Raw genomic sequence first — 82,395 nt, forward strand, 5'->3', positions numbered from 1 at the left:
GGCTGTGCGCCTTCGTGGCGGTGCTTGTTCCCGCTCCACGCCGCCAACTGTGCGCGCTCCGCCGCACCCACCAGCGGCACGTCGCCCACCGCCAGTTCGCGCCGCCAGGCCAGCGCCTGCAGCACCGCCACATAGTGCCCCGCCATCCGCTCGACCGTCTCACGGTCGAACAACTGCGCAGCGTAGACGAAGCCCAGCGTCAACGTGCCATCGGGCGTCTCGCGCGCTTCGAGCACCAGCTCGAATTGCGCCTCTCCATCGGGCAGTGCGTAGTGCGCCACTTCGAGCCCCGGCAATTGCGCCAGCGCCCGGTAGTCTTCGGCCAGGTGATTGAACATCACCTGGAACAGCGGACTCTGGCCCAGGCTGCGCTGCGGCTGCAGCACCTCGACCAGTTGCTCGAAAGGCAGGTCCTGGTGCGTCTTCGCGCCCAGCACCGCCTCCCGGGCCTGCGCGACGACCTGCGACAGGCGCATGCGCGCGCCGATCGGGTTGCGCAGCACCAGCGTGTTGACGAAGAAGCCGATGACGCCTTCGGCCTCGACCCTGCTGCGGTTGGCCACCGGCGCGCCGACGCGGATGTCCTCCAGTCCGGTATAGCGATGCAGCAGCGCCTGGAACCCGGCCAGCAGCACCATGAAGAGCGTCGCGCCCTCGGACGCCGCGGATTGGCGCAGGCCGGCCAGCAGCGCGGCGGGCACATCGACGCTGTGCCGCGCCGCGCTGTAGCCGATCTGCGCGGTGCGAGGACGGTCGGTCGGCAGTGCAAGCACAGGGTGCTCGTCGCCAAGCTGCTCGCGCCACCAGGCCAACTGCCGTTCGGCTTCACCAGCGGCCAGCCAGCCTCGCTGCCACACGGCATGGTCCACGTACTGGGCGCGCGCGCCGGCACGGCGCTGCGTGTCGCCTCGCAGCCGCGCGGCATAACCGGCCGCGAGTTCGTCGAGCAGCACCTGCATCGACGCGCTGTCCGAGATGATGTGGTGCATCACCACCACGAGCAGATGCGACGTGTCCGACAGGCGCACCAGCGCCACGCGCAGCAGCGGCCCCTGCGTCAGGTCGAAGGGCGTGGCGTGAAGTCGCCGCGCTTCCTCGGCGGCGCGCGCTTCGCGTTCACCGGGCGGTAGGTGGCGCAGGTCGACAAGGCTCAGCAACGGCTCCCACGACGGGCTGATCAGCTGTTCGGCTGAACCGTCCGCGCCGGCGAGGAACACCGTGCGCAGCGACTCGTGGCGCGCGGCGAGGTCTTCGAATGCGGAGTGCATCGCGGCGGTGTCCAGCGCGCCCGACAGGCGAAGCGCACCGCTCATGTGGTACGCGGTGCTTTGCGGCGAGAGCTTCCACAGGAACCACTGGCGTTCCTGCGCGTGTGACAGCGGCAGCGGCTGCAGCCGGCGCTCGGCGGACAGCGGTTCGATGGCCGCGCCGGGCGCAGCAGAGACCGGGTTCGCATTGCGGCTGCGCACTGCATCCGCACAGGCGTTCAGCCGGGGCTGTTCGAACAGGTCACGGATGCCGAACTCGATGTTCCAGCGCCGCGCGATGCGCGCGGCCGCCTGCACCGCCGCGAGCGAATTGCCGCCCGAGGCGAAGAAGTGAGCGTCGTGCGCCAGCGTGCGCCCTTCGGGCCACCTGAGCACTTCGCGCCAGATGCCTGCCACCGCCTGCGCGACATCGTCGAGCACCGGCGCCTCGGCCGGCACCGGCGCACCGCCGCCGCCGAGCGTGAAAGCCCCCTGCTCGCGGATCGCGTAGGCATCGAGGCTGCGCGCCGCGAGCCCCGCGCGGCACGCCTGGCGCTGGAGCTTGCCGCTGGAGGTCTTGGGCAGCGCGCCGGGGTTCAGCAGCGCCACAACGGCCGGCGCTTCGCCGAACACCTCGCTCACGGCGGCGCCAAGCGCCTCGACGAGCACATCTGGCGCCACCAGCTTCTGCATGCTGCGCGACACCTCGGCCGCCACGCCGATGCCCTCGCCTTGCGGCCCCGCCACCGCGAACGCGGCGACGCGGCCCTTGCGCACGGCCTCGACCTCGGCTTCGATGGTGCGCTCGATGTCCTGCGGGTAGATGTTGTGGCCGCGGACGATGATCAGGTCCTTGATGCGGCCCGTGACGTAGAGCTGCCCGTCGTGCTGGAAGCCGAGGTCGCCGGTGCGCAGCCAGCGCCGGCCTTCATGCTCGGCGAAGGTCTCGCGGGTTTCGGCGGGCTTGCCCCAGTAGCCGGCGCAGATGCTCGCTCCGCTGGCCCAGATCTCGCCGACGCGGCCCGTGCCGAGCGCGGCCAGCGAGGCGGTGTCGGTGATGCGCACCTGGTGGCCTTCAGGCGCGGCGCCGCAGCCGACCAGCAGGGTGCCTTCCGCGCTCTCGACGCCCTCGCCTCTTGCGAGCGCGCTGCTTGAGAAGCTGCGCGCGACCAATCCACCGCCGCGTTGTCCACCAGTGACGAACAGGGTCGCCTCGGCCAGGCCGTAGCAGGGGTACGCTGCGCGGGGGTCGAAGCCCACGGGCGCGAACCGCTCGATGAATTCGGCTTCGGTGTCAGCGCGCACGGGCTCGGCGCCGGTGTAGGCCACGCGCCAGCTCGACAGGTCGAGGCCCGCGAGCCGCGATCCCTTCACGCGGTCGAGGCACAGGCGGTAGGCGAAGTCAGGGCCGCCGCTCAGCGTGGCGCGGTGGCGCGAGATGAGTTCGAGCCATCGCACCGGGCTTTCGAGGAAGTAGCGCGGCGAGGTCAGCACGAGCGGAATGCCGCTGTAGAGCGGCTGCATGAGGCCGCCGATCAGGCCCATGTCGTGATACAGCGGCGCCCACGACACGAACTTGTCGTCCGGCCCGATGCCCATGCCCTCGCGGATGGCGAGCTCGTTGGCCATGAGGTTGCCGTGCGTCACGATCACGCCCTTGGGCGCGGAAGTCGAGCCCGAGGTGTATTGCAGGAATGCGGGGTCGTCCTGCGCCGGCGAGAACGGGGTCCATGCGTCGGCGAGATCGTTGTCCACCGCGTCCACGGCGATCATCGACGCCTGCGCGAACGACTCTGCGGCACGCTCCATTGCAGCCTGCATCGCCGACGAGGTGAGGATGCAGCGGGCCTGCGAATCGTCCGCAATGCCCGCGAGGCGCGCGAGATGCTGGGGCCGCATGGATTCAGGCGGAAACACGGGCACGGCGATCACACCGGCATAGAAGCACGCCAGCATGCTCACGGCGTAGTGATCGTCGTTGTCCAGCATGACGAGGGCGCGGTCGCCTTTCGCAAACTGCTGTTGCAGGCGCACCGCCAGCGCACGCACGCGCGTCTCGAAGACTGCGTAGCTGAAGGGCTTCTCGAAGCAGGCGCCGTTCGCTTCTCCGGCCACCGTGAGCCAGACGTCGTCGGGCCGCGCCCGCGCCAATGCCCGCAGGTGTTCCACGAAGTTCGCGGATTCGGGGTGCCCCTGGTTCGGTGCCACCGCGGTTGTCGTTGTGCGTGCCATCTCGCTCACTCCAGATAGTCGGAAAGTGCGCAGCCGGCGTCGGGCCGGCTGCGTTCGGGCAAGGCGTCATGCAACTGCATGGGGTGCATGCCGTCCTCCGGCCATGGCCTGGCCCACGCGCCGCGTCAATGCATCGAGGAAGGCGGCCTCGCGCTGGCGGATGAAGAAATGGCCGCCGTCGAACCAGTCGAGCGTGAACGCGTCGCCGGCATGCGCCGACCACGCCTCCATGCGCGGGGCGTCGATGTCGTCCCGGCGGCCCGCAAAGACATGCAGGGGCATCGGCAGCGGCGCATCCGCCGCGTACGCGAAGCTCCGGCAGACGCGGTAGTCCGCGCCCAGCGTGTCGAGGGTGATGCGCATCAGCTCGGCGCTGGCAAACACCTCTTCGGGGGTGCCGCCCTGCTTGCGCAGCTCGGCGGTCAGCGCGGCGTCGTCGTGCGTGCCGGGCAAGCGGCCGGGATCGCGCTGCGACGGCGCCGAACTGCCCGATGCGAGCAAGGCCCGCGGCAGCGGCCGGCCCAGCGCGCGAAGCCGCTGCGCGACGCCGTAGGCCAGCAACGCACCCATGCTGTGGCCGAAGAGCATGAAGCTGCCCTGCATCGCATCGGCCTGTTCGGCGCAGATGCGCGCGACCTGGGCGTCGAAGCTTTCGACGAAGCGCTCGCCCATGCGCATGCCGCGGCCCGGCAGCTCGACGGGCACGATCTCGATCCAGCGCGGCAGCAGGGGCCGCCAGCGCAGGTACATCGTTGCGCTGGCGCCCGCGCACGGCAGGCACAGCAGCGACACCCTCGCCGGCACGGCCATCAGAGCGCGGCAGCCTGCGCCGCCATCCAGTCGCGCAGCGACTTCGGACGCATGTCGGTCCAGTTCTTCTCGACGTAGTCGAGCGCCGTCTTCTTGTCGCCCTTGACGCCGTCGACGGCCACCCAGCCGCTGGGCACGGCCTTCCAATGCGGCCAGATGGAGTATTGATCTTCGTGGTTGACCAGGACGATGAAGGTTTCGTCTTCGCGGTCGAAGCAGCTGGTAGACATGGTGCGTCCTTGTGCGGTTATCGGGGAAGCGGCAGGAAATCGGGCGGTCGATTGCTGCGCTTCTGATCAACATGACGGTTCGGGAGCGAATCTGTTCACTCCCCCGGGGCGTCGCGCACGTCAATCGTTGATCAGGTGGCGCATGGCGCCGATGGCTTCATCGGCCTCGGCGATGAGCCGGTTCACGAGCCCGAGCGCGCAGCCCAACTGCGCCGCGATGCCGCGCTGCGTGAGGCCTTCGAGGCGGTAGAGCTGGAACGCCGCGCGCGTTCTCGCGGGAAGCCGCGAGAGCGCCTGCTCGATCAAGCCGACGGCCTGGCGGTCACGCATAAGGCAGTCCGGCGAAGATGGCCCGGGCACGTCCAATGTCTCGACATCGATGTCGAAGGTGCGGTAGGTGGCCTCGAGCGACTGGCGGCGGCAATGGTCGAGCGCCAGATTGCGCACCACCTGGCAGCAGTAGCCCATGGGCTTGTCAATCTTGCGGCAGGCGCCGTCGGCGATCCGGAGGTAGGCATCCTGCACCACGTCGTCCGCGAGATCGGTGGTGCGCACGATCCTGCGGGCAACGTGCCAGAGCTGGGCCCGGTTGGCGACGAAGACATCTCCCAGCGATGACTCGGGCGAAGACATGGGCTGCATATTTAAATAAGAATCATTACTATTTATGAAGAAGGTGACACCCAGGATTTGCGATGTGCCCTCACTTCCATAGACGTTTGGGCGCACCAAACAGAGACATCTAAAATCCCGCCCCTTTGCTCGCTTTTCCCGCCGCGTCCCCCTGCCCATGAACATCGTCGTCAACGAAGACCTCAAAGCCTATATCGACCCCCTGACGCCGGAGGAACACGAAGCCCTCGAACGCAGCATCCTCGCCGAGGGCTGCCGCGACGCGCTGGTGCTTTGGGGCGATGTGCTGGTGGATGGCCACAACCGCTACGGCATCTGCCAGAAGCACGGGCTGCCCTTCCAGACGGTGCAGAACACGCGCTTCAAGAGCATCGACGACGTGCACCTCTGGATGATCGACCAGCACCTGGGCCGGCGCAGCATCTCCGACTTCCTGCGCGGCGTGCTCGCGCTGCGCAAGAAGGACATCGTCGATCAGCAGCGCACCCGCGCGGTGGCGCAGCCGGCTTCGCCGCCGGACGCCACGCACGATCCGTCCGACCCGCCGTTCGACGTCGATCCGTCCGCCGACAGCGCTCCCATGCCCCCACCCGCCCCGCTGAACAGCCGCGAAGCCATCGCCCGCGCCGCGCGGCTGAGCAGCAGCCAGGTGGGCATGATCGAGAAGATCCAGAAGCAGGCCGCGCCGGAACTGGTGGCGGCCGTGAAGTCGGGCGTGATCTCGATCAACACCGCGGCCGCGGTCGCCACGCTGCCGGCCGAGGAGCAGATCTCGGCCGCGAACGCCGGCAAGGACGAGCTCAAGCAGGCCGCCAAGCGCGTGCGCGAGTCGAAGAAGAAGCCGCGAGAAGAGTCCGCCGAAGCGGATACGCACGACGCGCCTGACACGGTACAGGCGCTGCAGCAGCGCGTGGCCGAACTCACGGCCGAGAACGAAACCCTGCGCCGGCAGGTGGCCGAACTGCGGGCGCAACTCGGCCATTGAGCGCATCGGCCTGCAGAGGCCGGCCGACGCGTTTTCCTACAGCTGGATCTCGCTGATCTTCGCGCCCGACAGCGAGACGCCGGCTTCCAACCCGACGTTCGTCATCACGAAGCCCACCACGGGCTGGCGCAGCGTGTTCGTGTCGATGCTGCCGTTGGCCCCGATGGTCGCGAGCGCCACCGTGGCGTCGGCACCTGCCGTCCAGCCCTTGCTGCTGCGGAACTTGTCCAGCGCCGCTTGCGTGGTGAACACGTAGATCACCGCCTTCGACTGCGCACCTGCCTGGAAGCCCACCGATCCGGCGGTGGTGCTGTAGTAGGACTGCGTGCGACCGTTCACGCGCAACGCGCCTCGGCCATACTCGGCGCCCACGCCCATGCTGGCACCCACCACGGCGGGAAACACCAGCACCCCGCTCGACCTGGCGACCAGATCGCGCGAGCCCTTCACGGAGTCATACAGCTTGGACAGCGAGGCATCGACCTGGGCGTCGATGGAAGTGCGCGAAGACGCGCTGCTGGCCTGATCCTGCGGCCGCGTGGTGGTGCACCCGACAAAAGCCAGGCTGCACGCCGCCACGGCGGACGAAAGCGCCAGCGTGCGGAGATTCATGGTTTTCATGGCGGATTCCTTTGCAAAAAAACATGGATCGGCAAACAAAGCTCTGCCGTCGGCGGCAGACAAGTTCCATGCTAAATCCGCCAAAGAGGGGCAAATCCGGCTTGCGACATCGGCCTACGCGAAGTCACGGTGTCGGCGAACGGTGCCCCCTTCTCGTCAGCGTCCGCTCAGGGCAGAACAGTGATGCGGCCGGTTGCCGGCGGCGCCAGCGGACTGTTCGCCTTGATGTAGGCCTCCAGGGCGTCCACGTCCTGGTCGCCGCCGAGCGCGTCGGTGCCCTGGTTGAAGACGGTGAAGTTGTCGCCGCCGGTGGCCAGGAAGCTGTTCATCGTCACGCGGTAGGTGGTGGCGTCGGCCATCGCGGTGCCGTTGAGCGCCATGTTGCCGATGCGCGAACCGGCAGGCGCCGAGAGGCTGTAGCTGTAGCTCAGGCTGGCCGACGGCAGCAGCACCTTGGGCGAGGCCACCGTGTTGGAACCGCTGTTGAACTGCTGCTCCAGCACCGCCTTGATCTGCGCGCCGGTCATGGTCTTCACCACCAGGCTGTTGCCGAATGGCTGCACCGCGAAGATCTGGCCGTAGGTCACGCTGCCGTCGCCGGCTGGTGCGAGGTCGGCGCGCACGCCGCCCGGGTTCATGAAGGCGATCTGCGCGGCGCCCTTGCCGGCCGGGCTCGTGGCTGCGAGCTGCGCGTCGGCGATCAGGTTGCCCAGCACGCTTTCCCTCGACGCGGTCTGCGTGCGCGTGGCCGTCGCGGTGAGCGATCCCACCACGCGCTGCACCAGCGGCCCCGCGATGGCGAGGTACTGGCCGATGAGCGCGGCCACTTCCTGGTTCTTGCCGAAGGCGGGGTACTGGTCGGTCAGCGCGACGGTAGTGGCGCCGCTGGTGTAGGACTCGCCCTGCACGATCACGTTGTCAGCCGCCTTGGCCGTGACCTTGCGGGTGCGGGTGTCGATGGTGATATTGATGTCCGTCAGCAGCGTGCCGTACTGGCCGGCGCTGGTCAGCAGGAAGGGCTTGGCCGGGTTGGTCTTGCCGTAGTCGCACACGTACGAGCGGTGCGTGTGGCCCGAGATCACGACGTCCACCGCGGTGTCGAGCTTGTTCAGGATCGGCAGGATGTCGCCGCTCAGGCCGGCGCAGCTCTTGTCGTTGTAGCCCACGGTGGTGGTGCCGCCCTCGTGGACCACGACGACGATGGCATCCGCGCCCTGCGCCTTCAGCTGCGGGATCAGCGCGTTGGCGGTGTCAGCCTCGTCCTTGAAGCTCAGGCCAGCGACGCCGGCGGGCGTGACGATGTTCGGCGTGCCCTTCAGCGTCATGCCGATGAATGCCACCTTCACCGTGGCACCATCCTTCGTGAAGGTCTTCATGCCGGTGGCGGGGAACAACGTGTTGCCGTCGCCCTTCACGGTGTTGGCCGCGAGGAAGCCGAAGTTGGCGCCCGGGAAATTCTTGTTCACGCGGCAGGGTTCGAGCGCGGTGTTCTTCGCGCAGCCGCCGTTCTTCATGCGCAGCAGTTCGGTCTGGCCCTTGTCGAACTCGTGGTTGCCGACCGCGTTGAAATCGATCTTCATCGCGTTCACGGCCTCGATGGTCGACTCGTCGAGGAACAGCGCCGACACCAGCGGCGAAGCGCCGATCATGTCGCCGGCCGACACCACCGCGTTGTTCGGATTCTTCTCCTTGAGCGAAGCGATGGCCGAGGCCAGGTAGGCCGCGCCGCCGGCCGGCACCGGCACCGTGCCGCCGCCCTTGGCGGGCGCGTTGATCGACAGCTTCGGCGGTTCGAGGTTGCCGTGCAGGTCGTTGAAGGCAATGAGCTTCACGTCCACGGTGCCGGGCACGGCAGGTGCGGGCGCCGGCGCAGGCGGATTGCTGGCCGCGGGTGGCGGCACGAAAGGAACGAAATTGTTCGAACTGCCGCTGCCTCCGCAGGCGGCCAGGGTGGCGGCCACCACGCCCGCGACGGCAAGGTGCTTCAACGATGAATGCATGGACCTCTCCTCTGTTTTGGAATGCCGCCGATGCTGGGGACGGCACATGACGAGACCGTGAAGGCCCCTCGGCTGCGCAAGGAGATCGGCCGCTCAGGGCAACGGCACGAGGCGCACCGCGCCCCCGGGACCGAAGGCGGCCTGCAGCAGCGCCCTCGCCTGCACGCTGCGCTCGTCGGTCAGCGACTGCACTGCGAGCCAGCCTCCGGTCGGCCCGCGCTGCAGGTGCCAGCCCTCCTGCCCGAGGTTGATGAGCCGCGCGAGCGACGCTGCGTCGGCCACGGGCAGTGCCGTGGGCGTGATGTCGAGCCAGTCGGTCACCTGGTCGCTCTCGCCGCCCAGGCGCGCGGCCGCGCCCTCGGCAAGCGTCTGCTGCGTGGCGGCGTCCTGCACCGCGCCCTGCAGCACGATGCCGCCGCCATGCCAGCGGATTTCCAGCGACGGGGGAACTGCATCAGCCGCACGGACCTGAGCGTTGCCGCCGGCGGTCGGGTGCCACGCGACGGCGGCCGCCAGGATCGCGAGACAGGCGATCGACGCCGCAAGAATTCTGCCGAGGGGATTCGTCATTTCGAGGCGCGAGCGTGCCACGCCACGCGTGACGCCGGTATGACGGCCGCCCCGCCTACACGCATCGCGGCGGCGCGATGACCCCGAGCCGGACCGGATCCGATACGCTCGAGGTCCGCCTCCCGCATTCCCCAAACATCCCGAGGAACGAACCCATGGCAGCGAACGCGAAAGTCACAGGAAATGTCGAATACCGGGCCGGCGACGGCCCCCTGATCCTCATTCCCCAAGGACCGATCGAAGTCGAGCTGGCACCCGACAGCGCGGTCATCAGTTGGGGCGATGCCGGCAACATTCAGACGACGGCCATTCCGCTTGCCGAATACCAGCGCTACCTGAGCGAGGGCGTGATCCAGAGCGACTGAAACGATGCGCATGCGCACCGCCCATGAAAAACGGCCCCGAGGGGCCGTTCTTCATTGTTCTGCGTCCGCAGCGCGAGGCTGCGGTGCATCACTGCCGGTTCTTACTTCTTCTTCGCAGCCACGGCCTTCTTGGCGGGTGCGGCGGCCTTCTTCGCTGCGGGCTTCGCGGCCACGGCCTTGTCGGCCTTGCGCTTTGCAGCCTTCGGGTCCACGGCGGCCTTGAAGGCGGCGCCCGGCACGAACTTCGGCACCTTCTGTGCAGCGATCTTGATCTTGGTGCCGGCGCTGGGGTTGAAGCCCGAGCGTGCGGCGCGCGCCACTTGCTTGAAAGTGCCGAAGCCGACGATCTGAACGGGGTCACCCTTCTTCACTGCGGCGACGATCGAGCCCGTGACGGTCTCGAGGATGCGCGCGGCTTCTGCCTTGCTGACGTTGTGGGCGGTGACGATTTTTTCGACGAGTTCGATGCGGTTCAACTGAGTTTCCTGATAGGTTTGATTTCGCCATGTTGCCTATGGCGGCGCAGCACGAATACAAGCTGCAAGCGGGGCGGAGTTTATTCGACTGCGAGAGGCCGGATGTAACGCGGTCGCTTCAGGCCTTGGCGGATCAGCCTTCGATCAGGCCTTCGGCCAGTATCGCGGCGCGAACGGCGGGGCGTTTCGCGGTCGATTCCATGTAGCGGACGATTGCCGGCCAAGGGGGAAAAGTCGAGCCCCGCGTGCTGACCGAGGCGCAGGATCAGGTCGACCAGAGACTTGACGAGCAGATCGCACTGCGCGTGCTGGGAGATCAGCGTCGAGGCCGCGCTCGCGAGGCTTGCGCGCACCAGGGCGGCATCGGACTGCGCACTGAAGCCCGCCCGCACCGACACGGCCGTCGCTGCAAGGGCAACGCGTCACTCCTGCAGGACATCGGGGGCGAGCAGGTGGACTTCGTCGTGCTGGTCTACAGCGCCGCAATGGGCGCGCTGGCCGAGCAGGCCGACTCAAGGTCATGGGCCAGTTCGGTGCGCAGCGCTCGGAGCTGTTGAGAACGTGCCGACCGCGAGCGAAGGCAAAGAACTCAAGAACTTCGCATACAAGATCTGGAGCGGCTTCATGGTGCCGAAGAACACGCCTGAAGAGATGGTGCAGAAACTGCACAAGGCCATCGGTGCGGCCTTGAAGGACCCGGGCGTGCGCACGCAGCTTGCGGCTCGTAGTTGCGGCCGCCACCAAAGAAAAAGCCCTTGCAAGTCATTGACTCGCAAGGGCTTCTGAGCTTGGCGGAGTGGACGGGACTCGAACCCGCGACCCCCGGCGTGACAGGCCGGTATTCTAACCAACTGAACTACCACTCCTGGTAGACAACGTTCACTCCTTGCGGAGCCAAGTGCTGACGACTTGTGCCTGCTTCACTTGCGCGAAACTGGCGACCCTACGGGGATTCGAACCCCGGTAGCCACCGTGAAAGGGTGGTGTCCTAGGCCTCTAGACGATAGGGTCAAAACCTTGGACGTGCTGCGATCAGCATCTCTAACCTTCTCGACACTTTGATGGTGGAGGTAAACGGGATCGAACCGATGACCTCTTGCATGCCATGCAAGCGCTCTCCCAGCTGAGCTATACCCCCGTGTGGGTGTCGAGCCTCGAATTATAGCCCGATTTTTCAGGCCTTTTTCAATCGCTCGATAACTTTTTCGCGGGAAAAAATTTCGAGCACTGAATCGAGGGACGGTGTCTGCGATGTTCCCATCACAAGCACTCGTACTGGCATCGCCAACACCGGCATTTTCAATGCATGTGCGGCGAGAACTTCCTTGATGGTAACTGCGATTGAGGCCTTATCCCAGGTCACGCCCATCAATTTTTCAACGAGTGTTGCAATCGCGGGCTTCACTGCATCGGTGATGTGCTGCGCGCGATCGGCTTCGGTCACGTCGATGTCCGCATAGAACGCGGCAGCCCACCCCGCCAGCGCCACCGTGGTGTCGCAACGGTCCTTGAACAGCGCGCAGATCGCAGGCAAACGTTCATCGGCGACGATGCCGCGCTTTTGCAACTGTGCTGCAACAAGCGGGGAGAGCTCGTCGCCGCTCTTCGCCTTGATGTACTGCGCATTCACCCAGGCAAGCTTTGCCGCGTCCCACTGCGCGGGGCTCTTCGACAAGTGCGAGCCGTCGAACCAGTTCACCATCTGCTCGCGCGTGAAGAGTTCATCGTCGCCGTGGCTCCAGCCGAGGCGCGCGAGGTAGTTGAGCATGGCCTCGGGCAGGTAGCCGTTCTCTTCGTAGGCCGTGACGCTCACCGCGCCGCGGCGCTTCGAGAGCTTCTGTCCGTCGTCGCCCAGGATCACGGGCACATGGCCGAACTGGGGCAGCGGCGCACCAAGCGCGCGGAAGATGTTGATCTGCCACGGCGTGTTGTTGATGTGCTCGTCACCGCGGAACACGTGCGTGATGTTCATGTCCCAGTCGTCGACAACGACCGCGAAGTTGTACGTCGGCACACCGTCGGGCCGCAGGATGATGAGGTCGTCGATCTCGCGGTTGTTGATCGTGATCTCGCCCTTCACGAGGTCGTTCCACGTGACGTCGCCTTCGGGCGGGTTGCAGAAGCGCACCACAGGCGGCACGCCTTCGGGCACGGGCGGCAGCACCTTGCCTGGCTCGGGGCGCCAGCGGCGGTCGTACAAGGTCTTCTCGCCGCGTGCACGTTGCGCCTCGCGCATCTCCTCGAGCTCCGCGGGCGTGCAATAGCAGTGGTAGGCGGTGCCGGCCGCGAGCATCTGCGCGACGACTTCGCGGTAGCGCTCGAGGCGCTGCATCTGGTAGATCGGGCCTTCGTCGTAGTCGAGGCCAAGCCAATGCATCGACGCGAGGATCTGGTCGGTCGAGTCCTGCGTGGAGCGAGCCACGTCGGTGTCCTCGATGCGCAGCACGAACTCGCCGCCATGGTGGCGCGCATAGGCCCACGAGTAGAGGGCCGTGCGTGCCGTGCCCAGATGAAGGAATCCCGTGGGGGATGGTGCGATGCGGGTGCGTACTTTGCCGGTCATTTCGTTATCGTGGATTCAGGGTGCTCAGACCGCGCGCAATGTCGGCCTTGATGTCATCGGCGTGCTCGAGGCCGACCGCGAGGCGGATCAGCCCCTGGCCGATGCCAGCCGCCTGGCGCTGCGCCTCGGTGAGGCGGCCATGCGAAGTGGTGCCGGGGTGCGTGATGATGGTCTTCACGTCGCCGAGGTTGGTGGCAAGGCTCACCACGCGCGTGCTGTTCATGACATGGAAGGCATTGGCGCGCGCCGTCTCGGGCGAGTCGCCGACCACGTCGAACGACACCACCGCGCCGCCCTGCCCCGACTGCTGCTGCATCGCCAGTTCGTGCTGCGCATGCGAGGCGAGCCCAGGGTAGTAGACGCGTGCGATGCCCGGCTGCTTCTCGAGCCATTGAGCAATGTCCATCGCGTTCGCGCAATGCGCCTTCATGCGGATGCCCAGCGTCTCGATGCCCTTGAGCACGACCCACGCGTTGAACGGCGCCAGCGCCATGCCGGCTGTGCGCACGATGGGCCCGAACACGTCGACGATGAGCTTCGAGGGACCGCAGATCGCGCCCGCCATCACGCGGCCCTGGCCGTCGAGGTGCTTGGTGCCCGAGTGGATGACGAGGTCGGCGCCCAGCGCCGCCGGACGCTGCAGGATCGGCGTGCAGAAGCAGTTGTCGACCGCCAGCAGCGCGCCCGCCGCATGCGCCACATCGGCCAGCGCGCGGATGTCGCAGACCTCGGTCAGCGGGTTGGTCGGCGTCTCGGCAAACAGCAGCTTGGTATTGGGCTTGACCGCCGCGCGCCATTCGGCCACGTCGGTCTGCGACACGAAGGTGGTCTCGACGCCGAACTTGGCGAACTCCTTGCCGAACAGGTTCAGCGTGGAGCCGAACACCGAGCGCGAGCAGACCACATGGTCGCCTGCCTTCAGCAGGCCCATGCACATCATGAGAATCGCGCCCATGCCGGTCGAAGCGCCGATCGCCGCTTCCGTACCTTCGAGCGCCGCGATACGCTGCTCGAAACTGGTCACGGTCGGGTTCGAGGTGCGCGAGTAGGTGAAGCCCGGCTCGGTGCCAGCGAAACGGCGCATCGAGGTTTCCGCATCGGGCTGCACGAAGCCGCTGGTCAGGAAAAGCGCGTCGGAATGCTCGCCGTACTGGCTCGGCGCGAGCCCGGTGCGCAGCGCGAGCGTCTCCGGATGCAACCCGGGCGGCAGTGTTCGTTCTTCGTCGGTCACTTCGTCTGCTCTCACTCGCTGTGGTTGGGAAGCGCGAGGCGCGAAGAATCCTCTTCGGTCTCTTCGACGCGGGGACGGTTGCCGTTCATGCGCGAGATGGCCTCGGTATCGATGTCGCCGGTCACGTACACGCCGTCGAAGCACGAGGCGTCGAAGCCGTCGAGCTTGGGGTTGAGCGAGCCGATCGCGCGCTTCATGGCATCGACGTCCTGGTAGATCAGCGCGTCGCAGCCGATCAGTTCGCGGATCTGCTCGACCGTGCGGTCATGCGCCACCAGTTCGCCCTTGGTCGGCATGTCGATGCCGTAGACGTTGGGGTAGCGCACCGGCGGCGCGGCGCTGGCCAGGTAGACCTTGCGCGCGCCGGCGTCACGCGCCATCTGCACGATTTCCTGGCTGGTGGTGCCGCGCACGATCGAGTCGTCGACCAGCAGCACATTGCGGCCCTTGAATTCGCTGGCGATCACGTTGAGCTTCTGACGCACCGACTTCTTGCGCACGCCCTGCCCCGGCATGATGAAGGTGCGGCCCACGTAGCGGTTCTTCACGAAGCCTTCGCGGTACGGCACGCCCAGCAGGTGCGCGAGCTGCGTGGCGCTCGGGCGGCTCGACTCGGGGATCGGGATGATCACGTCGATCTGGTTCGGCGGCACGGTCGAGACCACGCGCTTGGCCAGCGTTTCGCCGAGGTTCAGGCGCGCCTGGTAGACCGAGATCCCGTCGAGCACCGAGTCCGGGCGCGCAAGGTACACGAATTCGAAGATGCAGGGGTTCAGCGTAGGCGACTCGGCGCACTGCATCGAGTGCACCTTGCCTTCGAGGTCGATGAACACGGCTTCGCCCGGGGCGATGTCACGCTCGAACACATGGCCCGAGCCTTCGAGCGCGACCGATTCACTGGCCACCATCACGGCGCCGTCGGCGCTGCGGCCCATGCACAGCGGGCGGATGCCGTAGGGATCGCGGAAGGCGAGCAGGCCGTGGCCGGCAATGAGCGACACCACGGCGTACGAGCCGCGCAGGCGCTTGTGCATGTTCTTGACCGCGGCGAACACTTCGGCCGGGTGCAGCGGCACGCCGCGCGACGAGCGTTCGAGTTCGTGTGCCAGCACGTTGAGCAGCACTTCGGAATCGCTCTCGGTGTTGGTGTGGCGATGGTCGGTGGAAAACAGCTCCGCGCGCAGCGCATGCGCGTTGGTCAGGTTGCCGTTGTGCACCAGCACGATGCCGAAGGGCGCGTTCACGTAGAAGGGCTGCGCCTCTTCCTCGCTGTAGGCATTGCCGGCGGTCGGGTAGCGGACCTGGCCCAGGCCCACGCTGCCCGGCAGCGCGCGCATGTTGCGCGTGCGGAACACGTCGCGGACCATGCCCTTGGCCTTGTGCATGAAGAACTTGCGTTCCAGCAAGGTCACGATGCCGGCCGCATCCTGGCCACGGTGCTGCAACAGCAGCATCGCGTCATAGAGCAGCTGATTGACGGGTGCGTTGCTGACAACGCCGACGATTCCACACATGAACGATTCCTCTCAGGGCAGGTAGCTTGCCAACTTTTCAGGCAGCGCGGGTTTCAGGCCCTGCAATGCCGCATCGAGAACAATGGCGCTGCGCGATTCGTGCCACCAGGCACTGTCGCTCAACACCAGCAAATGAACAACGACGGCCAGCACGAGCAGGGCCACCGCGCCCCGCGCCGCACCGAACGCTGCTCCCAGAATCCGGTCCACCGGCCGCAGGCCCACGACCGTGATCAACTTGCGCGTGAGCGCCGCCACCAGGCCGACGCCGAACACCACCGCCACGAAGACCAGCACGAAGGCCAGTGGATAGCGCCACGCCCCCTGCTGATCGCCGAACGGCAGCCATGCCGCCACGCCGGAAGCCAGCCACTGGGCGGCGATGAAAGCCGCCACCCAGCCGATCAGCGAAATCACTTCGAACACCAGCCCGCGCATCAGGCCGAACAGCATCGACACCCCGATGAGCGCGACGGCGATCCAGTCGAGCAAGGCCACGGCAACAGCAGGCGACGGCTCTTACAACGTGAGGATCGCAGCCGCCAAAGACAAGCCCTTGACCTTTTCCGCCGCGCGGTCGGCCTCGGCACGCGAACCGAAGGGGCCCACACGCACACGCGTGCGCTGCTCGCCGTCGGCCGTCTTGGCCACGTGCACGTAAGTCTTGAGGCCGGCCTTCTCGAGCTTCTGGCGCACTTCGCGCGCCTTGTCGGCGTCGGCGAAAGCGCCGACCTGCACCACGAAGCGGCCGCCTTCATCGGCGGCGGGCTTCGGCGCGGCAGCCGTCGCGACGGGCTTGCCTTCGAGCAGCGCGCGGGCACGGGCAGCATCGCCCGAGTCGGCCGGCTTGGGCTTCGCTTCTGGCTTGGGTTCGGGCTTCGGCTTGGGCTCGGGTTTGGGTTCCGGCTTGTGTTCGGGTTTGGCCTCCGGCTTGGGCTTGGGCTCCGGTTTGGGATCGGGCTTGGGCTCGGCGGCCGCGACGGGTGGCGTGCTGGGCACGGGCCTGCCGGATTCGATCACCGTGCCGTCGGCGGTCTCGGTGATCATGCCGCCGGACGATGCCGAGGCCACGCGCGAACTGCTGCCGCTGTCTGGCGCTACCGGCGCGGTGCTCGTGGTGGGCGCCGGCGCGGCGGGCACGGGCAGTGGCTTGACCTTGTTGCGGTCGGGAATCTCGATGGGAATGTCGACCGACACGGGGCGCGGCTGTGTATCGAACAGCAGCGGAAAGCCGATCACGCCGAGCAGCACCAGCACCGCTGCGCCGAGCAGCCGGTGGCGTGCACGCCGACGCATGGTTTCGACACTTTCCGCGGGGACGGCGGCAGGGGCGCTGCGTCCTTCGTTGCCTTGCGGGCCGCGCGTGCGGAACTTGAAAAACGCCATGAAGTTCGATCCCTGAAGGAGTGCAGCGAGGTGGTGCCAGATGGTGTGGACAGCCCGACGATCAGCCGCCTGGCAGCAGGTGTTTGGCTTGCAGCCGGGGGGTGCCGTTTTCGAGCACGCCACCCACGGTGAAGAACGATCCGAAGACCACGATTCTATCAGCGGGCCCCGCCTGCCCGATGGCTGCGCGCAATGCTTCCATCGGGGCCGCGTACACGCTGCCCGAGGCGTCGGTTCGCGTGTTCTGCGCCTGCCAGCTGGCCAGCAGGTCGGCCGCCTTGGCGGCGCGCGGCGTGGGCAGGTCGGTGAAGTACCAGCGGTCGATCAGCGGCCCGATGCGCGCGAGGATCGGTGCGAGGTCCTTGTCGGCCATCACGCCGAACACGCCGTGCGTGGTGGGGTAGAAGCCCATCGCATCGAGGTTCTCGGCCAGCGCGGCCACGGCATGGGCGTTGTGCGCCACGTCGAGCACCAGCGCAGGCTCGCCCGGCACGATCTGGAAGCGGCCCGGCAACTCGACCATCGCGAGCCCGTTGCGCACGGCCTGCGCGGTGATCGGCAACTGCGGCCGCAAGGCGTCGAGCGCCGCAAGCACGCCGGCCGCGTTGATGAGCTGGTTGGCCCCGCGCAGCGCCGGGTAGGCCAGCCCGCTGTAGCGCCGGCCACGGCCCGACCAGCCCCACTGCTGCTTGTCGCCCGACACGTTGAAGTCGGTCCCAAAGCGCCAGAGGTCGGCGCCGATCGCGTTCGCATGGTCGATCACGCTCTGCGGCGGCATCGGGTCGCTCACGATGGCGGGCTTGCCCGGCCGCATGATGCCGGCCTTCTCGAAGCCGATGCTTTCGCGGTCGGGCCCGAGGTATTCCATGTGGTCGAGGTCGATGCTGGTGATGACCGCGCAGTCGGCGTCGATGATGTTGACCGCGTCGAGCCGCCCACCCAAGCCGACTTCGAGGATCGCCACATCGGGCTTTTCCTCGATCATGCAATGCAGGATGCCGAGCGTGGTGAACTCGAAGTAGGTCAGGGGCATGTCGCCCCGCGCCTTCTCCACCACTTCGAAACTTGCTATCAGTTTGGAAGCATCGACGGCTTCGCCCTTGAGCCGCAGGCGCTCTTCGAAGCGCACGAGGTGCGGCGAGGTGAACACCGCCGTGCGATAGCCCGCGTGCGTCAGGATCGATTCGAGCATGGCGCAGGTCGAGCCCTTGCCGTTCGTGCCCGCCACCGTGATGACGGGGCAGTTGAAGCGCAGGCCGAGGCGCTGCGCCATTTCCTTGGCGCGCTCGAGCCCGAGTTCGATGTTCTTGGGATGGAGTTGCTCGGCGCGCGCGAGCCAGTCGTTAAGGGTTTCCATGGAGGCCGGCATTGTCGCCGACTGGCCGCCCGGGGCATCATCGCGGGCATGACAACCCTATACGGCATTCCGAACTGCGACACCGTCAAGCGCGCCCGCGCCTGGCTCGATGAACATGGCGTGGCCTACACCTTCCACGATTTCAAGAAACAGGGCGTGCCCGAGGCCGAGCTCGACCAGTGGCTAAAAAAACCCGGATGGGAGGCCCTGATCAACCGCAAGGGCACCACCTGGCGCAAGCTGGACGACGCCACCCGCGAGGGCGTGGTCGATGCCGGCTCGGCCCGCGCCGTGCTGCTGGCCAACCCCAGCCTGATCAAGCGGCCGGTGGTCAACTGGGGGGCGAAAAAACCCGTTACGACAGGGTTCGACGCCGATGCCTGGGCTGTCAACGTCGTGTAAACGCCGGAACCCGGCCTGCTGCCCGGCCTCCAATCCCGATCTGCAGGAGAAACACACCATGAATACGCATGTTTTTCGCACCCTCGCCGGGATTTCCGCGGCCGCAGCGTTGGCCGCCGGCACCGGGCTCGTGCACGCCCAGCAGAACCAGGTGGTCCAGGCCCGCGTGATCTCCGCCACGCCGATCCGCGAAACGACCGGCAGCGACGTCAACTACAACGTCACCTATGAATACAACGGCCGCCAGTACACCACCCGCATGAACAGTCGGCCCGGCGCGACCATTTCGATCCAGGCCAACGCCTACGGCGTGACGACCTCACCGGTGGCGCCGCAGCCGCAGCTGCAGCCTTATCCGGTCGAAGCCGACAACGGCAACGGTTATCCGCAGTATGGCGGCTCGCCATGGGACAGCGTGGTGCCCGAGCCGGGCGTGGTGGTCTCCGACGCTCCCGCGCCGGTCTACCAACCGGCGCCGGTGTATGCCGCTCCCGTCTACGTGCAGCCAGCCTACCCGTACCCCTATGCCTATCCCTACGTCTATCCGCCGGTCGGCATCTCGCTGAACCTCGGCTATTCGCGCGGCTGGGGCGGTGGCTACTACCGCGGCTGGGGTGGCGGATACCGCGGCTGGCACCGTTGAGCCGCTGGCCGACGGCCCAAGCCGCCTGAGCCCCTAAAATCGAGGACTTTTCCAACCCTTGACGGGTGCGCCGCTGGTGCGGTGCTTCCTCGATTTGCCGACCGCTCCCGCGCCGGCGCCATCCAATGACGACTACCGACACCCTCAACAGCGCCGCAGTGGCCACCAAGGCCAATGTGTATTTCGATGGCAAATGCGTGAGCCACAGCCTCACGCTGGCAGATGGCACGAAGAAATCGGTCGGCGTGATCCTGCCGTCCACCCTCACCTTCAACACCGGCGCGCCTGAAATCATGGAAGGCACCGGCGGCAGCTGCGAATACCAGCTCGCGGGCAGCACCGAATGGATCGCCTCGGGTCCGGGCCAGAAATTCAACGTGCCGGGCAATTCGAGCTTCCAGATTCGCGTGGCCGGCGAGCCCTACAGCTACATCTGCCACTTCGGCTGAAACCGGACCTCCTGACATGTCGACCATCCTCCAAAACGTACCCGCCGGCCAGAAGGTCGGCATCGCCTTCTCGGGCGGCCTGGACACCAGCGCGGCGCTCCACTGGATGCGCAACAAGGGCGCGATCCCCTACGCCTACACCGCCAACCTCGGCCAGCCCGACGAGCCCGACTACGACGAGATCCCGCGCAAGGCGATGCTCTACGGCGCCGAGAACGCCCGCCTGATCGACTGCCGCGTGCAACTGGCCAACGAAGGCATCGCCGCGCTGCAGGCCGGCGCCTTCCACGTGACCACCGCCGGCGTCACCTACTTCAACACCACGCCGCTGGGCCGTGCCGTCACCGGCACGATGCTGGTGTCGGCCATGAAGGAAGACGACGTCCACATCTGGGGCGACGGTAGCACCTACAAGGGCAACGACATCGAGCGCTTCTACCGCTACGGCCTGCTCACCAACCCCAACCTCAAGATCTACAAGCCCTGGCTCGACCAGGTCTTCATCGACGAGCTGGGCGGCCGCGCCGAGATGTCGGCGTTCATGCAGAAGGCCGGCTTCGCCTACAAGATGTCGGCCGAGAAGGCCTACTCGACCGATTCGAACATGCTCGGCGCCACGCACGAGGCCAAAGACCTCGAGCACTTGAACAGCGGCATCCAGATCGTGCAGCCCATCATGGGCGTGGCCTTCTGGAAGGACGAAGTCGAAGTCAAGCGCGAGACCGTCTCGGTGCGCTTCGAGGAAGGCGTGCCCGTCGCGCTGAACGGCGTGCGCTACTCGAACCTGGTCGACCTGATCCTCGAAGCCAACCGCATCGGCGGCCGCCACGGCCTGGGCATGAGCGACCAGATCGAGAACCGCATCATCGAGGCCAAGAGCCGCGGCATCTACGAGGCTCCCGGCCTCGCGCTGCTGTTCATCGCCTACGAGCGCCTCGTCACCGGCATCCACAACGAAGACACCATCGAGCAGTACCGCGACAACGGACGCAAGCTCGGCCGCCTGCTCTACCAGGGCCGCTGGTTCGACCCGCAGGCCATCATGCTGCGCGAGACGGCGCAGCGCTGGGTGGCACGCGCCATCACCGGCGAAGTGACGGTCGAGCTGCGCCGCGGCAACGACTACTCGATCATGAACACCGAGTCGGCCAACCTCACGTACAAGCCCGAGCGCCTGAGCATGGAAAAGGTCGAGGGCGCATTCACGCCGCTGGACCGCATCGGCCAGCTCACGATGCGCAACCTCGACATCGTCGATACGCGCGAGAAGCTCGCGATCTACACGCAGGTCGGCCTGCTGTCGTCGAGCGAAGGTGCTTCGCTGCCGAAGCTGGCCAACGACGGCGACGCGAGCTGATCGCAGCGCCCTGTCTCCTCGGAGGCAGAAACGACGACGGGCCCCTCGGGGCCCGTTTTCCTGGTGCGCGGGTGTCAGTCTCCGCCGCCTCCGCCGCAGCCGCCGCCACACCCGCCCCCGCCGTCGGACGAGCCCCCGCCATCGCCGGAGCCGCCATCCCCGCCACTGCTGCTCGATTCGCTGCCGCCGAACCCGCCCGCATCGCCCGCACTGCCGCCATCCGACGATGACGATTCGCCGAAGCTGGTACCGCACTGGGCATCGGAGCCGATATGCCGCTCGACCGCCCGGCAATCGGGCACGTAGTGGAAGCCGCCCGCAATGGCGAACTTGATGTCCAGCGCAAACAGCAGCGGCAGCCGCGCCGGCTTGCGCGGATCGATGCTCTCCTCCTTGCAGGCCCAGTACCAGGTGCGGCGCAGGCCGTCGTTGCGCCGCGCGTCCTTGCCCAGCACCTCGGCCGGGCTGTGGTGCAGCATGGCGCCGAAGGCCGCCTTGCACCAGTTCTGGTAGCCCTGCGTGTGCAGGATGAACTCGTGCCACGCCGTGTCGACCACCTTCGAAGGCATGGCGACGAACTTGCGGTCGCTGCGCAGGTGCGACATGAAGAATTGGCGCAGGCCGCGCAGCACCAGTTCGGCGTCGCGCCGGCTCAGTTGCGGATGCGCCTCGCGCAGCTTGCCGATGAGGAACGGCGGCAGCCGGGCCTCGCGGATGAACTGGCGGCGCAGGCTGGTTTCGAGGAACTTGAGCACCGCCGAGAACAGCAGCGCCACCACGATCACGGCCACCACCGAACCCCAGCGGCGCGAACCCAGGAACACGGCGGCCAGCGCGACGAGCGGCACCGCCCGCCGGGCCCACACGAGGGCGCCGATGCGGCGGCGGAAGTTCAGGTGCAGGAAGTCGAGATCCATGCCGTCAGACAACCACCGGTTCCGGCTCCAGCCGGATGCCGAAGCGCTCGTACACGCTGGTCTGAATGGCCTTGGCCAGGGTCATCACCTCGCCGCCCGTCACCGGGTTCTCGCGGCCGCCGCGGTTGACCAGCACCAGCGCCTGCCGCTCGTACACGCCGGCATTGCCCACCGACTTGCCTTTCCAGCCGCAGGCGTCGATGAGCCAGCCGGCCGCAAGCTTGATGCTGCCGTCGGCCATCGGGTAGTGCACGATCTTCGGGTCACGCGCAATGATGTCAGCGCACTGCTCGGGTGTGACCGTCGGGTTCTTGAAGAAGCTGCCGGCGTTGCCCAGCACGCGCCAGTCGGGCAGCTTGGCGCGGCGGATGGCGCAGATCCAGTCGAAGATGTCCTGGGCGTCCGGCGTGAAGTTGCCGGTTTCTTCCATCTTGCGCTCCAGGTCGAGGTAGCCGACTACGGCCTTCCACGGCTTGGGCAAACGGAATCGCACCCGGGTGATCACCGCCCGGCCCGCCAGCCCGAAGTCGTTCGGGCCGCTGCGCACGTGCTTGAACACCGAATCGCGGTAGCCGAAGGCGCACTGCGCGGCATCGAGCGTGAAGCTGCGGCCGGTTTCCAGGTCGTAGGCGTCGAGCGACTCGAAGCGGTCCTGCAGTTCGACACCGTAGGCGCCGATGTTCTGCACCGGCGAGCCGCCCACCGTGCCCGGAATCAGCGCCAGGTTTTCGAGCCCCGGGTAGCCGCTGCGCACCATCCATTCGACGGCGTCGTGCCAGTTCTCGCCGGCACCGGCCTCGACGATCCAGGCGCGCGGGGTTTCTTCCACCAGCCGCAGGCCCTTGATCTCGATCTTCAGCACCAGCGGCTTGACGTCGCCCGTGAGCACGATGTTGCTGCCGCCGCCCAGCACGAAACGGGGCGCATCGCGCCATGCCGCGTCGGCGTGCAGCGCGACCAGGTCGGCTTCGCTGGCGATGCGCACAAGATGCAGCGCACGCGCGACGATGCCGAAGCTGTTGTAGGGCTGCAGCGGGACGTTGGACTCCACGATCATGGGAGAATTGTCGCATCCAGCCCAAGTGAATTCAGGAGAGAGTCCATGCCGTCCTTCGATACCGTCTGCGAGCCCAACCTGCCCGAAGTGAAGAACGCGGTCGAGAACACCGYCAAGGAGATCGCAACGCGCTTCGATTTCAAGGGCACGGCCGCTGCCGTCGAACTCAAGGACAAGGAAATCACCATGATCGGCGACGCCGAGTTCCAGCTCGTGCAGGTGGAAGACATCCTGCGCAGCAAGCTCACCAAGCGCAGCGTCGACGTGCGCTTCCTCGACAAGGGCGACGTCCAGAAGATGGGCGGCGACAAGGTCAAGCAGGTCATCAAGATCAAGAGCGGCATCGAGAGCGAGCAGGCCAAGAAGATCACCCGCATCGTCAAGGACAGCAAGCTCAAGGTGCAGGCCGCGATCCAGGGCGACGCGGTGCGCATCACCGGCGCCAAGCGCGACGATCTCCAGGCCGCCATGGCGCTCATCAAGAAGGACGTGCCGGACATGCCGCTCACGTTCAACAATTTCCGCGACTGAGCCCGGCCGCATGAAAGCGCTCATCGTCGCAGCGCAGCTGCTGGCTGCCGCTGCCGTGGCGCACGCCGCCGGCTCGGTGACCCTGACCGGCAGCATCGGCAGCCGCGCCATCCTGATCGTGAACGGCAACCCGCCCAAGACCATCGCGGTTGGCGAGAGCTACCAGGGCGTGAAACTGGTGTCGCTGCAGGCCGAGCAGGCCGTGGTCGAACTCGATGGCAAGCGCGTCAACCTGCGCATGGACACGCCGGTCAGCATCGGTGGCGGGAGTGGAACGGGCGGTGGGGGCAGCCGCGTCGTGCTGTCGGCAGACAGCCGCGGGCATTTCATGACACAGGGCGCCATCAACGGCCGGCCCGTCACTTTCATGCTCGACACGGGCGCCACGTCGATCGCACTGTCGGCCGACGATGCCCTGCGCATCGGGCTCGACTACAGCAAGGGCCAGCGCGTCGTGATGAACACCGCCAACGGGCAGGCGCAAGGCTACCGGCTGCGCCTGCAATCGGTGCGCGTGGGCGACGTCGAGGTCTACGACATCGACGCCATCGTCTCACCGCAGGCCATGCCTTTCGTGCTGTTGGGCAACAGCTTCATCAATCGCTTCTCGATGCGGCGCGACGCGGACCAGATGGTCCTCGAAAAACGCTATTGAAGCCCCGGTGTCAGGCCTGCGCGGCCGTTACGACGATCTCGATCTTGTAGGCCGCATTGGCCATCTTGGCCTGCACGGTCGCGCGCGGCGGCGTATTGCCGGCCGGAATCCACGCGTCCCACACCTCGTTCATGGCGGTGATGTCGGTGATGTCCGCCAGGAAGATCTGCGTCATGAGGATGCGCGACTTGTCGCTGCCGGCCTCGGCCAGCAGGCGGTCGACCATGGCCAGCACCTGCGTGGTCTGGCCGCGGATGTCCTGGGTGGTGTCGTCAGGCACCTGGCCCGCGAGGTAGACGGTGCCGTTGTGCACGGCCGTCTCGGAAAGGCGGGGACCGACGTGGAAGCGGGTAATGGAAGCCATGGTGTTTTCAAGCCTTTTTCTTCGAGCCGAGTTTCGACTCCGTGCCGGCCGCGAGCCGGCGGATGTTTTCGCGGTGCCGCCAGATCAGCAGCAGACTCATGACGATGATCGCGACCAGCACCGTGCGGTCGAGTGGCCACGCAATGCCGCCGCCAATCAGATAGTAAGCCGGCGCAAAGAAGGCGGCCGCCAGCGACGACAGCGACGAGTAACGAAAGAAGACCGCGACGATCAGCCACGTGGCGCCGGTCGCCAGCCCCAGCCAGGGCGCGATGCCCACCAGCACGCCCGCCGCGGTGGCCACGCCCTTGCCGCCCTGGAAGCCGAAGAACACCGGGTAAAGGTGGCCGAGGAACGCAGCCAGGCCGGCCAGGGCGGCGACATCCTCCCCCAACCCCCATTGCGCGCCGAACCGGTGGATGAAGAACACCGGCACCCAACCCTTGAGCGCATCGAGCAGCAGAGTGGCCAACGCCGCGCCTTTGTTGCCCGAGCGCAGCACGTTGGTGGCGCCGGGGTTTTTGCTGCCATAGCTGCGCGGATCGGCCATGCCGAGCGCCTTGCTCACGATGACCGCGAAGGACAGCGAGCCGATCAGGTACGACGCCACGATGGCGATGAGGGAAGGCAAGTTGAAACTCAAGGCGGCGCTCCGCGGAGATGGTTGTTGTTCTATCCGGCGACGACCGCCGCCGGCTATTCTGCCAGCGCACACTGCACGGGCTTCGCGCCCAGCAGCGCCACGCACACCTGCGGATCGATGCCGATCAGGTAGCCCCGGCGCCCGCCGTTGAGCACGATCTTCGGCAGTTCGAGAACGGTGGCCTCCACGTACACCGGCATCTCGCGCCGCGTGCCGAACGGCGACGTGCCGCCCACCATGTAGCCGCTGTGCCGCTGCGCCACCTCGGGCTTGCAGGGCTCGACCGACTTGGCGCCGATCTGCCGCGCGAGGTTCTTGGTCGACACCGTGCGGTTGCCGTGCATCAGCACGATCAGCGGCCGGGCGTCCTGGTCCTGCATCACCAGCGTCTTGATGACGGTGAACGGGTCGAGCCCGAGCATCTCGGCGCCGCGCTGCGCACCGCCGTGCTCGACGTACTCGTAGGGATGCTCCGTGAACGCGACCTTGTGCGTCCGCAACAACTGCGTTGCGGGCGTTTCGGACACGTGGGTCTTCTTGCTCACGCCGCCGGGTCGCGGATTTCCCAGCGGATCTTGTCGATCTCCGCCAGGATCTCGGGCGACAGCGTGGTGCTGTACGCGTCCAGGTCTTCTTCCAGCTGCGCCAACGAGGTCACGCCAATGATCGTGCTCGCCACCTGCCACTTCGTGTAGCAGAAGGCCAGCGCCAGTCGGGTCGGCGTCAGGCCGTTGTCGCGTGCCAGCTGGTTGTAGCGCCTGGCCGCACGCAGCGAATCGGGACGGCCCCAGCGCTGCTTGCGCACCGATTCATAGCTCGAGATCCGCGCGCCCTTGGGCGCATCGGGCCCCTCGATGCCGCTCCGGTCGTACTTGCCCGTCAACAGGCCGAAGGCGAGCGGCGAATACGCCAGCAGCGACACGCCCAGCCGGTGCATCGTCTCGTCCAGCGCGTTCTCATGCCCTCGGCTGATGAGGCTGTACACGTTCTGCACCGTCGCCACGCGCGGCAGCCCGTGCTGCTCGGCCAGCCGCACGAACTCGTGCACGCCGTAGGGCGTTTCGTTCGACAGGCCGATGGCGCGCACCTTGCCCGCCTTCACCAGCCTGCCCATCGCTTCGAGCTGCTCCTGGATCGGAGTCTGCGATGTTTCCTTCGCCGGGTCGTAGTAGATGTTGCCGAACATCGGTACGTGGCGTTCCGGCCAATGGATCTGGTAGAGATCGATGACGTCGGTCTTCAGCCGCTTCAGGCTGGCGTTGCACGAGGCCTCGATGTCGGCCGCCGTCATGCCATTGCCTTCGCGCACCCAGGGCATGCCGCGCGACGGGCCGGCCACCTTGGTCGCGACCACCAGCTTCTGGCGCGCGCCGGGGTTGGCGGCGAACCAGTTGCCGATGATGGTTTCGGTGACGCTGTAGGTTTCCTTGCGCGCGGGCACCGAGTACATCTCGGCGGTGTCGATGAAGTCGACGCCGCGCTCGAGCGAGCGACTCAGGATGGCGTGGGAGGTGGGCTCGTCGACCTGTTCGCCGAAGGTCATCGTGCCGAGGCAGATCGGAGTGACGTGCAGGTCGCTTTGACCAAGTTGGATCTTTTTCATGCGCGGGATGCTACCGCCCCGACCCGCAACCCGCTGGCCGTTGCACCAAAACCCGGGCATTCCGTGGCGGCCGGCTGTCGTGCGCCGGACTGCGTCAGCACAAAGGCCTCTTTATCATCGGCGCCCATGTACCAAGTCCTCCGCCCCTCCCGCAGCGAATTCGTGCCCGTGCGCAACCTCAGCTACCACGTGCGCCTCTGGGGCCAGCCCTCCGATGCGCGACCGCCGCTGGTGCTGGTGCACGGCTGGATGGACGTGGCGGCGTCGTGGCAGTTCGTGGTCGATGCAATGGAGCAGGAGCGCTTCATCATCGCTCCCGACTGGCGCGGCTTCGGCCTCACGGACGGTGGCGGCGTCGACAACTACTGGCTCGCCGACTACCTGGCCGACCTCGAATGGCTGCTCGACCACTACGCCGGCGAGGGCGACAACGCACGGCAAGTCGATCTCGTCGGCCACAGCATGGGCGGCAACGTCGCCATGCACTACGCCGGCGTGCGGCCCCAGCGCATCCGCCGCCTCGTCAACCTCGAAGGCTTCGGCATGCCCGCGCGCAAGCCCGAGGAAGCGCCCGCGCGCTACGGCCAGTGGATCGACGAACTCAAGCGCCTGCACCGCGGCGAGATGGCGCTGGCCAGCTACTCGGCCGTGGACGGCGTCGCGCGCCGCCTCATGAAGACCAACCCGCGCCTCACGCCCGACAAGGCCCAGTGGCTCGCCAGCCACTGGGCGGCCCACCACGCGCAGCCCGATGGCGGTGAGCGCTGGCAGATCCTCGGCGAGGCGGCGCACAAGATCGTCAACGCCCACATCTTCCGGGTCGACGAAACGCTTGCGCTGTATGCGCGCATCACCGCACCGCTGCTGATGGTCGAGGCCGCGGACGACAGCCTGCAGGGCTGGTGGAAGAACCGCTTCACGCTCGACGAATTCCATGAACGGCTGAAGTCGGTCGGCAACAGCCGCATCGAGCGCCTCGAAGACGCGGGCCACATGCTGCACCACGACCAGCCGCAGCGCGTGGCGCGGATGATCGAAGCGTTCCTGGCGGCCTGAGCCCGCCTCTTGTTCAGCCGCGGCTCGGCTCGCTGTCGAGGCTGTCCATCTGCGCCGCGACAATCGACGTGATCGTTCAGAGCCTCCGTTGATCGGCAAGCACCGGCAGCGTGCCCAGGTGCACAGGGCGTCGGGCGCTCCCCGCAGCGAAATAAAGAAAGGAGGCGGCGGAAGGCCGGGGGGACATTCGCGGTGGGCAGTACCCGGCGGCCTGTGCACGCGCCCTGAACAAGAGCGCACCACACCCGCGCCGCCGCCTCTACTCTTCGTCAGCGTCGTTGCCCGTCAGCGAGAGAACTTCTTCGACGAAAGCCTCGAAGAGCGGCAACGAAGCAGGCAAGGCGTCGAAAGACTCAACCTCGCCCGCATCGAAGAAGTGCGGCTTGCCGTCCGGCACCGACACCCATTCGCCGGCCTCGACAAGCAGCCCCAGGTAACCGTCGGCGGTCGGCACATAGAACAGCCCGGCGCTCTCCAGCATGCGCTGCCCCTTCTTCTTGCCACGCCCCCAACTCACGCCCTGCCCGGCCAGGTGCTCGGTGATCCAGCCGTCGCACACATGCGTGTCGCGCCAGCTTCCTTGGGCATCGAATACGGCGAGCACTGGCATGGGGCGTCCTTTGTTGTCTGCGAAGTTACTGCAGGAAGCTGGGCTTGGCGTAGCCCTGGAACTTGCTGTCGACCACCGCCTTGAACTCCTTCGATCGGTAGGCCTCGGCGATGTCCTTGGCCCACTGCGTGTTCTTGTCGGCGGTCTTCACGGCCACCACATTCAGATAGTAGTCCGGCGTTTTCTCCAGCACCACGGCTTCGGTGAGCTTCAGGCCCGACGAGATCGCGAAATTGCCGTTGACGATGGCGTACTCAGTGTCGCCCAGCGAACGCGGCAGTTGCGCGGCTTCGAGCGGAATGAACTTCAGCTTTTTCGGGTTCTCGGCCACGTCCTTTTCCGTCGAGCGCAACACGTCGATGCCGGGCTTGAGCGTGATCAGCTTGTTCTGCTCCAGCAGCACCAGCGCTCGGGCCAGGTTGCTCGGGTCGTTCGGCAGCGTCACGCGGTCGCCCTCCTTCACGTCGGCCAGCGTCTTGCGCTTGGTCGAATACACGCCCATCGGGGCGATCGGACCCTGCACCAGTTCGGCCAGGTCGAGCTTCTGGTCGGCCGCGAACTTCTTCAGGTAGACCTGATGCTGGAAGAAATTGGCGTCGAGCGAGCCCTGGGCCAGCGCGAGGTTGGGCTGCACGTAGTCGTTGAACTCGACCAGCTTCACCTTGTAGCCCTTCTTCTCGAGGATGGGCACGATGCCGGCCTTGAGCTGGTCGGCGTTGGAGCCGGCGGTGCCGCCGATTACGAGGTTCTTCTTGGCGGGGTCTTGCGCGTGGGCCTGCAACGAGAGCCCGCCGAGCGAGACGGCAGCCAGGGACAGGGCGAGAACGGAACGGCGCAGGAATGCGGTTTTCATGGGATAGGGAAAGCTGAGAAAAAAAGAATCAACGCTTGTCCAGCCTGCTCGCCGTGGTGTTGCCCACGAATTGCAGGATCTGTACGAGCACCACGAGCAGCGCCACGGTGAGCACCATCACGTCGGTCTGGAAACGGTAGTAGCCATAGCGGATGGCCAGGTCGCCGATGCCGCCACCGCCCACCACACCGGCCACAGCCGAGTACGAGAGGAAGCTCACGGCCAGCACCGTCAGCGCCAGCACCAGGCCCGAACGTGCCTCGACCAGCAGCACGCGCCATACGATCTGCAGCTCGGTCGCGCCCATGGCATGCGCCGCCTCGATCACGCCGCGCGGCACTTCGCGCAGGCACTGGTCGACCAGCCGCGCCAGGTACGGAATGGCCGCGAACGACAGCGGCACCGCAGCCGCAAGCGGCCCGATCGACGTGCCCGCAATCACCCGCGTGAACGGCACCAAGGCCACCAGCAGGATGATGAAAGGGAACGAACGCACCGTGTTCACCAGCCAGTTGAGCACCAGGAACGCGGGCTTGTTCTCCAGCGACTGGCCGGGGCCCAGCAGGAACAGCAGGATGCCCAGCGGCCCGCCGATGAGCACCGCGGCCGAGAGGCCGATGGCCAGCATCATGAAAGTCTGGCCGGTGGCGACCCACAGCTCCGGGAGGATGGGGGCGATGTTCTCAAACATAGGCCGCCTCCAGCGCGTTGCGCTGCACCGAAGCCGGACGCGGCACGACCGGCAGGCGCGCCTCGCGTTCGCGGCGACGCACCAATTCGTCGATCTCGCGGCCCAGCGCGGTCTTGCGCTCCTCGCTCGGTGCATCGATCGCGAACTGCTCCACGAGCCGGCCCTTCTCGAGGATGGCCACGTTGCGGCACAGCACCTCGACCACCGACAGCTCGTGCGTGACGATCACGATGGTCACGCCGATCTTCTGGTTGATGTCGCGCAGCGTCTCCAGCAGCGAGCGCGTGGTTTCCGAGTCGAGCGCAGAGGTGGGCTCGTCGCACAGCAGCACCTGCGGGCGCGGCGCCAGCGCGCGGGCAATCGCCACGCGCTGCTTCTGCCCGCCCGAGAGCTGGGCCGGGTAGGTGTCGATCTTCTCGGCCAGGCCCACAAGCGCCAGGCACTCGCGCACACGGGCATCGATCTCGGCCTTCGAGTGGCGGCCGTGAATCTTCAGCGGGAAGGCCACGTTGTCGAACACCGTGGCGTTCTGCAGCAGGTTGAACTGCTGGAAGATCATGCCGATGTTCTGGCGCGTGTCGCGCAGCTCGCGGCGCGAGAGCGTGGTGAGGTCGCGCCCGCCGACGAGCACCTTGCCCGCATCGGGCCACTCCAGCAGGTTGATGAGACGCAGCAGCGTGGACTTGCCGGCGCCGCTCTTGCCGATCAGGCCGAACACGTCGCCCTGCTGGATGTCGAGCGACAGCGATTGCACGGCGTCGAACACCTCGCCGTTGGGCAAGGCGAAGGACTTCTGCACCGATTGAAGACGGATGACTGGCGCCGCGTGAATGTCGCGGCCCGAGTCAGGCGTGGGTTGGGTCATGGAGAAAAGCGCGGCCCGCGCAGCGCGCAGGTCGCGGAGGTTCGCGAAAAGGTGTCGAGTATGAAAAGAAAGGCAACGAAAGGGAACGAACAAATCGGTGCTTGCTTATGCCTCAGAACACATAAGGGCACGAACGTGTAAACCAATGCGCCATATAGATATGCGCATTGGTTCGTTTCCAAACGGCGTCCGCAATGCCACATTCGCGCCTTCATTTTTTTGATTTCGCACAACGACATGCACAGCACTTTCCGCCGCCGCACCCTCGCCCTGGCCGCGCTCGCCGCCACCCTCCTTGCCGGCAACACCGCCTTCGCGCAGGACAAGAACACGCTCAAGGTCGGTGTCTCCGTCGGCAACGGCGAGCAGATCTTCGAGGTGGTCAAGAAGGTCGCCGCCAAGGACGGCCTGAACATCCAGGTCGTGGTGTTCAACGACTACCAGCTGCCCAATGCGGCACTGGCCTCGGGCGACCTCGACGCCAACGCCTTCCAGCACCAGCCCTTCCTGGACAACCAGAACAAGGCGCGCGGCTTCGACATCGTGCCGGTGGGCCTGACCATCACCGCGCCGCTGGGCTTCTACTCGCGCAAGATCAAATCGATCGACCAGCTGCCCGATGGGGCGGCGGTCGGCATCCAGAACGATCCGTCGAACGGCAACCGCGCGCTGTTGCTGCTGCAGACCGCCGGCCTCATCACGCTGAAGCCCGAGGCGGTGAAGAACAACACCGCCACGCCGCTCGACGTGGTGACCAACCCGAAAAAGCTGAAGCTGGTGGCGCTCGACGCAGCCCAGCTGCCGCGCTCGCTCGACGACCTGACCATCGCCGCCATCAACAACGACTACGCCGAGAAGGCGGGTCTGTCGCTGAACAAGGACGCCGTCATCAAGGAAGCCGCCAAGAGCCCGTACGCCAACCTGATCGCGGTGCGCCGCGCCGACAAGGACAAGCCCTGGGCCAGGCGCCTCGTGGCGGCTTACCAGTCGCCGGAGGTGAAGAACTTCATCGAGACGCAGTTCAAGGGTTCGCTGATCCCCGCGTTCTGATTTCGGGGTATTTCCCCCTCCCCCGCTGGGGGAGGGTTGGGGTGGGGGCACGGCGGCGCATCCATGGAGCGCCCTGCCCGCCCCCATCCCAGCCTYCCCCCAGAGGGGGAAGGAGCAATACAGGGCCTCCGCAAGGCGGGTTTTCGGAGCGTGAGAAAATGTCGGGTTCCCCCCGAACACCAACCCTCACAGTCAGGACACCCCATGGACGCAGAACAGATCAACCAAATCGGCGCAATGCTCGCGGACCTGAGCGTTCGTACGGTCGATTTACGGAGGTATCTTTGACTACGATGCCAAAGCTGAACGACTGAGGACAGTCAACGCATCGCTCGAAGACCCGAACGTCTGGAACGACCCGAAGAAGGCCCAGGAACTGGGCAAGGAAAAGAAGTCGCTCGACGACGTGGTCGTCACGCTCGACCGGCTCACCAACGGGCTCTCGGACAACACCGAGCTCTTCGAGATGTCGAAGGAAGACGGCGACATGGACGGCCTGCAGGCCATTGCCGATGACGCCGCCACGCTCGAAGCCGACATCAAGCAGCTCGAATTCCGCCGGATGTTCAACAACCCGGCCGATCCGCTCAATGCCTTCGTCGACATCCAGGCCGGCGCCGGCGGCACCGAGGCCTGCGACTGGGCCAGCATGCTGCTGCGCCAGTACCTGAAGTACGCCGAGCGCAAGGGCTTCAAGACGCAGATCGAAGACGAAACGCCCGGCGACACCGCCGGCATCAAGGGCGCGACCATCAAGGTCGAGGGCGACTACGCCTTCGGCCTGCTGCGCACCGAGACCGGCGTGCACCGCCTGGTGCGCAAGTCGCCGTTCGACTCGTCGGGCGGTCGCCACACCAGCTTCGCCAGCATCTTCGTGTACCCGGAGATCGACGATTCCATCGAGATCGAGATCAACCCCTCCGACGTGCGCACCGACACCTTCCGCGCCAGCGGCGCCGGCGGCCAGCACATCAACAAGACCGACTCGGCCGTGCGCCTGACGCACATCCCGACCGGCATCGTGGTGCAGTGCCAGGACGGCCGCAGCCAGCACAGCAACCGCGACGTGGCGTGGAAGCGCCTGCGCTCGCGCCTGTACGACCACGAGATGCGCAAGCGCCAGGAAGAGCAGCAGAAGCTCGAGGACAGCAAGACCGACGTGGGCTGGGGCCACCAGATCCGCAGCTACGTGCTGGACAACAGCCGCATCAAGGACCTGCGCACCAACGTCGAAGTCTCGGCCACGCAGAAGGTGCTGGACGGCGATCTCGACGTGTTCATCGAAGCCTCTCTGAAGCAAGGCGTCTGATGAAGGTCGAAGCGCTGATCTTCGACATGGATGGCACCATGATCGACTCCATGCCCTGGCATGCGCGCTCGTGGGTGGAGTTCGTGGCGCGCCACGGGCTGAAGCTCGACGTGAGCGACATCCTCGCGCGCACCACGGGCCGCACCGGCACCGAGTGCATGCGCGAGCTGTTCGAGCGTGACCTCTCCGACGCCGAGTGCCAGGTGCTGGTGCACGAGAAAGAAGAAATCTACCGCGCCATGTTCAGCGACAACTTCACCGAAGTGGCGGGCTTCTCCGCCTTTGCCAAGGCGGCTGTCGCGCGCGGGCTGAAGGTGGCGGTCGGCACGGCCGGCGACAGGCACAACATCGAGTTCGCCATGTCGCGCCTGAAGATGGACCCGCTGCCGCTGGCCATAGTGGGCGGCGATGAAGGCTTCAGCGGCAAGCCCACGCCCGCCATCTTTCTCGAAGCTGCACGCCGCATCGGCGTTGCGCCCGAACGCTGCATCGTTTTTGAAGACGCGCCCTTCGGCATCGAAGCCGCCCGCCGCGGCGGCATGCGTGCCGTGGCCGTATGCAGCACCCATACCGCCGCCGAGCTTGCCGGCCCCCATGTGATTGCCGCGGTTCGCGACTACGACGAACTCGCCCATTCGAATTTTCTGGAGACACTCGATGATGTTGCGTGACGCTCAAGGGCAACCGATTGCCATTCGCCGCGAAGACTATGCCGCTCCGGCCTACTGGATCGACACCGTCGACCTCACCTTCGACCTCGACCCCGCCAAGACCCGCGTGCTCAACCGCATGCAGATGCGCCGCAACCCCGAAGTGCCGCTGGAGCCGCTGCGCCTGCAAGGCGACGAACTGAACCTGGCGCGCGTGCTCGTCAACGGCCAGGGTGCGTCGTTCCGCATGGAAGGCGACCAGCTCGTCATCGACGGCCTGCCCGACGCGTTCGAGCTCGAAATCTTCACCACCTGCTGCCCCATCAAGAACACCAAGCTGATGGGCCTGTTCGTGAGCGAAGACACCTTCTTCACGCAGTGCGAGGCCGAGGGCTTCCGCCGCATCACCTACTTCCTCGACCGTCCGGACGTGATGGCGATGTACACCGTGACGCTGCGCGCCGCCAAGGCCGCCTACCCGGTGCTGCTGTCGAACGGCAACCTCGTCGAGCAGGGCGACCTGCCCGAAGGCCGCCACTTCGCGAAGTGGGTCGACCCGTTCAAGAAGCCCAGCTACCTGTTCGCCCTGGTGGCCGGCAAGCTGGTGGCACGCGAGCAGCGCATCACCGCGCGCAGCGGCAAGGAGCACCTGCTGCAGGTGTACGTGCGCGCCGGCGACCTCGACAAGACCGAGCACGCGATGAACTCGCTCATCAACTCGGTGCTGTGGGACGAAGCCCGCTTCGGCCTGCCGCTGGACCTCGACCGCTTCATGATCGTGGCCACCAGCGACTTCAACATGGGCGCCATGGAGAACAAGGGCCTGAACATCTTCAACACGAAGTACGTTCTGGCCAACCAGGCCACCGCCACCGACGCCGACTACAGCAACATCGAGAGCGTGGTCGGCCACGAGTACTTCCACAACTGGACCGGCGACCGCGTCACCTGCCGCGACTGGTTCCAGCTCTCGCTGAAAGAAGGCCTCACCGTCTTCCGCGACCAGGAATTCAGCCAGGACCTGTGCGCCGACGCCTCGGCCCGCGCCGTCAAGCGCATCGAAGATGTGCGCGTGCTGCGCACCGCCCAGTTCCCGGAAGACGCGGGCCCGATGGCCCACCCGGTGCGGCCCGACAGCTACATCGAGATCAGCAACTTCTACACCGTCACCATCTACGAGAAGGGTGCCGAGGTGGTGCGCATGATGCAGACGCTGGTCGGCCGCAAGGGCTTCGAGCGCGGCATCACCCTCTACTTCGAGCGCCACGACGGCCAGGCCGTGACCTGCGACGACTTCGCGCAGGCCATTGCCGACGCCAACCCCGATTCGGAACTGGCCCGCCTGCTGCCCCAGTTCAAACGCTGGTACAGCCAGGCCGGCACGCCGCGCCTCGCGGCCCACGGCGTGTACGACGCGCAGAGCCGCAGCTACACCCTGAGCGTGGTGCAGAGCTGCCCGCCCACGCCGGGCCAGCCGACCAAGGAGCCCTTCGTCATTCCGCTGAACGTCGGCCTCCTCGACGCCAGCAGCGGCCGCGAACTGCCCCTGCAGCTCGAAGGCGAGAGCGAAGCCACGCACGGCACGCGCACCGTGGTGCTGTCGCGCGCCGGCGAGCAGATCACCTTCACCGGCCTGGACGCCGAGCCGGTGCCTTCCATCCTGCGCGGTTTCAGCGCGCCGGTGATCCTCGACTTCGAGTACACCGACGCCCAACTGCTCACCCTGCTGGCCAACGACCCCGACCCGTTCAACCGCTGGGAAGCCGGCCAGCGGCTGGGCCTGCGCGCCGCGCTGCAGGGCATTGCCGCCCTGGCCACCGACGCCACGCCGGTGCTGAACGACGCCTACATCGACGCCATGCGCAGCGTGCTGCGCAACCCGCAGCTCGACGCCGCCTTCAAGGAACTGGTGCTCACGCTGCCGTCGGAAACCTACATTGCCGAACAGCTCGACGTGGTCGACCCGCAGCGCGTGCACCTCGTGCGCGAAGCCATGCGCGCCCAGCTGGCCACCGCCCTCTTTGCCGACTGGCAGTGGGCCTATGAAGAGCACCACGACACCGGCGCCTACAGCCCCGACCCGACCTCGTCGGGCCGACGCGCGCTGGCCGGCATGGCGCTCAACTTCCTGTGCCTGGCGGCGCGCGCCTCGGGCGACGCCGTGTGGCCGGGCAAGACGCTGCAGCGCTTCAAGGACGCAGGCAACATGACCGACCGCTTCAACGCGCTCAACGCGCTGGTATCGTCGGGCCACACCCTGGCGGCGCAGGCACTGGCGCGCTTCCACGCCATCTTCAAGGACGAGGCGCTGGTCATCGACAAGTGGTTCTCGCTGCAGGCCGGCGCCAGCGACCGCGGCGGCGACATCCTGCCGCTGGTGAAGCAGCTGATGAAGCACCCCGACTTCTCGCTGAAGAACCCGAACCGGGCGCGCAGCGTGATCTTCAGCTACTGCAGCGCCAACCCCGGCGCATTCCACCGCCCCGACGCGGCCGGCTATGTGTTCTGGAGCGAGCGCGTGATCGAGCTCGACGCCATCAACCCGCAAGTGGCTGCCCGCCTCGCCCGCGCACTCGACCGCTGGAGCAAGCTGGCCGAGCCGTACCGCAGCGCCGCGCGCGAAGCCATCGCCCGCGTGGCCGCCAAGCCCGACCTGAGCAAGGACACCCACGAGGTCGTCACCCGCGCCCTCGCTGGCAACTGAAGAAGAAACCCGAACCCGGAAGACACATGGCTCAAAAGATTTCCCTCACCCGCTATCTCGTCGAACAACAGCGCGCCGACGGCCTCATCCCCGGCCAGCTGCGCCTGCTGCTCGAAGTGGTCGCGCGCGCCTGCAAGAGCATCAGCCAAGCCGTCAACAAGGGCGCGCTGGGCGGCGTGCTCGGCACCGCCGAGAGCGAGAACGTGCAGGGCGAGATCCAGAAGAAGCTGGACATCATCGCCAACGAAGTGCTCATCGAGGCCAACGAATGGGGCGGCCACCTCGCGGCCATGGCCAGCGAGGAAATGGACAGCATCTACGTGGTGCCCAACCGCTACCCGCAGGGCGAATACCTGCTCATGTTCGACCCGCTCGACGGCAGCAGCAACATCGACGTGAACGTCAGCATCGGCACCATCTTCAGCGTGCTGAAGAAGCCCGACGACCACCCCGGCGTGCAGGAAAGCGACTTTCTGCAGGCCGGCACGCAACAGGTGGCCGCCGGCTACTGCATCTACGGCCCGCAGACCACCCTGGTGCTGACCGTGGGCAACGGCGTGGCCATGTTCACACTCGACCGCGAGCAGGGCAGCTTCGTGCTCACGCAGGAAGACATCCAGATTCCGGCCGACACCAAGGAATTCGCGATCAACATGAGCAACATGCGCCACTGGGACGAGCCCATGAAGCGCTACATCGAAGAGTGCCTGGCCGGCAAGGAAGGCCCGCGCGGCAAGGACTTCAACATGCGCTGGATTGCCAGCATGGTGGCCGACGTGCACCGCATCCTGATGCGCGGCGGCGTCTTCATGTACCCGTGGGACAAGCGCGAGCCCGAAAAGGCCGGCAAGCTGCGCCTGATGTACGAGGCCAACCCGATGAGCTGGCTGGTCGAACAGGCCGGCGGCGCGGCCACCAACGGCAAGCAGCGCATCCTGGATCTGCAGCCCACCAAACTGCACGAGCGGGTGAGCGTGATGTTGGGTTCGCGAAACGAAGTTGAGCGCTTGACCCAGTACCACGCCGAGAAGGCTTGATTTCTTGGCTATAATCTGAGGCTTCGCCGGTGTAGCTCAGTCGGTAGAGCAGCTCATTCGTAATGAGAAGGTCGGGTGTTCGATTCATCTCTCCGGCACCAATTGAAAAGCCCGCTATCCAAAAGGTAGCGGGCTTTTTCGTTATGCGGAATTCAAGCTGGCCACTTCGCGAGTAACTCGCCAACGCGTTCCAGCGAGTTGTAGCCGGCTTGGATCAATATTTCAGCGACCTGACTCCTTGTCGGTCGAATGCAAAAACGGCCCGCCATCAAAACGATGGCGGGCCTTTTGGTTTGCCGCATCGAGTTCAGCTACGAAGGCGTCAGCGCAACTGCTCGACAAGTTCCTCCAACTCGACGAGCCCTGAAGCGCGGCATTCCGGCTCTTGCGCGATGGCGAGCATGTCGGTGAGCACGCAGGCCACGCGCCATGTCTGATTGAAGCTGTCGCTCATCTTCGCCTCGCTGCAGTACCCGGTGTGAACTGCAGCCCGATCGATGGGCCGAGGCCATCGGCGCAGATCGAGCGCCGGGTGGCTGAAATACGCGTCGCCGAAGTCGATGATGCCAGTCAACTGCCCGGTCTGCGGATCGACGAAGACGTGCTCGGGGCCGGGATTGCTGTGCAAGGCCACCCAGGCGTCTGCATCGGGCAATGCGCACACCGCGAAACGCGCCAACTGCAACGGGTCGAGCGCGAACGGCCAAGGCTGAGCCGCTCGCGCCACAGCTGCGACGGCGTCGTCGAAGAGGCGACCGAACCGTGTGCGAACGTCGGCCGCCGTGTGGTCGCCAGGAATCAGGCGCGCCTCGAACAGAGGACGCTGAGGGATTGCGTGAATGCGCCCCAGCATGCGCCCCAGGTCAACCAGCGCACGCCGGCGGAGGTCACCGTCGAGCCTTGCCGAGTGCATCGGCACGCCGGGCATGCGCGTCATCAAGGTGTACTCGATCCCGGGTTCGGCGACACCCCCACCGAGGACCCGCGGAACGCGTACGCCCTCCAGGCCTGCCAACTGCTCCAACAGGAAACGCTCCTTGCCCAGGCTCGTTCGTGGGCGCAGCTGTTGTGGTCGCTGAACCTTCAGGATCAGGCCGTCGTCGATCGCATAGGTGCGCGCCTCGCCGCCGCTCTCGTCGACGGCCCTGACGGCCTTCGCGCCCACCGCATGCATGCGCACGATCGCGAGCACCGCGTCGGGATCAAGCACCGGGTCGGCCGCGTCGGGTTGTATGTAGAAGTCCTTGCCCATGTCTGTCCTCCAACGTCAACGTTGATGCCAATCCCAGCCTGCTGTTTCCATGGCCAGCAGCGCGGCGAAGCGCCCCTGGCACCGGATCAGCTCGTCCGGCGCCCCTTGTTCGAGGATGCGGCCGTCCTCGATCACGATGACGCGATCGGCCTCCCGCGCCGTTGACAGCCGATGCGCCACGATCAGAACGGCACGGGACGAGTCGTGCGCGTCGCGGCGCAGCGCGGCGCGGAACGCGGCGTCGCTGGCGTGGTCGATCGCGGCTGTCGCTTCGTCGAGCAGCAGCACGCGAGGCTGGCGCACCAGCGCGCGCGTTAGCGCGAGCAATTGCCGTTGGCCCGCGGACAACGCGGCGCCGGCCTCACCCGCGTCCAGGGACGTGTCGTAGCCCTGCGACAGTGCCTGGATGAACCCATGCGCGCCCGTTGCCTTGGCTGCAGCTTCGCAAGCAGTCCGGGTCACGAGGACGTCGCCCATCCTGAGGTTGTCGAGCACGCTGCCGCTGAACAGCTGCAGCGTCTGCGGCACGACGCCCAGGCTCTGACGGCGTTCCTCGTCCGTCATGGCGCGAGGATCCGCGCCCGCCACTCGAATTTCACCGGACCAGGGCGCATACAAGCCGCCGGCGAGGTGCATCAGGCTGCTCTTGCCGGCGCCGGTGCGCCCGACCAGCGCGACGTGCTCGCCTGCGTGAACGCTCAAGGAGACGCCTTTCAGCACGAGGCGATCGGCGACGTAGCCGAAGATCACATCCTTCAATTGGATCAGCGGCTCGGGTTCGCTCCTTGCTCGTAGCGCGGAATGAACGGCCGGTGTTTCCTCGACCGGCAGCGCCAAGACCTGGAACACGCGCTCAGCCCCGGACAGCGCGCTCTGCACGGTCTGCCATTCCTCGCCCAGCGTCGTTATCGGCGCGAAGAAGCGCCGGAACAGCAGCACGAAGGCTGTGAGCGTCCCGATGGAGACACCCCAGCCCGCCAGCGCGCCCTCGGCGCCTGCCCACAGCAGGCCGCAGACGATCAGCGACGCCAGGATGGCCATCAGCGGCGTGTAGATCGCCGAATAGCGTGTGGCCGCGAGATAGGCATATTGCATGGCCTGCAGGGCGCCACGAAAGCGGTGCTCGAAGAATCCCGTTCGTCCGAAAGCACGAATGACCTCCGCGCCACCGAGGGTCTCCACGAGTGCCGTGTTGACGCTTCCCACGGCCTCCCGGCTGGCCCGTTCAGCGGCCAATACCCGCAGCTGGAACCAGCGCGTGAACCACAACAGGGGCGGCACGGCCAGCGCGCAGAGCAGTGTCAGCGCGGGACTGAGCACGAGCATGGTCACCGTGATCGTGACCAGTCGCACGAGGTCGGCGACAAGGCTTGCGATGCCCGATGAGAACAGGCGGTCGATGGTGTCGATGTCGGCGGTACAGCGACTGACGGTGTCGCCCAACGGGGTCGTGTCGAAGTAGCGCGCAGGCAGTCGTTGCAGATGGCCAAACAGGCGCGCACGCAGGTCGCGCAATGCCCGTTGGGCCGCGATCGCGGTGCCGTATGCGGACGCGAAGCCCAACGCCTGCTGCGCGGCCACGACCAGCAGGTAGAGCACGCCCAGCAGCACCAGGCCGTCGCCACGGCCCACGGCCAAGTGGGCGTCCACGGCCTGCCGCACCAGGAGCGGCGGCAGCACCTCCAGCGCCGCACCGGCGAGCACGCTGGCTGCGATGGCCACGAGCAGGCGTCTTTGCGGCGCCAGCAGCGAGCCCACCTGGGCGGTCGTGAGTCCTTGGCGTGCTGCTGGTGCCTGCGGTGACTGTGTTGCCGTCATGCCTCCTCCGGCTGCGTCATCGCGGCCTGCGCCGCGTAGATCCGCGCATACAGCCCGCCTGCCATCATCAGCTGTTCGTGCGAGCCTCGTTCGACGATGCGTCCTCCATCCAGCACGACGACGAGATCCGCCTGCGGGAAGGCCGCCAGCCGGTGCGAACACAGGACGATGGTGGCCTGTCGCGCGGCCGGCGCCCCGCGACCGAACGCCGAGCGCAGGCCGGCAATGATCTGCGCTTCCGTCGCGACGTCGACCGCCGAGAACGGATCGTCCAGCACCAGCAGCCGAGGGTCCGCCGCCGCCGCGCGCGCCAGCGCGACGCGCTGGCGCTGCCCGCCGGAAATGCGGATGCCGCGCTCGCCGATCTCGGCATCGACGCCGTGCTCGAAGCCCGCCACGTCCTTGGCAAGCGCGGCGATTTCCAGGGCGCTCATCGTGGCGAGGTCGGACTGCTCACGTCCCATGGTGATGTTCTCGCGCACCGTACCCGAGAACAGGAAGGGCTCCTGCGGCAGGTAACCGATGTCACCGCGATGTCGTGCAGGCGTGTCGCCGTCAAGGCAGACGGCACCGCCGGCGAGCGGGTACAGGCCCAGCAGAACCTTCGCCAGCGCACTCTTGCCCGAGCCGACCGGCCCGGTCACCGCCACGAACGCGCCTGCCGAAATCTCAAGTGAGACCTGGTTCAGCGCAGTGACGGCGGCGTCGGCGTTGCCGTGAGAGAAGCTCACGTTGCGCAGGGATACGGCAAGCCCTCGTTCGACTCGTGACGCCGGTTGGGTGAGGGTCGAGCGCGGCGTCGTTCCGGCCAGGTAGCTGGCGCGAAACGAAGCGAACCGACGCTCGCCGCGAGCAGGCAGGGCCGCAGCGAGCAAAGGGGCGAGCCGCGCGTAGGCTGCGCCGCCTGCTTGCACCGAGTTCACCAACTGCGGCACTCGAAATCCGCGCCCGGTGAAGCGCAGGAAAAGGTCCAGATAAGTCACGAATACCCCCAGCGTCCACGCGCCTGCGATGACTTTTTCGCCGCCTTGCCACAGCACCAGCACGATGCCGGCCGCCATCAGCGTGGTGTAGACCGCGGGCAGGCCGGCGCGGGGCCGCGCCGCCGCGAGATTCGTGTGCGCCTGTGCATCTGCGAGCCGCTCGATGCGCGCCTGTGCAGCCCGCTTCATCCCCAGTAGCCTTGCGACGCGGATGCCGGACAGTTGCTCTTGCAGTCCCGCGGTCAACGCGCCGTTGGCTTGTCGAGCCGCCGTCGTGCGTCGGTGGATAAAGCGTCCGGCGGCCCAGGCCAGCACCATCGCGAAGGGCACGGGAATCAGCGCGCGCAGGGTCAACGACCCGTCCAGCACCAGCATGGCGACGAAGAACGACATCAAGAACAGGAGCGTGTCCCAGGTCTCGACGATCACCTCGCGGATGCCGACGCCCAGCACCTCGACGTCACCGATGACGCGCGCCATGGTGTCGCCCACGGGCGTGGCGGTCAGCTTTGCCATCGGCCAGGCGAGCACCCCGCGCAGGGCATCCGCGCGCAGATTGGCGCGGATGCGCGCGTTGGCCGTCATCAACCACCAACGTTTGCCCAGCCGCGGCAGTTCTGTGGCCAGGGTTGCGGCGGCGAACAGCACGACGGCCTGCAGCAGTGTCGCGCGCGTCACCTGGCCCTGCGCGAAGTGCGTCGCGGCGTCGATCGCGCGCCCGAGGCACACAGCCGGCAGGACCACGGCCGTGTTCATGACGATGCCTGCCAGGGAGCCGAGGACAAGCTGCCCGGCGGTCTGCCGGTAGTAGGGACGCAGTTTCCAGAGGTAGTGCGCCATGTCAGTCGCCTGCGTGCATGTCATGCGGTCGCAGACGGACGATCACGGACCGGGCTTCCTCATACTTTCTTTGTAGAGATAAAGACATGAATGTATTATTCGCTACATGACTCCGTCTGATGCTACCGCCGACACCCGCGAATGGTTATTGCTGATCGTTTCGTTGCCCACCCAGGGCGCCACGGCGCGCATGCGCATCTGGCGAGCCCTCAAAGCCATGGGGTGCGCAGCCTTGCGCGACGGCGCTTATCTGCTGCCGGGCACCTCGATGCACCGGGACGCCCTGCAGGAACTGGCCGATGAATGCACGCGCGAAGGCGGCAGCGCCTGGCTCATGGCGATCGCACCGGCGAATCCGGCCGATGCTGGTGCCTACCCGCAGCTCTTCGACCGCAGCGCGGACTACGCGACATTGACCAAGCTCTGGAAAGAGACCGCGGCAACCCTGTCGTCGCTGGGCGTCGCAGAACTCACGCGCCTGCAGAAGAAGCTGCGCCGCGACTACGAAGCGCTCCTTGCAACCGACTTCTTCCCTGGTGAAGCGAGCCTCGAAGCCGAAGCGGCCTGGACAGATTTCAACCAGCGGGTCGATCGCGTGCTCTCGCCCGACGAGCCGCACGAATCAGAAGGACAGATCCCGCGCCTGGACATCGCGGACTACCAGGGCCGTGTGTGGGCGACGCGTCGGCGCCTGTGGGTCGATCGGGTGGCCAGCGCCTGGTTGATTCGCCGCTTCATCGATCCGGGCGCGCAGTTCGTCTGGCTCGCCAAGACGAGCGACTGCCCGCGCAAGGCGCTGGGCTTCGACTTCGACGGGGCCGCCTTCACCCACGTCGGGGAACGAGTCACCTTCGAAACCCTGATGGCGAGCTTTGGGCTTGAAGAAGACGCGGCCCTCATGCGCATGGGAGCGATGGTGCGTTCGCTGGACATGGGCGCCAACCCCGTAGCAGAAGGTGCCGGCTTCGAAGCAATTCTCGCCGGCGCACGCGAGCGTCTGCCGCATGACGATGCCTTGCTCACCGAGATCGGTAGCGTGCTGGATTCGCTGTATGCGCACTTCGGGCGCGAAGGCGTGAAGAGGACATCGACATGAACGACATCACCTCGAAAGACATGGCCAGCGCCCCCGCCTCGACGCGCTACACCCTCTGGCAGCTCGTGCGCTACATGCTCGCCCTGGGCACCTGGGGATTCGGCGGTCCGGTGGCGCTCGCGGGCTACATGTACCGGGACCTGGTCGAGCGGCGCGGGTGGATTTCGGAGAGCGACTACAAGGAAGGACTGGCACTGGCTCAGCTGATGCCGGGCCCGCTGGCGGCGCAGCTTGCCATCTACCTGGGCTACGTCCATCACCGAGTGATTGGCGCAACGGTTGCCGGCCTGGCCTTCGTGCTGCCTTCGTTCTTCATGGTCGTTGCCCTGGGTGCCGCATATGTCGCCTACGGCGGTATCGGCTGGATGCAGGCGGTTTTCTACGGTGTTGGCGCAGCGGTGATCGGCATCATTGCGATGAGCGCCTACAAGCTCACGACCAAGAACATCGGCAAGGACAAGCTGCTGTGGGCGATCTTCCTGCTCAGCGCGGCAGTCACGGTGATCACGAAGTCCGAGGTCGTCTGGGTGTTTCTCGGCGCTGGCGTGCTGGTGTGGCTGTGGCGCGCGCCGCCGAAGTTCGGCCGCAACCTCAACAGCTTCGCAGCGCCCATCGCGGCCTGGTTCGCACTCGACACGATCGACTGGCACAAGCTGGGGCAGATCGGCGCGTACTTCGCCTACGCCGGCACCTTCGTCTTCGGCAGCGGACTGGCAATCGTGCCGTTCCTCTATGGCGGGGTCGTGAAGGAGTACGCCTGGCTGACCGATCGCCAGTTCGTCGATGCGGTCGCGGTGGCGATGATCACGCCCGGCCCGGTGGTCATCACCACGGGCTTCATCGGGTACCTGGTCGGCGGCTTCTGGGGTGCGGTGGTGGCGGCCATCGCGACTTTCGTTCCCTGCTATCTGTTCACGGTCCTGCCGGCGCCGTATTTCAAGAAGTACGGCAAGCGGCCCGCCATCGTCGCGTTTGTCGATGGCGTGACGGCCGCGGCCATCGGCGCGATCACGGGGGCCGTGATCGTCATCGGGCAACGCTCGATCACCGACTGGGTCTCCGCGGCGCTGGCTCTCGTCACGATGGCGGTGCTGTGGCGCTTCAAGAAGTTTCCCGAGCCGGTCATCGTGCTGATCGCTGCGCTGGCCGGACTCGTTCTGTATCCCTTGCTCGGTCACCACTGATTCGTCCACGCCTGCAGGAGGTCTCGCATGAAATGGGTTACCCGTGAACATCCGAAGATCGATCGCATCGCCTGCCCGTGGCTGATCGCGCGCTTCATCGACGACGAGACCGAGTTCCTCTACGTGCCCAACGACCAGGTGCGCAAGGTCGCGGACGAGACCGGTGCCGTGCCCTACGACGTTCCCGGCGTCGAGATGACCCATGTGGGCGAGCTCTGCAGCTTCGACGCGTTCCTCAAGAAGCATCGGCTCGATGACCCGGCATTGCAGCACCTGGCCGTCATCGTGCGGGGTGCCGACACCTCACGCCTGGACCTGACGCCCGAGTCGGCCGGGCTCTACGCCATTTCGCAAGGACTGTCCCGGAACTTTGCGAACGATCACGAGATGCTGCGGCACGGTCTCGTGATGTACGACGCTCTGTATGCCTGGTGCCAGTCGCGCCAGGCCCAGGCGAAAACGTGACCGACGGCTAGCAACCACCCTTGAGCATGCGCTCCGAAGCGAGGACCAGATGAACCACGAATCGAACCCCACGCGCAGAGACTTCGTCGCAACTGCAGCAGCAGGCGCTGGATCTCTTGCGCTGTCCACCGCCGCCTCGGCTGCAACCGATCCTTCGAAGGAGACCCCCATGACCAGCGCACCAGCCTTCCAGAGCAGCGGCACCCTCAAGCCCTTGCCGTTCGACCCCACCAAGCTCAACAGCATGTCGGAGCGGCTGATCCGCTCGCACTGGGAGAACAACTATGGCGGCTCGGTGAAAGCACTGGCCGTGGTGAAGAAGCGCCTGGGCGAAGCGCTGGCCGACAAGGAACTGCCGCCTTATGTCTACAACGATCTCAAGCGCGAGCATCTGCTGCGCACCGGCTCGGTCGTGCTGCATGAGCAGTACTTCGACAACCTCGGCGGCAGCGGCCAGGCCGGCGCGAGCGAGCGTCAGGTGATTGCAAAATCATTCGGCAGCTTCGATGTCTGGGAGACGGAGTTCCGCCGCATCGCCGCAGGCCTGAGTGGTGGATCAGGCTGGGTGGTGCTGGGCTTCAACCAGCACACGCGGCAGCTCGAGAACTACTGGATGGCAGACCACGCGCACGGGCCAGCAGCCACCACGCCGATCCTGGCGATGGACATGTACGAGCACGCCTACCAGATGGACTTTGGTGCTGCGGCCGCAAAGTACATCGACGCCTTTTTCCAAAACGTCCAGTGGGAGAAGGTTGCAGAGCGACTCGCGGTCAGCGGCGCGACGAAGGCGTGAGGCGATCGTGAAGCGAAGCTTCTTGCTCGCTGCGACTCTCCTCGCAGCGGGAGCTCCTCTCGCGCAGACTCTGCGCTTCGATACAACGTGGCGCGGGCCAATGCGCTGGAGAACAATGTCTCGCTGTACTGGACCGAAGGCGGTGCGCGGAAAATGCTGAAGTATGGCGACGTGCCAGTGCCCGCAGGCGCGTGGCATACGTTGCGTGTGGAGTTCAAGGGGACCCGCATCTTGGTGTTGCTCGATGGCAAAACGGCCATTGACGTCGAGGACACCCACATCGCAGGTCCCGACGCGGTGGGTGTATGGACCAAGGCTGACAGCGTCACCGCTTTCGACGACTTCAGTTTTGGGACGGCCCCGAAGCCCTGATGGTCTGACAAAGGGTCGTATACGGACGGTACCTATCGGGTTGCAGTCGCGTCGGGTCCGCTTGGTTGCCTGCCACCCCCCAGTGCCTTGAAGGCTGTGACCGCGGCGCGCACCGATTCGGTTTGCGCCTGGGCTCTTGCATCGGAATCGCGCAGCAGGTTCTCGTCTGCCTGCAGCACTTCAATGAAGCTGACGACGATCGACGAAATCGCCGCGAAGGTCGGGCTGTCGCGCGCGCACTTTTTCGCGCTGTTCCGCGACCAGTTACACACGACACCGCAGGTGTTCTGGAGCGGCGTGCGCGTCGAAGAAGCGATGCGCAGGGACAGCGATGGCGGGAAGCTGACCGACCTCGCACTCGACCTGAGTTTTCGGCTCCGGGGAATTTCTCGCGTTTCTTCAAAGAGCGCACGGGAATTTCCCATTCAATCTTCAAGCGAGCCACCCGTGCACCGTCGCCCGTCACTGTCACGGGAATACCGCAAGAAGGTCAGCCCATTCGACAAGCTCATCAATGCGGCTTCTATCGCGCGCTAGCCACGATCGCAATCCCCCGAATCTGCCCTGCCCCCGGCGCACGCTCCGGCTTCGCATAGTGCGCCGGCGCAAACCGGTGCAGCAGTTCCGCCTCCTGCACTTTCGCGGCTTCGAGGTTCGCGAGCTTGACGTGGCCGAAGCCGCGAATCGACAGCGGCAGTGCCGCGATGCGCGCGGCCGTTGCCTGGTTGCCGGCCGAGAGTTCGCCGGCCATCGCATCGAACAGCCCGTCGAAATGCGCGATCAGCTCGCGCTCCGTCCGCCGTTCGCCGGTGCGGCCGAAGGGATCGAACGCCGTGCCCCGCAACCGCTTGCCATGCGCCAGCCAGCGCATGGCGGGCAGCATCCAGCCACCGATGCGGATCTTGGCGGGCGCATGCCCGTTCGCGGCACGCGAGACCAGCGGGGGCGCCATGTGGAATTCGAGCTTCAGGTCGCCTTCGAACTGCTCCGACAGCTTCTTCACGAACTCTCCGTCGGCGTAGAGCCGAGCCACCTCGTACTCGTCCTTGTAGCTCATGAGCTTGAGCAGGCTGCGCGCCGCGTTGCGCGTGAAAGGCAGGCTCGCATCGCCCCCCGCCAGCGCAGCTTCGCGTGCACGCAGGCTGCGGATGCGCGCTTCGAAACGGTCTGCCCATGCGGCGTTCTGGTAGCCCGTCAGGTGGCGGCGTGCATCGGCGATCAGCACGTCGAGCGGGCGCTCGTCGGCCTGCGAAGCGTGTGCGTCCGTAGGCGCTGCGCGCAACTGATCGAGCGCCGCAGGGTCGCCCGCCGCAAGCCGCCCCAGCGAGAACGCCGACTGATTGGCCGCCACGGCCACGCCGTTCAGCTCGATCGCATGCATCAGCGCCTCCAGGCTCAGCGGCACCAGGCCGCGCTGCCATGCATAGCCCGCCGCCACGATGTTCGCCGCCAGCGTATCGCCGAGGAATTCTTCCGCGAGGCTTTGCGCGTCGAAGGTCTCGACCTGCTCCTCTCCGGCGACGAAGCGCATCTTCTCCAGCAGCAGGTCCACGTGCAGATCGGCATCGGGGTTGCGCAGCGACTCGGCCACCGGAATCTCGTGGATGTTCGCAAGCACGCGCGTGCGTCCGTGCCGCACGGTCTGCAGCGCATCGGCCGACGCACTCACCACCACGTCGCAGGCGAGGATCGCGTCGGCCTGCTGCGTGTCGATGCGCACCTGGTGCAGCCGCTCGCGCGAATCGGCCAGCCGCACGAAGCTCAGCACCGAGCCGCCCTTCTGCGCGAAGCCCATGAAGTCGAGCACGCTCGCGGCCTTGCCTTCGAGGTGCGCGGCCATCGCGATCACCGAGCCGACGGTCACCACGCCGGTGCCGCCCACGCCGGTCACGAGCAGGTCGTAGGGCGCGGTCCACACGTGCGCATCAGGGTGCGGTAGTGCGGCCACGCGATGCAGGAAGGCGTCGCGCCCGGCGGCCAGCGCGCCGCTCTTGCGGCGCAGCTTGCCGCCCGTCACGCCCACGAAGCTGGGGCAGAAGCCCTTGGCGCAGGAATAGTCCTTGTTGCAGCTGGTCTGGTCGATCTTGCGCTTGCGGCCCATCGGCGTTTCGTGCGGCAGCACGGCCACGCAGTTGCTCTGCACGGCGCAGTCGCCGCAGCCTTCGCACACGGCTTCGTTGATGAACAGGCGCTTGGGTGGATCGGCGAGCTCGCCCTTCTTGCGGCGGCGGCGCTTCTCGGCCGCGCAGGTCTGTTCGTAGATGAGCACGGTCACGCCGGCCATTTCGCGCAGCCGGCGCTGCACGTCGTCGAGCGCGGCACGGTCGTGGAACTCGGTGCCTTTCGGAAAGCGGTCCTTGATGTCGTCGTACTTGCCGATGGCGTCGCTGACAACGACGACCTTGCTCACGCCTTCGGATTCGACCTGCCGCGCAATGGCGTCCACGCTGATCGCGCCGTCGACAGGCTGGCCACCGGTCATCGCCACCGCGTCGTTGAACAGGATCTTGTAGGTGAGCGTCGCCTTGGCCGCCACGGCCTGCCGGATCGCGAGATAGCCCGAGTGGTAGTAAGTGCCGTCGCCCAGGTTCTGGAACACGTGAGGCGTCTTCGTGAACATCGCGTGCGAGATCCAGTCGACGCCCTCCCCGCCCATCTGGATCAGCCCCGCCGTACTGCGGTCCATCCAGTTGGCCATGAAGTGGCAGCCGATGCCGGCGCGCGCGGTCGAGCCTTCGGGGACCTTGGTGCTGGTGTTGTGCGGGCAGCCGGCGCAGAAGTACGGCACACGTTTGACGGCGTCGCTCGCGTTGCCAAGCAGCTCGGGCGGCGTGAAGTCGCGCACGTGCTGCAGGTGGTCGCCCAGGTCGTGGTTGTCGGGGAAGTGCACGGCCAGCCAGTGCGCGACCAGTTCGATGAGCCGCGAGGGGCGCAGCTCGCCGAGCGCCGACACCAGCGGCTGGCCCTCGCGGTCGTGCTTGCCCACGAGCACGGGCCGGGCATCCGCAGGCGCGTTGTAGAAGATGTCGCGCAGCTGCGTCTCGACGACCGCGCCCTTCTCCTCGACGATGAGGATTTCGTCGAGCCCTTGCGCAAAGGCCTTGATGCGCGTCTGCTCGACGGGAAAGCTCAGGCCGATCTTGTAGAGCCGCACACCGGCGCGGGCCAGTTGCTCCGGCGAGAGTTCGAGCCGGCGCAGCACTTCCATCAGATCGTGGTGCGCCTTGCCGCATGTGACGATGCCCACCTTCGCGCGCTCGCTCACGATCACGTGGCGGTCGATGCTGTTGCGCCGCGTGAAGGCGGCCACGGCCGCGAGCTTGTCTTCGAGCCGCGACTCGATGCGCAGCGAAGGCAGGTCGGGCCAGCGGTAGTGCAGGCCGTCCGCTGGCGCGCGATGGCCGGTGGCAGCGCGCACGGTGTCGGCGTCTTCCCAGGCCTCGACGCGCGCGTTGACCACGTCCAGGTCCACGGTGCCTGCGCTTTCGACCACCTCCGACAACGCCGCCATGCCGACCCAGGCGCCCGAGTAGCGCGACAGCTCGTAGCCGTACAGCCCGAACTCCAGGTACTCGGCGATGCACGAGGGCTGCATCACCGGCATCCGCCAGGCCATGAAGGCGTGGTCGCTCTGGTGCGGCATCGACGACGACACGCAGCCGTGGTCGTCGCCCGCCACCACCAGCACGCCGCCATGCGGCGACGAACCGTACGCGTTGCCGTGCTTGAGCGCGTCGCCCGCGCGGTCAACGCCCGGCCCCTTGCCGTACCACATGGCGAACACGCCTTCGACGGTGCGCTCGGGGTCGGATTCGACGCGCTGCGTGCCCAGCACCTGCGTGGCCGCCAGCTCCTCATTGACGGCCGGCACGAAGCGGATGCCTGTTTCCTTGAACCGTTCGCCGGCCTTCCAGATCGCCAGGTCGACCATGCCCAGCGGCGAGCCGCGGTAGCCGCTGACGAAGCCCTGTGTGTGCAGGCCGCGCTGCGCATCGCGCCGGCCCTGCATCACCAGCACGCGGATCAGTGCCTGCGTGCCGGTGAGGAAGACCGAGCCCGAAGGGGCCCAGAGGTTGTCGGAAAGCTGGTAGCCGGGCCGCCTGAGTGCGGTCGCGTTGTGTGGGGCGTTCATGCCCGGAATTGTTCTGCGGCGCCCCGCGGAAGTGCTTCTTCAATACACTGGCGCCAACCCTTGTTTGAAGAATAATCTTCTCGGAGTTCGCCATGAACGTCGATTCTCTTTCTCTTGACGAGCATTGCCTCAAGATTCTTTCTGCACTGCAGCATGACGGCCGCCAGACGGTGCAGCAGATTTCCGAGGCCGTGGGCCTGTCGCCCACGCCCTGCTGGAAGCGCATCAAGGACATGGAGGCGGCCGGCGTCATCCGCGGCTACACGGCGCTGGTCGATCCCGAACTGGTGGGCCTGCACGTGTCGGCCGTGGCCGAGGTGAACCTCGACCGCCACAGCGAGGCGATGGTGCAGCGCTTCGAGGAGGCGGTGGCCGCGAGCCCGCAGATCATCCGCTGCGTGTCGGCGACGGGGCCCGCGGACTACATCCTGAACGTGACCGTGCCGGACATGAAGCACTACGAGCGCTTCCTGCACGAGGTGCTGTTCAGCCTGCCCGGCGTGACGCACGTGCGCTCGAGCATCGTGCTGCGCGAGATCAAATCGGAGACGGCGCTGCCGCTCGACCACCTGCTGCCTGGCAAGGCACGCGCCGCTGGGTCGCGGCGAAGCTAGGACTGCATGAACGGCTTGACGCAGCCCGGCGGGGAAGGCTACGCCATCTTCCCCGCGTCATGAGCCTGGCAGTAGGCCCTCCAGTCGTTCTCGACTTGCGCTGCGCACTGGTGCGCAGCGTCCAGCAGGTCGCGGCGCCACGACCTGGCCGAGGTGCCGAAGTCGATCAGCTCGTCTGCGATGGCCGAGCCCTGGCGCCCCGAACTGCGCAGGTGCGCCCAGGCCATGAGTTGCCCCATCTCTTCGATCACGCCGCTGACCTGGCCCAGTCCGGTGCGGCGCACGTCGAGGCTCACCCGGTCCTCGCTGGGCTGCAGGTCGCGCAGCACGTAGGAAGACTTGCCATCGACGATCGGATGCAGGAAGGCCATCGACACAGCCTGCATGCGGCGTTGGATTGCCACCACGCGGTGCGCCTGCGACGGCCATGCGGGCTGCCTGATCTTCAGGTGCGGCACGAGCGACGACGACGTTGCCTGCTTCAGGTCGAGCAGGTAGTTGCCGTCGGGCGAGCCCTTGCCTTCGACCAGGACGACGTAGCGCTCCATTCCCAGGCTGCCGGTGCCGGCGATGCGCCGCGCCACGTCGAGCACCCTGAAGAAGCCCGGGTTGTCCTGCGATGCCGCAAATGCGTCGATCAGCCTGGCCGCTCGCTCGCGCCCGGCCCTGTCGGCCCGCAGCGCGTGCTCGCCGTCGCGGCGAATGCGCCGGCCGCCGTTCTTGCGTTCGGTGCGCTTGTCGAGAAAGGCGGCGCGCGTGCGGGCCTTGAGCGTCGCGAGCAGTTCATGAACGAGGCCGCTGGCGGTGTCGCGCTCCACCCAGCGGGCTTTGCCGAGCGCCAATGCACCGGCGTAGCCTTCGAGAAACACCTTGCACAGCGCGTTCGAATCGTCGGGCGTTGCGCGCAGGCTGCCGCCGGCCACCAGGATGCTCGACAGGAAGCGCACCAGCTCCCACGTCACGGGCGCCAAGGCGGCCTCGTCGAAGTCGTTGAGATCGAAATAGGCGAGCCGGTTGTCGCCCTTGTAGCTGCCGAAGTTCTCCAGATGGGCATCGCCGCACAGCCAGGCCGCCGGCGCCTTGGTGAACAGCGTATCGGCCGGCAGGCGGTCGTAGAAAAGGTGGCAGGTGCCGCGCAGGAAGACGAAGGGGTTGGCGCGCAGGTTGGCGTACTTCATCACCAGGCGCTCGGGATCGCGCCCGGCGTTGAAGCTGCGGATGGTCTTGGCGACGTTCAGCATGGCGTTGTTCGTTTCCCGCTTGAATGAGCGGCAGATTCTCGGCCAACGCGTGCCGATACCCGGCTTTGCTTGCCGGGCGCGCTTTTTTTCAGGGCATGTCGGGCCCGCCCATGCCGAGCGAGCGCAGCACGGCCGCCGTGCGCGTCTCGACGCCCAGCTTCACGTAGACGTGCTCCAGGTGCTTGTGCACGGTGCGCGGGCTGATCGCGAGCAGGGCGGCGATCTCGGCGTCGGTCTTGCCGCGCGAGAGCCAGTGCATGACCTCGCCCTCGCGGGGCGTGAGGCCGGGGGGCGGTGCGTTCATGGCCGGCGCATCGGGCAACGGCGCCTCGGTGCGGCGGGCCAGCCGGTAAAGCAAGGCCACCGCCACCGCATGCTCCAGCCCCACGCGCCGGTAGTAGTCGGCCTGCAGTTCGGCTTGGCGAAATTCGCGCCGGCCCGGTGCCTTGGCGACGTGCAGGGTCGTGCGCAAGCCATTGCTGGCGGCCTCGCGATGCCGCACGGGCGAATGCCCGGACTCGAGCTGCTCCAGCAGGCGAAGTGCGCTTGCGCAATCGTTGCGCGTCAGGTGCGTCATGGCATGCCCCTTTCACGGCACATACGCATTGCTGCGTATGGCGCCTGCATGCATCGAGACGCAGGATGCTCGCAGGCCCTTGCCGCCGATTCAGTATAGGCAGGCAAGCGCCGCGTATGCCGCCGGCCGGCGAAGGGGATACACATGGCTATCGACGAAACACGGCTTAACGCGTTCATGGGTAACTTCGTCCACGACATCGGTGCCGTGATGCACGCGGCCACCATCGTCGTCGGCGACCAGTTGGGCCTGTACAAGGCGCTGGCCGAAGGCCCCGCCACCGCCGAGGCACTGGCCCGCCGCACCGAGACCGACCCGCGCTACCTGCGCGAATGGCTCTCGGCCCAGGCCGCCAGCGGCTATGTGCAGTACGAACCGAAGGGCGAGTTGTTCTCGCTGTCCGAGGAGCAGGCCTTCGCGCTCGCGGAGGAAGGCAGCCCCGCCTTCGTGCCCGGCGCCTTCCAGATCGCAGTGGCGCAGTTCAAGGCCATTCCCAAGATGGTCCAGGCCATGCGCACGGGCCTGGGCATCGGCTGGCACGAGCATGACCCCGCCCTCTTCAACGGCACCGAGCGTTTCTTCCGGCCCGGCTATGCGGCCAACCTCGTGAGCCAGTGGATTCCGGCGCTCGAAGGTGTCGGTCCGCTGCTGGAGCGCGGCGCGCGCGTGGCCGATGTGGGCTGTGGGCACGGCGCCTCGACGCTGCTGATGGCACAGGCCTATCCGGAGTCCAGCTTCGTCGGCTTCGACTACCACGCGCCTTCGATCGAACGCGCGCGCGAAACGGCGCGCAAGGCCGGCATCGACGATGCGAAGCGCCTGCGCTTCGAGGTCGCGAGCGCGAAGGACTTTCCCGGCGAAGACTACGACCTGGTGGCGTTCTTCGACTGCCTGCACGACATGGGCGATCCCGTCGGCGCAGCGGCTCACGTGCGGCGAAGCCTCAAGCCGCAGGGTACGTGGATGCTCGTGGAGCCGTTCGCCAACGACCGGCTGGAGGACAACATCAACCCCGTGGGGCGCGTGTTCTATTCGGCGTCGAACTTCATCTGCACGCCGGCCTCGCGCTCGCAGGAGGTGGGCCTTTGCCTCGGTGCGCAGGCGGGCGAGGCGCGCCTTCGCGACGTCGTCACGCAGGGCGGATTCACGCATTTCCGCCGCGCCAGCGAGACGCCCTTCAACCTGATTTTCGAAGCACGTCCGTGAGGACATTCCAGGAGCTGCCATGTCACGCCAATACATCGACTGCCGCGAGTATCCGAGCACGATGAACTGCAGTGTCGCGCTGTCCGCAGACAGCGAGAGCGAACTGCTCGATGCCGCCGTCCAACACGCCGTGGCCGTCCACGGCCACACCGACACACCCGAATTGCGCAAGCAACTGGCGAGCATGTTCAAGACCGGCACGCCGCCGGTGCAGGCGCCCGCACAGAAGGCTCCCGCCTGAGACGATCCTGCGCGGATCCGAGCGCCGTTTCGCACGGCGATGAATACCTTCGGGTGCTTGCAATGAGCACCCGTCGATGAAAACCGAGCAGCCCGCTTGAGTGCTGCGCTGCCCGCCGAGCGCGCTTTCCGAAGTCGCGCTATGGTTTGCTGCCACCACGGCGAACCAGACAAGAAGGCGGGTCCATGATCGATCTCAACATCAACGGCCAGTCCGTTGCCCTCAACGCTCCCGACGACATGCCGCTGCTCTGGGCACTGCGCGACGTCGTCGGCCTCACCGGCACCAAGTTCGGTTGCGGCATCGCGCAGTGCGGCGCCTGCACCGTGCACCTCGACGGCCAGCCCGTGCGTTCATGCGTGCTGCCGATCGGCACCATCGGCAAGAAGGCCGTCACCACCATCGAAGCCGTTTCGCAGACACCGGCCGGCAAGAGCATCCAGAAGGCCTGGCTCGACGTCGACGTGGTGCAGTGCGGCTATTGCCAGTCGGGGCAGATCATGTCCGCGGCCGCGCTGCTGCAGCGCACACCCAACCCGAGCGACGCCGACATCGACATGGCCATGTCGGGCAACATCTGCCGATGCTGCACCTACTCGCGCATCCGCGCGGCCATCAAGCAGGCCGCCACCGGCAAGGCCGAAGTGCTGCAGTCGGTCGTCGCGATGCCTGTCAGGAGCGCATCGTGAAGCCGGCCGCCGTGGGTGCCGTGGGTATCAGCCGGCGCGGCGCACTGCAGGCCGGCGGCCTGGCGCTGGCCTTCACCTGGGTCGGCGGCAGCAAGGCCTTTGCCGCCATCAGCCCGCGGCAGCAGCCCGCCGACGCGGCCGCTGCGCTGGTGGATGGCAACCCCGCCTTCGCACCGAACGCTTTCATTCGCATCGACGCCGATGGTGGCGTGCGCCTCGTGATGCCGATGGCCGAGATGGGCCAGGCCATCTACACCGGCTCGGCGATGCTGCTGGCCGAGGAACTCGGCGTCGAGCTCGACCAGGTGCGCGTGGAGCATTCGCCGCCGAACGAGGCGCTGTACGGCATGCCGCTGCTCGGCGGCCAGATCACCGGCGGCTCGACCAGCACGCGCGGCACCTACGGCGTGCTGCGCGAGGCCGGCGCGGTGGCGCGCACGCTGCTGGTGAGCGCTGCCGCCGCGCAGTGGAAGGTCGATGCTGCGAGCTGCACGGTCGCGCGCGGCGTGGTGAGCCACGCGCCGTCCAACCGGCAACTCGGCTTCGGCGCGCTCGCCGGTGCGGCCGCCAAGCTGCCGATGCCTGCCAAGGTGGCGCTGAAGGAACCGAAGGATTTCAAGCTCATCGGCCAGCCGCTGCGGCGCGTCGATTCGGCCGGCAAGGTCGACGGCAGCACGCAGTTCGGCATCGACGTGCGCCTGCCGGGCATGAAAGTGGCGACGGTCAAGGCCTGCCCCACGCTCGGCGGCGTGCTGGCCTCGGTGGACGACAAGGCGGCGCGTGCGATTCCCGGCGTGATCGACGTGCTCCGCATCAAGGACGCGGTTGCGGTGGTGGGCGAGCATTTCTGGGCTGCGAAGCGGGGTCTCGATGCATTGAACGTGCAGTGGACGCCGGGGCAGAACGCCGCGCTCACCACGCAGCAGCTGCGCGCGGCACTGGCCGGTGCGCTGGCGAAGGACAAGGCGATCGTCGGCAAGGAAACCGGCAAGCGGCCCGAGGGCACGCTGGTGCAGGCGACCTACGACCTGCCGATGCTGGCCCACGCGACGATGGAGCCGCTCAACACCACAGTGCACGTGCGGCCCGGCGAGTGCGAGATCTGGGTCGGCACGCAGGTGCCAACGCGCTGCGTGAGCGCCGCGGCCAAGGTCGCCGGCCTTGCGGAAGACAAGGTCGTTCTGCACAACCAGTACCTGGGCGGCGGCTTCGGCCGGCGGCTCGAGACCGATTCGGTCGAGCAGGCCGTGGCCCTCGCCAAGCAGGTGCCCTACCCGCTCAAGGTGGTGTGGACGCGCGAGGAAGACATCCGCCACGACATCGTGCGGCCGATGTACCACGACGACATCTCGGCCGTGGTCGACGGCGAGGGCCGGATCCTCTGGTTCGGCGACCGCATTGCGGGCGGCACGGTGCTGGGCCGATGGGCTCCGGCCTTCATGGGCAAGGACGGCATGGACAGCGACCTGATCGAATGCGTGGCCGAGCCCTGCTACGACCTGCCGAACCTCAAGGTCGAGTGGGTGCGGCACGACATGCCGCCCGGCTTGAACGTCGGCTGGTGGCGCGGCGTGGGGCCGACGCACAACCTCTTCGTGATGGAGAGCTTCATCGACGAGCTGGCGCAGCGCGCGAAGAAGGACCCGGTGGCCTACCGGCGCGCGATGCTGAAGAAGAACCCGCGCACGCTGGCGGTGCTCGACCTGGCCGCCGACAAGATCGGCTGGGGCAAGGGCACGCTGCCGGCCCGCGTCGGGCGCGGCGTGGCCGTGGGCGATGCCTTCGGCAGCCGCGTGTGCGCCATCGTCGAGGTCGAGGTCACGCCGCAGGGCGAGGTGCGCATGCGGCGCGCGGTGGTCGGGCTCGACTGCGGCATTGCCGTGAACGCGAGCTCCATCGAGGCGCAGATCCAGGGCGGCCTGCTGTTCGGCCTGAGCGCCGCGCTCTTCAGCGAGATCACGCTGCGCGAAGGCACCATCGAGCAGAGCAACTTCCACGACTACCGGATGCTGCGCATCAACGAGGCGCCGCCGGTCGAGGTCCATACCGTCAAGAGCGGCGAGGCGCCCGGCGGGCTCGGCGAGGTCGGCACCGCCATTGCGGCGCCCGCACTCGCCAACGCGATCTTCGCGGCCACGGGCGTGCGGCTGCGCGCGCTGCCGGTGAACCGTGCACTGCTGGCGCAGGACAAGGAGGCGCTGAAGAAAAAGATCGCCGATGCCGGGCACGGCGCAAGGAGCGCAGCATGAAGCGGCTCCTCAAGGTGCTGGTGGTGCTGTTCGTCGTTGGCGCGGCGCTGTATTTCTTCCTGAACCGTACCGACGGCTCCGAGGGCGAGGCGCCGGTGCTGGCCGGTGCGCCGGCTGATGCGGCGCTGCTGGTGCGCGGCGAATACCTCACCAAGGCCGCCGACTGCATCGCCTGCCACACGGTGCCCGGCAAGGGGCAGCCCTTTGCGGGCGGCCTGCCCTTCGTGCTGCCCTTCGGCACGATCTACTCGTCGAACATCACCGCGGACCCGACCACGGGCATCGGCAACTGGAGCGACGACCAATTCGTGCGCGCGCTGCACGACGGCGTGGGCGCGGACGGCAAGCGCCTGTACCCGGCGTTCCCGTACACCTCGTACACCGCGCTGAGCCGCAAGGACATCCTCGCGATCAAGGCGTACATCTTCAGCCTGCCCAAGGTGAACCAGCCGAACAGGGAGGCCGACCTGGGATTTCCGTTCAACCAGCGCTGGGCCATGGGCTTCTGGAATGCGGCCTTCTTCAAGAGCACCCGTTTCGAGGCCGATGCGTCCAAGCCGCCAGCGTGGAACCAGGGCAAGTACCTCGCGACAGCGCTCGGCCACTGCGCGGAATGCCATACGCCGCGCAACTTCGCCTTCGCGATGGAAAGGGGCAACGACCTCGCGGGCGAGTCGGTCCAGGGCTGGCGCGCCTACAACATCACGTCAGATGCGAAGAACGGCATCGGCGCATGGAGCGATGCCGAGCTTGCCTCGTACCTCACGACCGGGCATGCCGAGGGCCGAGGCTCCGCTTCGGGGCCCATGGGCGAGGCGGTGGAACACAGCCTGCAATACCTGAAGCCGGAGGACGCCTCGGCGCTCGTGAGCTATCTGCGCACGGTACCGGCGAAGTCGGGCAAGGCGCCGATCGAGGTCGATGCGAAGGCACCGTGGGCCGTTGCGGCGAGCGCAGCGGCACCGGCAGCCAACACGGCCGAAGGCCACGAGCAAGGGCTCAGGCTCTTCGCTGCGGCATGCGCGAGCTGCCATCAGTGGAACGGGCAAGGCCAGCAGACGGCCAACGCATCGCTGCTGGGAACGCGCGGCGTGAACGACCCTGACGGCTCCAACGTCACGCAGATGATCCTGCAGGGCGTGAGGATGCGCGTGCACGACAAGAAGGTCTACATGCCGGCCTTCGGCAAGGCCTACACGGACACCGAAGTCGCGGCGCTCGCCAACTACGTGATCGCGCAATTCGGCAACAAGCAGGGCACGGTCACGCCGGAGTTCGTCGCGAAGCAGCGCACGCAATGACGCCCCCTCCCCCGGGGGCAGCACCGGAGGGGCCGCACCTACACTGCGGCCATGAAAAAAAGAGTCAGGGAAATTCAGTTCTGCCTGCAGCCTGTGGTGGAGCTTAGGCAAGAAGCCGCGTCTTACGCCTACACGGTTCGCGCGCCGCGTTCGAAAGGCGTGATACCGCCCAGCTCGTACCGTGACGGCGATTTCGCCACGCTCGCCGAGTGCCTGGGCGACGTGGCCCGGGCACTCGGTGGCGATTTCAAACGCATCTATGTGCGGCTCGAAGGCCACTGCGTCGGGGAGCGCGATCTTGCGGAATTGCGCCAGGAGCCGGAGCAGGTCGCGGCCGAGTTGAAGGCAAGCTGCGATGCGGCGAGCGGCGCCGCGCAATTCGAGTCCACCCTGCCGGCGCCGGAAGCTCCGACAAGCACTCGCGATTGAGGACCGGATCGGCCGCAACGGCCGAGCAGTGCTGTATCCGGCTCGAAACACCGGTTACTTTTAGACACCGATCATGGGAATTCCGCGGCAGGCGGAGCTCCACCTCTGACGCTTGCGGCCCTCGAGATCGGCCCCAAGAGGCCCGCGCCGCCGCGCCGCGAGCCATGCCGAGCGGTCACGGCACAGGCTGCACGCTCCCACCCACTTCCCATCGGCCTCCTCAGGGGTACCCGGTTCCGGGCATATCGCCGCCCCATACGCGTACTTACATTTTGTCTTGGCAAACAGAAAACAAGACATCTGCATGCGCAAGAGGAGAGTGCTCCGGCGCACGGGAGCCTGCCCGCCAGGTAACGAACGGACGATTGAAGCCATGAACAAGATTTTTCGAACCCTGTGGAATCCAACGCTCGGCACTTGGGTGGCCGCCCCCGAAACCTCGCGCGGCCACGCGCGGTCGGCGCGGCTGGGCGAACTGGGGGCCGTGGCCATGGCGGTGCTGCTTCTGGCCGCCGGGCCGGCGTTGGCGGCTGGCGGCGCCGGCGGCCAGCCCGTCGGCGATCCGACGCTGCACGCCGGCAGCGGCGGCAGCAACGGCAGCGGTGGCAGCGGCGGGCTCAACGACACCACGGTGGGCGCCAGCGGAGGAGCCGGTGGGTCGTCGACCGATGCCGGCGTCACGGCGGGCTCCAACGCGAACATCGGCTCCTTCGGCGGCGCCACCGCCGGCACGGGTGGCGCGGCGGGCACTACCAGCAACGTCGTCAGCCCGGGCGTGATGCAGGGCGACAACGGCGGCGCGGGCCAGTCCCAGACCGGCGACTTCAGCAACGGCAACGGATACGGCGGCGGCGGCGGGGGTGGCTTCCAGGGCGCGTCGATCGGCAGCGGCGTCTCTTCCTCCTCGGACAGCTACACCGGCGGCACCGGGGGCGCGGGCGGCAACGGCTATTGGGCGGCCGGCGGCGGCGGCGCGGGAGGCTATGGGTCCATCCTCAACGGCCCGCTCGGCAACTACACGGCCTCCGGCAGTTCGACGGGCGGCGCGGGGGGCCAGGGCGGCGGCGCCTTCTCGCAAGGCGGTGGCGGCGGCAGCGGCGGCGGCGGATTCTTCCTGAACGCCACGGCGCCGGATCTCACGTTCACCAACAGCGGCACCATCGCGGGCGGAGCCGGCGGCGCAGGCGGGTCCGAACTGCTGCCGGCGCGCAGCAATGCCTCGGGCGGCGGCGGCGGCGCCGGCGGCAACGGCATCACGTTGACCGGCAGCACCGTGACCGTGGTCAACACCGGCGCAGTCACGGCTGGCGCCGGAGGCGCTGGCGGAGCCGGCGGCGGCGGCGCGGGAGGCACCGGCGCGCCGGGCGCTGGCGGCGACGGCGGCATCGGCCTGGGGGCCACGGGCGCCGGGGCAACGATCAGCAACAGCGGCTCCATCGCCGGCGGCGCCGGGGGCGTCGGCGGCGCCAACAGCAACGGGGGCGCGAGCGGCGCGAACGGTGCAGGCGGCGTGGGCGTGATGGGCGCCAACCTCGCCATCAGCAGCAGCGGCACCATCTCCGGCGGACTGGGCGGCGATGGCATCACCCGGGCCTCGGCCGTGCAGTTCACGGGCGGCAGCAACAGCCTCACCTTGAACACCGGCGCGGCGCTGTCGGGCGCCGTTGCCATCGACAGCGGTGCCACGGCCAGCATCATCGCCGGCGCGGGTGGCCTGAGCCTGGGCAATGCCCTGCTGCTGGGCGGCACGGGCACTTTCAACACCAACGGCCACGACATGGGCTGGACGGGCCCGATCACGGGCGCCGGCAGCCTCGTGAAGGACGGTGCGGGCACGCTCACCCTGGGCGGCGCCAACATCTACACGGGCGCCACCAACGTCGCCGCCGGCACCTTGCGCGCCGGCGCGGCCAACACCTTCAGCAGCACCAGCGCCTTCACGGTCGCCTCGGGCGCGACGCTGGACCTGGCCGGCCAGAGCCAGACCATCGCGTCCATGGCCAACGGCGGCACCGTCTCGCTGCTGGGCGGCGCGCCCGGCACCGTCCTCACGGTCACAGGCCCGTGGGTGGGCAACGGCGGCACGCTGCGCCTGGGCACGGCGCTAGGCGACAGCACCAGCGCGAGCGACCGGCTGGTCCTCAGTGGCAGCACCGCCATTGCCAGCGGCACGACCAACGTGCAGATCACCAACCTGGGAGGCCTGGGCGCGCTGACCGCCGGCAACGGCATTGAAGTCGTCAGCGCGCTGAACGGCGCCACGACCACCGCGCAGACCACAAAGAGCGCCTTCGCCCTGGCGGGCGGCCACGTCGATGCCGGCGCCTTCGAGTACCGGCTGTACGCCGCCGACGCGACCGGCGCGGGCGAGAACTGGTACCTGCGCTCCAGCGCCGTCATCGTCCCGCCGTCCGGTGGCGGGAACGGCGGCGGCACTGGTGGCGGCACCGGCGGCGGTACTGGCGGCAATGGCGGTGGCGGCGGTGGCGGCGGTGGCGGCGGTGGCGGCGGCGTGATCGTGCCAACTTACCGCGCCGAAGTGCCGCTGTACGCGGCGCTGCCCGAGCAGCTGCGCCAATCCAATCTGGCGATGCTGGGCAACATGCACCAGCGCGTGGGCGACGACGGCCCGGCCGGCGCCAGCACCGCTACACCGGACCAGGGCTACCGCCAGACCTGGGCCCGCCTCATCAGCACGAACCGCACCATCGACCAGAGCGGCACCGTCAGCCCCGCGAGCAAGGGGCGTCTCACGGGCTTCCAGGCCGGCACCGACCTGTGGGCTGACGCCAACTGGCGTGCCGGCATCTACATCGGCGAACTCGACGGCGACATGCGCGTGACCGGCTTCGCTCGCGGCCTTGCGAACTACGCGGCCGGCTCCAACGACCTGCAGAGCCAGTACCTGGGCGCTTACGCCACCTGGAAGAACGGCAGCGGCCTGTACGTGGACGGCGTGCTGCAGGCCGGCCGCCACCGCTACACGGCGGCACCCACGCTGGGCTTCGGCAGTTCCGGCAGCGGCAACAGCCTGCTGGCCTCCATCGAGGTGGGCCAGGCCTTCTCCATCGCGCCGAACTGGACCCTCGAGCCCCAGCTGCAGCTGGTGCACCAGCGCGTGAGCCTGCACGACACGGGCATCCCGGGCGCCCTGGTGCAGCAGGACAGCCACAGCGGCTGGCTGGCGCGCGCGGGCGTGCGGGTCAAGGGCGAGATCGCCACCTCCGCCGGCCTGCTGCAGCCCTACGTGCGGGTCAACGTCTACCGCAGCGGCGGCGGCACCGACGTCAGCCGCTTCATCGGCCCCGCGGCGTACACCGACATCGCCACGCGCACCGGCGGCACCAGCACCGAGCTGGCGGCAGGCGCCACGCTGCAGCTGACGCCGAGCATGAGCCTGTACGCGGAACTGGGCAAGCTGTGGGCCTCGGGCGGAGCCACCCGCACGAAGAGCGGAATCGACGGCAGCGTGGGCGTGAAGGTCCGCTGGTAACGCGCTGCCACTGTTTCCGCCGCTGCGTCAGTGCGGCGCGGCGCCGAGATCCGCGCGAACCGCCGCGACGACGGACAGCACCGCGTCGATCACCGCATCCGGGTCGTCGAACTGGATGTCGTGACCGGCGTTCGGCAACAGCACCTGCCTGCCTCGCGAGGACCACGTCGCCTCGTCCTCGTGCAGCTGCTTCCAGATGGCCTGCACCTGCGTGCCCTGCCCAGGCGTGATCTTCATCCCCCGGAGTTCCGCCTCGGTGTACGGCGCCATCGCGGTGAGCACCACCAGCGGTCGATTGCCCAGGTCGCGGAAGGCGCCGGCCTCGGCGAGCGTGGCGTCGGTCGCATCGCTTTCCACCAACTGCGTGCTCAACGACTTCGGCGCAAAGGCGCGGATCGCCTGCGCATCGCGCGCCGTCTGGTTCCGCGCCTGGGGCAGCAGCGAGGGAGCCGCCGCGCGCAGCAGGCCGGACCACGCGAGCGACACGGCGATGCGCGAGCGCAACGACCGCGTCTCCGTCATGAAGTCCGCGACGCGCGCGACCTGGTCCGGATGCGAAGGGTCGACGAGAACCAGCCCCGCCACCTCGGCGCCGAAGTGCCTCGTGAAACTCGTGGCGAAGAGCCCGCCCAGCGACTGGCCGACCAGCACGTAGGGGCCCCGCTCGCCTGCGCGGGCGAGTGCCGTGTGAAGATCGTGCGCCACCTGCCTGGCACTGGGAGGCGCATCCGAAGGATCGCTCCACATCAGCCCCGCGCGGCTGTACGAGCAGGCGCGCGTGCGCGCTGCGATCTTCGGCTGGACTGCCGACCAGCTCAACGAACCGCCGGCGCTCAGGCCCGCCTCGAACACGACGGTCGGCGAGCCGGAGCCCCGGCAATCCAGCTGGATTCTTCGCCCGCCGATGTCGACCATCTTCCCGGGCGCGGGGAAGTCGCGCGCCGCGCGGTAGCGGCCGGCCTGCTCGTACACGACGCCCATGAGGATGGCCAGGGCGACGATTGCAGCGCTCCAGAGGACGATACGCATCACCAGAAGTTTCGACGAGTGCTTCACTGATGCCGATGGTGCCACCAACGGCGCTGCTGCACCGCGTACTTTCCGCTTCAGCTTATCGACCGCATCCTTTGCGCAATCGATCTTTCGCTGTCGGCGCGCAGCCTTTCGGCTATCTTGAAAAAACCTGTGTGGAATGCGCTACTCCATGCACGCCAAAAGGGAATGAAATCTTCGCTGGCGCAATGCGAGCCCCGGAGCAGATGTGATGGGAAACACAGTTGGGACGCGAAAGCGCTGTCAACGACCATTGCAATCCGTAGCATCCGGAAGGTTCATAAAACGAATTGTCCGAAGGAGGATCAGATGGTCGCCCTCTCACCACAGACTCCGTGGTCCGTCGCATGGACTCCACGCACAGCGGCGGGGAGCCGCGCGCATGGGGAACATGCCGAGCGAAACGCGCGGGCCGCGCCATTTGTTGCAACCGACGCCGCACCCACCCTGCAAGCAGCGCCGCGCAGGCCTTGCGCCTATGTGTTCATCGCGAACCTGCCGCACCTCATCGAAGCCTATGGGCAGGATTTCGGAGCCGCCGCCAGCCTTGAAATACAGCGCCGCCTGTGCGCCCACTTCCTCACCTCGGCTGCCACCGACATGGCCCGGCTGCGCGACGACTGCTTCCTGCTGTGGGCCAACGACGCGTTCGTCTGCGGCGCGCGCGACATCCGTGAGCTGCCGCACGACGTGCGCCACCGGAGCCACCCCATCGAGACGCTGCTTGCCGTGCTTGGCGCCGAACCGGTGCGTGCGAAGGGCATCGCCGCGATGGTGCAGTTGCATGCCGACTGGATCGAGGTGCGTCCGCCCGAGCAGCTCGGCACGTCGGAGATCGAGTTCGCCCTGTGGACTGCGCAACCGTTTCCGGATTTGCGCGAGAACAGGGCCGACGAATGGTGCCAGCGCTACCGCTCCGACATGGACGTCGCCGTGCGCGTCAGCGAAGCGCTGCGCACCGAGGCGCTCTCCTTCGAATGGCAGCCGGTGGTGCACGCTGGCGGCAATGCCAGTACTTTCTACCTCGCAGGGCGCGTGCGTCTGCCGCCGAGCCGCAGCGAGCCGGCGCTTCTTGCGCAGGAGGTGTTCTTGCCGTGCCTGCAGCGACTGGGGCTGGCTCGCGCGTTCGATCGCATCGCGGTGCGCCAGGCCTTGGCGGAACTGCGGTCGCAGACCTGCGCGCACATCGGCGTGGGCATCTGCGCGCAGAGCACCAAGCTCGACCACTGGTGGGCCTCGCTGTGCGCGGCACTCGACGAAGAGCCCGCGCTGGCCTCGCGCCTCGTGATCGAGATCGTGGGCAGCGCCACGCTGGCCGATCTCGAGGCCGCCCACGACTTCTGCGTGCAGATGCAATTGCGCGGTTGCCGCATCGCCGTGCGGGACATCGGCGGCGGCAACGACAACCTCGCCGCGCTGCAGTCCTGCGGGCCCGACATCGTGAAGCTCGATGCGTCGCTGCTGCGCCGCGCGCGCGACGACACCTTCGGCATCGAGTGCCTGCAGGGCATGATTTCCCTTTGCACGCACTTCGCGGCCCAGGTCGTGGTCGATGGCATCGAGCGCGAAGACGACATGCACATCGCTTCGCGCGTGGGCGCGCGGTGGCTGCAGGGCTACGGCGTGCGTGGCACCGAGCCGGCCGCCAAGCCTGCTGCTGTCGCTCCCGGGCATCCTTTCGGGTGACTCGAACCACGGCACGGATTTTCTTCGACCATGTACCTGAATCCTCTCTTCGCCAACGTGTCGCAGGCCGAACGCTTTGCGCTGGTCCAGAGCAGCCAGTTGCGCTCCTACCGGCGCAATGAAGTGGTGCTCGCGGCCGGCAGCTCGAGCGATTGCGTCTATTGCGTGGCCAGCGGACTGCTGCGCGTGGTGGAGCATGGCAAGGGCCGCGCCCACGCCACCAATGTCACGACCGACTTCATCCGCCAGAACGAATTCTTCATCGGTCCGTCTCTTTCCGAGGACACCTACCAGGCCAAGCACACGCTGGTTGCCGCGTTGCCCGCGGCGGTGCACCTCATCCCCGTCGTGGCGTTGCGCAAGATCTGCAGTTCGTACCCGGAGGTGGCCATCAGGCTGCTGGAACTCGCGATCGAGCGCATGGCCGTCATGCGCAACCAGCTGCGGCGCATGTCCGCGCTGTCCACCGAAGACGTCGTCGGCCGCGTGCTGCACCAGCTGACCGTGCTGGCCCCCTCGAGCATGGGCGCGTTCGACAAGCGCATCTCCCAGTCGGTGATCGCCTCCTACTCGGGTCTGTCGCGCGAAGTTGTCAACAAGACCATGCGCGACATGGAGCAACGCGGCCTCGTGCGGCGCGACGATCAAGGCGTGCACGTGCCCGCCAATTTCGCGTCCACCGACTTCGGCAACCTCTTGCCCGCCGAGGAAAACCTGGCGCGTGCCGAGCCGAGCCAGGTCGAACCGATCTTCTTCGAGAGCTTCCCGGCCCCGGCGAGCGACCCATCCGGGCGCAAACCCGAGGACGATTGATCGCGCTTGCGCTACTTGAAGGCATCGATGTCCAAAGAAAAGAGCAGGCGGATTGCCACGCGGCCCGAACAAGGCTCGAGGGAATCATCGTCCGTGCGCACGGCCGGTTCCAGCGGCGGCGAGCCGCGCGTGGAGGGGACCAGCGATGGAGTGCCGCGAATCGATTCGTCGACTTCCTCGACCGCCGCCGCCCTCCTGTTCGCCAAAGCGGCTCAGCAGGAACTCGTCCTTCTGATGCGCCTGATTGCCGAGGGCGATTCGGCCACGGCGATGCGGATCGCGTGGTGCATCGTGGAACGGGGGCGTGCGGTGCTGGGGCCTGAACTGCCGCCTTCGGCCTCGTTGCCGACACCAGTGGAAGTCTCTTCGCAAACTGAAGAAACGCGCCTCCCGCCATCGGCGAGTCCAGGCGCTGCAGGCCGCGCACTCTCGCGTCGCGAACTCGACGTGCTTCGGATGATTTCGCAAGGCCTGAGCAACCGCCAGATTGCCGAGCTGAGCCATCGCTCGCTGCACACGGTGGATGCGCATGCGAAGAGCATCTATCGCAAGCTGGCCGTGAAGTCGCGTGCCCAGGCGGTGCGCGATGCCATGCAGAAGGGCCTGATCGATCTGGAGGCCTGCGACTAGAAATAGCTGCCGCGGCGCGATGGGATGCTGTAGTAAGGAATCCCTAATTCGGGTGATTGCGTTTCGACCTCCCGGCTTTCATCATCGCTGCGTGCACCTGCATCCATTGATTGCCCGCTTGCCGCTGGTGGAACGTTCGGCCATCGGGCAGCTTTGCGAGCTGCGTTCATACGCTCGCAACGAGACGATCCTTGCGTCGAACGAATGCACGCGTTCGTTCTACTGCGTGGAAAGCGGCCTGGTGCGCGTGGTTGCCCAAGGCCGCGACGGCGCGCAGGAAGATACGGAAGTGACCACGGATTTCATTCGCCGGCACGACTTCTATCTTGGCGGTTCCCTGAGCGAGCCACAGTATCTGGCTGCCCACAGATTGATCGCGGTGCTTCCCAGCACGATATACCTCGTTCCCGTGCCGGTGATCAGGGCGCTTTGCGAGCGGCATCACGGCATCGCACTGGAATTGCTTGGTGCGGAGGCTGCCCGCATGAATGTCTTGCGCCGTCAGATCCGGCGCATCTCTTCGCTATCTTCAGAAGAGATGGTTGGCCGTGTACTCCACAAGATGACCCAGATAGCTCCCGCTGGCCACGAGGCCTACGACAAGCGCGTCACGCAGGGTGTCATCGCCTCCTACGCCGGCGTTTCTCGCGAGGTCGTCAACAGGACGATGCGGGAGATGGAAAGGCGCGGCGTATTGCTGCGCGATTCGCAGGGCGTGCATGTTCCCCAGGACTTCGCGGGAACAGACTTCGGTTTGCCGCCTTCCGCGCCGTAGCCGGACGCAAGGGCGAAAAAATAGCTGGAACCGGTGAGTTGCATTCGCCAGGGTGAGGCGAAAGAATCGAACAACGATTTCCCCCCGTTGTTTCTACACAGACCTTCCATGTCCCACCTGTTCGTCGCTTGTACGTGCAACATCGCGCACCTTGGGCGCATTCATCGCAGTGGGTGGATGCGCCTGCTGCCCTGGCTGCGTCTTTATGAGTGTGCGAATTGTGGAAGACGCCAGCTTCGCTCCGAACGAGCGGTGGATGATGCTCGTGCGCGGGAGGCGAGCGCTGGGGGGTATACGGGACAGTGATGCGGGTCGGGTAGAACGCTTCCATATCGCTCGTTGGCGTCACAGGCGCCGTGCAGCCACGTCGCAGGTGGTATGCCCCTACGCGCACGGCCTCATCCTCGATGCTGGAACAATGCGCCCACCCATGGACGGCCTCGATCTCATCAAAACATTCCGCGAAGTCGCGTTCCGGCGCAGCTTCTCCCGCGCAGCAATCTCGCTGGGCATGTCCAAGGCCACGGTCAGCCGCTACGTGGCGGAGCTCGAAACCCGCAGCGGCGTGCGCCTGCTGAACCGCTCGACCCGCTCCCTGAGCCTGACCGACGCCGGCCAGGTGCTGCTCGACCGCAGCACCGAGCTGGTGACCATGGCCGAGAACACCCTGAACGACCTGCAGGCCCACGGCTCACACCCGCGAGGGCGGCTGCGGATGAGCGCGCCGCACGGGCTGATCGCCGGCTGGCTCTCGGACGTGATCGCCGAGTTCATCAAGCGCTACCCCGACGTGTACGTGAGCCTGGTGTTCACCAACGACGACCTCGACCTGATCGAGGAAGGCATCGACGTGCACCTGACCGGCGGACGCATCGACGACATGAACCTGATCGTGCGCCGGCTGGTGCAGTTCGACATGGTGGTCTGCGCCACGCCGGCCTACTGGGCGCAGCGCGGCATGCCGCAGACGCCCGAGGATCTGGGCCGGCACGAGGTGCTGAGTTACTCGGCAAAGCCGACCACCCACCTTCCCTTCGAGACCGACGGCAGGCAGTACGACGTGCCCGTGCACAGCCGCTTGGAAGCCAACGACGCCGTCGCGCTGATCGAACTGGCGCTGCGCAGCGTGGGCGTGGCCTATGTGCCCGAGCCGCTGGCGCAGTCGCACCTGGAACGCGGAGCGCTGGTGCCGGTGCTGCGCGAGCACATGCCGCGCGACCATTGGCTGTACGCGGCCTACTCGCAGCGCCGCCACAACAGCGCCGCGATGCGCGCGATGCTCGACTTCCTGGAGCAATCGATGGGCGCCCTGACCGAGGGTCCGGCGCTGCCGCCCGCGCTACCGGTGGCGGTGATGCCGCCTGGATGCGCCCGTTCCAAGGCGCAGGAGCAGGTCGGCAGTAGCCAATAGCGCCGAGCTGACCGAAGATTGGGAGCGGCACGCGTTGTGTTGCAATCGCATTTTTCAGAATGCAGGCCACAGACGCGATGAGTACGCCCCTCCAGATCCGCCCTCCGGCGCCCGACGACTACGCGGCATGGAAGCCGCTATGGGACGGCTACAACGCCTTCTACGGACGCGAGGGTGCGACAGCCCTTGCCGACGAGATCACGCAGGCCACATGGCAGCGCTTCTTCGATGTCTACGAACCGGTGCATGCGCTGGTCGCCGAGCGCGACGGGCAACTGGTCGGGCTCACCCACTACCTGTTCCACCGCAGCACCACGCGGCTCGAACCGACCTGCTATCTGCAGGACCTGTTCACGCTGCCGTCAGAACGCGGCCGCGGCGTGGGCCGCCAGCTGATCCAGGGCGTGTACGAGCGCGCGAAGCACGCGGGCGTACGCCGCGTGTACTGGCAGACCCATGCGACCAACACGGCCGGCCGCACGCTGTACGACAAGGTCGCGACGCACGACGGATTCATCGTCTACGGCACGCTGGTCTGAGGCTGCGAAAAATAGGCGATTTATCTTTTTCCTGCAACGCCGTAGAGTCAACGCCTGGGCACCAGCGACAGGAGAAACACATGAACCGCGATGAAGTGATCAAGGCAGGTCAGCTCGAAATTCGCTATCTGGTCGATGGCTCCGCGACAGGGAGCATGGGGGTGTTCGAACTCACCCTGCCGCCGGGCGCCAACGTGCCGCCACCGCACAGCCATCGGGACAACGAGGAGTTCTTCTATGTCGTGGAAGGCGCGGTCACCTATTCGGTCGATGCCGAAACGCGCGAGCTGACACCCGGCGAATGGATGTCGACGCCGCGCGGCTCGGTGCACGGCTTTCGCAATGTCGGATCGCAGACGGCGCGCGCGATCGTCATGCTCTCGCCGGACATCGGCGCGCAGTACTTTCGCGAGGTCGCGACCGTGGTCAATGCGGGCGGACCGCCCGACAAGGCGAAGCTGGTCGCGGTGATGTCGCGCTACGGGCTGACGCCGGCCCTGCCCGCGCAGCCTGCTGCGTAGGTCCGACAAAACCCTCTGTCGCGCGCGCGGCCCTCCTGTCAGTACCTGAAGGTAATGCCGGCCTTCACGCCGTTGTTGGCCTTGCCGTCCGACTGAACACCGCCCGAGAGCGACAGATTGCCGCCGGTGCTCGCCCCCAGCGAGTAGGTGGGCCGTGGCGTGGAGGTGTCGGTGCCGATGTAGGTGCCGCTGCCGTCCGGCCGCAGCACGCCGAAGCTCGCCCCCTTGACGGTGGCCGAGGTTTCGGTCGGGTTCACGTTGGGGGCCACGTAGACGGTGCCCTTCTCGTCGCTGTCGACGGGCACCTTGACAGGCTCGGCCTGCACCGCTGCGGCGGCAGCGACCAGCACCAGGGTTGTCGCAAGAATCAATTGACGCATCGCCGACATGCTAGGCAGGTGGCGAGCGGCCCGCGTAGGACAAGAGGAGATTCAGGGTTCGGCCCCGACATGAGAACTTGCGTACTCACAAGTTGAAGCGATGGCAAGCGCATGAATCCCGCTCTACGATGCAGTGTCCGAAACCAGACAGGAAATCGCCCATGCCCGCCAACGAAGTCGTCATGCCCGAGCAGCTCCTGAGCGCACTCGAAGCCCAGAGCCGCACGCCGATCGCACGGATCGGCGAAGCGCTGATTTCGCTGGGCATGATCACCGAGGATCAACTTCGTTCCGGGCTGACGCGGCAACAGCTCGATCCCACGGTGCCGCTGGGCGAGACGCTGGTGCGCATGGGCATCGTCAGCAAGGGCCAGCTCCAGACCGCGCTGGTGCGCAAGATGGGCTATCCCCTCGTCAACCTGCACCTGTTCCCCGCGGCGGCCGACGCACTGCGCAAGCTGCCGTATTCCGTGGCCCAGCGCCTGCAGGTCATGCCGCTGCGGCTGCACGAGGGGCGCCTCGTGGTTGCGATCGACGACCCGACCAGCCGGCATTCGGCCCTGGACGAGGTGGAGTTCATCGCGCAGATGAAGGTCACCCCGGTGGTCGGGCAATGCATCGACCTCGACAACGTGCTGCACGCAGCCTACGAAAAAATCGGCGAGTCGACGACCTCCGCCCCCGGCGTCTTTTCCTCGAACCTCGATCCCAGCCGGCCCCTCGAATTCGACATGGCCGGCACCAGCGAACTGCTGCAGACGCTCGAGAAGGAAGGCCCCGCCGCGCCCGCCCCCGAGGCTCCCATCGAGCAGTCGGACAACTCCCTGGTGCGGATGATCAACAGCATGATCCTGGAGGCGCACCGTGAGGGCGCGTCGGACATCCACATCGAAAGCTATCCCGGCCAGGAAAAGACCCGCATCCGCTTTCGCCGCGACGGCCTGCTCTACACCTACCTGGAGCTGCCGCCAAGCTACCGCAACGCCGTCGTCGCGCGCGTGAAGATCATGTGCGACCTGGACATCAGCGAAAAGCGCAACCCGCAGGACGGCAAGATCAACTTCGCCAAGTACTCGCCGCAGCACCGCATCGAACTGCGCGTGGCGACCATCCCGACCAACAACGGCCTCGAAGACGTGGTGATGCGCATCCTGGCGTCGGCCAAGCCCCTTCCCATGGACAAGCTGGGCCTCTCGCCGAACAACCTCGCGGAGCTGACCAAGGCCGTCGAGCGCCCCTACGGCATGGTGCTGTGCGTGGGCCCCACTGGCTCGGGCAAGACCACCACGCTGCACTCGGCGCTGATGCACATCAACACGCCGGAGCGAAAGATCTGGACCGCCGAAGACCCGATCGAAATCACGCAGACCGGGCTGCGGCAGGTGCAGATCAACCCGCGCATCGAGTGGACCTTTGCAAAGGCGCTGCGGGCGTTCGTGCGCGCCGATCCGGACGTGATCATGGTCGGCGAGATCCGCGACGAGGAAACCGCGAAGACCGCCATCGAGGCTTCGCTGACCGGCCACCTCGTGCTGTCGACGCTGCACACCAACAGCGCACCCGAAACCGTGACTCGCCTGCTCGACATGGGCATGGACCCGTTCAACTTCGCGGACTCGCTGCTGGCCGTGCTGGCGCAGCGACTGGTGCGCCGCCTTTGCACCCGCTGCACCAGCAGCACGCCCGCGAGCCCGGAGACGGTCGACGAACTGCTGAACGACTACATGCACGCATTCGGCACGCAGCAAAACGACGCGGTCCAGCGCAAGGCCTTGCAGGACGACTGGATGCAGCGCTACGGCCGCGACGGGCACCTGCACAGCTACACCAGCACCGGGTGCAAGCATTGCGGCGACACCGGCTTCAAGGGACGCGTGGGCATCCATGAGCTGATGACGATGTCCAGAACGCTGCGCCGCCTGGTGCAGACCGGCGCACGTGCGGAAGAACTCCAGCAGACGGCGCTGCAGGAAGGCATGCGCACGCTGCGGCAGGACGGCATCGAGAAGGTGCTGGCCGGACAGACCACCATCGAGGAAGTGCGCGCGACCAGCAACGTGTGAGCGAGGCGCGGCGGCCCGGCGTCCCGGCGTCCCGAGCCTGCGAATGCCCACCCTATGACCACGCGCCCGGCCCCGAACCTCGACGCTTCCGCGCTGGCGCTGATCGATGCCTGCGCGCGAGCCTCGCTCGAACTGCTGGAAGGCAACCTCACGCCGCACGGCATCCTGGCCGCCAGCCGCACCGAGGCCGCCGTGGCGCGGCGCTACACGCGCATCTTCGGCCGCGACGCCGCCATCTGCGTCATGGCCATGTGCGGCAGCGGCGTGCCCGCACTGGAGCAAGGCGCCGTGGCCAGCCTCGACGCGCTCGCGTCGCAGCAGGCGGCCAACGGGCAGATTCCGAAGTACGTCGACCCCGAGGGGCAGGACGCCGACTTCTGGTATCTGGGCTGCATCGACGCCACCCTGTGGTGGCTCATTGCGGCGGACCATGTGCGCAGGCACGGCGATGTAGGCGCCACGCACTGGCGCTCCGAAGTCGAACGCGCGATCCAATGGCTGCTCGCGCAGGAGCACCAGCACTTTCGCCTGCTGCAGCAGAACGAGGCCAGCGACTGGGCCGACATCATGCCGCGCTCGGGCTACGTGCTGTACACCAACGCGCTGTGGTTCGACGTGAAGCGCCGCTTCGCACTCGAACGCGCCGAGGAAACGCAGCACCATTTCAACCACCTGTTCAATCCGTTCCAGCGCGACCTGCCCGAGTACCACCGCGCAAGGCTGCTGCGGCACTATGCGCGGCGCGGCCGGCGCGACCCGGGGCTGTACCTGAGCTTCGTCAATTTCGCGGTGGTCGGCGACGAAGGCGATGTGTTCGGCAACGTGCTGGCGATACAGAGCGGGCTGGCCGATGCGGCGATGGCGCAGCGCATCGTGCGGACCATCGATGCGGCGCATGCATCGCAGCCCTACCCGTTGCGCGTGGTGCTGCATCCGCTGTCGCAGCAGCACGAGCTGTGGCGGGCCTACATGGGGCGGCATCGACAGAACATCGTGCACCAGTACCACAACGGGGGAATCTGGCCGTTCGTCGGCGGGTTCTGGGTGATGGCACTGGCGCGGCAGGGGCTGCACGGGCAGGCGTGGACCGAGCTTGCGCGGCTGGCACAAGCGAACGCGCAGGACGACTGGCGGTTCACGGAGTGGTTCCATGGGCGCACGCTCGCGCCGATGGGGATGGCGGGGCAGAGCTGGAATGCGGCCGCGTTCCTGCTGGCGCAGCGGGCGTTGATGGGGGACGGGGTGGCCTGGTGAATGAGGGCGGCCGGCCCGTCAGGCCGCCCACACCCCCAGCACGCAGGCGATGCCCACCGTGACGACGGGCGGATACAGATGCCCGGCCGCCGCGCCCGCCGCCATGCGTTCGCACGCGCCGAAGAAGCGGTACCACGCCGGCCCGCCGAAGATGATGCAGATGTGCAGCAGCGCGGCAATGGCGCTCGATGCGGCGCCGACGATCAGGGGAATGTTGTAGCTCACGAAGTCTCTCAAGGAAGATGCTTGTGGTCGCGCACGGTTTCGCGCGTCGGGCCGAAAGCGCCGAAGCGCACGGGCAAGCCGCTCGATGCCTCGGCATACGCCACCCATGCATGCGGGCTTGCGACGGCGTGCGGCTCATAGATCGGCTCGGCGCCTTGCAGCAGTCGGGTCAATGCGTGCTGATGGCCGAGATCGCGCACGCCGCCGAGCGGTAGGGACGCGAAGCGGCCCGCCTCCGCCGTGCGGTAACCGGCGCACCAGCGCAGGCCCGCACCGTCGACCGCATCGAGGTGGCTCACCACCAGCCCGTCGAGCGTGCCTGCCGCATCCAGCGCGTACCGCAGCAGCACCGCATCGGGGTGGCCCCTGCGGAACACGCCCTGCCAGCCTTCGTTCGCGTTGTGCGGCTCGCGCAACCGCGCATCGAGTGCCCGGTCGTGTGTGGGCAGCGGTCCCGGGCCATGGCGTGTGAGATAGCTGCGCAGAACACCCAGGTGCTGCACGGGCGCGTCGATGCCCACGTCGCGCAGCACGGCCTCGACCGCCGTCGTCGAGATGGTGCTCCACGTGGTGTGCGGATGGAACCCGCGCCACTCGTCCAGTAGCACGCCCTGCGCGCCCTCGAAGACCACGGCGCCGGGCCGCGCAAGGCGCTCGGCGATGCGGTCCGCCCCCGCAGGCGGCGACTGGGCCAGGCACGGCGCGGCGGCATCGAGCCATCGCCGTGCGAGCGAGTCGTCCTGGAGCACCGACAGTTCCCGCGCGCCATCGGCATGCAAGGGCGCCGCGTGCGCGAACTCGCGAAGCAGCGCAGCGCGGGAGGCTTCCAGTTTTTCCAAGGCAAGGGCCGACTGCGACAGGTCGCCGTAGTGCAGCGCCTCGTCGGGTGCGGCGAGCGCATGCCGCACCGTTTCGCCGACACCCACGCCGCAGCTGCCGTGCGCCCCCTCCCCCCGTGCCCATTCGCGCAAACGGCCTGCCGCCTGATGAAAGGGCGTGGTCACGCGGCAGCGCGCATCGATCAGCAGGCGCGAGAACGCGTCCTCCACGCCCACCCGCCGCAATGCCGCTTCCTCGACGCGCAGCGCCGTCGGATGCACCACCACCGGACTCGCAAGCACGGTGCCCACGCCCGCATGAAAACTGCCGGCGCCGAACTGCGAAAAGGTGTGATGCCGCCCATCCGCCAGCACCACGTTGTGCCCGGCCTGCGCGCCGCCGTTGAAGCGCACGACAGTGTGGGCCTGCAGCGCGCCGCACAGGTGGTCTGTGAAGAGCCCCTTGCCGCAGTCCCCGAAGCCGAGGCCGAGCAGTGAGATGTAGCGCGTGGCTGCCGCTGCGGTGCCGGAGCTCACTCGGTCATCAGCCGAAGAGCCGCTTCCACCACGAGGAGCGCGGGCCCGCTGCTCCCGCGGCCAAGCCCGGCGGCGCGTGGCGCGCTGCGGTCGGGTCGAGCAGCGCGGCATACCCCTCGAGCGCATGCATCACGCCACCCACGCGTTCCCGTGCCATGCCGGTGCCGCCCATCACGCCGGCCAGCGCGTCGAGGCTGGGCACGGCTTTTTCGGTGAGGGCGACGATGCCGGCGGCCACGGCGCAGGCGTCGTCCGGCGAGTCCATGCAGATGACGTGATCGCCCAGCAGCTCGCGCCAGCGCGGCTCGCAGCGGCGGCGGCGCTGGGCGTCGGGAATCAGGAAGAACAGGTTCGTCGTTTCGGCCGCGGCGGCGATGACTTCCTCGATGGGAATGTCCTCGTCGAGCTTCTCGCCGATGAGGCCTTCGATCTGGTGGCGCGAGACGGCGGGGTACGGCAGTTCGTCGCCGGTGACGAACAGGTAGCCGCGCTTCTTGCGCTTGACCCAGCAGTCCATGTCGGTGTGCTGGGCCATGACGTAGAAGGCGAGCTCGTAGCTCTCTTCGCCCGAGCCGCCGCCACCGCCTTCGAGATAGCTCCAGGTGAGCCACTGGTCCATGAGATTGGCGGTCGATTCGAACTGGCCGACCTGCAGCGGTGCGTGGTCGGAGGTGGCGTCGCCGATGGCCATGAACATGAGCTGCGGGTCTGCCACGCCGCAGTCGGTCAGCAGCTTCATGAAGGTGGGTAGCTCCTTGCGCGCAAGCGTCTGCGGAATATCGCCCATGGAGCCCGTGACGTCGAGCGCGAAAACGATGCCCAGCGAGTTCGGATGGTCGGCGTTGTCGCGCGACTCGCGCACCTTCAGCCCTTGCGGGTTCATCAGCGGATGGGTGGAGCGCTGGGTGAAGACCTCGGCGCCCGGCTTGGCGGCGCGGTCGGCAATGAGCGCCGTGTGGGCGGCATGCGAGTAGTTTCCGTAGCCCATGAAGTGACTCCTAGCTTGGTGCGTATGTGCGGTTCAGGCGCCGGTACGGTGGGGAGGCGCGGGATCGAAATGAACGAACTGCGGCGCGCCGAAGGCTTCGCGCGACGCGGCGGAGAGCGCCTGCTCGATGCCCTGTGCGCCAAGGCGCTGGCAGGCGGCACTGTCTTCACTGCACTGGCGCAGCAAGGCCACGAGCGGTGCAGGTGTGTGAGCGCCGAAACCTGGCTCGCCGGCCGCACCGCCGTGCAACACGGCGCGCACGGTCCAGGCAGCTTGCATCAGGTCGCGTGCGGCGGCGGCGTTGTGGACCGTGCCGGTGGCATGTTGCGCGCGCGACCAGCCGATGACGAGCACGCCATGGTCGCGCGGATGCACGAGCGCATGCGCGGGCGACAGGTCGCGGTGCGTCCAGCCGGCACCGTGCACAAAGGCCAGCACTTCGAGCATGCGGCGCCAGATCCACACTGCGTGGCGCGGATCGATGCCTTGGGCGTTGGCCTGCTGCACGTCTTGCAGGCTGCCCCAGAAGCCTGCCGGGTGGCGCAGCACCAGCGCCTGGCGGGCGCCGTCGCCCAGGCCTTCGGCAATGCCCACGCCCAGCGGCTGCGGCAGGCGGCGGGTGAAATAGGCAGCACCCTGCACCGGCAGGTCTTGCAGCGACTGGAGCACCGCGCCTTCGCGCACCAGAACGCTGTTGGCGGCGCTGTCTCGCGCGAGTTTGAGCGTGACGCGCTCGGGCAATGCACCGAGGCGTTCGGCGAACAGCACTTCGCTGTGCTCTCCGGTGGCCAGCGGTGCGAGCACGCGGTAGCGCGCGCCGCGCCATGTGAGGATGCGGCCGCCGGGCACGTCGGCATTGGCCCGGCGCAGCGCGGCGCGGAAGCTCTCGCGCTCGATGGTTTCAGTGCCTCGGGTGACGGTGGTGCCGCAGTAACTGCAGTTGACGGTACGCCAGCGGGCAGCGCGCGGCAACGGCGCGGAGCATTGGGGGCAGCTGAGAGCGAGCAGAGACAGCATGGCCCCCGCCTCAATCTTCCTTGGACGGCGCCGTCGGGTCGGGCGACGCCAGCACCCGGTCGATGCGGCGGCCTTCGAGCGCGACGATATCGAAGCACCAGCCGGCGCAGTCGATGCGCTCGCCCACCTTGGGCAGGTGGCCCGACACGGACATCAGCAAGCCGGCCACGGTGTTGTAGCGCCCGCGCTCTTCATCGGGCAATTCGCGGATGCCCAGGCGCGCGCGCAGCTCCGACACGGGCATGAGGCCGTCGAGCTCCCACACGCCGTCGGCCCGCTCGCGCGCCCAGGCGTCGGTCTGCATGCCGGGCTGCAGTTCGCCGGTGATGGCTTCGAGCAGGTCGCGCGGGGTCATGAGGCCCTGGACCACGCCGTACTCGTCGACCACGAACACGAGGCGGCCGGCGCGGGCGCGGAACTGCTCCAGCAGCTCCATGCCGGTGAGGGTCTCGGGCACGAACACGGCGGGCGTCGCCTCCTGGCCCAGCACGCCGCGATGCGCGGAGCCCAGGCGCAGCAGTTGCGCCACGCTGACGACGCCGACCACGTCGTCGAGCGAGTTGCGGCACACGGGGTACCAGGAATGCACGAGGTTGAGCTCGGCCGCGTCGGCAACCTGCTGCAGTGCCCGCTCCACGGTGAACGAAGCATCGAGCCATTCGATGTCGGCGCGCGGGATCATCAGCGACGACAGGCGCCTGTCGTCGAGGTGGAACACATTGCGCACCATCTGGTGCTCGTGCTGCTCGATGACGCCGGCGTCCACGCCTTCTTCGAGGCTGGCCGAGATTTCTTCCTCGGTGACAGAACGGGCCGCGTTGGCGTCGATGCGCAGCAGCTTCAGCATGGTGGCCGTGGCGCCCGCCAGCAGCCACACGAAAGGCTTGGCGCCCTTGGCCAGTCCGCGCATGGGGCGCGACACCCATCGCGCCACGGGCTCGGGATAGAGTTGGCCGATGCGCTTGGGCACCAGTTCGCCGAAGATGATGGTGAAGAAAGTGATGCAGGTGACGACCACCGCGGTGGACGCGACGCTGGCGGTGCCGCGCCCCATGCCGACGCCTTCCATCCAGACCGCGAGCGGCTCGGCAAAGGCGGCCTCGCCGACGATGCCGCTGAGCATGCCGATCGAGGTGATGCCGATCTGCACCGTCGAGAGGAATTGCGTGGGTGACTCCATCAGCTTCAGCGCGGCCACCGCGCCGGTGTCTCCCGTTTCGGCCAGTGCCGCGAGACGTGCGCGCCGGCTGGTGGAAAGGGCCATTTCGGACATTGCGAACAACGCGTTGAGCGTGGTCAACAAGGCCAGGAGGAAGACATCCATGAACTGAGGGAGAGAATGAGGGAATGTCACTTTACTTGATTGGCGACCTGCAAGGCTGCGACGCCCCCTTCGGTCGGCTGCTGCAGAAGATCGATTTCTCCCCCAGCCGCGACACCATCGTGCTGCTGGGCGACCTGGTCAACCGGGGCCCCGATTCGCTCGCGGTGCTGCGCCGCGTGCAGGGCTGCGGCGCCTCGGCGCTGAGCCTGCTCGGCAACCACGACCTGCACCTGCTGGGCGTGGCGCACGGCGCGCGCAAGGCCGGCCGCAAGGACACGCTGGCCGAAGTGCTGGCCGCGCCCGACAGCGAGGCGCTGCTCGAATGGGTGCGCCTGCAGCACATGGCGCTGCACATGCGCATTGGCGACGGCGACCTGCTGATGCTGCATGCGGGCGTGCTGCCGCAGTGGACGGTGGGCGACACGCTGGCGCTGGCGTCCGAGGTCGAGTCGGTGCTGCGCGGGCCGGCGCTGGGCGAGTTCCTGATGTCGATGTACGGCAACGAGCCGGCGCAATGGCACGACACGCTCACGGGCAGCGCGCGGCTGCGCGCCATCGTCAATGCGCTGACGCGGCTGCGCTTCTGCACACCTGAAGGCGTGATGGAATTCGAGGCCAAAGACAGCGCGGCCACCCCGCCCGAAGGCTACATGCCGTGGTTCGACGTGCCCGGGCGCAAGACGGCCAAGGCCACGGTCGCCTGCGGCCACTGGTCGACGCTGGGCTGGCTGTCGCGGCCCGACCTGCTCTCGATCGACACCGGCTGCGTGTGGGGCGGCTGCCTGAGCGCGGTGCGCATCGGCGCGACGCTGGACGAGCGAGAGCTGATCCAGGTCGAGTGCGAGCAGTCGCAGAAGCCGGGCAAATAGATTCCGGCCCGGCGCGACTCACTCAGGAAGAAGGCAGCCGGAACTTGTCGAGCGACATGCGCTGCCGGCCCTGCGCGTCGAAGTTGCCGGGCGCCAGCCAGCGCTCGAACGCGGTGCGCAGCGCGGGCCACTCGCCGTCGATGATCGAGAACCACGCGGTGTCGCGGCTGCGGCCCTTGTAGACCACGGCCTGGCGGAACAGGCCCTCGTACTTGAAGCCCAGCCGAAGCGCCGCGCGCTTCGATGGCTCGTTGAAGTTGTCGCATTTCCACTCGTAGCGGCGGTAGCCGAGTTCGTCGAAGGCGAGCTTCATCAGCAGGTACTGCGCTTCGGTGGACATCGGCGTGTTCTTCAGCAGCGGCGAAAAATTGACGGTCCCCACTTCGATGGCCCCGTTGGCCGGGTCGATGCGCATCAGCGCCAGCGAGCCCACGGCGCGGCCGCTTTGCCTGTCGATGACGGCGAAGTGCAGCGGGTCGGTGCTCTTCGCGATGCGCTCGATGTAGGCGCGGGTGCCTTCCGCTTCGGCGGGGCGCTCGACGCCGAGGTAGGTCCAGTCGCGCCCATCGGGGGCCTGCGCGTTGGCGGCGTGCAGATCGTCGGCGTGCTTCGAGGCATCGATCGGTTCGAGCCTGCAGAAACGGCCTTCGACCACACGGCGCGGCGGCTGGGCGCGCGGCGTCCATTCGGGAAGATCGGGACCGATGGACTGGCCGAACTTGTTTTGGCGGGCTGACATGAAAGGCTCTTTCGGAAAAAAGGAAAAACTGGGCGGGAGCACGTAAAGTACGCGCAACGTGGCTCCAGCGTAAGTGCCACGTTGGATTCATTTCATGGTGCCACGACCTACCCTCTCTCCCACTGCCCTGCTCGAGTCCTCCCTCTTAAGGGACCGCGGCGCAGGCTCGATGCAGCACCAGCTGCACGACCGGCTCAAGCGCGCCATCCTCGACGGCAGCCTGGTCGCCGGCAGCCGCCTGCCGGGCTCGCGCGCCCTGGCCGAGGCGCTGGCCGTATCCCGCAACACCGTCACCGCGACCTACGAGCATCTGGCGGCCGAGGGCTATGTGCAGCCCGACCGGCAGGGCACTCGCGTGACCGAACTCTCGTCTTCCGTCCTGCCGAAGCGCACGGGCAAGCCGGCCGGCGCACCAGCCACCGCGCTGCGTCTCGCGGAGATCAAGCCAGGCACGTCGCGCGGCGAGATGGAGGCGGCGCTGCGCCCCGGTGTGCCCGCGTTGTCGCACTTTCCGTCGGCCTCATGGCGGCGCGCGCTCGACCGGGCGATCCGCGGCGCCGGATCGGCCGCGCTGGGCTACGGCGATCCGCTGGGCGAACCGCCGCTGCGTGCGGCCATCGCGCGGCATCTGTCGGTGGCGCGCGGCGTGCGCTGCGAGCCGCAACAAGTCGTCATCGCCGAAGGCGCGCAGGAGGCCATCTCGCTGTGCGTGCGGCTGCTGGCCAACCCGGGCGAGACCGGCTGGGTCGAAGACCCGGGCTACCGCGGCGTGAAGGCCGCCATGCATGCGGGCGACATGCGCATCGTGCCGGTGCGGGTCGACGCCGAAGGCCTGTGCGTGACCGAACGCGACTGGCAAAAGCACCCGCCCCGGCTGATCTACACCACGCCCTCGCACCAGTACCCGGGCGGCTCGGTGCTGAGCATCGCGCGCCGGCTCGCGCTGATCGCGCAGGCCCGCCAGCACGGCGCGTGGATCATCGAGGACGACTACGACAGCGAGTTCCGCCACACGGGCGAGCCCATCGGTGCGATGCAGGGGCTGGTGGACGACGCGCCCGTGCTCTACGTCGGCACCTTCAGCAAGACGATGTTTCCGTCACTGCGGCTGGGCTTTCTCGTGCTGCCCGCCCAGCTGCTGCCAGTCGTGCAGGCACCGCTGGAAGAAATGCTGCGCGGCGGGCATCGCTACGAGCAGCTGGCCATGGCCGACTTCATCGAGAGCGGGCAGTTCAGCCGGCACCTGGGCCGCATGCGGCGGCTGTACCGCGACCGGCAGCAGGCGCTGCGGCTTGCGCTGCAGAAGTATTTCAAGGTACCGCACGAGATCGACGGCGGCTACTGCGGGTTGCACCTGACGGTGCGGTTGCCCGCGCGCTTCGATGACCGCCGGATCGCGGCCGAGGCGCTGCGACATGGCATCGCGCCGTTTCCGCTGTCGGGATTTGCGATGCGGCCGACGCCATCGGACAACGGGTTGGTACTGGGTTACGGGAACACGCCCATGGAACTGTTCGAGCCGCTGGTCAAACGCTTGTCACAGTTCGCGCGCGCAGCGGCATCGCAGGATTAGCCAGCATCACACGGCTCAAGAGTCCTTTCGTTCAAAACAAGGAAGGGGCTTGGAGCCCATTGACTACATCCGTCGTAAGCAAGCGTTGATTTGGCATGTCAACTTGTTGGCATACCTGCAACAAGAATCCCTACGCCAAAAGGCAAGACCTGCGCGTTGCCGAACATTGGAATCACATAATTGCAATCGCTTGAAGCGTCCTGTCGCAGTGCACGATGACGCATCGAGAGCTGGCCATTCGCTCTCAAGGCAAGCAGCAATCAATAACGACAGCAGGGAGAGTGCGTGACTCACGCCATTGCGACAACATTCGTCGCGTCCCCGGTGATCTTTCCGATCCCGTGGAGACGCCATCCGTGAAGCGCCGCGTCACGATCCAGACGCCYYTGGGCGAGGCACTGCAATTCCACCGCCTCGTCGGTCGAGAGACACTCAGCCAGGCTTACGTTTTTGAAATCGATCTGCTGGGCAGCAGCAACGCCATCGATCCCAAGACCCTGCTGGGCAAGGCCGCCACCGTCGCGATGGAAACCGAG

80 protein-coding genes, 4 tRNA genes and 1 pseudogene are annotated in these 82,395 nt (G+C 67.2%); 43 read left to right on the forward strand and 42 right to left on the reverse strand.

Annotation, left to right across the window (positions count from 1 at the left end; all coding sequences use genetic code 11):
• The 4 genes from AC1DFC_RS24215 to AC1DFC_RS24230 all read right to left on the reverse strand — a co-directional run.
• On the reverse strand, nt 1–3,479 hold a 3,479-nt coding region (locus AC1DFC_RS24215; protein ID WP_478180134.1), incomplete at its 3' end, for a condensation domain-containing protein.
• A 66-nt stretch (nt 3,480–3,545) separates the two neighbouring features.
• Nucleotides 3,546–4,289, reverse strand: a complete 744-nt coding sequence (locus AC1DFC_RS24220; RefSeq protein ID WP_478180135.1) for a thioesterase II family protein — start codon at nt 4,287–4,289, stop codon at nt 3,546–3,548.
• The gene (locus AC1DFC_RS24225; RefSeq protein WP_007833368.1) at nt 4,289–4,519 is read right to left on the reverse strand and encodes an MbtH family protein; all 231 of its coding nucleotides are present in this window, start codon (nt 4,517–4,519) and stop codon (nt 4,289–4,291) included. The genes AC1DFC_RS24220 and AC1DFC_RS24225 overlap by 1 nt, the downstream gene beginning before the upstream one ends.
• 120 nt (nt 4,520–4,639) lie before the next feature.
• On the reverse strand, nt 4,640–5,152 hold the full coding sequence (locus AC1DFC_RS24230) for a sigma-70 family RNA polymerase sigma factor (RefSeq protein WP_007833370.1): 513 nt from the start codon (nt 5,150–5,152) through the stop codon (nt 4,640–4,642).
• Between the two features lie 157 nt (nt 5,153–5,309).
• Here AC1DFC_RS24230 and AC1DFC_RS24235 point away from each other — a divergent pair, with 157 nt between their 5' ends.
• Complete coding sequence (locus tag AC1DFC_RS24235; protein WP_413336035.1) at nt 5,310–6,137, forward strand: plasmid replication/partition related protein; 828 nt, start codon at nt 5,310–5,312, stop codon at nt 6,135–6,137.
• A 36-nt stretch (nt 6,138–6,173) separates the two neighbouring features.
• On the opposite strand, the gene AC1DFC_RS24240 is transcribed toward AC1DFC_RS24235, so the two are convergent.
• The 3 genes from AC1DFC_RS24240 to AC1DFC_RS24250 form a co-directional block, all read right to left on the reverse strand.
• Nucleotides 6,174–6,758: a BPSL1445 family SYLF domain-containing lipoprotein gene (locus AC1DFC_RS24240; protein ID WP_007833372.1), complete on the reverse strand. Its 585-nt coding sequence runs from the start codon at nt 6,756–6,758 to the stop codon at nt 6,174–6,176.
• 167 nt (nt 6,759–6,925) lie between these two features.
• Nucleotides 6,926–8,758 (reverse strand): bifunctional metallophosphatase/5'-nucleotidase, encoded by a 1,833-nt coding sequence (locus tag AC1DFC_RS24245; protein WP_413336033.1) that lies wholly within the window; start codon nt 8,756–8,758, stop codon nt 6,926–6,928.
• A 93-nt stretch (nt 8,759–8,851) separates the two neighbouring features.
• Nucleotides 8,852–9,328, reverse strand: coding sequence for a hypothetical protein (locus AC1DFC_RS24250; RefSeq protein ID WP_478180136.1), 477 nt, complete (start codon nt 9,326–9,328; stop codon nt 8,852–8,854).
• 155 nt (nt 9,329–9,483) lie between these two features.
• Here AC1DFC_RS24250 and AC1DFC_RS24255 point away from each other — a divergent pair, with 155 nt between their 5' ends.
• Nucleotides 9,484–9,693, forward strand: coding sequence for a hypothetical protein (locus AC1DFC_RS24255; protein ID WP_007833375.1), 210 nt, complete (start codon nt 9,484–9,486; stop codon nt 9,691–9,693).
• A 101-nt stretch (nt 9,694–9,794) separates the two neighbouring features.
• Here AC1DFC_RS24255 and AC1DFC_RS24260 read toward each other — a convergent pair whose 3' ends face one another.
• Nucleotides 9,795–10,169: an HU family DNA-binding protein gene (locus AC1DFC_RS24260; RefSeq protein WP_478180137.1), complete on the reverse strand. Its 375-nt coding sequence runs from the start codon at nt 10,167–10,169 to the stop codon at nt 9,795–9,797.
• Between the two features lie 245 nt (nt 10,170–10,414).
• Between AC1DFC_RS24260 and AC1DFC_RS24265 the strand changes: the two genes are divergently transcribed.
• Nucleotides 10,415–10,726, forward strand: a complete 312-nt coding sequence (locus AC1DFC_RS24265; RefSeq protein WP_478180138.1) for a hypothetical protein — start codon at nt 10,415–10,417, stop codon at nt 10,724–10,726.
• 4 nt (nt 10,727–10,730) lie between these two features.
• Entirely contained in the window at nt 10,731–10,955 is a 225-nt protein-coding gene (locus tag AC1DFC_RS24270; protein WP_478180139.1) for a tripartite tricarboxylate transporter substrate-binding protein, read from the forward strand.
• 3 nt (nt 10,956–10,958) lie between these two features.
• Here the strand turns inward: AC1DFC_RS24270 and AC1DFC_RS24275 are convergent.
• The 9 genes from AC1DFC_RS24275 to folC all read right to left on the reverse strand — a co-directional run bounded on the left by AC1DFC_RS24275 (nt 10,959) and on the right by folC (nt 18,232).
• A tRNA-Asp gene (locus AC1DFC_RS24275) sits at nt 10,959–11,035 on the reverse strand.
• A gap of 69 nt (nt 11,036–11,104) precedes the next feature.
• Nucleotides 11,105–11,180 (reverse strand) — tRNA-Glu (locus AC1DFC_RS24280).
• Between the two features lie 51 nt (nt 11,181–11,231).
• Nucleotides 11,232–11,307, reverse strand: a tRNA-Ala gene (locus AC1DFC_RS24285).
• A 36-nt stretch (nt 11,308–11,343) separates the two neighbouring features.
• Entirely contained in the window at nt 11,344–12,732 is a 1,389-nt protein-coding gene (gene gltX / locus AC1DFC_RS24290) for a glutamate--tRNA ligase (RefSeq protein WP_478180140.1), read from the reverse strand.
• Between the two features lie 4 nt (nt 12,733–12,736).
• On the reverse strand, nt 12,737–13,963 hold the full coding sequence (locus tag AC1DFC_RS24295; protein WP_007835509.1) for an O-succinylhomoserine sulfhydrylase: 1,227 nt from the start codon (nt 13,961–13,963) through the stop codon (nt 12,737–12,739).
• An 11-nt stretch (nt 13,964–13,974) separates the two neighbouring features.
• The gene (gene purF, locus AC1DFC_RS24300; RefSeq protein ID WP_007835511.1) at nt 13,975–15,477 is read right to left on the reverse strand and encodes an amidophosphoribosyltransferase; all 1,503 of its coding nucleotides are present in this window, start codon (nt 15,475–15,477) and stop codon (nt 13,975–13,977) included.
• Between the two features lie 12 nt (nt 15,478–15,489).
• Nucleotides 15,490–15,975 carry a CvpA family protein gene (locus AC1DFC_RS24305; RefSeq protein WP_413336027.1) on the reverse strand — a complete coding sequence of 162 codons (486 nt, stop codon included), beginning with the start codon at nt 15,973–15,975 and terminating at the stop codon, nt 15,490–15,492.
• Between the two features lie 21 nt (nt 15,976–15,996).
• The gene (locus AC1DFC_RS24310; RefSeq protein WP_413336025.1) at nt 15,997–16,863 is read right to left on the reverse strand and encodes an SPOR domain-containing protein; all 867 of its coding nucleotides are present in this window, start codon (nt 16,861–16,863) and stop codon (nt 15,997–15,999) included.
• Nucleotides 16,864–16,924: 61 nt separating this feature from the next.
• A complete protein-coding gene (folC, locus tag AC1DFC_RS24315) occupies nt 16,925–18,232 on the reverse strand; it encodes a bifunctional tetrahydrofolate synthase/dihydrofolate synthase (protein WP_478180141.1) in 1,308 nt (435 codons plus the stop codon).
• A 36-nt stretch (nt 18,233–18,268) separates the two neighbouring features.
• Here folC and AC1DFC_RS24320 point away from each other — a divergent pair, with 36 nt between their 5' ends.
• The 4 genes from AC1DFC_RS24320 to argG all read left to right on the forward strand — a co-directional run bounded on the left by AC1DFC_RS24320 (nt 18,269) and on the right by argG (nt 21,071).
• Complete coding sequence (locus tag AC1DFC_RS24320) at nt 18,269–18,622, forward strand: ArsC family reductase (RefSeq protein ID WP_007835518.1); 354 nt, start codon at nt 18,269–18,271, stop codon at nt 18,620–18,622.
• A 58-nt stretch (nt 18,623–18,680) separates the two neighbouring features.
• On the forward strand, nt 18,681–19,265 hold the full coding sequence (locus AC1DFC_RS24325; RefSeq protein ID WP_007835521.1) for a hypothetical protein: 585 nt from the start codon (nt 18,681–18,683) through the stop codon (nt 19,263–19,265).
• A 125-nt stretch (nt 19,266–19,390) separates the two neighbouring features.
• On the forward strand, nt 19,391–19,714 hold the full coding sequence (ppnP, locus tag AC1DFC_RS24330) for a pyrimidine/purine nucleoside phosphorylase (RefSeq protein ID WP_478180142.1): 324 nt from the start codon (nt 19,391–19,393) through the stop codon (nt 19,712–19,714).
• A gap of 16 nt (nt 19,715–19,730) precedes the next feature.
• Entirely contained in the window at nt 19,731–21,071 is a 1,341-nt protein-coding gene (gene argG, locus AC1DFC_RS24335; RefSeq protein ID WP_007835524.1) for an argininosuccinate synthase, read from the forward strand.
• Between the two features lie 74 nt (nt 21,072–21,145).
• On the opposite strand, the gene AC1DFC_RS24340 is transcribed toward argG, so the two are convergent.
• Both AC1DFC_RS24340 and murB read right to left on the reverse strand, forming a co-directional pair.
• Nucleotides 21,146–21,988 (reverse strand): glycine-rich domain-containing protein, encoded by an 843-nt coding sequence (locus tag AC1DFC_RS24340; protein WP_478180162.1) that lies wholly within the window; start codon nt 21,986–21,988, stop codon nt 21,146–21,148.
• Between the two features lie 4 nt (nt 21,989–21,992).
• Nucleotides 21,993–23,045, reverse strand: coding sequence for a UDP-N-acetylmuramate dehydrogenase (murB, locus tag AC1DFC_RS24345; RefSeq protein WP_007835527.1), 1,053 nt, complete (start codon nt 23,043–23,045; stop codon nt 21,993–21,995).
• Nucleotides 23,046–23,090: 45 nt separating this feature from the next.
• On the opposite strand from murB, the gene AC1DFC_RS24350 reads away from it, so the two are divergent.
• Both AC1DFC_RS24350 and AC1DFC_RS24355 read left to right on the forward strand, forming a co-directional pair.
• Nucleotides 23,091–23,576 (forward strand): YajQ family cyclic di-GMP-binding protein, encoded by a 486-nt coding sequence (locus tag AC1DFC_RS24350; RefSeq protein WP_478180143.1) that lies wholly within the window; start codon nt 23,091–23,093, stop codon nt 23,574–23,576.
• Between the two features lie 10 nt (nt 23,577–23,586).
• Nucleotides 23,587–24,231 (forward strand): retropepsin-like aspartic protease family protein, encoded by a 645-nt coding sequence (locus AC1DFC_RS24355; RefSeq protein WP_478180144.1) that lies wholly within the window; start codon nt 23,587–23,589, stop codon nt 24,229–24,231.
• A gap of 10 nt (nt 24,232–24,241) precedes the next feature.
• On the opposite strand, the gene AC1DFC_RS24360 is transcribed toward AC1DFC_RS24355, so the two are convergent.
• Genes AC1DFC_RS24360 through AC1DFC_RS24375 form a run of 4 tightly spaced genes read right to left on the reverse strand, consistent with a single transcriptional unit; the run spans nt 24,242 to nt 26,841 of the window.
• Nucleotides 24,242–24,595: a RidA family protein gene (locus tag AC1DFC_RS24360; RefSeq protein WP_007835532.1), complete on the reverse strand. Its 354-nt coding sequence runs from the start codon at nt 24,593–24,595 to the stop codon at nt 24,242–24,244.
• A gap of 7 nt (nt 24,596–24,602) precedes the next feature.
• A complete protein-coding gene (gene plsY / locus AC1DFC_RS24365; protein WP_007835533.1) occupies nt 24,603–25,238 on the reverse strand; it encodes a glycerol-3-phosphate 1-O-acyltransferase PlsY in 636 nt (211 codons plus the stop codon).
• A gap of 53 nt (nt 25,239–25,291) precedes the next feature.
• Nucleotides 25,292–25,783: an aminoacyl-tRNA deacylase gene (locus AC1DFC_RS24370; protein WP_007835536.1), complete on the reverse strand. Its 492-nt coding sequence runs from the start codon at nt 25,781–25,783 to the stop codon at nt 25,292–25,294.
• A complete protein-coding gene (locus AC1DFC_RS24375; RefSeq protein WP_478180145.1) occupies nt 25,780–26,841 on the reverse strand; it encodes an aldo/keto reductase in 1,062 nt (353 codons plus the stop codon). Before AC1DFC_RS24375 ends, AC1DFC_RS24370 begins: the two co-directional genes overlap by 4 nt.
• A gap of 126 nt (nt 26,842–26,967) precedes the next feature.
• Here AC1DFC_RS24375 and AC1DFC_RS24380 point away from each other — a divergent pair, with 126 nt between their 5' ends.
• Complete coding sequence (locus AC1DFC_RS24380; RefSeq protein WP_007835540.1) at nt 26,968–27,897, forward strand: alpha/beta fold hydrolase; 930 nt, start codon at nt 26,968–26,970, stop codon at nt 27,895–27,897.
• 259 nt (nt 27,898–28,156) lie between these two features.
• On the opposite strand, the gene AC1DFC_RS24385 is transcribed toward AC1DFC_RS24380, so the two are convergent.
• From AC1DFC_RS24385 to AC1DFC_RS24400, 4 genes are read right to left on the reverse strand one after another with little or no spacing between them, the layout of a single operon-like run.
• On the reverse strand, nt 28,157–28,507 hold the full coding sequence (locus AC1DFC_RS24385; RefSeq protein WP_056519495.1) for a cupin domain-containing protein: 351 nt from the start codon (nt 28,505–28,507) through the stop codon (nt 28,157–28,159).
• A 25-nt stretch (nt 28,508–28,532) separates the two neighbouring features.
• On the reverse strand, nt 28,533–29,360 hold the full coding sequence (locus AC1DFC_RS24390; protein WP_007835546.1) for a MetQ/NlpA family ABC transporter substrate-binding protein: 828 nt from the start codon (nt 29,358–29,360) through the stop codon (nt 28,533–28,535).
• Between the two features lie 28 nt (nt 29,361–29,388).
• Nucleotides 29,389–30,051: a methionine ABC transporter permease gene (locus tag AC1DFC_RS24395; RefSeq protein WP_007835547.1), complete on the reverse strand. Its 663-nt coding sequence runs from the start codon at nt 30,049–30,051 to the stop codon at nt 29,389–29,391.
• Entirely contained in the window at nt 30,044–30,916 is an 873-nt protein-coding gene (locus AC1DFC_RS24400) for a methionine ABC transporter ATP-binding protein (protein ID WP_478180146.1), read from the reverse strand. Before AC1DFC_RS24400 ends, AC1DFC_RS24395 begins: the two co-directional genes overlap by 8 nt.
• 237 nt (nt 30,917–31,153) lie before the next feature.
• Between AC1DFC_RS24400 and AC1DFC_RS24405 the strand changes: the two genes are divergently transcribed.
• The 6 genes from AC1DFC_RS24405 (at nt 31,154) to AC1DFC_RS24430 (ending at nt 37,767) form a co-directional block, all read left to right on the forward strand.
• Nucleotides 31,154–31,966 carry a MetQ/NlpA family ABC transporter substrate-binding protein gene (locus AC1DFC_RS24405; protein ID WP_478180147.1) on the forward strand — a complete coding sequence of 271 codons (813 nt, stop codon included), beginning with the start codon at nt 31,154–31,156 and terminating at the stop codon, nt 31,964–31,966.
• Between the two features lie 204 nt (nt 31,967–32,170).
• A protein-coding gene (gene prfB, locus AC1DFC_RS24410; protein WP_108137465.1) for a peptide chain release factor 2 occupies nt 32,171–33,275 on the forward strand; the annotation gives its coding sequence in 2 pieces (ribosomal slippage) (nt 32,171–32,251 and nt 32,253–33,275; 1,104 coding nt in all).
• Entirely contained in the window at nt 33,275–33,946 is a 672-nt protein-coding gene (locus AC1DFC_RS24415; protein ID WP_007835554.1) for an HAD family hydrolase, read from the forward strand. Before prfB ends, AC1DFC_RS24415 begins: the two co-directional genes overlap by 1 nt.
• Nucleotides 33,933–36,629: an aminopeptidase N gene (gene pepN, locus AC1DFC_RS24420; RefSeq protein ID WP_478180148.1), complete on the forward strand. Its 2,697-nt coding sequence runs from the start codon at nt 33,933–33,935 to the stop codon at nt 36,627–36,629. The genes AC1DFC_RS24415 and pepN overlap by 14 nt, the downstream gene beginning before the upstream one ends.
• 26 nt (nt 36,630–36,655) lie before the next feature.
• Entirely contained in the window at nt 36,656–37,666 is a 1,011-nt protein-coding gene (locus AC1DFC_RS24425; RefSeq protein ID WP_478180149.1) for a class 1 fructose-bisphosphatase, read from the forward strand.
• A gap of 25 nt (nt 37,667–37,691) precedes the next feature.
• A tRNA-Thr gene (locus tag AC1DFC_RS24430) sits at nt 37,692–37,767 on the forward strand.
• Between the two features lie 221 nt (nt 37,768–37,988).
• Here AC1DFC_RS24430 and AC1DFC_RS24435 read toward each other — a convergent pair.
• From AC1DFC_RS24435 to AC1DFC_RS24445, 3 genes are read right to left on the reverse strand one after another with little or no spacing between them, the layout of a single operon-like run.
• Complete coding sequence (locus tag AC1DFC_RS24435) at nt 37,989–38,918, reverse strand: phosphotransferase family protein (protein ID WP_478180150.1); 930 nt, start codon at nt 38,916–38,918, stop codon at nt 37,989–37,991.
• A 15-nt stretch (nt 38,919–38,933) separates the two neighbouring features.
• Nucleotides 38,934–40,736 carry an ABC transporter ATP-binding protein gene (locus AC1DFC_RS24440; protein ID WP_478180151.1) on the reverse strand — a complete coding sequence of 601 codons (1,803 nt, stop codon included), beginning with the start codon at nt 40,734–40,736 and terminating at the stop codon, nt 38,934–38,936.
• Nucleotides 40,733–42,559: an ABC transporter ATP-binding protein gene (locus AC1DFC_RS24445; protein ID WP_478180152.1), complete on the reverse strand. Its 1,827-nt coding sequence runs from the start codon at nt 42,557–42,559 to the stop codon at nt 40,733–40,735. The genes AC1DFC_RS24440 and AC1DFC_RS24445 overlap by 4 nt, the downstream gene beginning before the upstream one ends.
• A 106-nt stretch (nt 42,560–42,665) precedes the next feature.
• On the opposite strand from AC1DFC_RS24445, the gene AC1DFC_RS24450 reads away from it, so the two are divergent.
• From AC1DFC_RS24450 to AC1DFC_RS24470, 5 genes are all read left to right on the forward strand, one after another.
• A complete protein-coding gene (locus AC1DFC_RS24450) occupies nt 42,666–43,655 on the forward strand; it encodes a chromate resistance protein ChrB domain-containing protein (RefSeq protein WP_007835561.1) in 990 nt (329 codons plus the stop codon).
• The gene (locus AC1DFC_RS24455) at nt 43,652–44,839 is read left to right on the forward strand and encodes a chromate transporter (RefSeq protein ID WP_007835562.1); all 1,188 of its coding nucleotides are present in this window, start codon (nt 43,652–43,654) and stop codon (nt 44,837–44,839) included. Before AC1DFC_RS24450 ends, AC1DFC_RS24455 begins: the two co-directional genes overlap by 4 nt.
• A gap of 27 nt (nt 44,840–44,866) precedes the next feature.
• Nucleotides 44,867–45,304, forward strand: coding sequence for a chromate resistance protein ChrB domain-containing protein (locus tag AC1DFC_RS24460; protein WP_007835563.1), 438 nt, complete (start codon nt 44,867–44,869; stop codon nt 45,302–45,304).
• Between the two features lie 169 nt (nt 45,305–45,473).
• Complete coding sequence (locus tag AC1DFC_RS24465) at nt 45,474–46,100, forward strand: superoxide dismutase (RefSeq protein WP_478180153.1); 627 nt, start codon at nt 45,474–45,476, stop codon at nt 46,098–46,100.
• Between the two features lie 87 nt (nt 46,101–46,187).
• The gene (locus AC1DFC_RS24470) at nt 46,188–46,472 is read left to right on the forward strand and encodes a LamG domain-containing protein (RefSeq protein WP_007835565.1); all 285 of its coding nucleotides are present in this window, start codon (nt 46,188–46,190) and stop codon (nt 46,470–46,472) included.
• A 32-nt stretch (nt 46,473–46,504) separates the two neighbouring features.
• Here AC1DFC_RS24470 and AC1DFC_RS24475 read toward each other — a convergent pair.
• Nucleotides 46,505–46,693, reverse strand: a pseudogene (locus AC1DFC_RS24475) (TolC family protein); the annotation flags it as partial.
• Here AC1DFC_RS24475 and AC1DFC_RS24480 point away from each other — a divergent pair.
• Nucleotides 46,656–47,009 (forward strand): helix-turn-helix domain-containing protein, encoded by a 354-nt coding sequence (locus AC1DFC_RS24480; protein ID WP_007835566.1) that lies wholly within the window; start codon nt 46,656–46,658, stop codon nt 47,007–47,009. The pseudogene AC1DFC_RS24475 and the gene AC1DFC_RS24480 sit on opposite strands and share 38 nt — an antisense overlap.
• On the opposite strand, the gene AC1DFC_RS24485 is transcribed toward AC1DFC_RS24480, so the two are convergent.
• A complete protein-coding gene (locus AC1DFC_RS24485; protein ID WP_478180154.1) occupies nt 46,996–50,604 on the reverse strand; it encodes an indolepyruvate ferredoxin oxidoreductase family protein in 3,609 nt (1,202 codons plus the stop codon). The genes AC1DFC_RS24480 and AC1DFC_RS24485 overlap by 14 nt on opposite strands.
• A gap of 92 nt (nt 50,605–50,696) precedes the next feature.
• Between AC1DFC_RS24485 and AC1DFC_RS24490 the strand changes: the two genes are divergently transcribed.
• Nucleotides 50,697–51,218 (forward strand): Lrp/AsnC family transcriptional regulator, encoded by a 522-nt coding sequence (locus AC1DFC_RS24490; RefSeq protein ID WP_007835568.1) that lies wholly within the window; start codon nt 50,697–50,699, stop codon nt 51,216–51,218.
• 38 nt (nt 51,219–51,256) lie between these two features.
• On the opposite strand, the gene AC1DFC_RS24495 is transcribed toward AC1DFC_RS24490, so the two are convergent.
• Both AC1DFC_RS24495 and AC1DFC_RS24500 read right to left on the reverse strand, forming a co-directional pair.
• Nucleotides 51,257–52,459 carry a DUF2252 domain-containing protein gene (locus tag AC1DFC_RS24495; RefSeq protein ID WP_478180155.1) on the reverse strand — a complete coding sequence of 401 codons (1,203 nt, stop codon included), beginning with the start codon at nt 52,457–52,459 and terminating at the stop codon, nt 51,257–51,259.
• A gap of 88 nt (nt 52,460–52,547) precedes the next feature.
• A complete protein-coding gene (locus AC1DFC_RS24500; protein WP_478180156.1) occupies nt 52,548–53,036 on the reverse strand; it encodes a helix-turn-helix transcriptional regulator in 489 nt (162 codons plus the stop codon).
• A gap of 144 nt (nt 53,037–53,180) precedes the next feature.
• Here AC1DFC_RS24500 and AC1DFC_RS24505 point away from each other — a divergent pair, with 144 nt between their 5' ends.
• The 7 genes from AC1DFC_RS24505 (at nt 53,181) to AC1DFC_RS24535 (ending at nt 62,644) form a co-directional block, all read left to right on the forward strand.
• Complete coding sequence (locus AC1DFC_RS24505) at nt 53,181–54,242, forward strand: class I SAM-dependent methyltransferase (protein ID WP_007835571.1); 1,062 nt, start codon at nt 53,181–53,183, stop codon at nt 54,240–54,242.
• Between the two features lie 19 nt (nt 54,243–54,261).
• Nucleotides 54,262–54,483, forward strand: a complete 222-nt coding sequence (locus tag AC1DFC_RS24510; RefSeq protein WP_007835573.1) for a DUF1059 domain-containing protein — start codon at nt 54,262–54,264, stop codon at nt 54,481–54,483.
• A 185-nt stretch (nt 54,484–54,668) separates the two neighbouring features.
• Nucleotides 54,669–55,172 carry a (2Fe-2S)-binding protein gene (locus AC1DFC_RS24515; RefSeq protein WP_413315804.1) on the forward strand — a complete coding sequence of 168 codons (504 nt, stop codon included), beginning with the start codon at nt 54,669–54,671 and terminating at the stop codon, nt 55,170–55,172.
• Nucleotides 55,169–57,421: a xanthine dehydrogenase family protein molybdopterin-binding subunit gene (locus tag AC1DFC_RS24520; protein WP_413334584.1), complete on the forward strand. Its 2,253-nt coding sequence runs from the start codon at nt 55,169–55,171 to the stop codon at nt 57,419–57,421. The genes AC1DFC_RS24515 and AC1DFC_RS24520 overlap by 4 nt, the downstream gene beginning before the upstream one ends.
• On the forward strand, nt 57,418–58,722 hold the full coding sequence (locus tag AC1DFC_RS24525) for a c-type cytochrome (RefSeq protein WP_413334582.1): 1,305 nt from the start codon (nt 57,418–57,420) through the stop codon (nt 58,720–58,722). Before AC1DFC_RS24520 ends, AC1DFC_RS24525 begins: the two co-directional genes overlap by 4 nt.
• A 51-nt stretch (nt 58,723–58,773) precedes the next feature.
• Nucleotides 58,774–59,151, forward strand: coding sequence for a hypothetical protein (locus AC1DFC_RS24530; RefSeq protein WP_413334580.1), 378 nt, complete (start codon nt 58,774–58,776; stop codon nt 59,149–59,151).
• Nucleotides 59,152–59,524: 373 nt separating this feature from the next.
• Entirely contained in the window at nt 59,525–62,644 is a 3,120-nt protein-coding gene (locus AC1DFC_RS24535; protein WP_478180157.1) for an autotransporter outer membrane beta-barrel domain-containing protein, read from the forward strand.
• A gap of 27 nt (nt 62,645–62,671) precedes the next feature.
• On the opposite strand, the gene AC1DFC_RS24540 is transcribed toward AC1DFC_RS24535, so the two are convergent.
• Entirely contained in the window at nt 62,672–63,673 is a 1,002-nt protein-coding gene (locus AC1DFC_RS24540) for an alpha/beta hydrolase (RefSeq protein WP_413334576.1), read from the reverse strand.
• A gap of 504 nt (nt 63,674–64,177) precedes the next feature.
• On the opposite strand from AC1DFC_RS24540, the gene AC1DFC_RS24545 reads away from it, so the two are divergent.
• The 7 genes from AC1DFC_RS24545 (at nt 64,178) to AC1DFC_RS24575 (ending at nt 70,072) form a co-directional block, all read left to right on the forward strand.
• Nucleotides 64,178–65,383 (forward strand): EAL domain-containing protein, encoded by a 1,206-nt coding sequence (locus AC1DFC_RS24545; protein ID WP_413334575.1) that lies wholly within the window; start codon nt 64,178–64,180, stop codon nt 65,381–65,383.
• A gap of 30 nt (nt 65,384–65,413) precedes the next feature.
• Nucleotides 65,414–66,196, forward strand: coding sequence for a Crp/Fnr family transcriptional regulator (locus AC1DFC_RS24550; RefSeq protein ID WP_478180158.1), 783 nt, complete (start codon nt 65,414–65,416; stop codon nt 66,194–66,196).
• Between the two features lie 93 nt (nt 66,197–66,289).
• Entirely contained in the window at nt 66,290–66,826 is a 537-nt protein-coding gene (locus AC1DFC_RS24555; protein WP_478180159.1) for a response regulator transcription factor, read from the forward strand.
• Nucleotides 66,827–66,917: 91 nt separating this feature from the next.
• Nucleotides 66,918–67,601, forward strand: a complete 684-nt coding sequence (locus tag AC1DFC_RS24560) for a Crp/Fnr family transcriptional regulator (RefSeq protein ID WP_042673720.1) — start codon at nt 66,918–66,920, stop codon at nt 67,599–67,601.
• 430 nt (nt 67,602–68,031) lie between these two features.
• Complete coding sequence (locus tag AC1DFC_RS24565; RefSeq protein ID WP_413315812.1) at nt 68,032–69,012, forward strand: LysR family transcriptional regulator; 981 nt, start codon at nt 68,032–68,034, stop codon at nt 69,010–69,012.
• A gap of 77 nt (nt 69,013–69,089) precedes the next feature.
• Nucleotides 69,090–69,551 carry a GNAT family N-acetyltransferase gene (locus tag AC1DFC_RS24570; protein ID WP_413315813.1) on the forward strand — a complete coding sequence of 154 codons (462 nt, stop codon included), beginning with the start codon at nt 69,090–69,092 and terminating at the stop codon, nt 69,549–69,551.
• Nucleotides 69,552–69,631: 80 nt separating this feature from the next.
• Complete coding sequence (locus tag AC1DFC_RS24575) at nt 69,632–70,072, forward strand: cupin domain-containing protein (protein WP_413334571.1); 441 nt, start codon at nt 69,632–69,634, stop codon at nt 70,070–70,072.
• Nucleotides 70,073–70,110: 38 nt separating this feature from the next.
• Here AC1DFC_RS24575 and AC1DFC_RS24580 read toward each other — a convergent pair whose 3' ends face one another.
• Nucleotides 70,111–70,452, reverse strand: coding sequence for a hypothetical protein (locus AC1DFC_RS24580; protein ID WP_056590389.1), 342 nt, complete (start codon nt 70,450–70,452; stop codon nt 70,111–70,113).
• A 161-nt stretch (nt 70,453–70,613) separates the two neighbouring features.
• On the opposite strand from AC1DFC_RS24580, the gene AC1DFC_RS24585 reads away from it, so the two are divergent.
• Together AC1DFC_RS24585 and AC1DFC_RS24590 are read left to right on the forward strand one after the other, a co-directional pair.
• Complete coding sequence (locus AC1DFC_RS24585; protein ID WP_413334569.1) at nt 70,614–72,515, forward strand: GspE/PulE family protein; 1,902 nt, start codon at nt 70,614–70,616, stop codon at nt 72,513–72,515.
• A gap of 54 nt (nt 72,516–72,569) precedes the next feature.
• On the forward strand, nt 72,570–73,769 hold the full coding sequence (locus AC1DFC_RS24590) for an amylo-alpha-1,6-glucosidase (RefSeq protein ID WP_413334567.1): 1,200 nt from the start codon (nt 72,570–72,572) through the stop codon (nt 73,767–73,769).
• Between the two features lie 18 nt (nt 73,770–73,787).
• On the opposite strand, the gene AC1DFC_RS24595 is transcribed toward AC1DFC_RS24590, so the two are convergent.
• From AC1DFC_RS24595 to AC1DFC_RS24615, 5 genes are read right to left on the reverse strand one after another with little or no spacing between them, the layout of a single operon-like run.
• Nucleotides 73,788–73,994 carry a hypothetical protein gene (locus tag AC1DFC_RS24595; protein ID WP_478180160.1) on the reverse strand — a complete coding sequence of 69 codons (207 nt, stop codon included), beginning with the start codon at nt 73,992–73,994 and terminating at the stop codon, nt 73,788–73,790.
• Nucleotides 73,995–74,002: 8 nt separating this feature from the next.
• Nucleotides 74,003–75,349: an adenylosuccinate synthetase gene (locus AC1DFC_RS24600; RefSeq protein WP_413334563.1), complete on the reverse strand. Its 1,347-nt coding sequence runs from the start codon at nt 75,347–75,349 to the stop codon at nt 74,003–74,005.
• 7 nt (nt 75,350–75,356) lie between these two features.
• A complete protein-coding gene (locus AC1DFC_RS24605) occupies nt 75,357–76,337 on the reverse strand; it encodes a hypothetical protein (RefSeq protein ID WP_007835617.1) in 981 nt (326 codons plus the stop codon).
• Between the two features lie 33 nt (nt 76,338–76,370).
• On the reverse strand, nt 76,371–77,354 hold the full coding sequence (locus AC1DFC_RS24610) for a lipopolysaccharide kinase InaA family protein (RefSeq protein WP_007835619.1): 984 nt from the start codon (nt 77,352–77,354) through the stop codon (nt 76,371–76,373).
• A gap of 10 nt (nt 77,355–77,364) precedes the next feature.
• Nucleotides 77,365–78,678, reverse strand: a complete 1,314-nt coding sequence (locus AC1DFC_RS24615) for a hemolysin family protein (RefSeq protein ID WP_007835621.1) — start codon at nt 78,676–78,678, stop codon at nt 77,365–77,367.
• A gap of 23 nt (nt 78,679–78,701) precedes the next feature.
• On the opposite strand from AC1DFC_RS24615, the gene AC1DFC_RS24620 reads away from it, so the two are divergent.
• Nucleotides 78,702–79,547, forward strand: coding sequence for a symmetrical bis(5'-nucleosyl)-tetraphosphatase (locus AC1DFC_RS24620; RefSeq protein WP_413334560.1), 846 nt, complete (start codon nt 78,702–78,704; stop codon nt 79,545–79,547).
• Nucleotides 79,548–79,569: 22 nt separating this feature from the next.
• Here the strand turns inward: AC1DFC_RS24620 and AC1DFC_RS24625 are convergent, their stop codons facing one another.
• Entirely contained in the window at nt 79,570–80,286 is a 717-nt protein-coding gene (locus AC1DFC_RS24625; RefSeq protein WP_413334558.1) for a GNAT family N-acetyltransferase, read from the reverse strand.
• 94 nt (nt 80,287–80,380) lie between these two features.
• Between AC1DFC_RS24625 and pdxR the strand changes: the two genes are divergently transcribed.
• Nucleotides 80,381–81,859, forward strand: coding sequence for a MocR-like pyridoxine biosynthesis transcription factor PdxR (gene pdxR / locus AC1DFC_RS24630; protein WP_413334556.1), 1,479 nt, complete (start codon nt 80,381–80,383; stop codon nt 81,857–81,859).
• 356 nt (nt 81,860–82,215) lie between these two features.
• Nucleotides 82,216–82,395: hypothetical protein (locus AC1DFC_RS24635; protein WP_478180161.1), on the forward strand; the 180-nt coding region annotated here is incomplete at its 3' end.

The sequence above is a fragment of the Variovorax sp. 10L421 genome (assembly GCF_056395365.1).

What these genes read in the sequence shown, in the direction of transcription:
- AC1DFC_RS24220 (WP_478180135.1), bottom strand. Translation starts at nt 4,289, where the DNA reads ATGGCCGTGCCGGCGAGGGTGTCGCTGCTGTGCCTGCCGTGCGCGGGC.
- AC1DFC_RS24225 (WP_007833368.1), bottom strand. Translation starts at nt 4,519, where the DNA reads ATGTCTACCAGCTGCTTCGACCGCGAAGACGAAACCTTCATCGTCCTG.
- AC1DFC_RS24230 (WP_007833370.1), bottom strand. Translation starts at nt 5,152, where the DNA reads ATGTCTTCGCCCGAGTCATCGCTGGGAGATGTCTTCGTCGCCAACCGG.
- AC1DFC_RS24235 (WP_413336035.1), top strand. Translation starts at nt 5,310, where the DNA reads ATGAACATCGTCGTCAACGAAGACCTCAAAGCCTATATCGACCCCCTG.
- AC1DFC_RS24240 (WP_007833372.1), bottom strand. Translation starts at nt 6,758, where the DNA reads ATGAAAACCATGAATCTCCGCACGCTGGCGCTTTCGTCCGCCGTGGCG.
- AC1DFC_RS24245 (WP_413336033.1), bottom strand. Translation starts at nt 8,758, where the DNA reads ATGCATTCATCGTTGAAGCACCTTGCCGTCGCGGGCGTGGTGGCCGCC.
- AC1DFC_RS24250 (WP_478180136.1), bottom strand. Translation starts at nt 9,328, where the DNA reads ATGACGAATCCCCTCGGCAGAATTCTTGCGGCGTCGATCGCCTGTCTC.
- AC1DFC_RS24255 (WP_007833375.1), top strand. Translation starts at nt 9,484, where the DNA reads ATGGCAGCGAACGCGAAAGTCACAGGAAATGTCGAATACCGGGCCGGC.
- gltX (WP_478180140.1), bottom strand. Translation starts at nt 12,732, where the DNA reads ATGACCGGCAAAGTACGCACCCGCATCGCACCATCCCCCACGGGATTC.
- purF (WP_007835511.1), bottom strand. Translation starts at nt 15,477, where the DNA reads ATGTGTGGAATCGTCGGCGTTGTCAGCAACGCACCCGTCAATCAGCTG.
- AC1DFC_RS24310 (WP_413336025.1), bottom strand. Translation starts at nt 16,863, where the DNA reads ATGGCGTTTTTCAAGTTCCGCACGCGCGGCCCGCAAGGCAACGAAGGA.
- folC (WP_478180141.1), bottom strand. Translation starts at nt 18,232, where the DNA reads ATGCCGGCCTCCATGGAAACCCTTAACGACTGGCTCGCGCGCGCCGAG.
- AC1DFC_RS24320 (WP_007835518.1), top strand. Translation starts at nt 18,269, where the DNA reads ATGACAACCCTATACGGCATTCCGAACTGCGACACCGTCAAGCGCGCC.
- AC1DFC_RS24325 (WP_007835521.1), top strand. Translation starts at nt 18,681, where the DNA reads ATGAATACGCATGTTTTTCGCACCCTCGCCGGGATTTCCGCGGCCGCA.
- ppnP (WP_478180142.1), top strand. Translation starts at nt 19,391, where the DNA reads ATGACGACTACCGACACCCTCAACAGCGCCGCAGTGGCCACCAAGGCC.
- argG (WP_007835524.1), top strand. Translation starts at nt 19,731, where the DNA reads ATGTCGACCATCCTCCAAAACGTACCCGCCGGCCAGAAGGTCGGCATC.
- AC1DFC_RS24340 (WP_478180162.1), bottom strand. Translation starts at nt 21,988, where the DNA reads ATGGATCTCGACTTCCTGCACCTGAACTTCCGCCGCCGCATCGGCGCC.
- murB (WP_007835527.1), bottom strand. Translation starts at nt 23,045, where the DNA reads ATGATCGTGGAGTCCAACGTCCCGCTGCAGCCCTACAACAGCTTCGGC.
- AC1DFC_RS24355 (WP_478180144.1), top strand. Translation starts at nt 23,587, where the DNA reads ATGAAAGCGCTCATCGTCGCAGCGCAGCTGCTGGCTGCCGCTGCCGTG.
- AC1DFC_RS24360 (WP_007835532.1), bottom strand. Translation starts at nt 24,595, where the DNA reads ATGGCTTCCATTACCCGCTTCCACGTCGGTCCCCGCCTTTCCGAGACG.
- AC1DFC_RS24375 (WP_478180145.1), bottom strand. Translation starts at nt 26,841, where the DNA reads ATGAAAAAGATCCAACTTGGTCAAAGCGACCTGCACGTCACTCCGATC.
- AC1DFC_RS24380 (WP_007835540.1), top strand. Translation starts at nt 26,968, where the DNA reads ATGTACCAAGTCCTCCGCCCCTCCCGCAGCGAATTCGTGCCCGTGCGC.
- AC1DFC_RS24385 (WP_056519495.1), bottom strand. Translation starts at nt 28,507, where the DNA reads ATGCCAGTGCTCGCCGTATTCGATGCCCAAGGAAGCTGGCGCGACACG.
- AC1DFC_RS24390 (WP_007835546.1), bottom strand. Translation starts at nt 29,360, where the DNA reads ATGAAAACCGCATTCCTGCGCCGTTCCGTTCTCGCCCTGTCCCTGGCT.
- AC1DFC_RS24395 (WP_007835547.1), bottom strand. Translation starts at nt 30,051, where the DNA reads ATGTTTGAGAACATCGCCCCCATCCTCCCGGAGCTGTGGGTCGCCACC.
- AC1DFC_RS24400 (WP_478180146.1), bottom strand. Translation starts at nt 30,916, where the DNA reads ATGACCCAACCCACGCCTGACTCGGGCCGCGACATTCACGCGGCGCCA.
- AC1DFC_RS24405 (WP_478180147.1), top strand. Translation starts at nt 31,154, where the DNA reads ATGCACAGCACTTTCCGCCGCCGCACCCTCGCCCTGGCCGCGCTCGCC.
- AC1DFC_RS24415 (WP_007835554.1), top strand. Translation starts at nt 33,275, where the DNA reads ATGAAGGTCGAAGCGCTGATCTTCGACATGGATGGCACCATGATCGAC.
- pepN (WP_478180148.1), top strand. Translation starts at nt 33,933, where the DNA reads ATGATGTTGCGTGACGCTCAAGGGCAACCGATTGCCATTCGCCGCGAA.
- AC1DFC_RS24425 (WP_478180149.1), top strand. Translation starts at nt 36,656, where the DNA reads ATGGCTCAAAAGATTTCCCTCACCCGCTATCTCGTCGAACAACAGCGC.
- AC1DFC_RS24435 (WP_478180150.1), bottom strand. Translation starts at nt 38,918, where the DNA reads ATGGGCAAGGACTTCTACATACAACCCGACGCGGCCGACCCGGTGCTT.
- AC1DFC_RS24440 (WP_478180151.1), bottom strand. Translation starts at nt 40,736, where the DNA reads ATGACGGCAACACAGTCACCGCAGGCACCAGCAGCACGCCAAGGACTC.
- AC1DFC_RS24445 (WP_478180152.1), bottom strand. Translation starts at nt 42,559, where the DNA reads ATGGCGCACTACCTCTGGAAACTGCGTCCCTACTACCGGCAGACCGCC.
- AC1DFC_RS24450 (WP_007835561.1), top strand. Translation starts at nt 42,666, where the DNA reads ATGACTCCGTCTGATGCTACCGCCGACACCCGCGAATGGTTATTGCTG.
- AC1DFC_RS24455 (WP_007835562.1), top strand. Translation starts at nt 43,652, where the DNA reads ATGAACGACATCACCTCGAAAGACATGGCCAGCGCCCCCGCCTCGACG.
- AC1DFC_RS24460 (WP_007835563.1), top strand. Translation starts at nt 44,867, where the DNA reads ATGAAATGGGTTACCCGTGAACATCCGAAGATCGATCGCATCGCCTGC.
- AC1DFC_RS24465 (WP_478180153.1), top strand. Translation starts at nt 45,474, where the DNA reads ATGACCAGCGCACCAGCCTTCCAGAGCAGCGGCACCCTCAAGCCCTTG.
- AC1DFC_RS24480 (WP_007835566.1), top strand. Translation starts at nt 46,656, where the DNA reads ATGAAGCTGACGACGATCGACGAAATCGCCGCGAAGGTCGGGCTGTCG.
- AC1DFC_RS24485 (WP_478180154.1), bottom strand. Translation starts at nt 50,604, where the DNA reads ATGAACGCCCCACACAACGCGACCGCACTCAGGCGGCCCGGCTACCAG.
- AC1DFC_RS24490 (WP_007835568.1), top strand. Translation starts at nt 50,697, where the DNA reads ATGAACGTCGATTCTCTTTCTCTTGACGAGCATTGCCTCAAGATTCTT.
- AC1DFC_RS24495 (WP_478180155.1), bottom strand. Translation starts at nt 52,459, where the DNA reads ATGCTGAACGTCGCCAAGACCATCCGCAGCTTCAACGCCGGGCGCGAT.
- AC1DFC_RS24500 (WP_478180156.1), bottom strand. Translation starts at nt 53,036, where the DNA reads ATGACGCACCTGACGCGCAACGATTGCGCAAGCGCACTTCGCCTGCTG.
- AC1DFC_RS24505 (WP_007835571.1), top strand. Translation starts at nt 53,181, where the DNA reads ATGGCTATCGACGAAACACGGCTTAACGCGTTCATGGGTAACTTCGTC.
- AC1DFC_RS24510 (WP_007835573.1), top strand. Translation starts at nt 54,262, where the DNA reads ATGTCACGCCAATACATCGACTGCCGCGAGTATCCGAGCACGATGAAC.
- AC1DFC_RS24515 (WP_413315804.1), top strand. Translation starts at nt 54,669, where the DNA reads ATGATCGATCTCAACATCAACGGCCAGTCCGTTGCCCTCAACGCTCCC.
- AC1DFC_RS24525 (WP_413334582.1), top strand. Translation starts at nt 57,418, where the DNA reads ATGAAGCGGCTCCTCAAGGTGCTGGTGGTGCTGTTCGTCGTTGGCGCG.
- AC1DFC_RS24530 (WP_413334580.1), top strand. Translation starts at nt 58,774, where the DNA reads ATGAAAAAAAGAGTCAGGGAAATTCAGTTCTGCCTGCAGCCTGTGGTG.
- AC1DFC_RS24535 (WP_478180157.1), top strand. Translation starts at nt 59,525, where the DNA reads ATGAACAAGATTTTTCGAACCCTGTGGAATCCAACGCTCGGCACTTGG.
- AC1DFC_RS24540 (WP_413334576.1), bottom strand. Translation starts at nt 63,673, where the DNA reads ATGCGTATCGTCCTCTGGAGCGCTGCAATCGTCGCCCTGGCCATCCTC.
- AC1DFC_RS24550 (WP_478180158.1), top strand. Translation starts at nt 65,414, where the DNA reads ATGTACCTGAATCCTCTCTTCGCCAACGTGTCGCAGGCCGAACGCTTT.
- AC1DFC_RS24565 (WP_413315812.1), top strand. Translation starts at nt 68,032, where the DNA reads ATGGACGGCCTCGATCTCATCAAAACATTCCGCGAAGTCGCGTTCCGG.
- AC1DFC_RS24570 (WP_413315813.1), top strand. Translation starts at nt 69,090, where the DNA reads ATGAGTACGCCCCTCCAGATCCGCCCTCCGGCGCCCGACGACTACGCG.
- AC1DFC_RS24575 (WP_413334571.1), top strand. Translation starts at nt 69,632, where the DNA reads ATGAACCGCGATGAAGTGATCAAGGCAGGTCAGCTCGAAATTCGCTAT.
- AC1DFC_RS24580 (WP_056590389.1), bottom strand. Translation starts at nt 70,452, where the DNA reads ATGCGTCAATTGATTCTTGCGACAACCCTGGTGCTGGTCGCTGCCGCC.
- AC1DFC_RS24585 (WP_413334569.1), top strand. Translation starts at nt 70,614, where the DNA reads ATGCCCGCCAACGAAGTCGTCATGCCCGAGCAGCTCCTGAGCGCACTC.
- AC1DFC_RS24590 (WP_413334567.1), top strand. Translation starts at nt 72,570, where the DNA reads ATGACCACGCGCCCGGCCCCGAACCTCGACGCTTCCGCGCTGGCGCTG.
- AC1DFC_RS24605 (WP_007835617.1), bottom strand. Translation starts at nt 76,337, where the DNA reads ATGGGCTACGGAAACTACTCGCATGCCGCCCACACGGCGCTCATTGCC.
- AC1DFC_RS24610 (WP_007835619.1), bottom strand. Translation starts at nt 77,354, where the DNA reads ATGCTGTCTCTGCTCGCTCTCAGCTGCCCCCAATGCTCCGCGCCGTTG.
- AC1DFC_RS24615 (WP_007835621.1), bottom strand. Translation starts at nt 78,678, where the DNA reads ATGGATGTCTTCCTCCTGGCCTTGTTGACCACGCTCAACGCGTTGTTC.
- AC1DFC_RS24620 (WP_413334560.1), top strand. Translation starts at nt 78,702, where the DNA reads ATGTCACTTTACTTGATTGGCGACCTGCAAGGCTGCGACGCCCCCTTC.
- AC1DFC_RS24625 (WP_413334558.1), bottom strand. Translation starts at nt 80,286, where the DNA reads ATGTCAGCCCGCCAAAACAAGTTCGGCCAGTCCATCGGTCCCGATCTT.
- pdxR (WP_413334556.1), top strand. Translation starts at nt 80,381, where the DNA reads ATGGTGCCACGACCTACCCTCTCTCCCACTGCCCTGCTCGAGTCCTCC.